This is a genomic window from Leptospiraceae bacterium (genome assembly GCA_015075105.1).
GTDB lineage: Bacteria > Spirochaetota > Leptospiria > Leptospirales > Leptospiraceae > JABWCC01.
In genome coordinates, this window is the sequence record JABTUZ010000002.1 from 220,001 (window position 1) to 335,343 (window position 115,343).

At 35.3% G+C, this 115,343-nt stretch carries 112 protein-coding genes and 3 pseudogenes (2 of these 115 running past the window's edge); 67 read left to right on the forward strand and 48 right to left on the reverse strand.

Annotated features, from left to right (window positions below):
- Window positions 1-114 carry the 3' portion of a DUF1564 family protein gene (locus HS129_10985; protein MBE7412563.1) on the forward strand. It extends 351 nt beyond the left edge of the window, so only the last 114 of its 465 coding nucleotides appear in the window; its start codon lies off the left edge, out of view; its stop codon occupies window positions 112-114.
- Between the two features lie 75 nt (window positions 115-189).
- On the opposite strand, the gene HS129_10990 is transcribed toward HS129_10985, so the two are convergent.
- The 5 genes from HS129_10990 to HS129_11010 form a co-directional block, all read right to left on the reverse strand.
- Complete coding sequence (locus HS129_10990; GenBank protein ID MBE7412564.1) at window positions 190-2,418, reverse strand: penicillin-binding protein; 2,229 nt, start codon at window positions 2,416-2,418, stop codon at window positions 190-192.
- Window positions 2,419-2,424: 6 nt separating this feature from the next.
- Window positions 2,425-3,639: an SH3 domain-containing protein gene (locus HS129_10995; protein ID MBE7412565.1), complete on the reverse strand. Its 1,215-nt coding sequence runs from the start codon at window positions 3,637-3,639 to the stop codon at window positions 2,425-2,427.
- A gap of 130 nt (window positions 3,640-3,769) precedes the next feature.
- The gene (locus HS129_11000; GenBank protein MBE7412566.1) at window positions 3,770-4,651 is read right to left on the reverse strand and encodes a sigma-54-dependent Fis family transcriptional regulator; all 882 of its coding nucleotides are present in this window, start codon (window positions 4,649-4,651) and stop codon (window positions 3,770-3,772) included.
- A 41-nt stretch (window positions 4,652-4,692) separates the two neighbouring features.
- The gene (locus HS129_11005) at window positions 4,693-6,210 is read right to left on the reverse strand and encodes a hypothetical protein (GenBank protein ID MBE7412567.1); all 1,518 of its coding nucleotides are present in this window, start codon (window positions 6,208-6,210) and stop codon (window positions 4,693-4,695) included.
- 74 nt (window positions 6,211-6,284) lie between these two features.
- Window positions 6,285-6,572 carry a TIGR04452 family lipoprotein gene (locus HS129_11010; GenBank protein MBE7412568.1) on the reverse strand — a complete coding sequence of 96 codons (288 nt, stop codon included), beginning with the start codon at window positions 6,570-6,572 and terminating at the stop codon, window positions 6,285-6,287.
- A 435-nt stretch (window positions 6,573-7,007) separates the two neighbouring features.
- Between HS129_11010 and HS129_11015 the strand changes: the two genes are divergently transcribed.
- Window positions 7,008-7,568 (forward strand): lipoprotein LipL21, encoded by a 561-nt coding sequence (locus HS129_11015; GenBank protein MBE7412569.1) that lies wholly within the window; start codon window positions 7,008-7,010, stop codon window positions 7,566-7,568.
- 258 nt (window positions 7,569-7,826) lie between these two features.
- Window positions 7,827-9,359 carry a hypothetical protein gene (locus HS129_11020; protein ID MBE7412570.1) on the forward strand — a complete coding sequence of 511 codons (1,533 nt, stop codon included), beginning with the start codon at window positions 7,827-7,829 and terminating at the stop codon, window positions 9,357-9,359.
- A 58-nt stretch (window positions 9,360-9,417) separates the two neighbouring features.
- Here HS129_11020 and HS129_11025 read toward each other — a convergent pair whose 3' ends face one another.
- The 6 genes and pseudogenes from HS129_11025 to HS129_11050 all read right to left on the reverse strand — a co-directional run bounded on the left by HS129_11025 (window position 9,418) and on the right by HS129_11050 (window position 16,048).
- A complete protein-coding gene (locus tag HS129_11025; protein MBE7412571.1) occupies window positions 9,418-10,359 on the reverse strand; it encodes a patatin-like phospholipase family protein in 942 nt (313 codons plus the stop codon).
- Window positions 10,360-10,399: 40 nt separating this feature from the next.
- A complete protein-coding gene (gene uvrB, locus HS129_11030; protein ID MBE7412572.1) occupies window positions 10,400-12,373 on the reverse strand; it encodes an excinuclease ABC subunit UvrB in 1,974 nt (657 codons plus the stop codon).
- 1 nt (window position 12,374) lies between these two features.
- Entirely contained in the window at window positions 12,375-13,043 is a 669-nt protein-coding gene (locus HS129_11035; GenBank protein ID MBE7412573.1) for an ATP-binding protein, read from the reverse strand.
- 40 nt (window positions 13,044-13,083) lie between these two features.
- Entirely contained in the window at window positions 13,084-13,545 is a 462-nt protein-coding gene (locus tag HS129_11040; protein ID MBE7412574.1) for a tRNA (cytidine(34)-2'-O)-methyltransferase, read from the reverse strand.
- 1 nt (window position 13,546) lies between these two features.
- Window positions 13,547-14,697, reverse strand: a pseudogene (locus HS129_11045) (S1 RNA-binding domain-containing protein).
- Window positions 14,678-16,048 carry an amidohydrolase family protein gene (locus HS129_11050; GenBank protein MBE7412575.1) on the reverse strand — a complete coding sequence of 457 codons (1,371 nt, stop codon included), beginning with the start codon at window positions 16,046-16,048 and terminating at the stop codon, window positions 14,678-14,680. Before HS129_11050 ends, HS129_11045 begins: the two are co-directional and overlap by 20 nt.
- Before the next feature lie 101 nt (window positions 16,049-16,149).
- Here HS129_11050 and HS129_11055 point away from each other — a divergent pair, with 101 nt between their 5' ends.
- Together HS129_11055 and HS129_11060 are read left to right on the forward strand one after the other, a co-directional pair.
- Complete coding sequence (locus HS129_11055) at window positions 16,150-16,830, forward strand: histidine kinase (protein MBE7412576.1); 681 nt, start codon at window positions 16,150-16,152, stop codon at window positions 16,828-16,830.
- Window positions 16,831-16,912: 82 nt separating this feature from the next.
- Window positions 16,913-17,677: a glycosyltransferase family 2 protein gene (locus HS129_11060; GenBank protein MBE7412577.1), complete on the forward strand. Its 765-nt coding sequence runs from the start codon at window positions 16,913-16,915 to the stop codon at window positions 17,675-17,677.
- Here HS129_11060 and HS129_11065 read toward each other — a convergent pair.
- The 4 genes from HS129_11065 to HS129_11080 are packed head-to-tail and all read right to left on the reverse strand — an operon-like array spanning window position 17,645 to window position 22,286.
- Window positions 17,645-18,142: a crossover junction endodeoxyribonuclease RuvC gene (locus tag HS129_11065; protein ID MBE7412578.1), complete on the reverse strand. Its 498-nt coding sequence runs from the start codon at window positions 18,140-18,142 to the stop codon at window positions 17,645-17,647. The genes HS129_11060 and HS129_11065 overlap by 33 nt on opposite strands.
- Entirely contained in the window at window positions 18,142-19,722 is a 1,581-nt protein-coding gene (locus HS129_11070; GenBank protein MBE7412579.1) for a spore coat biosynthesis protein F, read from the reverse strand. Before HS129_11070 ends, HS129_11065 begins: the two co-directional genes overlap by 1 nt.
- Entirely contained in the window at window positions 19,697-21,220 is a 1,524-nt protein-coding gene (locus HS129_11075) for a spiro-SPASM protein (GenBank protein MBE7412580.1), read from the reverse strand. Before HS129_11075 ends, HS129_11070 begins: the two co-directional genes overlap by 26 nt.
- Before the next feature lie 10 nt (window positions 21,221-21,230).
- Window positions 21,231-22,286: a putative peptidyl-prolyl cis-trans isomerase gene (locus tag HS129_11080; protein MBE7412581.1), complete on the reverse strand. Its 1,056-nt coding sequence runs from the start codon at window positions 22,284-22,286 to the stop codon at window positions 21,231-21,233.
- Between the two features lie 291 nt (window positions 22,287-22,577).
- On the opposite strand from HS129_11080, the gene HS129_11085 reads away from it, so the two are divergent.
- The 4 genes from HS129_11085 to HS129_11100 all read left to right on the forward strand — a co-directional run bounded on the left by HS129_11085 (window position 22,578) and on the right by HS129_11100 (window position 26,941).
- Window positions 22,578-24,176, forward strand: coding sequence for an NAD(P)-binding protein (locus HS129_11085; GenBank protein MBE7412582.1), 1,599 nt, complete (start codon window positions 22,578-22,580; stop codon window positions 24,174-24,176).
- 636 nt (window positions 24,177-24,812) lie between these two features.
- Window positions 24,813-25,046 carry a hypothetical protein gene (locus tag HS129_11090; GenBank protein ID MBE7412583.1) on the forward strand — a complete coding sequence of 78 codons (234 nt, stop codon included), beginning with the start codon at window positions 24,813-24,815 and terminating at the stop codon, window positions 25,044-25,046.
- 93 nt (window positions 25,047-25,139) lie between these two features.
- Window positions 25,140-26,483 carry an ATP-binding protein gene (locus HS129_11095; protein ID MBE7412584.1) on the forward strand — a complete coding sequence of 448 codons (1,344 nt, stop codon included), beginning with the start codon at window positions 25,140-25,142 and terminating at the stop codon, window positions 26,481-26,483.
- A gap of 89 nt (window positions 26,484-26,572) precedes the next feature.
- Window positions 26,573-26,941, forward strand: coding sequence for a VOC family protein (locus HS129_11100; protein MBE7412585.1), 369 nt, complete (start codon window positions 26,573-26,575; stop codon window positions 26,939-26,941).
- 4 nt (window positions 26,942-26,945) lie between these two features.
- On the opposite strand, the gene HS129_11105 is transcribed toward HS129_11100, so the two are convergent.
- Window positions 26,946-27,164, reverse strand: a complete 219-nt coding sequence (locus HS129_11105) for a hypothetical protein (GenBank protein MBE7412586.1) — start codon at window positions 27,162-27,164, stop codon at window positions 26,946-26,948.
- Window positions 27,165-27,277: 113 nt separating this feature from the next.
- Here HS129_11105 and HS129_11110 point away from each other — a divergent pair, with 113 nt between their 5' ends.
- Window positions 27,278-28,753 (forward strand): hypothetical protein, encoded by a 1,476-nt coding sequence (locus tag HS129_11110; GenBank protein MBE7412587.1) that lies wholly within the window; start codon window positions 27,278-27,280, stop codon window positions 28,751-28,753.
- A 3-nt stretch (window positions 28,754-28,756) separates the two neighbouring features.
- Here HS129_11110 and HS129_11115 read toward each other — a convergent pair whose 3' ends face one another.
- Genes HS129_11115 through tsaE form a run of 4 tightly spaced genes read right to left on the reverse strand, consistent with a single transcriptional unit; the run spans window position 28,757 to window position 32,731 of the window.
- A complete protein-coding gene (locus HS129_11115) occupies window positions 28,757-29,491 on the reverse strand; it encodes a hypothetical protein (GenBank protein ID MBE7412588.1) in 735 nt (244 codons plus the stop codon).
- A gap of 35 nt (window positions 29,492-29,526) precedes the next feature.
- Window positions 29,527-31,671, reverse strand: coding sequence for a VacB/RNase II family 3'-5' exoribonuclease (locus tag HS129_11120; GenBank protein MBE7412589.1), 2,145 nt, complete (start codon window positions 31,669-31,671; stop codon window positions 29,527-29,529).
- On the reverse strand, window positions 31,668-32,312 hold the full coding sequence (tsaB, locus tag HS129_11125) for a tRNA (adenosine(37)-N6)-threonylcarbamoyltransferase complex dimerization subunit type 1 TsaB (protein MBE7412590.1): 645 nt from the start codon (window positions 32,310-32,312) through the stop codon (window positions 31,668-31,670). Before tsaB ends, HS129_11120 begins: the two co-directional genes overlap by 4 nt.
- Window positions 32,312-32,731 carry a tRNA (adenosine(37)-N6)-threonylcarbamoyltransferase complex ATPase subunit type 1 TsaE gene (gene tsaE / locus HS129_11130; GenBank protein MBE7412591.1) on the reverse strand — a complete coding sequence of 140 codons (420 nt, stop codon included), beginning with the start codon at window positions 32,729-32,731 and terminating at the stop codon, window positions 32,312-32,314. The genes tsaB and tsaE overlap by 1 nt, the downstream gene beginning before the upstream one ends.
- Window positions 32,732-32,918: 187 nt before the next feature.
- On the opposite strand from tsaE, the gene HS129_11135 reads away from it, so the two are divergent.
- The 6 genes from HS129_11135 to HS129_11160 all read left to right on the forward strand — a co-directional run bounded on the left by HS129_11135 (window position 32,919) and on the right by HS129_11160 (window position 39,005).
- Window positions 32,919-33,275, forward strand: a complete 357-nt coding sequence (locus HS129_11135; GenBank protein MBE7412592.1) for a phage holin family protein — start codon at window positions 32,919-32,921, stop codon at window positions 33,273-33,275.
- A 170-nt stretch (window positions 33,276-33,445) separates the two neighbouring features.
- Window positions 33,446-34,957 (forward strand): c-di-GMP phosphodiesterase, encoded by a 1,512-nt coding sequence (locus HS129_11140; protein MBE7412593.1) that lies wholly within the window; start codon window positions 33,446-33,448, stop codon window positions 34,955-34,957.
- Window position 34,958: 1 nt separating this feature from the next.
- Entirely contained in the window at window positions 34,959-36,080 is a 1,122-nt protein-coding gene (aroC, locus tag HS129_11145) for a chorismate synthase (GenBank protein ID MBE7412594.1), read from the forward strand.
- Window positions 36,073-36,939, forward strand: coding sequence for a dTDP-4-dehydrorhamnose reductase (gene rfbD, locus HS129_11150; GenBank protein ID MBE7412595.1), 867 nt, complete (start codon window positions 36,073-36,075; stop codon window positions 36,937-36,939). Before aroC ends, rfbD begins: the two co-directional genes overlap by 8 nt.
- A gap of 115 nt (window positions 36,940-37,054) precedes the next feature.
- Window positions 37,055-38,491, forward strand: coding sequence for a (2Fe-2S)-binding protein (locus tag HS129_11155; GenBank protein ID MBE7412596.1), 1,437 nt, complete (start codon window positions 37,055-37,057; stop codon window positions 38,489-38,491).
- A complete protein-coding gene (locus HS129_11160) occupies window positions 38,478-39,005 on the forward strand; it encodes an NADH-quinone oxidoreductase subunit I (GenBank protein ID MBE7412597.1) in 528 nt (175 codons plus the stop codon). Before HS129_11155 ends, HS129_11160 begins: the two co-directional genes overlap by 14 nt.
- Before the next feature lie 37 nt (window positions 39,006-39,042).
- Here the strand turns inward: HS129_11160 and HS129_11165 are convergent, their stop codons facing one another.
- Window positions 39,043-40,146, reverse strand: a complete 1,104-nt coding sequence (locus tag HS129_11165) for a DegT/DnrJ/EryC1/StrS aminotransferase family protein (protein ID MBE7412598.1) — start codon at window positions 40,144-40,146, stop codon at window positions 39,043-39,045.
- Between the two features lie 198 nt (window positions 40,147-40,344).
- On the opposite strand from HS129_11165, the gene HS129_11170 reads away from it, so the two are divergent.
- From HS129_11170 to HS129_11180, 3 genes are read left to right on the forward strand one after another with little or no spacing between them, the layout of a single operon-like run.
- Complete coding sequence (locus HS129_11170) at window positions 40,345-42,924, forward strand: transglycosylase domain-containing protein (GenBank protein MBE7412599.1); 2,580 nt, start codon at window positions 40,345-40,347, stop codon at window positions 42,922-42,924.
- A 1-nt stretch (window position 42,925) separates the two neighbouring features.
- On the forward strand, window positions 42,926-43,879 hold the full coding sequence (locus tag HS129_11175) for a hypothetical protein (GenBank protein ID MBE7412600.1): 954 nt from the start codon (window positions 42,926-42,928) through the stop codon (window positions 43,877-43,879).
- Complete coding sequence (locus tag HS129_11180; protein ID MBE7412601.1) at window positions 43,866-44,360, forward strand: hypothetical protein; 495 nt, start codon at window positions 43,866-43,868, stop codon at window positions 44,358-44,360. The genes HS129_11175 and HS129_11180 overlap by 14 nt, the downstream gene beginning before the upstream one ends.
- Here the strand turns inward: HS129_11180 and HS129_11185 are convergent.
- Complete coding sequence (locus HS129_11185) at window positions 44,290-44,967, reverse strand: CoA pyrophosphatase (protein ID MBE7412602.1); 678 nt, start codon at window positions 44,965-44,967, stop codon at window positions 44,290-44,292. The genes HS129_11180 and HS129_11185 overlap by 71 nt on opposite strands.
- A 5-nt stretch (window positions 44,968-44,972) precedes the next feature.
- Window positions 44,973-46,139, reverse strand: coding sequence for an HRDC domain-containing protein (locus HS129_11190; protein MBE7412603.1), 1,167 nt, complete (start codon window positions 46,137-46,139; stop codon window positions 44,973-44,975).
- Between the two features lie 42 nt (window positions 46,140-46,181).
- Here HS129_11190 and HS129_11195 point away from each other — a divergent pair, with 42 nt between their 5' ends.
- The 4 genes from HS129_11195 (at window position 46,182) to HS129_11210 (ending at window position 51,384) form a co-directional block, all read left to right on the forward strand.
- The gene (locus tag HS129_11195; GenBank protein MBE7412604.1) at window positions 46,182-47,657 is read left to right on the forward strand and encodes an amidophosphoribosyltransferase; all 1,476 of its coding nucleotides are present in this window, start codon (window positions 46,182-46,184) and stop codon (window positions 47,655-47,657) included.
- A 53-nt stretch (window positions 47,658-47,710) separates the two neighbouring features.
- On the forward strand, window positions 47,711-48,733 hold the full coding sequence (gene mltG / locus HS129_11200; GenBank protein ID MBE7412605.1) for an endolytic transglycosylase MltG: 1,023 nt from the start codon (window positions 47,711-47,713) through the stop codon (window positions 48,731-48,733).
- Between the two features lie 56 nt (window positions 48,734-48,789).
- Window positions 48,790-49,017 (forward strand): DUF1232 domain-containing protein, encoded by a 228-nt coding sequence (locus HS129_11205; GenBank protein ID MBE7412606.1) that lies wholly within the window; start codon window positions 48,790-48,792, stop codon window positions 49,015-49,017.
- Between the two features lie 258 nt (window positions 49,018-49,275).
- Window positions 49,276-51,384: an elongation factor G gene (locus HS129_11210; GenBank protein ID MBE7412607.1), complete on the forward strand. Its 2,109-nt coding sequence runs from the start codon at window positions 49,276-49,278 to the stop codon at window positions 51,382-51,384.
- Between the two features lie 59 nt (window positions 51,385-51,443).
- On the opposite strand, the gene HS129_11215 is transcribed toward HS129_11210, so the two are convergent.
- Both HS129_11215 and HS129_11220 read right to left on the reverse strand, forming a co-directional pair.
- Entirely contained in the window at window positions 51,444-51,986 is a 543-nt protein-coding gene (locus HS129_11215) for an HAD family hydrolase (GenBank protein ID MBE7412608.1), read from the reverse strand.
- Window positions 51,987-52,035: 49 nt separating this feature from the next.
- Window positions 52,036-52,653 (reverse strand): TetR/AcrR family transcriptional regulator, encoded by a 618-nt coding sequence (locus HS129_11220; protein ID MBE7412609.1) that lies wholly within the window; start codon window positions 52,651-52,653, stop codon window positions 52,036-52,038.
- Window positions 52,654-52,783: 130 nt separating this feature from the next.
- Between HS129_11220 and HS129_11225 the strand changes: the two genes are divergently transcribed.
- The gene (locus HS129_11225) at window positions 52,784-53,599 is read left to right on the forward strand and encodes a hypothetical protein (protein MBE7412610.1); all 816 of its coding nucleotides are present in this window, start codon (window positions 52,784-52,786) and stop codon (window positions 53,597-53,599) included.
- Window position 53,600: 1 nt separating this feature from the next.
- A complete protein-coding gene (locus HS129_11230) occupies window positions 53,601-54,734 on the forward strand; it encodes a fused response regulator/phosphatase (GenBank protein MBE7412611.1) in 1,134 nt (377 codons plus the stop codon).
- Here the strand turns inward: HS129_11230 and HS129_11235 are convergent.
- From HS129_11235 to HS129_11255, 5 genes are read right to left on the reverse strand one after another with little or no spacing between them, the layout of a single operon-like run.
- Window positions 54,711-56,285 (reverse strand): hypothetical protein, encoded by a 1,575-nt coding sequence (locus HS129_11235; protein ID MBE7412612.1) that lies wholly within the window; start codon window positions 56,283-56,285, stop codon window positions 54,711-54,713. The genes HS129_11230 and HS129_11235 overlap by 24 nt on opposite strands.
- Window positions 56,286-58,166: a hypothetical protein gene (locus HS129_11240; protein ID MBE7412613.1), complete on the reverse strand. Its 1,881-nt coding sequence runs from the start codon at window positions 58,164-58,166 to the stop codon at window positions 56,286-56,288. It abuts the gene before it with no gap.
- Window positions 58,153-58,641 carry a putative lipoprotein gene (locus tag HS129_11245; GenBank protein ID MBE7412614.1) on the reverse strand — a complete coding sequence of 163 codons (489 nt, stop codon included), beginning with the start codon at window positions 58,639-58,641 and terminating at the stop codon, window positions 58,153-58,155. The genes HS129_11240 and HS129_11245 overlap by 14 nt, the downstream gene beginning before the upstream one ends.
- Window positions 58,642-58,681: 40 nt before the next feature.
- On the reverse strand, window positions 58,682-59,248 hold the full coding sequence (locus tag HS129_11250) for a putative lipoprotein (protein ID MBE7412615.1): 567 nt from the start codon (window positions 59,246-59,248) through the stop codon (window positions 58,682-58,684).
- A 41-nt stretch (window positions 59,249-59,289) separates the two neighbouring features.
- Window positions 59,290-61,191, reverse strand: coding sequence for an alpha-galactosidase (locus HS129_11255; protein MBE7412616.1), 1,902 nt, complete (start codon window positions 61,189-61,191; stop codon window positions 59,290-59,292).
- A gap of 54 nt (window positions 61,192-61,245) precedes the next feature.
- On the opposite strand from HS129_11255, the gene HS129_11260 reads away from it, so the two are divergent.
- Entirely contained in the window at window positions 61,246-61,884 is a 639-nt protein-coding gene (locus HS129_11260; protein MBE7412617.1) for a ribonuclease D, read from the forward strand.
- Window positions 61,881-63,239, forward strand: coding sequence for a DNA repair protein RadA (radA, locus tag HS129_11265; GenBank protein MBE7412618.1), 1,359 nt, complete (start codon window positions 61,881-61,883; stop codon window positions 63,237-63,239). Before HS129_11260 ends, radA begins: the two co-directional genes overlap by 4 nt.
- 45 nt (window positions 63,240-63,284) lie before the next feature.
- Here radA and pckA read toward each other — a convergent pair whose 3' ends face one another.
- The 8 genes from pckA to HS129_11305 all read right to left on the reverse strand — a co-directional run bounded on the left by pckA (window position 63,285) and on the right by HS129_11305 (window position 71,067).
- Window positions 63,285-64,874 (reverse strand): phosphoenolpyruvate carboxykinase (ATP), encoded by a 1,590-nt coding sequence (gene pckA, locus HS129_11270; GenBank protein MBE7412619.1) that lies wholly within the window; start codon window positions 64,872-64,874, stop codon window positions 63,285-63,287.
- A gap of 206 nt (window positions 64,875-65,080) precedes the next feature.
- Entirely contained in the window at window positions 65,081-66,637 is a 1,557-nt protein-coding gene (locus HS129_11275; protein ID MBE7412620.1) for a tetratricopeptide repeat protein, read from the reverse strand.
- Window positions 66,638-66,650: 13 nt separating this feature from the next.
- The gene (locus HS129_11280) at window positions 66,651-67,088 is read right to left on the reverse strand and encodes a DUF192 domain-containing protein (GenBank protein MBE7412621.1); all 438 of its coding nucleotides are present in this window, start codon (window positions 67,086-67,088) and stop codon (window positions 66,651-66,653) included.
- Window positions 67,089-67,853 (reverse strand): enoyl-CoA hydratase/isomerase family protein, encoded by a 765-nt coding sequence (locus tag HS129_11285; protein MBE7412622.1) that lies wholly within the window; start codon window positions 67,851-67,853, stop codon window positions 67,089-67,091.
- 81 nt (window positions 67,854-67,934) lie between these two features.
- The gene (locus HS129_11290; GenBank protein ID MBE7412623.1) at window positions 67,935-69,029 is read right to left on the reverse strand and encodes a M23 family metallopeptidase; all 1,095 of its coding nucleotides are present in this window, start codon (window positions 69,027-69,029) and stop codon (window positions 67,935-67,937) included.
- Window positions 69,022-70,050 (reverse strand): N-acetylneuraminate synthase family protein, encoded by a 1,029-nt coding sequence (locus HS129_11295; protein MBE7412624.1) that lies wholly within the window; start codon window positions 70,048-70,050, stop codon window positions 69,022-69,024. The genes HS129_11290 and HS129_11295 overlap by 8 nt, the downstream gene beginning before the upstream one ends.
- Before the next feature lie 147 nt (window positions 70,051-70,197).
- Window positions 70,198-70,614, reverse strand: coding sequence for a MaoC family dehydratase (locus tag HS129_11300; GenBank protein MBE7412625.1), 417 nt, complete (start codon window positions 70,612-70,614; stop codon window positions 70,198-70,200).
- Between the two features lie 6 nt (window positions 70,615-70,620).
- The gene (locus HS129_11305; protein ID MBE7412626.1) at window positions 70,621-71,067 is read right to left on the reverse strand and encodes a MaoC family dehydratase N-terminal domain-containing protein; all 447 of its coding nucleotides are present in this window, start codon (window positions 71,065-71,067) and stop codon (window positions 70,621-70,623) included.
- A 1,157-nt stretch (window positions 71,068-72,224) separates the two neighbouring features.
- Between HS129_11305 and HS129_11310 the strand changes: the two genes are divergently transcribed.
- A complete protein-coding gene (locus HS129_11310; protein ID MBE7412627.1) occupies window positions 72,225-73,271 on the forward strand; it encodes a peptidoglycan DD-metalloendopeptidase family protein in 1,047 nt (348 codons plus the stop codon).
- Window positions 73,261-73,722, forward strand: coding sequence for a hypothetical protein (locus HS129_11315; GenBank protein MBE7412628.1), 462 nt, complete (start codon window positions 73,261-73,263; stop codon window positions 73,720-73,722). The genes HS129_11310 and HS129_11315 overlap by 11 nt, the downstream gene beginning before the upstream one ends.
- Before the next feature lie 213 nt (window positions 73,723-73,935).
- Here HS129_11315 and HS129_11320 read toward each other — a convergent pair whose 3' ends face one another.
- Both HS129_11320 and HS129_11325 read right to left on the reverse strand, forming a co-directional pair.
- Window positions 73,936-74,232, reverse strand: a complete 297-nt coding sequence (locus HS129_11320; protein ID MBE7412629.1) for a type II toxin-antitoxin system RelE/ParE family toxin — start codon at window positions 74,230-74,232, stop codon at window positions 73,936-73,938.
- Window positions 74,220-74,405 carry a hypothetical protein gene (locus HS129_11325; GenBank protein ID MBE7412630.1) on the reverse strand — a complete coding sequence of 62 codons (186 nt, stop codon included), beginning with the start codon at window positions 74,403-74,405 and terminating at the stop codon, window positions 74,220-74,222. The genes HS129_11320 and HS129_11325 overlap by 13 nt, the downstream gene beginning before the upstream one ends.
- Before the next feature lie 412 nt (window positions 74,406-74,817).
- Between HS129_11325 and HS129_11330 the strand changes: the two genes are divergently transcribed.
- From HS129_11330 to HS129_11345, 4 genes are all read left to right on the forward strand, one after another.
- Window positions 74,818-76,302, forward strand: coding sequence for a hypothetical protein (locus tag HS129_11330; GenBank protein ID MBE7412631.1), 1,485 nt, complete (start codon window positions 74,818-74,820; stop codon window positions 76,300-76,302).
- A 196-nt stretch (window positions 76,303-76,498) separates the two neighbouring features.
- Window positions 76,499-76,900 (forward strand): M23 family metallopeptidase, encoded by a 402-nt coding sequence (locus tag HS129_11335; protein MBE7412632.1) that lies wholly within the window; start codon window positions 76,499-76,501, stop codon window positions 76,898-76,900.
- Window positions 76,882-77,166, forward strand: a complete 285-nt coding sequence (locus HS129_11340) for a hypothetical protein (GenBank protein MBE7412633.1) — start codon at window positions 76,882-76,884, stop codon at window positions 77,164-77,166. The genes HS129_11335 and HS129_11340 overlap by 19 nt, the downstream gene beginning before the upstream one ends.
- Before the next feature lie 1,238 nt (window positions 77,167-78,404).
- Window positions 78,405-78,650: a hypothetical protein gene (locus tag HS129_11345; protein MBE7412634.1), complete on the forward strand. Its 246-nt coding sequence runs from the start codon at window positions 78,405-78,407 to the stop codon at window positions 78,648-78,650.
- A 499-nt stretch (window positions 78,651-79,149) separates the two neighbouring features.
- On the opposite strand, the gene HS129_11350 is transcribed toward HS129_11345, so the two are convergent.
- Window positions 79,150-79,431, reverse strand: coding sequence for a hypothetical protein (locus HS129_11350; GenBank protein MBE7412635.1), 282 nt, complete (start codon window positions 79,429-79,431; stop codon window positions 79,150-79,152).
- Window positions 79,432-79,751: 320 nt separating this feature from the next.
- On the opposite strand from HS129_11350, the gene HS129_11355 reads away from it, so the two are divergent.
- The 4 genes from HS129_11355 to HS129_11370 all read left to right on the forward strand — a co-directional run bounded on the left by HS129_11355 (window position 79,752) and on the right by HS129_11370 (window position 83,157).
- Window positions 79,752-79,931: a DUF2283 domain-containing protein gene (locus HS129_11355; protein MBE7412636.1), complete on the forward strand. Its 180-nt coding sequence runs from the start codon at window positions 79,752-79,754 to the stop codon at window positions 79,929-79,931.
- Between the two features lie 419 nt (window positions 79,932-80,350).
- Window positions 80,351-81,538, forward strand: coding sequence for a hypothetical protein (locus HS129_11360; protein MBE7412637.1), 1,188 nt, complete (start codon window positions 80,351-80,353; stop codon window positions 81,536-81,538).
- Between the two features lie 5 nt (window positions 81,539-81,543).
- Window positions 81,544-82,170 carry a hypothetical protein gene (locus HS129_11365; GenBank protein ID MBE7412638.1) on the forward strand — a complete coding sequence of 209 codons (627 nt, stop codon included), beginning with the start codon at window positions 81,544-81,546 and terminating at the stop codon, window positions 82,168-82,170.
- A gap of 243 nt (window positions 82,171-82,413) precedes the next feature.
- Complete coding sequence (locus HS129_11370; protein MBE7412639.1) at window positions 82,414-83,157, forward strand: hypothetical protein; 744 nt, start codon at window positions 82,414-82,416, stop codon at window positions 83,155-83,157.
- A 58-nt stretch (window positions 83,158-83,215) separates the two neighbouring features.
- On the opposite strand, the gene HS129_11375 is transcribed toward HS129_11370, so the two are convergent.
- Complete coding sequence (locus HS129_11375; protein ID MBE7412640.1) at window positions 83,216-83,452, reverse strand: hypothetical protein; 237 nt, start codon at window positions 83,450-83,452, stop codon at window positions 83,216-83,218.
- 275 nt (window positions 83,453-83,727) lie between these two features.
- Between HS129_11375 and HS129_11380 the strand changes: the two genes are divergently transcribed.
- Both HS129_11380 and HS129_11385 read left to right on the forward strand, forming a co-directional pair.
- Window positions 83,728-85,155 (forward strand): hypothetical protein, encoded by a 1,428-nt coding sequence (locus HS129_11380; GenBank protein ID MBE7412641.1) that lies wholly within the window; start codon window positions 83,728-83,730, stop codon window positions 85,153-85,155.
- 27 nt (window positions 85,156-85,182) lie between these two features.
- Entirely contained in the window at window positions 85,183-85,794 is a 612-nt protein-coding gene (locus HS129_11385) for a hypothetical protein (protein MBE7412642.1), read from the forward strand.
- A gap of 43 nt (window positions 85,795-85,837) precedes the next feature.
- Here the strand turns inward: HS129_11385 and HS129_11390 are convergent.
- Window positions 85,838-85,957: pseudogene (locus tag HS129_11390) on the reverse strand (IS481 family transposase).
- A gap of 669 nt (window positions 85,958-86,626) precedes the next feature.
- Here HS129_11390 and HS129_11395 point away from each other — a divergent pair.
- Complete coding sequence (locus HS129_11395) at window positions 86,627-87,979, forward strand: peptidoglycan DD-metalloendopeptidase family protein (protein ID MBE7412643.1); 1,353 nt, start codon at window positions 86,627-86,629, stop codon at window positions 87,977-87,979.
- A 1-nt stretch (window position 87,980) separates the two neighbouring features.
- A complete protein-coding gene (locus HS129_11400; protein MBE7412644.1) occupies window positions 87,981-88,460 on the forward strand; it encodes a hypothetical protein in 480 nt (159 codons plus the stop codon).
- Window positions 88,461-88,518: 58 nt separating this feature from the next.
- Here HS129_11400 and HS129_11405 read toward each other — a convergent pair whose 3' ends face one another.
- Entirely contained in the window at window positions 88,519-88,842 is a 324-nt protein-coding gene (locus HS129_11405; protein ID MBE7412645.1) for a type II toxin-antitoxin system RelE/ParE family toxin, read from the reverse strand.
- Window positions 88,832-89,038, reverse strand: coding sequence for a hypothetical protein (locus HS129_11410; GenBank protein MBE7412646.1), 207 nt, complete (start codon window positions 89,036-89,038; stop codon window positions 88,832-88,834). The genes HS129_11405 and HS129_11410 overlap by 11 nt, the downstream gene beginning before the upstream one ends.
- 458 nt (window positions 89,039-89,496) lie before the next feature.
- Here HS129_11410 and HS129_11415 point away from each other — a divergent pair, with 458 nt between their 5' ends.
- The 26 genes and pseudogenes from HS129_11415 to HS129_11540 all read left to right on the forward strand — a co-directional run bounded on the left by HS129_11415 (window position 89,497) and on the right by HS129_11540 (window position 112,502).
- The gene (locus HS129_11415; GenBank protein ID MBE7412647.1) at window positions 89,497-90,993 is read left to right on the forward strand and encodes a hypothetical protein; all 1,497 of its coding nucleotides are present in this window, start codon (window positions 89,497-89,499) and stop codon (window positions 90,991-90,993) included.
- Entirely contained in the window at window positions 90,984-91,664 is a 681-nt protein-coding gene (locus HS129_11420; protein ID MBE7412648.1) for a hypothetical protein, read from the forward strand. The genes HS129_11415 and HS129_11420 overlap by 10 nt, the downstream gene beginning before the upstream one ends.
- Before the next feature lie 537 nt (window positions 91,665-92,201).
- On the forward strand, window positions 92,202-92,828 hold the full coding sequence (locus HS129_11425; GenBank protein MBE7412649.1) for an SH3 domain-containing protein: 627 nt from the start codon (window positions 92,202-92,204) through the stop codon (window positions 92,826-92,828).
- Between the two features lie 672 nt (window positions 92,829-93,500).
- Complete coding sequence (locus HS129_11430) at window positions 93,501-94,667, forward strand: hypothetical protein (GenBank protein MBE7412650.1); 1,167 nt, start codon at window positions 93,501-93,503, stop codon at window positions 94,665-94,667.
- Window positions 94,668-94,697: 30 nt separating this feature from the next.
- Window positions 94,698-95,048 carry a hypothetical protein gene (locus tag HS129_11435; GenBank protein MBE7412651.1) on the forward strand — a complete coding sequence of 117 codons (351 nt, stop codon included), beginning with the start codon at window positions 94,698-94,700 and terminating at the stop codon, window positions 95,046-95,048.
- A gap of 356 nt (window positions 95,049-95,404) precedes the next feature.
- Window positions 95,405-96,547, forward strand: coding sequence for a hypothetical protein (locus HS129_11440; GenBank protein MBE7412652.1), 1,143 nt, complete (start codon window positions 95,405-95,407; stop codon window positions 96,545-96,547).
- Between the two features lies 1 nt (window position 96,548).
- The gene (locus tag HS129_11445) at window positions 96,549-97,070 is read left to right on the forward strand and encodes a hypothetical protein (GenBank protein ID MBE7412653.1); all 522 of its coding nucleotides are present in this window, start codon (window positions 96,549-96,551) and stop codon (window positions 97,068-97,070) included.
- Window positions 97,071-98,572: 1,502 nt separating this feature from the next.
- Window positions 98,573-99,271 carry a peptidoglycan DD-metalloendopeptidase family protein gene (locus HS129_11450; GenBank protein ID MBE7412654.1) on the forward strand — a complete coding sequence of 233 codons (699 nt, stop codon included), beginning with the start codon at window positions 98,573-98,575 and terminating at the stop codon, window positions 99,269-99,271.
- A 149-nt stretch (window positions 99,272-99,420) separates the two neighbouring features.
- Window positions 99,421-99,987, forward strand: a complete 567-nt coding sequence (locus HS129_11455) for a hypothetical protein (protein MBE7412655.1) — start codon at window positions 99,421-99,423, stop codon at window positions 99,985-99,987.
- Between the two features lie 487 nt (window positions 99,988-100,474).
- On the forward strand, window positions 100,475-101,407 hold the full coding sequence (locus HS129_11460) for a peptidoglycan DD-metalloendopeptidase family protein (protein ID MBE7412656.1): 933 nt from the start codon (window positions 100,475-100,477) through the stop codon (window positions 101,405-101,407).
- A gap of 2 nt (window positions 101,408-101,409) precedes the next feature.
- Window positions 101,410-102,246, forward strand: a complete 837-nt coding sequence (locus tag HS129_11465) for a hypothetical protein (GenBank protein ID MBE7412657.1) — start codon at window positions 101,410-101,412, stop codon at window positions 102,244-102,246.
- A 94-nt stretch (window positions 102,247-102,340) separates the two neighbouring features.
- On the forward strand, window positions 102,341-102,529 hold the full coding sequence (locus HS129_11470) for a type II toxin-antitoxin system HicA family toxin (GenBank protein ID MBE7412658.1): 189 nt from the start codon (window positions 102,341-102,343) through the stop codon (window positions 102,527-102,529).
- A 7-nt stretch (window positions 102,530-102,536) separates the two neighbouring features.
- Window positions 102,537-102,740, forward strand: a complete 204-nt coding sequence (locus HS129_11475) for a type II toxin-antitoxin system HicB family antitoxin (GenBank protein MBE7412659.1) — start codon at window positions 102,537-102,539, stop codon at window positions 102,738-102,740.
- A 627-nt stretch (window positions 102,741-103,367) separates the two neighbouring features.
- A complete protein-coding gene (locus tag HS129_11480) occupies window positions 103,368-105,065 on the forward strand; it encodes a hypothetical protein (GenBank protein MBE7412660.1) in 1,698 nt (565 codons plus the stop codon).
- Window positions 105,066-105,082: 17 nt separating this feature from the next.
- Entirely contained in the window at window positions 105,083-105,586 is a 504-nt protein-coding gene (locus tag HS129_11485; protein ID MBE7412661.1) for a hypothetical protein, read from the forward strand.
- Between the two features lie 586 nt (window positions 105,587-106,172).
- Window positions 106,173-107,177 carry a hypothetical protein gene (locus tag HS129_11490; GenBank protein ID MBE7412662.1) on the forward strand — a complete coding sequence of 335 codons (1,005 nt, stop codon included), beginning with the start codon at window positions 106,173-106,175 and terminating at the stop codon, window positions 107,175-107,177.
- Between the two features lie 19 nt (window positions 107,178-107,196).
- Entirely contained in the window at window positions 107,197-107,778 is a 582-nt protein-coding gene (locus HS129_11495) for a hypothetical protein (protein MBE7412663.1), read from the forward strand.
- A gap of 188 nt (window positions 107,779-107,966) precedes the next feature.
- Window positions 107,967-108,188, forward strand: coding sequence for a type II toxin-antitoxin system HicB family antitoxin (locus HS129_11500; GenBank protein MBE7412664.1), 222 nt, complete (start codon window positions 107,967-107,969; stop codon window positions 108,186-108,188).
- Between the two features lie 5 nt (window positions 108,189-108,193).
- On the forward strand, window positions 108,194-108,436 hold the full coding sequence (locus HS129_11505) for a type II toxin-antitoxin system HicA family toxin (GenBank protein ID MBE7412665.1): 243 nt from the start codon (window positions 108,194-108,196) through the stop codon (window positions 108,434-108,436).
- Window positions 108,423-108,599 (forward strand): hypothetical protein, encoded by a 177-nt coding sequence (locus HS129_11510; GenBank protein ID MBE7412666.1) that lies wholly within the window; start codon window positions 108,423-108,425, stop codon window positions 108,597-108,599. Before HS129_11505 ends, HS129_11510 begins: the two co-directional genes overlap by 14 nt.
- A 511-nt stretch (window positions 108,600-109,110) precedes the next feature.
- Complete coding sequence (locus HS129_11515; GenBank protein MBE7412667.1) at window positions 109,111-109,791, forward strand: hypothetical protein; 681 nt, start codon at window positions 109,111-109,113, stop codon at window positions 109,789-109,791.
- Window positions 109,792-109,996: 205 nt separating this feature from the next.
- A complete protein-coding gene (locus tag HS129_11520; GenBank protein ID MBE7412668.1) occupies window positions 109,997-110,470 on the forward strand; it encodes a hypothetical protein in 474 nt (157 codons plus the stop codon).
- Between the two features lie 111 nt (window positions 110,471-110,581).
- Window positions 110,582-110,656 (forward strand): annotated as a pseudogene (locus HS129_11525) (hypothetical protein).
- 758 nt (window positions 110,657-111,414) lie between these two features.
- Window positions 111,415-111,945, forward strand: coding sequence for a hypothetical protein (locus HS129_11530; protein ID MBE7412669.1), 531 nt, complete (start codon window positions 111,415-111,417; stop codon window positions 111,943-111,945).
- Window positions 111,946-112,041: 96 nt separating this feature from the next.
- Window positions 112,042-112,251 carry a hypothetical protein gene (locus HS129_11535; protein MBE7412670.1) on the forward strand — a complete coding sequence of 70 codons (210 nt, stop codon included), beginning with the start codon at window positions 112,042-112,044 and terminating at the stop codon, window positions 112,249-112,251.
- Complete coding sequence (locus HS129_11540) at window positions 112,248-112,502, forward strand: type II toxin-antitoxin system RelE/ParE family toxin (protein ID MBE7412671.1); 255 nt, start codon at window positions 112,248-112,250, stop codon at window positions 112,500-112,502. The genes HS129_11535 and HS129_11540 overlap by 4 nt, the downstream gene beginning before the upstream one ends.
- Before the next feature lie 559 nt (window positions 112,503-113,061).
- Here HS129_11540 and HS129_11545 read toward each other — a convergent pair.
- The 3 genes in view from HS129_11545 to HS129_11555 are tightly spaced (at most 22 nt apart) and all read right to left on the reverse strand, a layout consistent with a single transcriptional unit that may run on beyond the window.
- The gene (locus HS129_11545; protein ID MBE7412672.1) at window positions 113,062-113,496 is read right to left on the reverse strand and encodes a hypothetical protein; all 435 of its coding nucleotides are present in this window, start codon (window positions 113,494-113,496) and stop codon (window positions 113,062-113,064) included.
- Window positions 113,496-114,761 carry a thiolase domain-containing protein gene (locus HS129_11550; protein MBE7412673.1) on the reverse strand — a complete coding sequence of 422 codons (1,266 nt, stop codon included), beginning with the start codon at window positions 114,759-114,761 and terminating at the stop codon, window positions 113,496-113,498. Before HS129_11550 ends, HS129_11545 begins: the two co-directional genes overlap by 1 nt.
- Before the next feature lie 22 nt (window positions 114,762-114,783).
- Window positions 114,784-115,343, reverse strand: partial view of a 3-hydroxyacyl-CoA dehydrogenase family protein gene (locus HS129_11555; protein MBE7412674.1) — the 3' portion only. 751 nt of this gene lie beyond the right edge of the window; only the last 560 of its 1,311 coding nucleotides appear in the window; the start codon falls outside the window, past its right edge — the gene reads right to left on this strand; its stop codon occupies window positions 114,784-114,786.

A 115,343-nucleotide genomic window follows, 5' to 3' on the forward strand; every position in this document is an offset into this window, starting at 1 on the left:
TTCTTCGAGAATGGAGTTCCCACCCCGGTAACCATGATTGCGGGGGGTTCTTACCTCTCCAAGAGAAAAACTACTCGCTATAATAGGCTAATAAGACACAAGCCCGACGAATAGAAAAAAATACCTGACCAAAACCACTCAAAACTGCCAAATAAAAAACCAATATAAAATGGTTAAAAGTGCTTGTACCTAACCTTTTGGTTTTTCTTCCGGCGATGTAATTATTTCATCTTTTTGAATACTTTCATTTTTTTCATCATTGGTTTTTTCAAAAGTTTCTTCACGGTTTGGAATTGAATCGGATTCATTTGAAAAAAAATCTTTATCTTTCATACCGGGAAACGTACTTTGTGCAAAATTTGCCCACACAGATCCGGCATTACTTGCTCCACTGCCATCAAATGGAAATCCAGCATCATGCCCAATCCAAACTACAGTAACATTTTTCGGAACAAGCCCTACAAACCAAATATCATGAACTCCCTTTGCTCCTGAATATTTTTTTTTGACAATTTCGTCAGTTTGAACTGTTCCAGATTTTCCGGCTGCGGGAAATGCTAAAAAATCTCCTGATTTATTTCGTCTCTTTCCTATCCATTCAGCAGTTCCTTCTTCTTCAAATACAGATTCCATTAAATGTAAAATAGATTCACATGTAGCTTTTGAAAAAATTTGTTCAGGTTGAATGAAAGAAGTATCTTCCCATAGAACTTCTCCTGATTTACTTTCAATTTTTAGAATTAATTTTGGTGAAATAGAAACACCGCCATTAGAAATTGAAGAGTACAGGATTGCAAGTTCCAAAGGTGTTAGCTCTGCTGAGCCAAGTGCAATTGTTAAATTACTTGGGAATCTTCTCGTGTAGCTAAAAAAATCCAGTCCCAAAGCTCTGCCCATATAAGACTTAAATTTTTCGATCCCAATTTCATTTAAAACTTTTACTGCAGTTGTGTTTACGGATTGTGCGATAACTTGTTTTAGAGGGATGCTCCCCTTATATCCCTTATACCAATTCTTTGGAGAATACCCACCAATTGAAATAGGTTCATCAATCAGAGTAGAATTTTCGTTTATGATTTGTTCTTCTATTGCAGCCGCATATAAAAAACCTTTTAGGGCGGATCCCGGCTGGCGTTTCATGGAAGTGATTCTATTGATCTGGCCACCTGAATCATTTATAGTATATCCTCCAACAGCTGCTTTAATAAAACCAGTGTTTGAATCCAAGGAAATCAAAGCTCCATTCAATCCAGATTCGGTATGTTTTAAATTTTTATCTGAAGAAGTTTTTTTTAATTTTGTTCTAATTTTTTCAACTCCTCTTCTTAAAGCAGAAATCGCATTTGCCTGCACTTTAGAATCTATAGACGTAAAAACTTGCATTCCACCTTCATTGATTATTTCTTCAGGGAAATTTTTTCTTAAATACTCAATTGCGTATTCATTCACATCGGGTGCAGAATTAAATCGAAAATATCTACTCGCACCATAAAGCCCGATAGTCCCGGAAGAACTTTCTTTTTCTGAAGATTCTACATTGTATAATTTTTTGAAGTCTCCTATAATTTTTTTCTTTTCACTATTTTTTAAATGGGAGTCTCGAATCAAAGTCTCAATAACGATATCTTGTTTTTTTAGAGATATTTGAATATTATTTAGTGGGCTGTATCTTGCAGGAGAAGGAAATATTCCAACAATCATAGATGCTTCAGCGGCAGTGAGTGACCAAGGAGGTTTTCTAAAATAAAACCAGCTTGCTTCTTCAGCTCCGATTCTTCCTTCACCCATATAAATTTTATTCAAGTAAAGACAAAGAATTTCATTTTTGTTGTAAATTTCTTCAATTACAAAGGCAGTGTAAGTTTCGTATATTTTTCTTAGAATTGCAGGAGTCGATCTGGAAGTAAAAAGATTTCTTCCAAGTTGTTGTGTGATAGTTCCCGCACCTTCTTTAATATCCAAAGAAAGTATATTTCTTAGCGCAGCGCGAAACATTCCCCTGAAAGAAACTCCCTTATGATTAAAAAATTCTCTATCTTCAGATGACACTGTAGCCTTATTGAGCCAATTCATCTTTGAACAATTTTTTGAAGATATTCTGGAAATTCTTTCTGGAATATATTCACCGAGAAGTACTTTGTTTATTCCGTAAATTTTAATTGTAGGTTTTGCTTGAAAACTACCTGTCCCTTCCATCCATAACTTATAGTTTTTTAAAGAAGATACTATGGAAGTCTTATCTAACCTAAATTGAATATAGACTCCACCAAATAAGATGGCACTTGCTATTACTGAGAATAAAACAGAATACGATAAAATTTTTTTCCAATGGAGTTCTAAAAAAATCTTTATACTGTCCAAAGCAGAACCCATCTTTTGCAAGATGGGTTTTAGATTTTTTATGAGACGTTCGAGCATTATTTTTTATTCGTGAAAACTAACACCGTCCAAACCAATAGCCCATATATTTTTTTCGGTTGGATGAATGGACACTTGATTAATTCTATTTCCGGCAAGACCATTTTCTTTTTTGTAAGTTACCCAAGAAATTCCGTTGTCTAATGAAATATTCAATCCGTTATCAGTGCCTATGATGATTTTTCCGGATTGACCAATCAGAATAGAATTCACATTTGTTTTTCCTCCAATTCCTGACCAAGTATCTAAATTGGTAATATTTGATTTGCTCAAACCATTTTCTGAACCAATATAAATATCACCGTTAGGCGATATTGCAATACTGTAAATTTGCTCTCCCATATTCGGAGCGTTCTCGCCGAGTCTTTTCCATAATTTTTTTGTACCCCCAAAAAGTCCTTTTGACTCTGAAAATACATACAATCCCTTATTCGTTCCAATAAATACTTTACCGTCTTGGGAAGTTGCAGTCGAAAAGACTCTTTCTTTAAACTCTCCTTCCATAATTGCCCATGTCAAGCCCTGATCTTTGGAAATTGCAATACCTCCTCTTGTAGCAGCATAAATTACGTTAGGCGATATTGCTATATCATATATTTCGTTTGAGGGAAGTCCCTGGGAGGTAGTAAACTGTGTCCATGAGTTTCCATTATTTGAAGTTTTCCATACCCCACCTTTAGTATCCCCACTGCCGGCAATCCAGATTGCTTTCTCATCAGAAGTAATTTTATTAATAGTTGCAAGATTAATTCCAAGCACTTGCGGCACAATCTTTCTCCATGATTTTCCTTTATCATTGCTTAAAAAGAGCACACCACTTTCTGTTCCTAAAAAGATATTCCCATTTGGGGCAATATTAATTCCGGTAAATTTATTGCCTTGCCCTGGGTTTTGATTTTTCCAGCGAAGACCACTTTCCAAATTCACATCAAAAGTAATATAAGCTCCAAAAACCCATCCGGTTTTATTTTTTGGAAGATTGATTTTATACCAATAGTCCGTGAATTCTTCTATAGTAGATTCATTGATTGATCTTTCGACTGCATTTAGTATATCACCTCGTTTTACTTGGGTTACCTCTGTTCCACCCTGGGATGCGATATTTCGTACGATTAAAGACCTTGCAGTAACCTTAATTTTCCCGGGTTGAAAAGAAGATTCAGCGAATACAGAAAAAACAGAAAGTGCTGCAACAAAGAAGATAATTTTTTTCACAATAATTGTCCTTGAAAGAAAATTTTAAGTTAATAGGAAAATATTTTTTGTTATGAATATAGTCCAGTAAATTTTTTTATGATTTTAAAATGTTTTGAATGCAATAAAAATTTTTTAGATCCCTGAATTCAACTTATTAAACAAATTTCGGGTTCGTTATTTGAAACTCTTTAATTTTACGATAGAGAGTTCTTTCTGAAATCCCAAGAATAGCGGCGGCTTTATTTCTGTTCCAGTTTACGAACTCTAAATTTTTTATAAGAATTTCTTTTTCGTAATCAACTAAAGGAATACCGGCAACAATATTCAAATTTCTAGTAATTCTGTTTGGTGAAAAAATTTCAGAAGGAATTTCTTTTTCATCCAAAGAATTTTTCTTTGAAAAAATAATTACTCTTTCTATAAAGTTTTCTAATTCTCTGATATTTCCAGACCAGTGATAATTATACAAAAAAGATTCAAAACCTTTATCGACCGATTGGATATTCTTATTGTGCTTGGAAGAAAAATTTACGATGAAATAATTTACCAACTCGGCAATTTCCTCTCTTCTATTTCGTAGAGGAGAAATAAGAATTTTAATTTTGTTGATTCGAAAATATAAATCTTCCCTGAAAATTTTTTCTGAAACAAGTTTACTTAAAGATGAGCTTGAAAAAAAAACAAACCGAATATGTTTGTAATTATTTTCACAATTGTTTATCCATTGAAGTAGTAAACCTTGCGATTCGAGATTCAATATTTCTAATCTGTCGATCCAAAGATACACCAACTCATTTTGTGGAAATTTGGAGAGGATTTCTTCTAAGACAAAGTTGGAGAGAATTGAGCTGTCTATTTTTAAATGATACTTGCTTTCCTCTATGTTGGCAAAAATATACTCTGCGTAAGTATCTTTTCCGGTACCTGATTCTCCCTCGATCAAAACAGACAATTTATTTTGAGCAATTTGATCTAACAGATCTTTGGTTTTTTGAGTTTCTTTGGATTTACCGAATACGATTTGTTTTTCTGTCATAGGCTCGAACTCTTAAAAAGAAAATAATCTATGCAGATTGGCTATTTAATTTCATAAACTCTTCCTTTGATAAAACATTTAAGAAAATTTTCTTGGCTTTGTTTTATATAGTTACCGATTTCTCTCGGAGAAAAAGTAAGCATAGAAGGAGTGAGCCTTGGATTGAGGGTGGTATGATTCGGGATATTGGAAAACCCGAATGAATTGTTGCTATCTCTTACAAAAGTAGTCTTGACAGTTATCTCTTTTTCTAGATAGGATTCATCTATTTTGGGAATTTTTAACCATATAGATAAGTCGTTAGATTTTATTAATACTTTTTTATAGTCAGGAAGAGTATTGGATTTTTTATTTTGTAAAATACTATTTACGATTGACTTTATATTGTTATGAACCTTCCCTTTTTCTAAAACTTTCTTTTGATATACAGACTCATAAATTTCTACCATATTTCCAAAATATGGATAAGCAACTTTAGAATAGACTTGCGAAGACGGGATCAAAACTTTATTTAAAGAATCGAAATCTCTTTCAGTTTTTTCAAACCCGTCTGTTAAAAAAACCTTTCCGTCATTTATAAAAATTGTTTTCAATCCATCAGAGCTGCCTAACTTTTGGTAGTGAGTAATATACTGTAAGCCATTTTTGTTTTTCCTTCCTGCTTTCTTGTAAATTTCCATTATCGTACTGTCAAAATACGAGCCTGTAATTATGTACACCTCATAGTCCAAACGAGTTAGAGAAGACACAACCTCTGAAAAATCAAATGGATCGCTTTTGGGTTTTGAGCCTGTAGCAATAATAAACTTTTTATTTTTCGTTTTTGATTCTTGGAGATTTCTAAAAGAGTAAAAAATAGAATCTCTTACATCTTCTAAAAATATTTTTTCTTTGTGAAAATTTGCTAAATTGTTTAGGACTTCTGAATTTCCAATCGAAGGAGAAATAAATTTTGGTTTTTTTCTAGAAGGAAATATTAAACCGATAGATACATTAGATATGTCTTTAATTTCTCGAATCAAACTTTCTAAGTTTTGCCTTTCTTCCATAAATCCGGGAGACGGGTCTATAAGAAAAAATATTTCTTCTTTTTCAAGTCCATGTATTGGTTCAGATTTCTTTTTCTCTGGTAAAAAATTTAAAGTCTTTCGGATATGTTTTTCAAACGAGTTAAAAAAATCAGCTCGAATTACAGTATCGTTTTGGCTGACAAACCTACCCCTGCAATTGTAAACCCTTGAAGAAATCGAAGTCGAGTCCGTGATTTCTACTTCGCTTAAAAAAAGATAATCCGCTTCTAACTCTGTGCATTTATTAGAAAGGAATTGTTTAGAAAAAGTTTTTGGAAGTAGATTTGAGTAATTTTTTATTTTAGAAACATCTATCAAAAAATTTTCTTCTGCATAGAAACCGGACAATTCAGCAAGAGAGATTTCGCTAATGTTGTGAATTCTATTGTTTTCGGAAAAATCTTTTCTTAAAATTACCGGTAGAAATGCAATTTCTGAAGCAAAGATTTCGATAATAAAGAAAAAAAACAAAACTACAGCTATTTTCATAAGAAATATTTTTTATGAATTTTGCTTAGTTTGTAGTTTTGTTTTAATAATATCAATTTTTTATAAATTTTTTGTTACATAACGCCTTGTACAATTTTTGGATGTGGCTTTAATGAACAGTTTATTCCACCGACATCAATCGTCAAAAAATTTATCAGCAAAACATCTTCTGCACATTTGTGCACATCGGATCTCTTGTAATATAAATCATCTTGAACATTCGCAAGACGGTTGGCTAACAAAGCAGTCACAGAAGGATTGCCACCTGCGGTAGCTCCAAGAATTGCTCTTTCTAAGATCAATAATTTCGCTTCCTTCCCACTCATTGTATCGGGTGTAACATCAGCTTTATCTAACATCATGCAGTTTCCTAAAGCAAACACAAAAGTTAGAATGAAAAAATTTTTAATCATATTATTCTCCAAGAGAAATCTACTAACATAGAGACAACCATGCACTACCAGTCAATTAAATTTTTATAATGCTACATAGAGACATTAGAGCATAATTGTTTTAATTTTTGCAAAAATAGAAAATTCAACCGATTGCTTAGTTTCTTGGAATACTGTCACATTTATAATGTATCAATTAAAGTCTTAACCGCTATGAATACTAAATTTTCTTATATTTTTGCGTATTAATTATAAAATAATCCTTTTGGATCTGCTATTTATTAAAAAATGACACAAAAAAGACATATTTTGGAAAAAAATTTTTTCCTTTCTAAAATATTGCTTTCAAAAAAAAATCAATCGTGCAATTATGGTACTTAACTCTAAATTAGTAAGGAGAAATTAATGAAAAAGAGTCTTTTGATTTTAATGGTCGGTATTATCGGCTACATCGGATGTGGCAGCACAGACACTGGTCAAAGAGATGCTACTACTACAGGCGATGGTGGTTGGATTTTTGAAGGTTGGGGAGGCCCACCTGAAGTAAGAGCCGACAAAAAAACACCAAAGGACACAGCTCCAAAAGATTGGTACTACATGAAATATCCGGCTAGGGCATCTGCAAAAGCGGTTGCTAAGAAAAGCCAGGCTATGATGCAGTCAACCTGTCGTGAAGCTGCAAGACTACAAGGTGCAAACGATGTAGTTAAGAAGATGATCGGAGAGTCAATCGAAGGTGCATCTGGAGTATCTGATGGAGAATCTACAGGTTCTGTAATCGTGTCTCAAAGCGCTGGTGTTGTAAAAGGCGTTGGAGCTTATGATTGTAAAGCAACCGGTCCAGGTTCTGATCCAAAAGATGTTTCTAAAGACAACTGGGAAGAATGCCAGTGTGTTATCTATGCTAAATTTGAAGGCGGAAAAGATGCTCTAGTTGCAAAAGCTAAAGCTATCGAAAACAAGTAATTCCCTTCGTTTTATGCAAAACAACCCAAAAGTAATTCCTTTGGGTTGTTTTTTTTTACTTATCATTTAAAATTTTACATAAAATAGAAGCAAAAACTATTTTACCAATACAAGCCAGCTATTGCTATTTCTTCTGTGAAGCTGTATTTTTTTGAATATTTTTGTATATTTTGCTTGTATATTTTTTATTTGATTTTATAATGTTATCCAATATACAGAATTTATTTACTAATTAGTAAAATTAAAGGAGATTTTGATATGAAAAAAATGAAACTTGCTCAAAAATTTGCAAGTATCGGCACAATTCTTTCTATTGTACTGGTATCTGTAATTTTAACTCTTTCTTGCAAGAAAGATAAAGACGATAAAACAGGACTATTCGTATTGGCGGCTTTATTGGCGAGTGGGCAAAGAGACATGTACGGTGGTTTTGCAGATATTCCTGCAAGTATTTATAAATCTTCTGCAAGTTCAGCAAGCTCATCTATCCGACAAACCTTAGCGACCAGCGATTATAAATTCAAATCAGGGACAAGCTCTGTCGCAGGAGTTTTTGATCTTGTAAAAGTAACCGCAAAAAATACCAGAGATATTGCGAAATCCATTGGTGATCTTGTAAAAGCGCTAGAAGATTTGAATGTCACTGTAAGCTCAACGGCACTCACAGGAACAAGCACTTGGGGTGAAAAGCCTGCTAAATACAGCTACAAATCAAGTACAAAACTTTCAGGCGGAAAGCTATTAGAAATTTGGTGGAACAACGCAGGTGGTGCTTACGCAAATAACAAAGCAATTGAAATGAATTACACAGGTAGCGTTGCAAGTGGAAGTATAAATGGGTATCTCTGGGTAAGATTTTTATCATCTGCTACAGCTACTACTCTCTCAAAAGCGTACATCAATTTTGAATATAAAGCCAGCACAAACACAAGAACTATGGTTGTGATTATGCAAGATATAGGACCGAACTACCAAGACAAAGCTCACTTTTTTGTTCAGGAAGTAAGCGGTACTACAAAGATGGATGGTGGTTATACTGCCTACGGCTTCAACCCAAACGCAACAGGTGTTACTGCAGCTGACAGAACATACGTATTTAATGCGATTGGAAATTCTGGGAAGGCTGTAATCAATGCTGCATTTCCGTTGTCTTCCGATAATACTTCTACGGTATTTTCCAATACTTCTCTTGGAAATATTGGACAAGTTTGGACTTCATTTATATTGGCAAATTCATCAACTGTATCCACGGTAAATAGTTTAGCCGGTTATGGAATAACTTCTTGTGGTGCGTCATATATTGCTCAAACCCCGAACAATGGAAATCCAACTTCACTTTTATCTACATTTTCTGTAGCCAATTTGAAAAATTGTTTAGATTCACTACTTGCGGTTGCGCCAACAAATTCAGGAGCACAAGGAGTGTATTTTCTTACTAATATCAAAAATCCGGCTTACTTTACCTATACCGGATCAAATGCTAGTTTGTACGGAGTAGAAAGCCTTGCTGCAAATGATGCACTCTATACTGATTTTAAAGCTCTACAGGATAACTTGGCAACTGCACCAAGGACGACTGCAAACACAACATATCCAGCTTCTATGGATGCTGCAAGTATTGCCTCGATTAATTTATTTACGGGGGTAGGAATTCCTACAGGGTCATCCGCAACCGCTTTGACTTCATTAAATGCTCAGTGGGGAAATGGAACTCCTTTTAACGGTACTTCCAGTTCATCTGCTGGTACAAATTCTGTAAATGGAAGCTCCGATAATACAGCTCCATTCTAAGTAGTTTATGAAAAGCGTGACCTGGAAATGATTTCAGACACGCTTTTTTATTTGTAATTTAATTCCGAAAATGAAAATGTTGAACAGATTCTAAGAAATTTTTTATCTTTGAACTATTCTTCTGAAAAAATTTTTTAGCCGCTTCCATTCCAAGATCAACCGATAGGTTTAATTTTTTCGTATCAGTTACAAGTAACCCTGTAGGGAGTTTTTCATCAGGTGCAATCACTTTAATCGTTACGTCTTTGGGTGGATTATTTAAAATCTCCATTGCACGGTTGTAACGAACATGATGATAATTTTGCATAGCCCAGATTGCTTGTTTGTTTCCGGGGAAGGATAGATTACTCAACCATTTACTGTACTTTTTCGCCTTGTGATAAATTGGATTGTTCAAAACAACTGTAATATCTTTATACCCTGCGTCTAATACTGGCTCTATAGGGATCGGATCAAGCAAAGCTCCATCGGAATATACCTTGTCGCCTAACGTATGCTTTCCCTTTGTAGCGATAGGGACTGCGGTTGCTGCTTTTAGAACAGATAAAATATTTTTTGATGTGATTCTGATATATTCAGGAAGCATTGTTTTCATATTGGATACTACGATATAGAATGGAACTGCTTTTTTTTGGTCAAGATTCTCTAAAGGCAGTGGGTATTTTTCTCCAAATAAAAAATCGACCAAATATTCTTGGTTGAGAAAAGTTTTTCCCTTTAAGGGATTTAAAAAATTGATGAGTTTTTTTCCTGATAGTTCGTGTCTCCAAACATTTAAATTATTAAAAATTTTAGAAGTGTCTTTGACACCGTGTGTGACATAATAAGCGGCAGAGCAAGAACCGGAAGAAACTCCAACCACTATATCAAAATGGTGAGAAGGATGGATATTAGACATAATCGCAAGTGCCCCACCCGCAAAAGTGCCCTTCATTCCACCTCCTTCAACTATAAGAGCTTTCTTTTTGTTTTTCATAAAACCGGATGCTTTTTCAATCATACTAAGTAGGATGGATATTTTTTAGAAATGTTGCAAAAATTTATTTGATTTTCATCATTTTATCCCGTAAAATTGCCGCTTTTTCAAAGTTTAGCTCTTCGGCGGCTTTTAGCATTTCTTCTTTTAGTTTTACTTTGAGGACAGCAGGAGTTTTAAATTTCTGGAGGTTGAATTCCTTTTCGATTTCATTTAAAAGGATTTCTTCTTCTTGAAGAATTTTTTCCTCTCTATGAAGTATATCGGCTATTTCTTTCTTTATAGATTTAGGAGAGATTCCAAATTTCTTGTTGTGCTCTTCTTGGATTTTTCGTCTTCGGAGAGTTTCTTCTTGTGCCAATTTCATCGAATCGGTAACTTTATCTGCATACAAAATTGCAAGCCCATTTACGTTACGTGCAGCCCTCCCGATTGTTTGAATCAAAGATTTGTAATTTCTTAGAAAACCTTCTTTGTCAGCATCCAAAATAGCAACTAAGGAAACTTCAGGAATATCTAATCCCTCTCTTAATAAATTAATTCCTACAATACAGTCATAAATCCCTTTTCTTAGGTCTCGAATGATTTCCACTCTTTCGATTGTCTCAATTTCAGAATGCAAGTAGGCAACCTTAACTCCCATTTCTTTGAAATAATCTGTCAAGTCTTCAGACATTTTTTTTGTGAGAGTTGTAACTAAAACTCTTTCGTCCTTGTCTTTTCTTTTATTAATCTCCATTAATAGATCTTCAATTTGATTTTTTACGGGACGCACTTCAATCAAAGGATCGAGTAAACCTGTCGGTCGAATAATTTGCTCTACTACTGCTTCACTTTTTTTTAATTCGTACTCGGCGGGTGTTGCAGACACATACAAAGTAAATGGAGTAAGCGCCTCAAACTCCCGGAAATTGAGGGGGCGATTGTCTAAAGCACTCGGAAGGCGAAAACCAAATTCTACTAAGGTTTCTTTTCTGGATCGATCTCCTGCATACATTCCTCCAATTTGAGGTACTGTTACATGAGATTCATCAATGATTAAAAGAAAATCTTTTGGAAAATAGTCGATTAAGCACGCTGGTCTTTCTCCCGCCTTCCTACCTGTTAAATGTCTGGAGTAGTTTTCAATTCCATTGCAATAGCCCATTTCCTGAAGCATTTCCATATCGTAATTTGTACGAGACTCGATTCTTTCGGCTTCTAAAGGTTTATTCTTTTCTTTATAATATACAAGCCTTTCTTCCAGTTCTTGTTTGATATTTTTTATGGCTTCTTCTACCATCGGACTGGAAGTAATAAAGTGCTTCGCAGGGTACACTGCAATTCGATCTAATTTTGAAATTAATTTCCCGCTAACCGGATGAAATCTGGAGAGTGATTCTATTTCGTCTCCGAAAAATTCAATACGAATTCCTTCATCGTGGTAGGCAGGCATTATCTCAATAGTATCTCCCCTTACTCGAAAATTTCCTCTCGAAAAATCGGTATCGTTTCTATTGTATTGAATATGAAGTAATTTTTTTATAACAGAATTTCTATCAATAGATTCATTTTTATTCAAGATCAGATGTGCGTTCATGTATTCTTCAGGTGAGCCTAAACCATAAATACAAGACACACTGCTGACTATCACTACATCTTTTCTTTCCAACAATGAAGAAGTCGCTCTAAGTCGTAACTTATCAATTTCTTCATTCATAGACATATCTTTTTCTATATAGGTATCGGAAGAAGGAACGTAAGCCTCGGGCTGGTAGTAATCATAATAGGACACAAAATATTCAACTGCATTAGTAGGAAAAAAGTCTTTGAATTCACGAAATAGTTGGGCTGCCAAAGTTTTATTGTGAGACAATACTAAGGTAGGTTTATTTATCTTAGAAATAATTTCTGCCATAGTAAATGTTTTTCCTGAGCCGGTAACTCCAACAAGAGTAATAGAGTGTTTGTTTTTTTCAAAGGCATTTGCGATTTCTTCAATTGCCTTGACTTGATCTCCTGCTGGTTTATAGGGAGACTCTATTTGAAAAGCGCTCATCTCAGTTGACTTTTTTTTCCGCCGTGAATAGAGCTTGTTTGTTGTTTTCTAAAATATCAAGATCCATTTTATCAAATAATTTTTGCATCACCATCATTCCCCGCATAAGGGTTGCAGTTGAAGAAAATTTTCCTCTATCAATATCATTTTGAAGATTAAACTCTTTGATGTTGTTTAATATACTTATTTTAAATAATTTTGACTTGTCTAATGAATATTTAATTTCTATAATTTCTCCGTCGCCATACTTCACTGCGTTTTCCATCGCTTCAATCACAGCTATCGAAACATCCAAAGTCATTTCTTCGGAAACTTGATTTCTTCTTAAAAAGTATTCTAAACGGCTTCTAACATATTGCAATGGAGAAAATACATGGGCACCCAATAAAGTGTAACTTTCTGAATTAATGACTTTTAAAGTGGAGGATAATTGTTCAGAAATTGTATATTCTCTTGAATCAAATTTGCTGGAAACTACATCCCCTGAAATTTTTAGCTTTTCCAGTAACTCTGTTACAGCTTCTACAGATATAGAAGGAAGTTCTCGAAATTTTCTTTTTGTTTCCATTTGCACCCAAGCAGCGAAATCTTTTGAATTACCAAGAAGACCATTCATTAATAGAGTCTTGATTTCTTTTTCAATTTCTACAGGAGATAACTCGAAAGCCATATTTTTCTATTTCTCTCTTGGCTTATTCAATGTAAACCAATTATTCTTTCCAATTTCTTGTTTGCCTGAGTGCTTCATACAATACGATTGCTACCGCATTGCTTAAATTTATACTTCTCGAATTTTCCCCCATTGGAATTTTGACAATTTTATCAATTTCAGCTTTAGAAAGAATTTCAGGCGGCAGCCCTTTAGTTTCGTTACCAAAAACTAAATAGGGGTTGTTTGGATATTTTATATTTGAATATATCTTTGAACCAAATTTTGAAACATAGTAAATTGCCGAACCGGAATCAATAAATTTCAAAAACTCTTCCCAATTTGTATGAAAATGGATTTTTAGATATTCCCAATAGTCTAAACCCGCCCTTCTTACAGATTTTTCTGAAAAATCAAAACTTGCTCCGCCCACAATATGTAAAATAGAGTCAGTGTTTACGCAAAGCCTTCCTATGTTTCCTGTATTTGGAGGGATTTCTGGTTTATAAAGTACTACATTCAACTTATTTCTTGGAATTCAGTGAATTTTTTAGTAAGATTCCAAAACTGGAAACAGACGAGTCCGTATCTTGTTTCATATATCCTTCGTATTCCAATTTTTCACGAAACTCTTTTGCCTTAGAAATTGAAAGTGCGATTTGTTTTTTTTCAGGATTTACTTCTAAAATATAGACCTCTATTTTATCTCCACTTTTATAATGAGTTGAAACAGGAGTTCTGATTGGAAGACCTGTTTCTTTATTAGGGACAAGCCCGGAAAAGTTTTCATTTAACTTTACAAACATTCCAAAAGGTTTTATTGTCTCGACTACTCCTTCCAAAAGATCTCCTTCCTTAAAAGGAAAAGACTTCGCCCAAGGGTCGTCTATAAAGTCTTTTACGGACAAAGAGAATTTTTTTTCTTTCCAATCTATGTTTAAAATTTTAGCGCGTAGAGTCTGGCCAACAGAGAATTCTTTTTCTAAATCTGGATTCTTTTTATAGGAGGATTCACTAATTGGAATTAACGCATCAACTCCTCCAATGTCAACGATTAGCCCAAACTTATGAATGGATTTGATTCTACCCGTGACAAAACTTCCAACCTTCAATTCATTTTTGAGGCTTTCGATTTTTAAGTTTTTTTCTTTGTCTGTAATTTTTTTTTGGGATAATACAATTTTGCTGTTTTTCCCATCTTGGATTTCCATTACTGCAAATTTTAACTTTTTACCGCTTGGGCTTTTTCCTTTAACTTCAATGTCGATTTGAGAAAAAGGACAAAATCCGACTAACTCTCCAAGTTTTACTTCATAACCTCCGGTTATTTCTGAAGAGACTTGCCCTAAAACAGGAATTTCATTTTTATAGGCGAGTTTTTAAATTAGAAAATTCAGATTTTCCTTGTAAGCATAGTCGTAAAATAATGGTCTCCATGATTTTCAGAAAGGTAGTGCACGGATAGAAGCTCACCATTTTTAGGAATTGTATTTGACTCTGTAAATTCTTCTATAGGAATAATTCCTTTGATTTTTTCTGTAAGTGTTTCAATAAAAACATAATCCGTTCGTATTGAAGTAATTTTTGCTTGAAATAAAAGACCTTCTTCAATAGATTTTCTTTTTTGAAAACTTTCCTCTAACAAGCTTGCAAAATCATTTTTTTTTCTTTCCATCTTTTTTCCTTTTCTTAATATTTTTTATTTCTGTTGTAGTTTCTTTTTGATTTTCCGGTAAAAATTTTTTACCGTTTTTGTATATTTCTTGAATACTGAATAAATTATCGAATCCGGAAAATGGGCTTTTTTTTAGAACCAGCAAATTGGCTTTATTTCCTTCTTGAATCGTGCCTTCTTTTTCAGAAGATAAAAATGAACAAGAATTTTCTGTTGCAATTTTTAAAATAGATTTCATATCCAAAGTGACATCAAAAATCACTTTCAATTCCATAAGTCCACTAATACCCGGAAAAGAAAAAAAATTTCCGCTTCCGCTTCCTAAAATCATTTTATTAGAAAGAGCTTGATTTTTTTCAAAAAATGAAATATACGATGTATATTCCTTGTTTGCTAAAATCTGATCTTCTGGGGTGAGGTTTGTTTGTTTTAGAGACTTTTCCATCAACTCGGAATAATTTGCTTTAAAAAAAGGGCTTTTTTCTTTCATGTACTGAAAATCTTGCAGCAATTCTTTTTTTCCTTGATTCTTTTGAAATTTATATACATTAAACAAAGGAATCCATTTTAATTCATTGGAATACAATGGAGTAAAATCTTCTTGAACATCCGTCCCAATCGGGTGTGCAATTGCCCGAACCCCTGAGGATAAAGATTCGATTATAGATTGTCTGTCTGCAAAAGCGCTCACTAAAATTTCTTTATTTTCTGTATTTGCGAGTTTTACAATTTGGTTTAGAATTTTTGCATCGTAATTGTATGTTGTATTTTTATCAAATCTGTGAAAAATATTAATTAATCGACTTTTTTTTTTGATTTGATTTTTGACTTCTTCTTCTAAGGATTCCTTATCCTTTGCTACATAATAAAGTTGATTTGGTAAATTTTCGGTTTCCGGTGATTTTATGATTATAGGTCTTTCAGATATTATGATTTCAGGACCTAAAATTTTACCTTTGTCGATTTCATCTTTTATTGCCTTCACCCAATAACCATCTCCGATTGATTGAATTTTGGTAAATCCGTGAAGTAAAAACGATTGGAGAGCTTTTTTAATTCCTGAATAGTTATTTTGAAACCCTAAAGAATCTGCACCCAAAGTTACATAAGAGTCGCAAAACGATGGAATCAAATATTTTTCTTTTAAATCATTATGTCTCTTTTTTTGAATAGGCAAGATAGATTTGATTTTTCCGCTTCCAATAGCAATATCTACTACTTCGCTCCATTCATACATGCCCGGTTTTAAATATTTTACGTTTTTTATAATAATTTCTTCAGATTTTAAAGAGCCTATTTGCAGAAATGAACTCAAGAAAGCCGAAAATATGAATAGAGTGAAAAATTTCAAATGCAGAATATATCCTGATTTTTTAATTTAGGTCTTTTTTTCTATATTTTAAAACGTGAGTATCTTGACAAACAATTAGGGATTTCAATAAATAATAATCTATGGCTCAACAAACAATGGAAATATCCGACAATATTCGAGTTTCGATAGAAAATGGAAAAATATTGTCACTAAAAACTCATCGGATCACTAAATCAGTGGAAGAGTACATTCAAAAAGCCATTGACTTGATTCTTGACAAATGCGACCACCCTACCTTGGTTCCGACTCTCTACACGATTATTAAAGAGCTTGCCATTAATGCCTGCAAAGCAAATCAAAAGAGAGTATTTTTTGAAGAAAGGAATTTGGATATAAAAAATCCTGAAGATTATGCGAAAGGTATTGTTGAATACAAATCTATATTTAGCGAAGAAATGTCCAATGAGTTTGGATTAAAAGCAAAAAAGAAGGGCTTTTATTGTCTTGTGACTTTTGCCTATAGCCAAGACGGAATGACTGTGGAAGTTGTAAACAATACTCCAATTGCAAAAGAAGAAGAAAAGTCTCTTCGAGAAAAATTAGAAAAAGGTATGGGGTATGAAGACATTGCCCAATTTTATATGGACAACGCCGACAATACGGAAGGCGCAGGTCTTGGGTTGGCTCTGATTTTGATTATGTTGAAAGGGGAAGGAATCGATCCGAATTATTTTAGAATTTTTATCGCAGATGATTCTACAACTGCCAGATTAGAAATTCCGTTTACAGAAAATTTTAAAAGCAAGAGAAAACATCATTAGTTTGTGCGTAAGTCTCTTTTGGAATTTTTCATTATTATTTTAGATCAAAATTTATATAGGTTGAATCGCTAATTATTCTTTTATGCCTATTTCTGCTTGCATAATTACACTTAACGAAGAAGATATTCTTGAATCGTGTTTGAAGTCTTTAGATTTTGTAGATGAGATTATAATTGTAGATTCTCATTCAACAGACAGAACTCTTGAGATTGCTAAAAAATATAAGGCAAAAACTTTTTTACGAAAGTTTGATAACTACGTAAATCAAAAAAACTACTGTTTAAAAAAAGCATCCCATGATTGGGTGCTGGCATTGGATGCCGATGAAGTTGTCTCACAAAAACTCAAACAAGAAATTTTGTTATTAAAAGAAAATATTTTTTCAAAATACGATGCTTTTTATTTACCCAGACTTTCTTTTTATTTAGGGCAATGGATATATCATGGCGGGTGGTATCCCAATTACCAGATAAGGCTTTTTAAAAAATCTATCTCCAAATTTGAAGGACAACTCGTACACGAAAAAGTTATAACCACGGGTAAACTTTCTTATCTGAAAAATTCTTTACTCCATTATTCTTACAAAAATATTTCAGACCATTTAAAATTTATAGATAAGTATTCTGATCTTACTGCAAAGGAAAGATTCCGTGAAGGTAAATCTTGTAGCGTAGTCCTTGCGGTTGGTAAAGCATTTTGGAAGTTTGTTTGGATGTACTTTTTTCGGTTGGGATTTTTAGACGGAAAAGCGGGTCTGATTATTTCTATACTTGGCTCATACTATAATTTTTTGAAATACATAAAGGTTTATGAATTAAAAATCAATTCGTCCAGAACCAATCATTGAAAATCCTACAAATGCTGCAGCAATAGCATCCCATGAATCATCGTGTCCTGTTAAATTTTTAATTCCAAAGAGTAGTTGTATCGCTTTTTTGACCTGCTTTTTGTCTGCGTTTCCATTGCCTGTGATTCCTTTTTTAATTTGTGAAACTGTAGGCTGAATGATTTTTATCTTGGCTTCAATCAAGGTTAATAGGATGACCCCGCGTGATTCAAAAACATTTTTTGCTGTTTTTTGATTTTTTGAAAAAAATAATTCTTCTACACTTGCAAATTCAGGAATATGCTCTTCGAGGATCATTTTCAATTCATTGCGAATGATTAATAAATTTTCCGGTGAAATTGTATTTGGTGGAACTTCGATTGTTCCATAGGAAACAATGGACAATTTGTTTTTCTTTATTTCGTCTCTTTCTACAACACTGTAACCAATTCTATGAGAGCCGGGATCAATGCCGATGATTTTCACTAATTTAAAATATCCTGAATTTTTTTGATTAGATTTTTGTACCCCGAATTTTGAATGATCAGATTTGATTTGTGAATTTGATCCACAGAAATTTTTCTAAGTTTGTTCAGTGGCCCAAGAAAGATTGAATTAGAATTTAAAGAAAAAAATTCTCCAAGCTCCGTATGATAATCTGAGATAGAATAGATGAGTGTTTTTTTTTCGAGATAGACCGACTCCATAAGGCTTTGACCAAAATACGTGCAAAAACATGAGCATGCACTTAAAAGATTTACGTATTCATTTCGAGACAATCTGAATATTACTTCTACAGGGAAGGGGGAGTTTAACTCTCCTCCCACTCGAATATATCGAAACTCAGAACCAAAAGTCTCAAACAAAAATTTATCGAGACGTATCGATTCATCTCTGTTTCTACCGCCCGCATAAGTTAAGATAGTTTTTGTCTCGGTGTTTTGAACTTTGTAATAATCTATTATGGAAGGATAAAGAATATTTTGTAAAGAGTTCTGAAAATTGATTTTTGGATGAGGCAATACGTCAAAGTGATAAAATTGATCTCTATCTGGTCCAAAGTTATCTATTAAAAGTATTTTTTTTGAGTAAAAATTTTCAGGAAGAATCACGTCTCTATAATCAATTATAGCTAAATCAAAATTTTCATTTATCTGAAATTTTGAACTTAAAGATACGTTATACCCAAGGGCAGATAATTTTACGTGGAGGATTTTACTTCTTTCAAAATGCCCTGTACCGTGTGTATTTAGGGGAGCGTATATAATTTGAATTTTTTGTTTTGAGTTTTTTGAGGATATATTCACAGAAAAAGATATTTGTTCTACAGAATCATTGATCGTAAAAATTTCAGGCTTTTCTTTATACAAACTAATTACTTCTTTAACTCCAAAAAAGAAATTATCTTTACACAATTCTAAATATACTTTTTCTGCTAATTCAAAATCTTTATCCTCATCTATCGTAAGTCGTATCTTTTTTGAAATCAGAATTTCTTCTGCTGACAAGTATGATTGTAATTTTATAAATTGAAATTTTTGTGAGTCTTCCTTAATGTGAAGGCTGACATGCTCTCTATGTCTATCTTGCAGATTGACAGAAGGTGATTCGCATAACGCATGATTTGTAAAAATTTCTCCACCCATTCCAATTGGAATATTTGAAAATGAGGCAATATCTGCTAATGAATCGTTTAATGCTTCACACAATAATTCTAAATACGAAACATCAAGAAAAGGATTATCCCCTGTTAAACGAATAATTTCTTTTGCTCCGAATTTTTCAGATGCTAAAATATATCTTTCTCTTACATCGTTTTCACTACCTTCAAAAAACAAAAATTGTCTTTGAGTAAGAAATTTTTTTAATTCTGTATCATTGTCAGGAATAAGGAAAACAATTCTATCCTCAGGCAGTACTTGTTTTAATCTAAGATAAATGTGATCTAATATAGTTAGATTTGATTTTTCAGGAAGTGTTTTTAACACTTTCCTTGGTAGTCTCGTCGAGCCGCTACGAGCCTGAACAAAAGCAAAAACACTATGCGTTGAATGTGTACCACTCATCGCATTGCAAACAAGGTGCTTTTGTTAAGGAATGATTTCCGTGAAGAGAATTAGAAAAAGAATCAAGTCCTCTATTCCAAATCTCGATTATTGAATTCGTATTCAGATTGCCTATAGAATTCTGAAAATCTTGTCTGCAAATTGCCACACTGCCGTCGTGGCAAATATACATATCTCTCGTGAGATGCCAACAAAATTCTCTTTTGATTGGAGTTAGGTCGCTTACTCTTTTTTCAGGCATTAGTTCTGCATAACGATTGTATTTTTGTAAAATCACATTGATTTGTTTTTCTTCAAAGAAGTTGAAATAATTTTCTATTTGATTTTCGACTTCTTTCATTTTGATAATCTGAACATGGAGGTTGCCTTTTTGAAGAAATTTTTCCAATTGATTTATTTTCTTTAATAGATCGGGTAAAATATTTTTTCCATAAATAGAATGATATTGCTTTTCGTCTAACGTACTCAAATTTACAATGAAGGTAAGTTTCTTCTTTTCTCCAAGTGAAAGACCCTCGATAAACTGAATCAGGTTATCAATGTCGGTGGACAAAGATGTTTCTACAATAAGCTCCTTTAAGGAGTCAGTGAAAAGAGCAGCTTTGACTATATCGTTAAATTCTGGATGGAGCAAAGGCTCTCCCATTCCACCAAAACAAACTGAAAAAGGAGAATGAAAATATTCATTCATATCCTTGAAAAGACTTTGCAGAAATTCTGTATTCAAATATTGACCATCTGAATCATTAGAAATATATTGTCTCGGACAGAAAGTGCATTTTAAGTCACAACCTCTAAACAATTCAATCTCAATGTAAGACGGTGATGAGCGAAATATTTTAGGGAATTTCATGAGTAAAGGGAGTATTTCTTTGTAAGTGGTCTTAGAATTTTCCTTTAATAAGGAATCTACTAAAACTGATGAGCGTGAATCCTTTAAAGAAAAATTCAAACGGTATTGTCGAAGGTCAGGCGGAGAATAAAAAATCTCTACGTCGTAATTGTTTATATTTTTCAATAAATATTCATGAGTAGCCGTTTCTAATTTTTTAGGGAGAGATAACACAAATTCTCTCGATATAAAAAAGGGAACTATTCCAGCTGGAAGATTTTCAGAGTAAGAATATTGAGAAAGATATTTTTTATGACGAGAAAGTAATTCTTGGGTTAGGTTTGTATCAAGTAAAGGAAAGATTCCAGGTATATAAACAAAAAAAACCTCATCTATATCACTATCCCCTGAAATAGAAGGTGGTAATTTCTCAGTTACTTTTTGTAAAAAATCCAACTCATCAGTTGAGTGAATCGCTTGAATATCAAGAAAATACTTTTTTAAAATTTCAATATCTTGATTAACAAAAATTTTTAAATTAGGGAAAACTTCTTTTAATTTTTCTGAAAATTTAAAAACTAAATTTGAGTAATTCTCTATCTGCTCTACATTTTCCTGAGTTAAGAAAATTGAAACAAGAGAAGGATGAAATTCGAGTAGATTCATAAAAATTTCATCATTGCCTTTTTTCGTTATTTTTATCTGTCGGCAAGTCTTCTGGTCTTTGAAAACTTTCTTCAGGAGTGTCTAATTTATTTTCTTTAATATATTCTTTATCATAAATCGTAATTGAAATCTCTCTTCTTCTTGAAAGAACCCAGTTATCGAAGGAATCTTCTTCTTTGTCTCTGTAAAGCATATTTTGAATTCCTTTTTTAACAAGCTCAAGAGGAGTAGGTCGCTTTCCTTCCATTTTAATAATACAATATCGTTTACGCTCGTCCCTGAATACATCCGAAATTTTTCCTTCGGGTAATCCCATTGCCACTGTTGCTGCAATTTTATTTTGCTTATATAATTCAAAAGCAGGAATCCAATCTATGAGTCCCCCATTTTTATAATTAGATTGATTTCTAGGGCCGCTTGCAATTAATTTAAATGATTCGGGATCCTTTAGGGCTTCATTTCTAATTGCAGTGATTTCTTTTGATATTCGAGTCTCTTCTTCTAAGGAGTGCTTTGAAGGAATCAGAGCAATTTCTCTTAGCCGAATTTCGAAACCTACTTTGTTTTTATTTGCGTTGTACCAACTTAGAATTTCTTTATCACTTGGAAGTTTTGTATTTACCCGTACTTGCAGAAGTTGTCCTTTTTTAATTTGATAAGGAAGCTCACTAACCCACATATCAAAACTCATTCCTGTTTGAGCTTGAATGTTTTTTTCGAAAACGGCACGATCCTTTATTCCCATGACTTCCATTCTTTTTTCAATTTCAGTATCTATGCGTTTTTCTGTAACTTGAATGGATTCTTCTTCGGCAGTAATATCTACAATGGCTCTCGCAATTAAAAAATCCAAGACTTGAGTCTTCATCGAAGCTTTATGATTAATCTTTGGTAGAAATTTTGATAATTTTTTGTATTTATCTTCTCCATACTCATAGTCAATTTGAGTAATCGAAGTGTTTTTGATCGTTGCAAGAATCTTGTTTAATGATTCTGCACTAAAAATTACAGAAAAAGGAAAGAGAAAAACAAGCAATAAGGTGAAATTTTTTAAGAAAGAAAACATAGAATAGATTTTAGTTTTTATTCTCCACTATGCCTATATTGGTAGTTTGATGCAAGTAGAAATGGGAAAATCAATCCAAATATTATTAATGGTACACCGGCTAAAAGTCCTTCTTGGAAATATATATCGCTCAATATTCAGGTAAAATCACTATTTACTTGCGATACAAAACCCATTTTAGAGCTTTTGCAATAGCATCATAAATCCATATATTGAAATGATTTACTTAAAATCAAGAAATAAAAAAAGTGTAACCATACTCTTTAATACATTCTGACTCCAAAAAAAACTATGACCAGAAAAACTTTTTTAACCTTTCTTGCTTCTTGTGCGGCTTCTATAGGAGGAGCTCTTATTTTTAGAAAATTTTTTCAACATAGAATTTCTGGAAAAATAGTTGGTCCAGATAAAATGTCAGGCCATTCCTTTAGAGATAAAATTTTCCAAACTTCTCCTTCTAATGCTATTCAATCTAATGTATTAATTTTAGGTGGGGGAATTTCTGGATTGAGCGCAGGCTACTATTTATCTAAAGCTGGCTTTTCTGATTACACGATATTAGAAATGGAAGATACGATAGGAGGGAACTCAAAATTTGGTGAAAATTCAATCAGTAAATACCCTTGGGGATCGCATTACCTCCCTCAACCTACATCATCAATGCCTTTTCTTACAGGATTTTTAAAAGATGCAGGAATTGTAATTGGCTCAAAGCCTAATGGAGAGCCTATATTCGATGAAAAATATCTTTGCTTTGATCCGGACGAAAGAATTTTTATTCACGGGAAATGGCAAGAAGGACTTTTTCCAAAACTTGCCTCTTCAAGCGAAGTATTTCGAGAAAAAGAAAAATTTGAAAAGCTTATGAACAATTGGAGAAAAAAAATTGGTAGAGACGGAAAAAAAGCATTTACGATTCCTGTTGATTTTTCTTCAAAAGATCCTGAATTTTTAAAATTGGATCAGATTACTTTTTTCGAATATCTAAAAATTGAAGGGTTTCAAACAAAAGAATTATTGTGGTATGCAGAATACGCAACTCGTGATGACTATGGATCCTCACTTACAAATACATCGGCTTGGGCAGGAATCCATTATTATGCCTCAAGGGCAGTTGATCCAAAAGGAGAAGAACTTCCTCCTCTAACTTGGCCTGAAGGAAATGGATTTCTTGTATCTAAACTACAGTCTATGACGACAGGAAAAATAGAAACAGGAGAAGTAGTCTATAAAGTTTCTTCTGAAAACTCAAAATGGAAAGTTTTAACTTTTAATAAAAAATCAAATCAAACTAAATTATACATTTGCAATTCGTTGATATATTCACTTCCACAATTTACAAGAAAATATATTCTTGGAAATAATCCTTACCATAATGACTTTGTTTATTCTCCATGGATGGTTGCAAATCTTACAGTCAGTCAAGTCCCTGAAGGAAGAGGAGCTCCCACCTCTTGGGATAATGTAATTTATAACAGCTCTTCTTTAGGTTATATTGTTTCGACTCATCAGAGTTTCAGATTTCAAGAGAAGAAATCAGTTCTTACTTATTATTTTCCTTTTATTGATGATGATACTTTGGCAACGAAGCACAAACTGGAAAAGAAAAACTGGACTGATTGGAAAAATTTCATATTAAAAGATTTAAAAAAATGTCACAGAGACATTGAATCTTATGTGGAAAATATAGACGTTATGCTCCATGCACATGCAATGATTCGCCCTACTGTAAATTTTATCTGGGGAAAGTCGAGAGAAAAGTCTATGAAATCAATTGGATCTATTCATTTTGCACACAGCGATCTAAGCGGGATTTCAATTTTTGAAGAAGCTCATTTTAGAGGTTTTGCCGCAGCCCGAAAAGCTCTTCACTCAATCAATAAATCTTGATCTTGCTATGCTTTCAATGTAGGAATTATTCTGAAGACAGATGACTGAAATAGTGGAGTTGGAATTTTTTTTATTAATTTTATCTTTTAGGATGAGGTTTTAAACTTTTGCTTTTAGTACAGATTTTGCACTTTTCGTGCTAAAATGTGGGATCTCCACTCTTTTCTGTAAAGTGCATGTTTTATACCAATTGCTCACCTTTCACGCAAAAATGTGGGAACTCCATCTTTTTGAGGAATTTCACATTTAATGCGGGTTCAGAACTTTTTCTGTAAAAACTAAAAAAATTTTTCTAAATTTAAATAAATTTTATTTCTATCACGATATTATTTTACCTTATATCAAGGGGTAGGGATAGTAGAGTGGGGATCAGGGATAGAGGAATGAAGATTTTATATTAGGAGAATACTATGAACCCAAAAAATTTGAGCAGAACAATCAGTCTGCTTATTCAGAAAAATTTATGGATGAGTTTAATTCGAGGACTGAAACTATTTCGAGAGAAGATTACTTTCAATCAATTGCTGGAGATATAGGAATGTTACTACTTTGGCAGACTTTGAAAAGTTGGATTGTGTGAAGACGGTGTATCAGGAAGAAGGCAAAATTGCATAAAAGAAGAACTTTCGTCCGGAGATTGCAGATTGGATTGAGCTTGGCGAATTTGCTCAATGGCTTGGTATTTCCCGAACGGCTCTTTTTACTCTTCTTTTGTTGCTTGACATTGCCGGATGGGACATAATCATCCCTGCCAAGTTCTATGACTTTGGAGTTCCACCCAAGGTCAGTTCTATTGCGGTAGGAGTTTACCTCTCCAAGAGAAAAACTATACGATACAATAGGCTGATACGACATAAGAAAAGAGAATAGCGAAAACAACCATATAAAGAAGCTTAAAAAAACAATAAAGATAAAAAATACACGAGCCAATCTATGTCCTTTTTGTTTACGGAAAAACATATATTGAAAACTATGCAAATACCACATATAAAAACGATGAATCCTTCAAAAGAAAAGATCTCTTTTAGCGTCTATGCTAAAACTCCTAAAATCATCAACGAAATCCAGAAAGGAGCACAAAACGCTGAGGAGGAAGATAAATTTTATCAACCTCATATAACATCTGAGCTATACAAAGCTGTTGATTATTTAAATTATGGACAATCTAAATCAAGACTGTTTATTGTAGAATTTGACGCAAACGATGAAGAATTGATCAACACTCTTGCCAAAATTCATGACGACCCTTGGCTACATGGAACAGTGATTGTTGTTATTTCTTCAAAATTATCTAAATTAGAAATGGATCAATTGCTCAAGTTTGGAGTGATTGATTTCATCAGTATCAATGAAATAAAATATAAATTTCCAACTGTAATAAAAATCATCACAAGCAATACAGAAATATTTGAATCTCAACAATTTATTGCAGAGCATTCTACACAAAAGAAAGGAACGATTACGATTAAAAATAGCTTATTGCTTGTTCCCAAAGCGACAAATATTTTATTAAATTTTTGTTATGCGGTTGGATTTCGAAATTTAGACACCTACTCAAAAATTTCAATTTGTCTGCACGAGATGATTACAAACGCTATTGAGCACGGAAATTGTGAAATTGGTTATAGCATGAAGACCAATATCATAAACCAGAATTTGAATATAGTGGACATTGTCAAAGAAAGAGCATCGCTCCCTGAAAATCTAAATAAAAGAGTTAGAGTTCGCTACAATATCAATAGCAAAAGGGCAGTAATTGTAGTAATAGACGAGGGAAAAGGGTTCAACTCTACCGATATACCCAATCCGTTAAATGAAGACAATGTGTTCATGGTTCATGGAAGAGGAATCATGATGACCAGAACTTTTGTGGATGAAATGTCTTATAATACTAAGGGAAACAAGGTTCGCTTAGTATTTTATAATGAGTTGGAAGTGTTAAGGCGAGAAGGAGATTTACATCAACTTACCTCAGAGCCTGTCCTACATTTAAAGGCTGGTGAAGTTTTATTTGAAGATGATTCAGAGAGTGATTACTTTTATTATATATTGAGTGGTAAATTAGGAGTCTATGTAAATAATAAGCAGGTTGCGATTTCTACACCGGAAGATATGTTTGTAGGGGAAATGGCTTTTTTACACCACAATAGAAGAACAGGAACAGTAAAAGCTTTATCGAGTGCAAAATTACTCCCCATTTCCAGAAATGGTTTCATTAATATGATAAAAAAATATCCTTACGCCGGTGTATTTTTAGCAAGGCTTTTGACTAAGAGGCTTGCAGAGAAAAATCGAGAAACTACATAAAAACTAAAAGAAATAAAAAAACTCATAGAAATTTTCGTGGACAATCTGACTTTTTATGATATTATGACATTAAAGGTGTAAAAATCAAGATGATTATAGTAGAAAACATAGATCATATCAATATTGCAGTCACAGACTTGGAGTCTTCGGCAAAGTTTTATTCTGAATTATTTGATTTTGAAGTATTAAACAACCGTGACAATGAATCTATACTTATGACTCTTGATCCGATCAAGATTAAATTAATCAAAATCGACAAAGTAAAAAACCAGCTAACTGAGCTTGGACTTCCTACTTTAAGTTTCACAATGGATGTTGACGATTTCACGGAGGCAATCAACGAGATTGAGGCTAAAAAAATAAAGATAGAGAAAGGCCCTGAAGAAATCGATGGTGGTGAGTCTTTACTTTTTTCAGATCCGAGTGGAAACCTAATCGAAATCTACTATCAAGAATAAACTCCTACGCTAATTTATCTACGATTGCCCCACGTACTTTATAAAAATCTGTAGCTTGAGTAGGGCTAATCGCTTTAGAGTTTCTTTCACTTTTGTTTTGTTGAGAATTTATATTCAAATCCCCTCCAACAACCCCGATTTCTCGAGGCACTTTTTTTGATTCCATCAGATTTAACGGATCTTGTGTTTTTCCTCCTAAACTTGGAGCGGAAATTATTTTCATAAGCTCTCCTGTGCAACAATATTAAATTTTATCGCACGATTTACAGATTGTCAAGTAAATTCTATTTAATTTTACTTGACTAAAAAAAATTTAAGTGCACTCAATATAGCAATATGAACATAATATCTAAAAATGAAGAGCTGGAACTCCAAAAGATTGATATTTTTAGAAAAGGGTATCCTGCATTTTTAGAGAATATGAATATGCTTGCAAATGGGATATCCACTTTTCTTATGTCCGGTCAAATTTCAGAGCAAAGCAAAAAAGAACTTATCCCTATAAGAAAATCTATTGATACTGAACTTCAAAATATTCAGCAATTTACACGAAAAATTACTTTTGAAATTGATAATAAAAATCTTGAACCAGTCGCAAGAAAAGACTTTTATTCATTTTTTCCAAATGGAAAGCAAGACTCCCAGATGTTGGAATTTCTAATATTCTTTAAAACTTTTGAACACCTTAGAGATTATTTTTTAATCGTTGGAAAAAGCTGGAATATAATCAGAAATGCAATATTTGAAACAAATTTCAGCGATAAAAATTTTAAATCAGAGCAATTAATTTCTTATAGAATTCTTCCAGCAATGGATCGTATGGAAGCTCTGAAAACTGCGTTGGTTAGAATGGCAAGACTTCTTTCGATTAGTGATGCAGACAGAATTTTTGAACAAAAAGCAATTTTCAAACCTAACTATAACAAAGAAACGACATACAAACTTTCAAGTTTATTTCTAACAAACTTTGAAACTCAAGGTAGTTATAACGTTATGGATGATTTAGATTTAAGTGAGGTAAAAACTCCCTCACCAAAAATTCCAACACCTACCGAGAAATCTTTCATTGAAAAACAAGAGAAGTCAAAATCCAGTCCAAGTTTTCTTAACGCTGGCGGAAAAATGACGTGGAACAACAACTCACACTATTTCATCCAATACGATGCACATAAAGCAGAAGAGGAAAGACAGCTTTTTGCAAACACGTTAAAAGCAGACACTCATATTGGAGCAGAAGAGGAAAGGCTAAAATCTGATTTGATTAGAAAAATCAGCTCTAAAGAATTTAAAACCAGATCCAAGGAATTGGTAGAGCAAGAGTATATGAATTTTTTAGAACAGTATTTTAATTTTTGTATTGATATCACTGCATTAAATATAGGAATTCAACCCCAACTAAAAAATATTTTTATATTCCATTTAGGTCCTTCTCATTTTTATATGCTTGTAAAAAAATTTTTAATCGAAGCCAATACAGGTTTTCTACATGTACGATCTTCCGACGGAAAAAAAGTAACTAAAATTATTCCAGGGGAACTAATAAAAAAAAGAGTACTTCAATTTTGGGAGAGTGCAATACTTCCAAAGATAGGAGAAGAGAAAAACAATCTTACAGCCTTAAAAAAAATTATTGAAAAAGTAGAGATTAAATACAAGGAAATTTCACTTCATACAATCGAGATGTATGATCAACTTCCTTTAGATGTTAAAGCATCTAAACCGAGAGCTGCAATTTTTAGAGAAAAAATGAGCGAATGGATGGGAGCAACGAATATAATTGTGTTCAAAAGATTTTTAAAAGTAGAGCTTTAATATTTAGTTGTGAGTAACAGTACAATTTCCGCTCAACGCAGTTACAAAATATTGTGCAGTGTAGGGTCCATTCAAAGTTATCGTAAAAGGATTTGTAGTATAGGTTTCTTGAGATGGAACGCAACTGGAAGAAAAATGTCTGACAACAACCCCCGAAGCATAACTCTCACAAGAAATAGTAATCGTATTGGCTCCACTATTTAAGTATGATTTGAATGCTTTCGTTGAAGATTGTTTATAATTTACAGTAGTAGTTTTTCCTTGTTCAACAAGATTTTCGGCCCCGTGAGAGTTTGAATAAGGAGTATAGCAATCAATATAGAAGTCAGATGTAGCACATGAAATACCGCTACGTCCATCATAACTGGAACAACTTCCTCCATTGTTCACAATTGAAAGAAGACCAGAAGTGGCTCCTGTAGGAACCGATGTACGAATTTCAGTAGTAGAAGCATAACTTACAGCAGCCGGCACTCCATTAAACATAACAGTGTTCCCTGTTAAAGAAGAAGTAAACCCGCGTCCGGTTATAATTACATCAGTAGCGACATAAGTTTCCCCGGAGATTGATTGGAAAGGAGAGCCTTTTTGAGTAGAAAGAGAAGTGATCAATGGAGTAAAAGAAGAAGAAGCTAACAATGAAGAAATACTGTCATTCTTAGAATCAGACTTGCTACAAGAAAAAAATAAAAATATTCCTGACAAAATAATCAATTTGCTATTTCTAAAAAGATTCATAATTTTTTTTATACTCTATACAAAAATAATTGCAACTATTTAATTATCGGAGATAGATAAATTTTAATTTCTTCGATATCAATTTTTTCTAAATTTAATTCTAAAATCTGTCCTAAAAAAAATTGTTTTGCATATTTCTTAGACACAAACGAAAAATCATTTGGAATCACTAACTCACCTTCATTTGTAAAATGCTTAATATGTACTACCCCTTCTACAGGTGGAGAGATTAATTCAACAAAAACACTTTGAGGACGAATTCCTGTTATAGCGCCTTTGAACTCTTTGATTCCTGTAGCTTCTAAATAACGACAGGTTTTTAATTTTACAATATCTCTTTCTGCGTCTGCTGCAATTCTTTCTTTTTCAGAGCATTGATTACCCATAATCCCGATCTCTTCTTCTGAATACGGAGGCTCCTCTGATTTCAAAATAGAATGCAAAACTCGATGAACAACTAAATCAGGATATCGCCTGATAGGAGAAGTGAAGTGACAATAGTCTTTAAACCCAAGCCCCCAATGTCCGACAGCATCTCCTCCATAGTACGCTTGCATAAAACTTCTTAGTAAAAAATAATTGAAAATTTTTTCACAAGCCTGCCCGGAGACTACTTGCAAAGCATTTTCTATTTCTTTGTAACTTGAATTTTTTATTGTATGTTGAAATCCGTACAATTTTAAAAATAGATTAAGAGTTTCTAATTTTTCTTCATCCATTGACTCGTGAATTCTGTATAGAGCTGGCACTTTTTTCTTTCGTAAAAATTCTGCTACTTTGATATTTGCCGACAACATCAACTCTTCGATCAATACATGACTTTTTAATCTGGATTTTTCTTGGATTGCAACGATGGAGTTGTTATCGCCCATCACTATAGAATTTTCTTTTAAATTGAGATCGACCCTACCAGATTTTTTTCTGTCATTTCTCATTGCGTCTGTAAACTTTAAAAGTTTTACAAACCAATCAGACTCACTTCCATTTAAAATTCTTTCTTCTGCTTCTTCGTAAGTAAATCTCTTATCTACTTTTATAATACTTTTATAAAACTTGGCAGAAATAATTTTTCCTTCCCAGTTCCCTTCCATCTCAACAGTAAACGCAAGGCGATTTTTTTCTGCTACAAGACTGCATAGATTTTCAGATAACTCCGGTGGGAGCATTGGCACTACCCTATTCGCAAGATATACGGAAGTAGAACGATTGTAAGCTTCTTTATCTAAGTCAGAAAATATCTCTACATAATTTGAAACATCAGCAATATGAACGTAAAACTTTATTTTACCCTCTGTCTCTGTATAACTAACAGCGTCGTCAAAATCTTTTGCGGTCTCTCCATCTATAGTCACTGCATACAGTTCTCGCAAATCAACTCTGTCACTCCAGTCGCTTACAGTTTTATCATTTACTTCATCGGGGAAATTTATGGATACAGTCTCAGGAAAAAACAAATTCAAATCATACTTCATCAAAATTCTAAAAAAATCTTTATCTTCTTTTGTGTCTGATTCAAACCTTACAAAAATTGCTTCGTGTTGATTTTCTTCATAATGAGAGACAGTTTTTAAAGTTACGATTAAAATGTCGTCGATAGAAATTCTTTTTAAATTTTCAGAGAGTATGGACTTGGATTGAATGATCCCGATACATTCTTCTCCCGGCATATCTAAAAATTTTCCTACGATATATTTTGGATCTAAAGATGTTATTTTTAATCTATAAAATGTTCGCCCACGTTTTAAAATTTTTAAAACAGAGCCTTCTAATTTTCCTTTTTTCCCAAAACCAAGAGGTGAAATTTTTACTATATCTCCATGGATAGAATTTTCAGTAAATTGGGAAGGGATAAAAACTTCGGAACCGGATTGCATTTTCACAAATCCGTCTCCTTTTTTCGAGATAGATATTTTCCCAGATAAATAAAATGGTGACGCTATTTTGTAAAATTTTTTATCTTTTGTGATTAAATTTTCTTCTTCAAGAAATGATAAGAATTCTTTTAGTATGGACTCTTTCTCGTGACTTTTATCTTTATTGTGATTGTTAAATAATTTTTTTCCTTTCTTATCAACTTTTTGATTTGCAAAATTTTTCAGTAATTCGGTGTAGTTGACTTCTTTTCCTGATTTGCCTTGCAAGTATTCATAAATTTTTGTTATAATCCTATCTCTCTTCACTTTTTCTTTTCCTTGGCATAAGTACCTCTCATATAATTTGGTTTTAAACTATTGTAGTTATATTCATTTAAAGATATATTTCTTTTTAACAATTCTTTTAAGAAAAATTGAATTCCCGGAATATCCGAATTTATATCTTTAGAGTTTTCAATTTTTCCTTGAGTTGAATAAATGTTGCAATTCGACTTTTCTACAGAAAATGTATTAAAGACCTCTTCTTTTGAAATATCGTAACAACCGTCAAAACGATCTTCTTTCATCATTGCAGAGAAAAATTTATTTTGCCCGCCTTCAATTAAAACAATAGAAGATTTTTTTTCTTTTTCAAAATAGTATCCGCAATAAAATTCAATGCTATTTATCCCAACAACAGGAATATTCCAAATCTGTGCTAGGTTTCTTGCAGTAGATACACAAATTCTAATCCCAGTAAAAGATCCTGGCCCGTTGCATGCGATGATAAGATCAGGTTTTTCTATTTCAGATTTTTCTAAAGCGATTGAAATTTCCTTCACTAAACGAAAAGATGATTCTCTTGGAAAAAATCCTTTCAAACTATGTTTTAAATTGATAGTATCCGTAAAATTATATATCTCAACTACCAGCCAATCATTTGTCGCATCAAAAAATAAAATATTCATTATAAAATCTTTATATCAAAATTACGCATTGTTTCCGATTCAATTTTAATTTCAACCTCAACTGCATTTTTAGGAATAGAACCCTTTGCAATTTTCCACCATTCTATGATCGTGATATTTTGCAGAGCTAAAACTTCTTCAAATCCTATACCTTCTAACTCATCCTCTGATTGAATCCGAAACAAATCAAAATGAAAAATTGAATCTTCTCCCAGTTTGTACTCGTTTAAAAAACTATATGTCGGAGAATTTATGGTTGAGTTTGACCCTAAAATCTTACACAGGTGCCTAGTGAAAGTAGTTTTGCCTGCACCCATTTCCCCGGTTAATAAAACAACATAAATATTTTTCTCTATCAGAAGAGTCCTTAGATATTTTGCAGGTGCTTCTAATTCATTTTCTTTACAATGAAATTTCATATACAACACCCCTCTGCTTTTCAAAAATAATATACAAACTTCCCTGAATAGTTTTTCTTGTACCGAATGATTAAATTCCATATAGGTTTTTTTGTATCTCAAATAAAAACTCGAACTAAAGAATAAATTTCTATGGCTCTTAAAATTATTTTCTTGTTTTCAAAATTAAAAAAAATAATGTATATCTATGAAGCAATTTTTTATCTCTATTACCCTTCAAATCCTTACCGTAATATTTCTTTTTCCATTAATTGACAGCCATTTTCAAGTTCGGGGCGGGATTCAGTCTGCTATAATTGTAGTTTTGATTTTTATTTCCTTGAATTTTGCCATAAGAAAACTCACACTAATATTCACACTTGGACTGAGTGCCCTTCTTTATTACCTAAGTCTCGGCATTGCCGGTCTTATTCTAAACGCCCTAATATTGATTTTAATAGCAAAATTATTTCCAAATTATTTAGAAGTTCCAAGTTTCTTTTCAGCCTTTGTAGGAGGAGCAGCTCTTACTTTTGCGAATTACCTCGGGAAAAGAAAGGACTAAGAATCTGGTTGACTTTTTCAGACAAAACTGCAAAATACTGCAAATCGGCGAAGATTTTCCGGCTGAAATCAGGTCAAAATTTGTTTTTTTGCCGACAATAAACAAGGAAAAAATAATATCATCTCTTTAGTAATAAAATACCAAAATTTTAATGTTATATAAAATATAATATGGCTGCCCCGCAAAATACACCTGTTAAAGAAGGATACAAACAATTTGATTTTACCGAAGAGGTACTGCAAACTTTTCGGGAACAAAGCGTAATTCCTATTGATTTTTACAATAGAGATGGTCAGATCCTAATCCATAAAAAAGAAGGAGCTTCAACCGATGATATAAACCGTTTGTTAAGGTTTGAAGCACAAGGGATTTTTTTTAGAAATGAGGATTATGAAAAACTTTTCTCTAAACAAAGTTCCAGACCAACCCATGTAAACGGTAGAGAAGTTTCTTTCACTAAACTTGTAAATGTGGATTTAACTAAAGACCTTGCAAAAGATACAAAAAATCTTTTGGGAGAATTGAAAACAAGTCCATTTCAAGGAAGACAGTTCGCCAATGTTTCTAAGTCTATTGATAATATCTTAACCGACTTTTCCAACTCAAATGATGTGGAAACAGGACTTGTGAATATTATTGAAGTAATGGGTGGAACCAACGCCGGAGTAGATTCGGAAATCATCACCAAAAGAACTGTAATCGGAATGGCACTCAAACTAAGAGGAATGAAAGCAATATCACGGGCAGAAAAAGAAATTCAAAAAGCAGAGCAGATGACTATGATGATGTCCAGTTATTTGTGTGATATAGGTTACTCGCAGATGAAGATTCCTGAACACGGAAATATCTCGGTAGAAGAATACAATTATATAAAAAACCATCCTATGGTAAGTTATCTAATGCTTGCTCCTTTAGAAGAGATTGATACAAAAATAAAGTCAAATGTTTTGAATCATCATCGCCCATACAAAGGAGAAAGCTTAAATAACAATTACCCTTCCGCAAAAGTTATAGTAGAAAAACTTTCTGTATTACAAAAAAAATACTCGGAAGATTCAGGCAAAGCGCACATAGCAAGAGATATCACCCAACAAATCAAACATATTTTAACTTACACTGGTTATGAAGAAGACACCGGGATTATTTCTATCGCAGGAGAATTTGCAGCCATGACAACCGCAAAACCTTGGCGAGATGCAATGGATTCTATGACTGCAATGAAAATTATTCTGAATAATAGTTTCTTTACGTACAATGAAAAAATTGTAAAAGATTTCTTTGATTATGTTGGGCATAGTTTGTGCGACAATAGAAGTATCTTGAACAGGGGGGATTACGTTATTACAGCCCATTCTGATTCTGGAAAAAAAGTACATTTTGAAATTTGCATAATTGTATCGATCAACCGCTCTCAAACCAGACCCATGCTCGAAAGAATCGGTACAATCCAACCGATTTTTTCCAACGTAAAAAAATTAGAGATTAAAGACTTTAATTTAACGACTATGAAATTGGATCGCAGAAAAGCCCGATACAACTTAGAATCCGGAGACCCAAGAAGAATTGTGTTTATTGTAGATCCTGGACTCAATCCAATTCTATTTGATGAGATTGATCAACAATACAGAAGAACGAATCCTAAGAATGCAGAAACAACATCGAAGGTAGAATCAAAGCAGTAAAGTGTCTTCTACTTGGGGAAAAATATTTAAAATCACTACTTTTGGGGAATCTCATGGAGCCTCAGTAGGGGTAGTAATTGAAGGAGTTCCCGCAGGAATTCCTATTCACCTTGAAGAAATCCAAAAAGACCTGACTCGAAGAAGGCCTGGACAAAGCCTACTCACTACTCCAAGAAAAGAAGATGATGAAGTCAAAGTATTGTCCGGTGTGTTTGAAGGAAAGACTATCGGCTCTCCAATAGCCTTGGTGGTGGATAATAAAAATACAATTTCCAGAGATTACGAAAAATTCAGGCATATTTACAGACCTTCTCATGCAGATTATACTTATGATGCAAAGTACGGTTACAGGTCTCACGTGGGAGGTGGTAGAGCTTCTGTAAGAGAAACCATTGGCAGGGTCGCAGCAGGTGCTATTGCGAGGGTGATCTTAAAAGAAGAGCTTGGAATAGAGACAGTAGCTTGGGTAGATTCTATCGGTGAAATTTTTGCAAATGTTTCTAATACCCCAAAATCTACTTATGAAGTAGATGCCAATGATGTGCGTTGTCCTGACTCGGAAAAAGCAAAGCTCATGGAAGAAAAAATTCGAGAAGTCAGAAAAATTGGGGACTCTGTGGGAGGAACAATTCGATCTATCAGCAGAAATGTGCCTCCTGGGCTTGGAGACCCTGTGTACGATAAATTAGAAGCTGATTTAGGAAAAGCCCTACTCTCTATCCCTGCATGCAAAGGTGTTGAATTCGGCTCTGGGTTTGATGGGTCCAAGATGACAGGGAGTACCCACAACGACGAATTTTATGTAGAAAAAGAAACAGGAAGGATTCGCACAAAAACAAATCTATCCGGTGGAATCCAAGGTGGGATCTCCAATGGAGAAGATATTCTTATTCGAGCTGCATTTAAGCCTACAGCTACAATTTCCATGTTGCAAAACACTGTAAATGATACCCCGGAAGACACAGAATTAAAAGCAGGTGGTAGGCACGACCCATGCGTACTTCCAAGAGCCGTTCCCATTGTAGAGGCTGCAATTAATTTAGTTCTCGTGGATGCGTACTTTTATCAAAGAGCTATCCAACCTAAATGGTTTTTGAAATGGTCAAAATTTAGCAATGAGTAACACTATAGGAATAGATTCAAAAAAAATACTGATCTCCGGCGGAAACGGAATGCTTGGGACAGACTTAACAAATTTATTAAAAAATCTTGAGGTAAAAATACATTCGTGCACAATTGATGATCTAAATATATGCGATTTACAATCTATTGAAAGTGTAACTCAAGAGTTTCAACCCGATATTTTTATCAACTGTGCCGCATACACCGCAGTAGATAAAAGCGAAACCGATCCATTAGCGATGCAAATCAATGGAAACGCAATAAAAAATTTAGCAGAGGTTTGCTCTAAAAAAAAAATCAAACTTGTACACTTTTCTACTGACTATATTTATTCCGGAAATTTTTCTTCTCCAATAAAAGAAACCGAAACCCCAAACCCATTAAATAAGTATGGCGAAACAAAACTAAAAGGTGATAATTTTATATTGAATCAAGATAATTTAGATTTTATCTTATTTAGAGTTCAGTGGCTCTACGGAAAACATGGAAAAAACTTTATCGACACAATTCTAAAGCTATCCAAAGAAAACCCTACAATAAAAGTAGTGAACGACCAAATCGGAAGACCCACTTCTGCACTTTTTTTGTCTAAATTAGTAGTTGAAGCCTTAGAGAATAACCTCACCGGTGTTTATAACGCAGGGCCCTCTGACTTTTGCTCATGGTTTCAATTGGCAAAATATATAGTAAAAGATAAAAATTGTGAAGTAGTGCCAATTCCTTCTTCCGAATTTCCTACCCCTGCTAAAAGACCTTTGTATTCAGTGCTATCAGTAGATAAAATTCAAAAAGCAATTCCGAAGTCTAAAGTCTTAAATTCTTCTTGGAAAGAATTAGTTGACGAATATTTAGAGACATAATCTTAAATAAAAAATATATAATGCAAAGAATAAAAAAAGTCTTTCAGTATATTTCGCTTTTTAAAATAGTATTTCAATAGTATATGTTTAATAGGTTTTTTGGAGGCATTTTAAGTTGGTAACGATCAAAATTGACGGAGTGGAGCACAAGGTAGATGAAACTAAAAATCTCATCGATGCAGTAAAAGAAGTCGGAGTTGATATACCATATTTCTGTTATCATCCCGTATTGAGTATAGTAGGAATGTGCAGAATGTGCCTGATTGAAATTGAAGGAGTACCGAAACTCCAAGTTGCCTGCAACACTCCTATTAAAGAAGGACTATCCATAATTACCAAAAGCCCAAGAGTAAAAGAAGCCAGACAAGGAACTATGGAATTTTTACTCATCAACCACCCTCTTGATTGCCCTGTTTGCGATAAATCCGGCGAGTGTGACTTACAAGACAATTCTTTTGGTTCGGGAGAAGGTGCATCTAAATTTACATTTCCTAAAAGAGAAATCCCTCAAGAAGAAATCGGCGACAATTTAATTATCAATCACAACCGTTGCATCCTTTGTTATAGGTGTGTAAGATTAGAAAGAGAGCACGTAGGCGAAGCAAATCTCGGACTATTTGAGAGAGGCTACCATTCCATCATTGGTCTTGCAAGCAGTGAGACCATTTCTCATAATTACCAAGGAGCACTTTCAGATATTTGCCCGACGGGTGCACTTTTGAACAAGAACATGCTATTCAAATCAAGAGTATGGTGGTATAAGACAGCTAAGTCTATTTGCCATGGTTGCAGTACAGGTTGCAACGTTGAGACTAACGTCCGTGATAATAAAATGTTCAGATATAAGACAAGAGAAAATCCTGAACTCGGAATGTATTTTCTATGCGATACAGGTAGATTTGATTTAGAATGGATAAACTCTAACAGGTTGCATTCTTATTTAGACAAAGGTATAGAAAAAACAAGCTCAGAAGTGATTTCTAAGATTACAGAAAAAATAAAATCTTCCAAGAAAATTGGTGTAATCGGCGGAGCACGCGAGTCCAATGAAAACTTGTCTTCGATTCAATCTATTTTGAAAAAAACAGGCAAAGAATTTGTGTTTGAAGTAAGGGTAAATGAAGCCCAGTACAAGCCTACCGAACAAGTTGACTTTTTGCTTACTAAAGATCGCCACCCGAACACGAAAGGCGCAGTTGACTTAGGCTGCACTTCTAAAAGTGAAATAACAGGAATAGTAAAAGAATTTAACGATGGTGGTATAGACTTACTTTTTATTATCAAAGAGGAGATTCCAAAAGGTCTAACAGGAAAAGGGACAATTGTTTTATTGCAGACAAATTTAACAGAAGATACTTCCAAAGCTGAATATTCTATTCCTATAAAAGTATTTGCAGAGCAAACTGGAACATTTACGAACAAAAATGGAGTTAAGCAGAATTTTGAACTATCATTGATTCCTGTACAGGGACTACCTTCATCTGGAGAATTTTTCTTTAGGCTGTCCAATGAACTATTAAACAAAAAGGAGCTTGCAGTTGGCAACCGTTAATGTAGTGAATGTGGCTGAACGCCATAAGTTTTCCTGGTACGAAAAATTTTATTTTTATTCTATATTTGTAGGGATGTGGATCACCTTAAAGCACTTTGTAAAAACTGCCTTCTTCGGTGGAGCTGTCACACTCGAATACCCTGAAAAAACCAGAAAGTATTCTTCAAGATTTCGCGGCAAGCACTCACTAAAAAGAGACGAAGAGGGAAGAGAAAGATGTACTTCCTGTTTTTGTTGTATGTGGATTTGCCCTGCCGACGCAATCAAAATCGAGGCCGGTGCAGTCACTCCTGAAATACAGCATCTTCACCCTGAGGACAAGTACGCTAAAAAATTTGAAGTTGACCTACTTAGGTGTATTTTTTGCGGATTGTGTGAGGAAGCCTGCCCGAAAGGAGCTATCTATGTAGATGGTACAGGTGAAATGGCTGCTGATAACAGACAAGACTTGATTCTTACCAAAGAAATGATGACTGAAAAAATTGGTGGTCCAATTAAAGGTAGAAGACTGTAATAGAATTCTATCTTGTATTCAAGATTTATTTAGAAATTTAAAAGATGCCTCTAAGTGAGCTAGAGATTCTATTTACATTATCTTTAGTTAAATTCGGATAAATAGGAATACAATGACCTCTTTGAAATAGTCTTTCTGCATTTGGAAAATCGCTATTTGACAAATTCATTGTTCTGTGAATTGGCTCTTTAATTGTTCTGTCTGTCGCAATATGGATCGAGTCAAAATATCTTTGTACCTCATCGTAAGGTTTCCCTACCACAATAGGAAATCTATTGAATTGATCTTCTCCTACTTTCTTAAAATACGTTTCGTGTGACGAGCCTAAAAGAGATTGAAGATAGGCTTGAGCAATTTTTCTTTTTCGATCTACAATAATACCGAGCTTGGACAATTGCTCAATACCGATCGCTGCCTGATAGTCGATTAGGCTATAATCTAATTGCAGACTTATTTGTTTTCTGTCTTTGCACTTCTCAGGAATATATGATCGAATGCTTGGTGCGTATTTGTCGTTTGAGGTTGTTAAAATTGCACCATTCCCTATCGTAATCACAGAATCCATGGAGAGCCCACAAATAGAAATTGTTCCTTGTTTACCTACTTTCACCTCGTCTGAGTCTGCACCAACTGCTTCAGAAAAGTCTTCGATTACAGGGACTTCTCCTGTTTCGTAATCAGAAATTTTCAGTAATCCTCCAAAAGAATGACTGAATATAGCTGCTTTAATATTTTCTGAATGAATTTTTGACTTTACGGATTCTAGATCCGGATGAAAAGAATTCTTTCCTAAATCCACAACAACAGGAATCGCCTTCATGAGTAAGATTGCATTTAAGGCAGAAGGATGAGAAAAAGAAGATAGAAGAATTTTGTCTCCCTCTTGAATTTCTAAACTAAGTAGAGCCAAATGGTATGCAGAAAAAATTGAATTTACTGCAATTGGATTTTTCAGACCGAGTGTTGACTTAAAATCTTTTTCAAACCGTTCAACTACACTGCCTGCCTCTAATTGATCTTCGATTAAACAATCCAGCACTCTTTCCAATTCTTCCTTAGACAGAGTGGGCTTTCTATATTCGATCCTTCTCGAAATAGATTTTGTTTTTTCAATGAGTTCTAAACCAATTGGAATTGCCATATTATGTCACATATACTTAATGAGACATAATATGTAAAGAAATAATTATAAATATTTTTTGGAATTTTTGTATAAATAACAGAAAGCACAACTCGAAAAAAAACCCTTCTAAAGTTTTTGCAGTAGATTTGTGGTTTTTAAAATTTTCATAAGCTTGTAAGTTTTCAATTTCTCCGATACTTTCTATAGAGGAGATTTATGAATTCTGTTATTTCTAAAGAAACCGAAACAATATTCCTTTGCAAAGCCTGTGAAACGAGATCAAGAATTAGTTTAGCTTTTCCTGAAGACGGGATTTATAGAATTACATGCTACAACTGCAATACTCCTTCTAAAGCAAAAATACAAAACGGAAAATTTATTTTTCTAGAAGAAGTTACAGAAGAAAAAAATAATTTTTCTCTCGATACACTTTTTCAGGACAAAGAAAAATTACAGAAAGAAGAACTATCTGAATTTATTTCTAATTCAAAAGAAAGGGAGCAACAAAATAGTAAAAAGCCAGATCCGTCTCCGGTATCAAAGTTTTTAAGAAAAGCAATTAGTGATATTAAAGAAAAAAAATGGATTCCGTTATTTAAAAAAGAGACTTCTAATTTTACTCAACCGTTTATACGCTCTATAAAATTTCAGAAAAAAATTAATGTAAATAATTTCAGCAGTAATAAAAAAATCCTTTTTCTCACAGTTCCAGTTATATTTTTTTTGATTCTTACGGGGTGGAATATTTTTGAGATTTCTAATTATAAATCAGAGATAAATACTCTTTTAGCAGAGTTGAATAAAAACAAACCATCAAAGATACTCGACTCAAATGGAAAAATAGTTTCAGAGATTTTTCAAAAAAGAACAAGCTCTATGAAAATAGGTGATTATCCAAATGATTTAAAAAAAATAATCCTGAGAATAGAAGACAATAATTTTTACTCTCACTTTGGCATAAATGTGTTTTCAATATTTCGAGCAATGGCGGTTAACGTACTTTCATTTGAGTACAAGCAAGGAGCTTCTACAATTACGCAACAACTCGCAAGAATACTAATCAACAATAGAAAAAAAAGTATATTTAGAAAGATCAAAGAAGCACAAATCGCTTTTGCTCTGGAATTATCTTTAACAAAGGATCAAATTTTAGAAGCGTATCTAAACCAAGTGTATCTCGGGCATGGTGCTTTTGGGTTCGGGGATGCTGCAAGATTTTACTTTGATAAGCAAATTACCGATTTATCTCAAAACGAAATTATCTTACTCGCTTCTTTAGCTTCTGCCCCAGGAAAATATTCTCCTATAAAAAATCCGGAAACTTCAAAGATTAGACTAAAATCTCTTTACACTTTGCTAACAGATAAAGGATTTATCAAAGAATACCAAGAATCTGAAATAAACCTATTATACAATTCTTTAAAAAGAAAGCCATCGGATACTGTTTTTAATACAAGACTCGATAAAGCACCTTATGTAACAGAGCATATCAGAGAATTACTAAAGTCCATCGACCCAACAATTAGTATTTATGAGCAGGGAGGATATACAGTTGAAACTACTCTGAATGTAGAAATTCAAGATACGTTAGACGATATAGTAAAAACTCATTTGAATAATCTTCTTTTGAGTAAGCAAGTAGTGAAAACAAAAATTATCGGTGGACAAAAAGTTAAAGACGATAGAAAAATCGACAACAACGATCTCCAAGCAGCAGTGATTGGCGTAAATCCAACTTCCGGGGAAATTTTATTTTTTCATGGAGGTAGAGAATTTTCCTCACTAAATCAATTCAATCGCGCTATTCAAATGAGAAGACAAACAGGCTCTACTATCAAACCCATTCTTTATGCGGCAGCCATTGACTCAGGCGCAGTTCATTCTGGAACAAGAGTGCTAGATGCACCGATTTTATTTAGAGGGATGAAAGGCCAAAAAAACTGGGCACCAGACAATATAGGAATGACTTACGACGGAGAAATCAGTGTTAGAGAAGCCTTGATCCGATCCAAAAATACTGCCGCAGTTCAAGTAGCAGAAAAATTAGGCTCTGAAGGAATAGATAAATACTATTCTTTGTTCTTTTTTCCTGATACAAAAGAAAAACAAAAACGATTCAGAAATGATTTGTCGGTTTCTTTGGGTACTTTAGAGATTTCTCCTTTAGAAATGGCGATTGCTTTTGGAGCGTTCTCAAATGACGGGAAAATTGTAAGACCAACTCTAATTAAAAAAATAACCGATAACACAGGTAAGATAATATATACAAAAGAAAATAAAGACGAGTTCAATTTAAAAATCCCTAAAGAGAGAAATGTGATTTCGCCTGACGCATCTGAAGTCATTGTGAGTATAATAAAATCGAGCGCCAATGCAAGTGGTTTTCGTTCAACAGGCATTAAATCAGAGATTGCCGGAAAAACTGGAACTACAAATGATTACAAAGACGCTTGGTTTATCGGTACAAGAAAAAATTTTGCGATGGCTGTCTGGGTTGGTTACGATGACCAGTCTTACGGGATGGGAAACAGAGGTATGGGTGCAGTGTTTGCTGCACCTCTTTGGGGGAAGATTGGGAAAAAAATTGAAGACTTAAATCTTATGCCAAAAGAAAATTTTACTTTTTCAAAAAGAGCGACCTTCCATAAGATTTGTAAAGATTCTGGAGACTTAGCATCGGATACTTGTGTAAACACTTTATCGGAGATTTTTTCTTCCAATGGAATTCCAAGTAAAATTTGTAACTTAAAGCATACTAAGTCAACAAAAAGAGAGATATTAAAAAAAATCTTCTGACATGTCGTATTTAAAATGGATTAGTATAGCATTCTTTCTTTTTGGACCTACTTGGTCTATCTCATCGAGAGATGCCATGTCCTTTTACGAAGAGGCTTACAAAATTGAAAAAATTTCTCCACTACTTTCTATCCCTCTCTACGAGAAAGCAATATCAGTAAATACGAATAAGCAAGTTTTAAAAACGTGCGTTAGTCGTCTTAGGTATTTCTATCTAAAATTTGGTAAAAATGAAGAAGCTATTCTTTTAAGACAAAAGTTCGGGTCAGAGTTTGTTGGAAATAAAAACATAGAATCACTTATAGAATCTATTAGCAATGAAATTGGAGTTAGCCCCTCCTATTTATCGAGTATTGCATACTTATCTTCTAAAAGTGATGAAAAACCTGTTCACCGATTAACAGAAATTCTAAACTCAAATCCAAATAACAAACTATTTCGATTTATTTTTTCTTTAAAAATGACTCTAAGAGATTATTCATCTCTAAAAAAATTATTTGAATTAAATCCAAGCTCTGAGCCATTTTTAAAATTAGCCTTTCTTGTTAAATCAGAAGCCGAGGAAGCCGATAGTTTGCTTGATGAATTGGGAGCCGATGAGCCTCTATCTCTAAAAAGAAAATCTGATTTATTGTATTTAAAAGGAATGAGACTTCGCAGTAAAAAACAAATGAAACTAAGCGCAAGATTTTTTTTAATGAGCTCTTCTTACTCAAGAAAAGATAGAGGAATTCTTGAAGCCGCAAGAACATTGATCGCAGCAGGTAAAAAAAGTGAAGGGTGTGGCTTAATAAAACCTTCGCTTAAAATAGAAAATGAATCTGATGAAATCCTTTTATATTATTGCTCAGAAAAATCCCGTAATAAATTAAAGCAAGTTCGTTCCAGTATCCAAGTTTTATCTGAAAAAGAAAATAATCTCTTTTTTAAACGTGTCTTAAATGAAATACGCTAATTCTAAAACCAAAAAGATTTTATGGAATAAGCATTGTGTTTATACGATTTTTATTTTGTTTTGCATACACCCAAACTTATACTCTCAATCCAAAAGTCCATTTTGGGATAAACAGAGCACAGACATTGCCCTGATTTTACCAAATACTCAAATCGAGATTTGTTTAGCTAAGTCAAACTTCAATTATACCAATCACCCAAACACGGTAGATTGTAAAATTTTTGATAAAGAAAATTTTTTGTCAACGGTTGGTGAGCTTATGCCGCTTGGTAATGAATTCAAAGAAATAAAATTTGTATTAAAAAAAACCAATTCTCAAAATATTTATATCAAGGTCAAACTTGAAGAAGTATCTTATGAATTTCTTTCTATAATTTATAATAAAAATCTAAATAGTTATTTTTTAGAACTTAAAAATCACGAAAATAAATATTATCTCTATTCTTTAAATCCGAATAAAATTTTTTTCCCGTCGGAATAAAAAAAGGTGGAGTAGATATATTTGGTTTTACTTGTTGTGGTGTTCTCTGAAATCCAAGAAAGTCTTTCAAAAACTGCAATATGATTTCACAGGTAGCTCCCCATATTAGCCCGACATCGTGCTGAAAATAATAAATAAAACCGGGAGGATGTGGTTTGTATTCTATTGTATAAAAAGGTAGATTAAAAAATTCAGAAAACTTCACTGTAAATAAATACTCGACCTCTTCGCTTAAATCAAATTGAAAGTTACCAGAATAAACTCCAACATAAGATACGATTTGATACCCTGTTCGAGTTTTGATTTCAGAATACTTCCCAAGGATTTTTATAAACTCTTTTGGCTCGCCTGTTTCTTCTTCCCATTCTCTAAGCCCAGTTTCTTCCAAACTTCGGTCTGACTCGGAATACATTCCTCCTGGAAAAGAAATTTGTCCGGCGTGATTTTTTAAGGTCTCACTTCTCTTTGTCAAGATCAAAGATAAATCACCATTTGTATCTTTAAAGATAGGAATTACAACAGAAGACAATTTATAATCTTCATCTATTAAATCAGAACTCATTACGTCTCTTAGTCCTTTTTGAATATTTAAAAAATCCGAATCCAATAGTATTACTTTTCTCTTGCAGGAAGAATTGGTAAATCTTTTATGAAATTGTCGTAGTTTTCATTATTGAGTGCAGCAAGAATAGATGGCGCATAACGTATTTTTTTCCATTCAGAAAATAGTCCTGTTGACTCGATTTCTTGGATTGTTTTTGGACTTGTTTTGGCTAAGAGTACTAAATTTTTATTGGACGGGGCAATAGAATGATCCATATTTCGAATATTCATTAGCTTCATTCTCCACATTTTCAACAATTGAAAATTTTTTTCTTCCTCCTCTGATAATTCAGGAATATCTTTGGAGGCATGTATTTTTTCTAAAGGCTCTCCTTTAGGTTCATGCAAAATTTTTAGTATTTCTGTTCCATACTTATTACCTGCAATTCCAATTACAAAATTCTTATCATTTTTATTCTTTACAATTTTTGCAATAGACTCATTATTCAATATCCTAAATGGCGCTCTATTCAATCTCTTGGCTTTCTCTTCTCTAAATTCTAAAATATCTAAAATATTTCTTCTTTCTATTGGTAGATAGTGAACAATTTCTGGAAATTTTTGCCATTGAATCGGGTTAGGTTCTTTTAGTTTTGGTTCTTCTTTTGCAATCTTTTCAAATTCAGAATTTGCTTCTTCTATTAAATTATTTCTTGTCAATGTAGAACATATTTGATTCCAAATAGATTCTAAATACGCTGTATCTAAAACTGCATAAGTCAATTGATTTTCTTGCAAGGGCCTTTTTTCCCAGTTAGACTTTTGCTCGGTTTTAGAAAGTTTAACGTGGTGGTATTTCTCTACTAAATAATTTAATGAATTGTGTTCCATGTTCAGTAGCTTCGAGCTATACAAGGTATCTGCGATATTTTGAAACGAAAAACCAAAATCTTTTTTCAATGCCTTAATATCATCTGAGGCAGAATGAAATATTTTTAAAAAAGACTTGCTTTCAAAAACTTCACCGAGACCGCTCAAATCAAACCCTTGAAGCGGGTCTAAAATATAGTTCTTTCCGTTTGAAGTTATTTGAATCAGGCAAACCTTTGAGAAGTATGCATAGTACCCTGAAGATTCTGTGTCAATCGAAAGAGTCCCCGAGCTACCAAGACCGGCAAGAAAGATTTCTAGGTTCTTTTTAGTGTTTATGAAATTGTAGTTAGAATTGATTTGCATGAAAAGTAGCAGTTGAAAGAATATCCATTATCGGTCGATTACATGAGAAATCAAGACATTTCGTATTTTCCTGTCAATAGTATAAAATCCCTAAAAGAAGACAAACCAAAAGAAGAGTGTGCAGTTTTTGGAATCTTCAACAGTCCAGAAGCTGCAAATTTTACCTACCTTGGACTATACTCCTTGCAACATAGAGGGCAAGAGTCCTCAGGAATTGTAACATCAGACGGCTCCCATCTCTACAGATACGCCGGGATGGGGCTTGTAGCTTCAGTTTTTACAGAGTCAAAAATAAAAGAATTGGAAGGCTATGCTGCAATAGGGCACAATAGATATTCCACTACAGGTGCGAGTTTTTTGCGAAACGCCCAACCTTTAAGAGTAGAATCACATTTAGGAGGGGTTGCATTAGCCCACAACGGAAATCTCATAAATTCATGGGACATTCGTAAAAATTTAGAAAAAGAAGGAAGTATATTTCAGACTACTATTGATTCTGAGGTGATTGTTCACCTGATGGCAAAATCAGGATCGAAAGATCCGTTAGTTGCACTATCCGATGCCCTAAATATTGTGCAAGGAGCTTACTCCCTTCTTGTGCTTACAAATAAATACCTGATTGCTGTGCGAGATCCAAATGGTTTTCGTCCTCTTGTTATGGGAAAAAGAAGTGATGGAGCTATAGTTTTTGCTTCTGAAACTTGTGCTTTTGATATTACGGATACAGAATATATTCGAGACGTTGAACCAGGAGAAATGATTGTAGTTGATCATCTGGGTATAAAATCCTATTTTCCATTTTCAGAAAAAAGTCATAGTTTGTGTATTTTTGAATACATATATTTCGCGAGACCCGATTCTTATATATTCGGAGAATCAGTTTATAAAATCCGTAAATCCCTCGGTGTATTATTGGCAAAAGAAAGCCCGGTCGATGCAGATGTAGTTATCCCTGTTCCAGATAGTGCAGTTGTAGCTGCCCAGGGGTATTCAGAAGAATCAGGAATACCCTATAGATCAGGATTAATTCGCTCTCATTATGTAGGCAGAACCTTTATCGAGCCTGATCAAAAAATTCGAGACTTTGGAGCCAAGGTCAAATACAATGTTGTAAAAGAAGTTGTGAATGGAAAGCGAGTCATTGTAGTAGATGACTCAATCATGCGAGGAACAACCAGCCGAAAAATTATTAAAATGATTCGTCAAGCAGGCGCTAAAGAAATCCACTTCAGAGTTTCTGCTCCACCTACGATTTCACCTTGCTACTATGGAATTGATATACCTACCCATAGCGAGTTAATAGCCGCTACTCACACAATCGAAGAAATTCAAAAATACCTGCGGGTTGACAGTATAGCCTATTTGTCCAATGAAATGTTGGATAAATCGGTTGCAACTCACCCAAGCAAAGGATTCTGTAAGGCTTGCTTTACCGGAAAATATCCTATCGAGTTTCAAGCAATCGAAGAAGGCAACCAAAAAAGCCTTTTTCAGGAATATGCTGTAGAGGAAAATTGATTTTTCGTTTGAAAAATTTTTTCTAAATAGAAAAATAGAAAAAAGACTATCCTATGACAAAAAAATCAAAAACTAATTTTATCAAAATCTTTCTTATTTTAGTTGTGATTCTCCTGTTATCGGGAGGAGTTGGTATTTTTGTTTTTGACGAAATCAAAGGTGGTGCACCGGGACACGGTGAGAATAAACTGGATCTATTTATTGGTCAGGGAGATTCTTCTACAAAAATTATAAAAGAGCTAAGCACCCACGGACTGATTAAATCAACAGTGTATTTCCAACTGCTTTTAAAATTCACAGGAAATACAAATAAAATCAAGCAAGGGCTGTACGAAATCAATGACGGAATGAGTTCTAGAAAAATTTTAGAAGTAATTGTAAAAGGGAAGGTTAAGCTGATTCATTTCACTATCCCTGAAGGATACAATAATAGACAAATTGGTGACCTCTTAACCGAAAAAAAAATTGTTCCTTCGCGTAACGCATTTTTGATCGCCGCTGCAAAAAGAGAAATTTTAGAAAAGTATAAGATTCCTGCTAGTACGACAGAAGGTTACTTATTTCCTGAAACCTACTCTGTGCCTTATAATTTTCCTCCAGAAAAAATTGTAGAAATGCTTTTAAAAAGATTTTTCTTGAATCTTGAGAAAATTGAAAAAGCAAAAAATTTATCTCCTGAAGACCTACACCAAAAAGTCATACTCGCCTCAATTGTAGAAAGAGAGGCAAGACGAAAAGAAGAAAGACCTATGATGGCAGGTGTATTCTTAAAAAGAATTCGAGAAGATATAAATTTAGAAAGCTGTGCTACTGTTCAATATCTTTTTGATAAACCCAAGAAACGCCTATTTGAAAAAGATTTAGAAAGAGAGTCCCCTTACAATACTTATAGAAATAAAGGATACCCTCCCGGCCCGATTTCCAATCCGGGAGTCCCTGCACTTGAGGCAGCGTTCAACCCTAAGGATGAGGGCTATTTATTTTTTCTTCTAAAACCGGACGGCTCGCATTATTTTTCTAAAACTCTGAAAGAGCATCTCGAAGCAAAGAAAAAATATATAGATATTTTATACTAAATAGTAAATTCAATAGCTAATACAATTTTTATATAGCCAATAAAAGGAGAGAAGGAATGGAGAAAGAAATTAATTCAAAACCTCAAATTGAAGGAAACAAAGAAAATAAAAAATCTTCTCGATGGAAAAAAATTGTAGCGATTGTAATTCTCGTAATTGCTATCCTGTATGACGTTTCCCCGATTGACTTTATACCAGATATTGTTCCCGGATTCGGCTGGGCTGATGATATAATCGTAACAATTTTAGCATTTACAAATTTGTTTCGTCAGATGAGAAAATAAGATTCGATACATTAATCCTGTAACAAAACTTCGTGGAATTTAAGATTCTTTGTTAAAGCAAGTTCAAAAGATTTCATCAAAACAGATTTTTGCAAAATTTCCCTCTCCAAAATACTGCGAATAAAGAAGAAAAAACGCTAAATTTGACGAATTTTTTCAAAAAACTCAGTCAATTATAACTTAATCATATATTGACCTCACAGCTAAATCTGAAAAATTGGTCATTTTAGACATTAGATTTACTTTTAGAGGCTATAAATGAGCACAAAAACTATCAGCGAAAAAATGGCAAAAACTCGTAATATCGGGATTTCTGCACATATTGATTCAGGAAAAACCACTTTAACGGAAAGAATTTTATTTTATACTCAGAGAATTCACGCAATTCACGACGTTCGAGGTAAGGATGGAGTGGGAGCAAAAATGGACAACATGGAATTAGAAAGAGAGCGTGGAATCACAATTCAATCTGCCGCTACCTATTGCCAATGGAAAGATTTTACAATCAACATTATTGATACTCCGGGTCACGTTGACTTTACTATCGAGGTAGAAAGATCTCTACGGGTATTAGATGGCGCAATTTTAGTATTGTGTGGTGTTGCAGGAGTTCAGTCTCAATCCATTACTGTAGATCGTCAAATGAGACGATACAGCGTTCCAAGAGTTGCCTTTATAAACAAATTAGATAGAACTGGTGCAAATCCTTATAGAGTAATTGAACAGCTAAGAGAAAAATTGAAACACAATGCAGTCGCAGTACAAATTCCTATCGGTCTGGAATCTGCCTTTGAGGGAATAGTTGACCTTGTAACAATGAAGGCTTATTATTTTGAAGGACCTACCGGAAAAGAAATTGTTGAGAAAGAAATTCCAGAAAATCTAAAAGCAGAAGCACAGAAGAAAAGAGAAGAATTGCTCGATGCAGTTTCTCTTTTCTCGGATGAATTGACAGAGGCACTTTTAGAAGGAGAGCCTACAGAAGATCAAATCAAAGCTGCAATCAGAGAAGGAGTTATTTCACTAAAACTCACTCCAGTGTTTATGGGATCAGCCTATAAAAATAAAGGAATTCAAAAACTATTAGATGGGGTTACTGATTATTTAGCTAATCCTACAGAGGTGACCAATAAAGCACTTGATTTAAATGATAACGAAAAAGAAATTATTTTAGAGTCAAATCCTGATCTACCTCTTGTATGTCTTGGATTTAAATTAGAAGACGGAAGATACGGCCAATTGACTTACGTTCGTGTCTATCAGGGAAAATTAGCCAAGGGTATGACAATCTACAACTCATCCAACAATAAAAAACACAGTGTTGGAAGACTTGTTCGTATGCACTCAGACGAGATGGAAGAGATTACATCTGCCGAAGCCGGAGATATTGTTGCACTATTTGGTATCGACTGTGCATCAGGAGACACTTTTACAGATGGAAAGCTTAAATATTCCATGACCTCTATGTTTGTGCCTGCTCCTGTAATTTCCCTTACAATAGAATGTAAAGATTCTAAGCAACTTCCAAACCTTGCAAAGGCATTGAATAGGTTTACAAAAGAAGACCCTACGTTCCATACTGAAATAGACAAAGAATCCGGACAGACTATCATTAAAGGAATGGGGGAACTACACCTTGAAGTGTATGTCGAAAGGATGAAAAGAGAGTACAATGTAGATCTCGTTACAGGTGCTCCACAAGTTGCTTACAGAGAAACAATTACTCAAAAAGCAACATTCGACTATACTCATAAAAAGCAAACCGGTGGACAAGGACAATTCTCTCGTGTTGCCGGATATTTAGAACCAATCGCTCTTGAAGAAGGAAAGAACTACGAGTTCGTCGATAAAATCGTTGGCGGAACAATTCCAAAAGAATATATCGGCTCTTGCGATAAAGGTTTCAAAAGTTGTCTTGATCGAGGATCACTAATTGGGTTTCCAATTATCGGAGTGCGTGCAGTTATCAATGATGGCTCTTATCACGATGTGGACTCTTCGGACATGGCGTTCCAAATCGGTGCAAGGTATGGATTTCGACAAGGATTCTCAAAGGCTGCTCCTATCATTTTAGAGCCTATCATGAAAGTAGAAGTGGATGGTCCGACTGAATTTCAAGGTGCAATTCTTGGTAGCTTAAATCAAAGAAGAGGAATGATTCTCTCTACAAGTGAAATGGATAATTACTGTAAAATTGAAGCTGAAGTTCCTCTTGGAGATATGTTCGGCTATTCAACCGTTCTTAGATCCTCTACACAAGGAAAGGCAGAGTTCTCAATGGAGTTTGCAAAATACGCGCCTGTTCCGCGTAACGTTGCAGAAGAGTTGATGAAAAAATATAAAGTAGGAAATTTATCGGAAGAGTAATTTTCTATTTCCGCCTGTTCAAAAAAAGCCTGATTGTATCGGGCTTTTTTTATTTCTTTTTAGATTACCTTTTCCGATAGAATAAATTCTACAGCTTCGTATAAATTTTTAAAGATTTGATCAGCATTAGATTGACTCGATTTTTGCAAGTTATATTTATCTTCAAGATAGATTGTTTTTGTACCGGCTGATTTTCCTGCTTGAATATCAGAAATAGAGTCACCTATGAAGTAGGTTTTATTAAGGTCTATGTCATATTTTTTTGAAGCCTCAAAGAGCATCCCCGGTTTAGGTTTTCTGCAAGAGCAATTATCAGAACTCAAATGAGGACAATAAAATATATCTAAGACTTCTCCACCAAAATTTTTTATCTCTTCTACCATTTTTTTGTGAATTTTCAATAGATCATCTTTACCAATAATTTTTTTTCCGATACACTGTTGATTTGTAATTACAATAACTTGAATCTGGTTTTGATGCAAAATCTGCAATGCTTCCCTTACTTTATGCAAAAAAATAAATTCTTCGTATTGGGTAACGTAACCGTCTTGTATTTTCTTATTAATTACTCCATCTCTATCTAAAAATATAAATTTATTCACGATGATTTGAATGATTTTAGTAAAATTCTATTGGTCAACAAAACACTTTTTATTTTTTCTCAATTTTCAATGCCTGACTAAATACAGAAATCCCTTCTTCGATTGGGTTTTCACTATTGTCTTTGCTATTTAAAAGCCCTGTCAATTCCAATATAATAAGTCCATATATCCAACTCCACATAGTGCGAACGATTCCATGAAATTCTTTTCGAGGGAGTGGAATGGATCCATTTTTAAATCCCGATCTCAACGTATCTAAAAATATTCTATAGCTCTTTGGAACTGTAGTGATAATTTTTTTTGAAGTGTTTCCTTTTCTTTTATTTAAAGTAGTAAACATTAACTTGTGTAATTCAATGTTTGCGGTAGCAAAATTTCTATATGTATGTGCAATCTCCCTTAATTGAGTATATACTGTTTGATTATTTAGTTTTGCTAACATTAAATCCTGTGCAAGTTTTTCTTCACCTTCTTGAATGAGTGCCTGAATAATTTCTTCTTGGCTCCGAAAATGATTGTAAGGGCTTGCTACACTGCATTTCAAATTTTTAGCAATACTTCTCATGTTTAATGATTGAATCCCTTCCTTTTGAATTATATCTAAAGAAACATCCAGGATTTCTTTTCGGCTTAAACTATTTCTTGTTCTACGTTTAGCTTTCAGCAATCTGTTTTTCATGGTATAGTACCTAATACAAAAATGATTTGCACTATTTCAAGTATTTTTACAAAAATGATGATTTTATTTATTTCCCAAAATATTGAATCTGTGATAATTGTAGAAATAGAAAAATACAATGGGACTATTTGATACAAGCGACAAATACAAAACCTCAGATAGCGGGTTTGATTTAAGTAATCTCGAATTAATTGATATTTCAAAAGATCTAAATACTTCTTTGGGTCTTGAAAAAGAAATTTTTGGAAAGTTTACAATAGATGAAGTTCGAGATATGCTTGTATATTCCAATATGTTTACAGTGCTCAAAGAAAGAGGGTATCCGGATCCGATATTAGAAATTGAAGTCTTCTCTGAATTAGATAATCGTATTTTTCTAAAAACAAAATCAAACGAAATTTTAGTTCACATTCGATTGAAAGTATCTGATTTTTCTTTAAAAAAGAAAAATGAAAGTTTTCGCATGGTTTACATCGACTGGTTGCTAACTCAAAATATCAGATTTAAAAATATCAGAGATGCAAAAAAACTATTTCGTGGGCAAAAATATCCAGGATTAAATGTTATGACTGAATTAACGGCATTTTTGTTATTGCTCACTAGGAAGTTAGGCGCTAAAGGTGTTTTTAATATCCCGGAGTATTTTCATGATGCAGTGCTATTTCACAAAAATTTCAAATTTCTCGATCCTATTAAAGAAGGCAAATTCAGATCGCTATTATCTATATTTAAAAAAAACAATTTGCGATTTTTAAGTAACTCAATCCACAACAAAAAAATTTTCAATGTTACAGAAAATCAAGTCTATGAATGGCAATTTGGGGAAATGTTGTACACAGACGACGATTATCTCAATAATATCGTATTCGATGAAAATTACTATGACTTGGTAGAAAAAACTAAAAAGAGTATTCAATTTAAGAGACTATTGTAGTTTGAGAAATATGGAAAGTAATTTAGAAATACTAATTATTGATGACGATGAATTTGTGGCTGAATCAGTAAGCGCCATACTGAACGAGTTGGGCTATTATAGTATTTGCTTTAATTCGGCAGAGCGTGGGTTAGCTTATTTTCATGTTGAGAAAAACCCAATTATAATTCTAGATATAAACCTTCCCAAGATGAGTGGATTGGATATTCTCCAAGAAATCAAAAAAATTAATCCTTCCACACAAGTTATAATGATGACCGGCGAAAGAGATATTCAAAATGTAATCACATCTCTTAAGCTCAAGGCTACAGATTTTCTTTTTAAACCTTTTTCTGTTCAGACTGTAAATCTTTCTATTCAAAGAGCATTAGAATACTACAATCTAATCAAAGAAAAAGAATCGTATCAACAATCAATTGAAACCGATCTACAACTTGCTGCCAAAGTTCAAAAAAAAATTCTACAACCCTCTTTATCAGATAAAAAAATCTATACTGATCTTCAAGCTGCAAACTTTGTATCAGGAGACTTTTATCAAATTCTCAAACTAGATAATTCAAAATATTTTCTATTTTTAGGTGATTTAGAGGGACATGGGATTGCCTCCGGACTGGTTTCATTTTTTATTATCAGCATCATAAAAGAAATAATTCGCATCCACTCCAATCCATCCTTTATTCTCTCTAGAGTAAATGACGAACTTTTCAAAGAAGTTATCACTCATTCAATGACTGCAATTTCTTTGTTAATCGAAGAAGATAAAAAGAAAATCAAATACGCAAAAGGTGGGCATCCTTCACCTATATTATTTAGTGGAAAAGACTATAGTCCAAGATTCTTCTACGAGCAACCGGGAGATAGCTTAGGAATCTTGTCGGATGTAAGTTTTAATACTTATGAAGAGCATTACGAATCTGGAGATGTTTTAATGTTGTATAGCGATGGACTCTTTAGCTGCAAAAATTCCGACTTAAAATCTAAGCAAAAAGAACTATTAAAAATAGTATCCGAAACAGAAAAAAATACAGAAACTCTATTTTCTACTTTAAAGAATTGTATTCAAAAATATCAACAATCTTGCCTTGATGAAAATTGTTGTCAGGATGACATTTCACTTATTCTTTATCAACTCTAAATACTCAGAGTGAAAAATTGTTAAACGATTGATATAATCTTTTTGCCACAAAGGACTCATCGTTTTAATATTTGCCTCTAACTCATCCTGAAAACCTTTCAGATCAGAGAACAATTTTTTGTTATTATTTTTTTCTAAATTCTCCTCTATCTTATAAAGAAAATAAAGAGTCTTAAAATAAAATTTTTTGTATTCAGGGTTCATGCTCTTTATTTTTGCCTGATTCTTTAGTAGAAATCGATTGATAGTACTTAAAGAACGATACAGCTCTATTTCTTTTTCTAAAATTGGCTTATTCAGTTCGATTGCATTTATAAAAAGAATAGCAAAACTTAATCCAACCAATGTTACTAAAAAAAACAATTTCTTATAATCAGCGAGTTGAAGAATATACACAGCCCCAAAACTAAATGGTAACCAATAAAAACTCATAATATCCCAATCTGAAGGATAGCCGAGCAATGGATGAAAAATAAAAGCATGAATAAAAAAACCAATTAACGTAACAATTAAAAAAGTAAATTCTTGATAAGCTTTGAAAAACTTCAGATCAGATCGTCTTAAAAAAATAAGTTCCAAAAATATAAAAAATGGAACCAAGGAAGTAAACATTATATTGGATAAAATTTCAGATATATGTTTTGTAGAAAACATTTTTTTTACCGGGTAAAATGGGGGGTGAGCAATATGAGTTTGTGACATATCCACCCTCGTATCAGAAAAAAATATAAAATAAATAAACAACGGCAAAATGATTACAATACCAATTATAGCTGAAATGACCGCATTTTTTATGAAGGTACTTTTTTTAGAGGCTATATACCAAAGATAGATTAGAGGAAAAATGAGATACCCTGCAACTAAATGAAACAATATAGCGATGGAAGCGATAATAGTAGGAAGTATGAGTAACTTAAGACCCTTTTTCTCTTCAGAAATTTTCTGAAGAGAAGTGTTTATGAAAAATAAAATTACTAATGTTGTGAGTGTATAATTTTCAGGATACCCAAAAAATAAAAGCATTCCTCCCGAAGAAAAAATTATTAGACTAAACATAGAATTGAATTTTTTCTTTTTGAAAAATCTCATAACTAGAAAAATAAAAATAATTCCTGCTACAGTGCTTGTGACCCTATACACAATTCTTGGATCAGAGGCTATGTGCGAAAACTGCAAATACAAATAAGAATGAAGCAAAGCCTCAAAAAGTTCATCCAAGGTAAGCTGATAGCCAAAAAGATTACTCTCTAAAATTATATTTTCAACAATAAGTATCCCATCACCCAGATTTAGATTCCTAACAGGATAGGCGATCATCATCAAAATTAATGCTACAACAAATACTAAGATAAGATTTCTATTTTCAAAACTCTCAACATGAAAAATATTTTTACTTTGGGTAAAATAAATATACAAGAAAATTAAATAGAAGCAAATAGATACAATCCAGATAACAATTGAATTAGAAAAAACAAACCACGCAGAAAAATAAGAAGCAACCGGAAATATAAAATATGCAATAGATAAAAATATAAACCTTGGTAAATTCATTCAATCATTTTCCTTCAAAAAATCTTCCGGTAGGTCTGACTTATCTATATACGTGAATGTACCTTTCCGTATATTAATAAAAAAAATCTCCGGAACGCTAAAAAACATTCCTTTGATTCCTTTTACGAAAGTCTCTCCTCTATCAAAGGGAAGCAACACAACTCCGTATAATGTTTCGGCGATACCCGCAAAAAAATTCACTACACCAAAAATAGGTCTTGGCAAAATTTCTTCATCAGTGAAAAATATAAAAAAAGAATCTTCGGGATTTCTTTTATAAAATGATGATGTAAAAATATTAGACTCCCTAAAAAAAACTTTGATAGAGTTCTCTGTTTCTTTCATTTGCTTTACCTTCAATCTTCTATAAGAAAATAGATCTTCCAACTTATGAATTTTATATGTTTTACTTACTTTAAATGAGGAAATAAACGGAACAAACACTAAAGTATCTTTTCCTTGAATGTAGCCGCCTAACCTAAATTTAGATTCTTTTTCTCCATGAATAAAATAAGAATTCAAAGTATCAAAAATTTCTGTTACACAATTTCTTAAAAATAAATCGTAGTTATAAATTTGTTGAATTTTTTTTAAATATTCTTCTTCTTTAAATTTTGCAATTTTATGAAATTCGCTTACCTCTTCATCAGAATAAATAGTAGGAGAAAATATTTGTATTTCTTTTTCTTTATAGGGCAAGAGCTTTTCATAAGTTGTTCGAATTGGCTCAAAACCCACTACACCTTTTATCATTTCATTGTGTCGATTTGCAGAATCCTCCAGCATACTGTAATCAAATTCGTCAAATTCTTCTTTTACAAATATTTTTTCTTTTAAAACTTTATAATAGGAAAAAGTCTCTTTTTGCAACGGATGAATTTCTAACGATGCACGAATTGCCTTTCTTGAAATAAGAGAATGACGGCTGTCAAAGCAATCTAAAAAATACAACCGATTCTCTTGAATAGATTTTTTTATCACTAAATATCTTGCTAACGCAACAAGAAGAGAATAGCCGGAGCCTTTTCTGTCAAAATTTACCAATTCTACTATTTGATTTTCTAAATTCTTAGAATACAAATTCATCTTTTCTATATCTTTATCAGTCAGTTTAAGATCATCCGCATAAAAAAAACTTTGCGGTTTCAATTCTCTTCTTTCATCAATTGCAAGAAATGCCTCCAATAAATGTGAGTTATTAATAAATACCTCAGAAAAAGTTTCTTCAGAAAATGGATACTCATTTTTTTTCGGAGATGCAATTTCATTTTTCAAAGGATGAATAAAGATTTTAATATTTCTGATATTATTTTTTACAAATTTAATTTTTTTTGTAATAAATTGACTACCGTATTTTTTCTCTATTAAGTTAGAAATAAAATTGAGGTCTGAACTTTGTTTTTTAAATTCTGAAAAATATCCTGCACCTCTTAGACGGATCCTGTGGTCTTTTTCTTGAAATGCTTCTATAAGAATTCTATCATTAAAAAAATTTGAATAATTTGTAAGATGTTTATTTTGAATAAGATAGGTTTTATTCAAATTGTCTCGAATTAAGTTATACGTTTCTTGGCTAACTTCAATTTGGTTGGATCGAATTGTTCTGTTATCAATAACATTATAAATAAATCGAAATTCACTCCACTTCTCGCGAACAATTCTGAAAATTTTATCGGGGTAGTGTTGGAAATGATAAACTAAATTTCCAACCTTAATCGCCGTATGCCCACCACTGGACTGACCAGTATTGGAATCAATGTAGAGATATTCAATTTTAAAAGGTTCTTTTGCAGAAATACTAACCTGCAAAATAAAAAAGGCTATTAAAAAATAGCCTTTCATTTTTAAAATTGTTTTAATAATATAATCAGATAGAATCAAATCCTTCCTGAATCAATTTAGAGGCTTGTGGAATTTTTGAAGAAATATCCTTTTTAATAGATTCTAAATTTGCGGTAGATAGATTGGCTTTCTTTAAACCTTTTCCGATTCCGATAAAAGTAGCTGTAGAATTTTCCCAATTTGTAATGTTGTGTTTCAAAGCAACCTCAGATATGTCTTCAATGAATGATCTCTGGTTTACTTTTGCTAGAAAATGTATTTGAGTGAGATCGCTAATGTCTTTTATGTAGAGTTCACTTTTTTTCTCATCACCGCCAGAAGAAGAGCCAGAGCTGGAGCCAAAACTAGATTTGATGGATCCGGAAACACTTACTACAGAATCCGAAGATTTACTTGCAGAATCAGATGAACGACTCACTGAATTCGAAGCAGAGTTTACAGAATCTGAAAGCGATGTGCAATTAGAAACGAGCGATACTGTAAAACAAAGTGCTATTAGAAATAAATTTTTCATAAATTATCCTTTTGAAAGTAATATAGTTGATTTAACCAGTTCAAGAATCTAAGTCAACATTTTTTGTATTTTGAGAATGAATTCCATAACCCTTTTCTAAAAGAAAGTTTATTTCCTTATTTTCATTAGAAATAGTATTTTTAATAGATTGAAACTCACTGTGCAAAATATTTGCTTTCCTTAACCCTTCTCCTATAGCTGTATATGTTGATTTCTCTGTTCTCCAATTTGTAATTCCATTTTTTTCTGCGATATAGGAAATATCTCGAATAAAACCATCATCCAGTGTGATTCTGTTAGAATAGATTTGAGTGATTTCACTTACATCCATTTTATAAGTCGATTTTTTATTGCTGCCATCATCTTTTGAAGACATCAATGAATAGACAATAGACATCGAAAATCCTCTGGATGAATTAGACAACACATCTGAAGACTTTCCCATCTGCTCGGAAGAGGACCTGGAAGAATTGCTTGTAGAGTCAGAAGATCGTCCCATGGAGTCAGAAGATCTCCCCATGGAATCTGAAGAGCGACCAAATGCTCTTGAAATAGAACAATTATCTAAAAAAAATAAAATAAAACTTATAAAAATAATATATTTCATTTCAAACCCCCATTTTAAAATAAAATTTCTAATAAAAAAAGTCAAGTTTTTTCTATTACTACCGACCCGTAAGGATACAACTTTACTTTGATAGTTTTTTTAACGCTATCATAAGAAAAATCTTCTATAGGTTTATTTGACCAATAGTTTTTTATTTTTCCTTTTTTTAAAGAAAATGGTAATTTAACTTCAACCCATTCTGCCTCGTCTGTTGGATTCCATACTCCAAAAAAACCGGCTGGATTGTACAGACCTCGTGGAAAAGAATGCTCAAACAAACCTAGTGGGACTGGAACTTTAGATTGGCACTTCTTGTTCAAACTCAATGCTTTTCTTAAAATATCCAAACGGTCTTCAGAAATCGTCATCAAATTATCGCTTATGAGTAGCATTCCACCGGAAAGGGACATTACAGTTGCCATGAGTATCGTCTGGTCTATAGTCATTTTATTTTTATCAGATCGAACTAATAGACAGTCCGGGTCATTTAACCAAAAATTTCTGTGCATGGAAGACCTTGTAATTACATTGACTAACGCTTTTTCTGTAGAAAGTGCATCTCTGTCTCTCAATAGTCTTCGAGTTAATTCTGGCTTCCAAAATGGAGCAACATCACACCCGATCCTCATTCCATCAAAAATTCCAATTGAAGGAACAATCGGTGCACCACATCCAAGCAGGAACACATCTTTCCCTACAATTTTTCTGATGAGCTTGATTGCTTTTCTATATCTCTCCAAAGGAGTTAAATTTTTGGTATAGCATACTCCTGGAAGAGAGCCTGAATATAGAAAATCTAATTTTAGATAAGGAAAACCGTATTCTTTTACAAAAGTTTTAAATACAGTTTCTAAAAAATTTTCTGATGCTGGGTGAGTCGTATCTATGCAATATGTGTAATCAAAACCCCAAGCAGGCTGCCAAAGAGCCGGAACCGGTTTACCGTTTTTGTCTTTTAGAATTGCCTCCGGGTATTTTTGAAAAAACTCACTTTTTTTTCTGACCAAAAATGGTGCAAGCCAAATCCCCGGAATTAAATTCTCTCTCCGAATTTTCTGCGAAAGGTACGTTAGGCCATTTGGAAACTTTTCGTTTTGCACAAGCCAGTCTCCTATTTCCCTCTGATACCCGTCATCAATCTGAAAAAATTCTATGTCTAAATTCTTTCTTCTGATTTGTTTTAAATTTTCTAAAATAATTTCTTCTGTGATTGCAGTATAATAATAATACCACGAACACCAACCTGTAGGCACTTCTTTAGGAAATTTTCGAGCTACCTCCAATTTACCGATTTTTTCAAAATACTTTTGAATTGAATTTTCAGGAAATCCACCTGAAATATTTTCATATTCTATGGGTGTGAGACTAATTTTTATATTCCTTGCAAGCTCAGGAAAAAAGTAAAAATCCCAGATAGCGGAAAGATGGATCGCTTTCCCATCTTGATCTAATTTAACCTGAAATTTTACGTTTTGTGTCCCAATTTCACCAACCCCTACAAAAAATCCCTTCCCTTCTTTTTCTGAATGAGCAACTAAAAAACCTTCACTTTGAAAATCACCTGTTTTATTTGAATGATGGGTGTAAACATTCTCTTGAGGATATTTTAAGAAACTCACCAATGGAGGAGAATCTTTTTCAATAGAAGCGTGCGAAGAGGAAAAACTCCAAGATTGATAACCGTGTTGGAAAATTTTAAGAGAAGAAAATTTCTCAAAATCTAAGTCCATTCTAAAATCTATAAATTTTAAACCAACCGGGGGACGTTTAGAATCAATCCAACTTAATTTTCCAAAAACTTTATAGCTTTCGGACTTTCCGGAATAAGAAAGAATAAATTCAAATAATTTGCAGTCACTAATGTAAATATTTTTTGATTTTAGATTAAAATTAGAATGAATTATTTTCCCGTAAACTTCATAAGAAAGAATCGCTTTTTTCATAATAATACAATATTTAGTTTCCCGTTTTTTTCGTCAGGAAATAAATGGAAACTTATGGGTCAAAAATATTCAACCATAAAACCAAAAGTGTTTCAGGGAGATCTGGACAACGATAGCTTCGAATTTTACTCGAAGGAAGAAAAGTTAGCTATTGATTGCGAAATGATGGGATTAAATCCAAATAGAGACAGGCTGTGCCTTGTTCAGATTACTGACTCTAAAAATAGATCGAGTCTAATTCAAATTTTTCCCGATCAAAAAGAGGCGCCTCATTTAAAAAATTTATTTGAAAACTCCGAGATTATAAAAATTTTTCATTACGCCAGAATGGATACACTATTTCTGAAAGCTCGACTTGGAATATTTGTGAAGGGGATATTCTGCACAAAAATTGCGAGTAAAATGGCGAGAACTTATACCGATAAACACGGGCTTAGAGAGCTTATCCGTGAATTTTTTGATGTGAATATTGACAAAAAAAATCAATCCAGCGATTGGGGGAAAAAAGTACTTTCTCAAGATCAGTTGAATTATGCCACAGAAGATGTAAAATATCTAATTTCATTAGAAGCGAAGCTAACAGAAATTTTAATTCGAGAGAATAGGTATGAGCTTGCACAAGAATGCTTTTCTTTTTTACCTGCCTTGACTGAATTGGATCGATTGGAAATGAAGGATGTTTTTGAGCATTGAAAAAACCTTCCAAGGTGTTTATTTGTCAATCTTGTGGAGAAGTTTTTCCAAGATGGGCAGGAAAATGTGAATCCTGCGGAAAATGGAACACAATAGAAGAAGAAGTCCCTTATTCAAAATTTGACAAATCAAAATCTTCTGCTCAAGATGGACGTTATGCGAAACCTATTTCTTTATCTGAAGTAAGTGAGTCGAAAACTCATAGAACCCCTACTGGAATGAATGAATTGGATATAGTTCTTGGGGGTGGAATCGTTTCCGGCAGTTTAGTTTTGATCGGAGGAGAACCCGGAGTTGGCAAGTCCACACTTATCTTAGAAATTTGTAGAAAACTATCGCAATATAAAACAGTGATCTATGTTTCGGGAGAAGAATCGTCCTCTCAAATCTTCATTCGTGCAAAAAGAATGAAAATTGAGTCTAAGTCGATTCTATTATCATCGGAATGTATTGCAGAAAGAATTGTAGCCATGATAGAAAAAGAACTTCCTGATGCAGTTTTCATCGACTCGATCCAGACTGTTTCTAAAGAATCAATCCCCGGTCAACCCGGAACAATCTCTCAATTAAGAGAATGTACTCAGCTAATGTTAGAGACTGCAAAAAGAACAGGTGTTCCGATTTTTCTTATTGGTCACATCACAAAAGACGGCAATATTGCCGGACCGAAAATTTTAGAGCATCTCGTAGATACAGTTTTGTATTTTGAAGCAGACAAACTAAATTACTACAGAATGCTTCGAGGTATAAAAAATAGATTTGGTGCGGTAGGCGACATTGCTGTTTTTGAAATGGTAACAGATGGACTTATAGAAGTAAAAGAAAAAAGAGATTTGTTTTTATCTGCTGACGAAGAGCGTATCGGCTCTGTAGTCTCCGCCGTCATGGAAGGAAGTCGTGCTTTATCGGTTGAAGTTCAAGCACTTGTGTCAAGATCCACTTTTTCTCAAGCAAGAAGAATGGCAGAAGGTTTAGACAACAGAAGACTCGTACTCATAGCTGCAGTTCTTGAAAAGTTTATGGGTGTAAAAACAAACGAATGCGATATATTTGCAAACCTTGCGGGGGGACTAACTATTGATGAGCCTGCACTCGATCTTGCTCTTTCTATTGCCATCGTATCGAGTTACTTAGAAAAACCTCTTCCAAGAAAAACTGGGGTTATCGGGGAAGTAGGTCTATCCGGTGAAGTTAGAAGTGTTGGACAGTTGAATCTTCGATTGAAAGAACTGGCAGGAATAGGAATGGAAAGAGTTATCCTGCCCGAAAGAAATCTAAAAGAAATTTCTGAAAAAGAATTCTCTATGAATATTCAAGGAATTTCTCGAATTCAAGAAATAGAAAAATTTTTTTAAAAGGATACCTTCAACAGTACCCTTTTAATAGAGAGTTTTCTAAATTCAAATCTTAGGTCCGTAAGCCGTAAAATCAAAATCTTTAGAACCAGAAACATATTTCTTGAAATTCTCAATAAACATTCCGGCGAGTTTCTTTGCAGTTTCATCGTAAGCATTTTTATCTGCCCACGCCTCTCTTGGATTTAAGAGTGCCGAATCAACACCTTCTATTGACTTTGGAAATTCTACCTGAAAAATCGGATGCTTCTCAAAATCACCGGTTAATTTTCCATTTAAAATTGCAGTGATGATTGCCCTCGTAGCAGGAAGATTCATTCTTTTTCCTACTCCATAGGATCCTCCAACCAAACCGGTATTTAATAAGTAGGCTTTAACGTTATGCTTTTTCATTTTCTCACCAAGCAATTTTGCATAGTGAGTAGGATGAAGAGTCATAAACGCCTGTCCAAAACAAGCAGAAAAAGTAGCCTGTGGCTCCTTCACTCCTCTTTCAGTTCCAGCAACTTTTGCTGTGTAACCGGATAGGAAGTGGTACATTGCCTGTTCGATGGATAGCTTGGAAACAGGAGGTAAGACTCCAAAAGCGTCATAAGTCAAGAATATTATATTAGACGGATGACCAGCCTTAGACGGGGTTTGAATATTATCAATGTGGAATATCGGATAAGACACTCTAGTATTTTCAGTTTTGGCAGCAGAAGAGTAATCTACCTTTTTCGTCTTTTCATCATACACGACATTTTCCAAAAGAGCGTCTCTTTTAATCGCAGCATAAATATCAGGCTCTGTTTTTGGGTCTAGATTAATTGTTTTTGCGTAACAACCCCCCTCTAAATTAAAAATACAATTATCGTCCCAACCATGCTCATCGTCACCGATTAGTTTTCTATTTGGATCAGTGGATAAGGTAGTTTTTCCTGTTCCTGACAATCCAAAAAATAGTGCTGTGTCACCTTTTTCTCCTACATTTGCAGAGCAGTGCATGGTAAGAATTCCTTTCAAAGGAAGGAAATAATTCATTACAGAGAAAATTCCTTTTTTCATTTCTCCACCATAGTGAGTTCCACCTATGATAGCGATTTCTTTTTTTAAGTGAAAGATTACGAATACTTCTGAATTCAACCCGTGCTTTTTGAAGTCTTCATTTTTTACTTCACACGCATTGATAATTGTAAATTCAGGTTTGAAATTTTTTAATTCATCTTGTGTCGGGCGTATAAACATATTTGTGCAAAAGTGGTGTTGCCATGCTTTTTCTGTTACAACACGAATAGGCATAGTAGAACTTGGTTCGGCTCCACAAAATCCATCAAATACATAAATATCTTTTCCTTTAAAATGCTTTGTGGCTTTTGCATAAAGCTCATCAAAAACAGCTTCTGAAACTTTTGTATTTACCGGACCCCACCATACATTGTTGTTGGATGAAGATTCATCTACAAAATACTTATCTTTGGGTGATCGACCGGTAAAAATTCCAGTATCTACCATCATAGTACCGTTGTCCGAAACGACCCCTTCTTTATTCTTTACTTCGTGATCAAATATTTCGTTATAGGAAAGATTGTGAAATATATCTTTTGGCTCAAGTCCTAACTCTTTTAACCCATTCAATTGTTGTGTTTTACTCATAATTTCCTCTTTAGTTTAATCCTCGATAAACGATGAATTAAAAAGGATTCTTACAAAAAAAATTGAATCCTTGAATTTATTTCATTGATTTTCAAGATTTTCCCTGATATAACCAATTCTTGAATTGAAGGCTGTACTGTCAATACGAAAACAGATTCAGACACTCGCATCAAATATGATTTTTTTAATATAGAATAGCAATTTTTTTATTTATTTATATTAATTTTGGGTAAAGGTTGAGGGTTGCTCTTTGAATTCTGGGGATTTTCTTCTTTTTTTGAAGGGGGAATTTGTGGCGACGAAACGACTCCTTTATTATCTATGAATTTTACAAATTCCGGATCTTTTTTAAATTCTTGGAAATAGGTTTCATTTTTTGCTTTTTTCCAATAGATTTCTTTTTTTGCACCTGCTCTTTTTAATGACTCTTTTGTTAAATTTAGATTATGATGCAAGGCGAATGATTTAGCCATAAGATAATATGCACTTGAGAAATCCAATTTCTGCAATAAACGAACTGCATTCTCAGGCTCTTTTGAATATAAATAATTTTTCCCAAGATAGAAAAGATATTCCTTAGTGTTTTCTTTTGTGTTCTCCACAGACTTGAAATATTTTCTTGCTAATTTGTATTTTTTTCTATTGGTATAAAATCGGGCTAATTTAATAATTCCATCGTGGTACTTTTCAGGAATATCGTCTAACGTACCTTCTTTTTTAAGAAGAAATTTTCTAAATTTTAATAAATTAGCCATGCCTTGTTTTTTTTGTTTTAGTTTTAACTGACTCAATCCCTTAAACATCATAGACTCAGGCTCTTCAGTAGATTTCTCCAAAACTGTATCCGCAGTTTTGATACAATTCTCCCAATCTCCTGCATCGTATTTTATTCTTGTGAGTGCAATCACCGGAACAATACTGTTTTCAAGGGCCAATGCTTTTCTATAGAATTTTGCTGCTGTTGCAAGATTTTTTAGCTTATGATAAGCTACGCCTTCATTTAAGTTATTGTAGAATAATAATTTTGTGTCTTTTTCTGTAGAATTGGCAATGGACTCCTCAAATAAATCAATCGCTTCCTGATAACTTCCCAATCTTATTTTTGCAATCCCTGCTTTGTATAAATAGTTTTTATTTTTTGGTTTTTTACTTATCAGCCATTGCAATGTAGCGTCTGCTTTGCTGTAATTTTCAGTCTTCATATACAAAAGAGCCAACTCCCAACGAACATCTTCTCCTGCTCTATTTTCATTAATTGCTTTTTCAAGAAAGTATATTGCTTTTTCGGGGTCATTGCTATGTTTCTTTAAATTTGAAACGTCAGGCGAAACTGTATTAGAATTTGTCGAAGAGTTCCCGCGGTTCAACTCAGCTCTATCTCTGATTTTTTGTCCGTCTTTACTCTTTGGATTTACCTTCAAAAGTCTATTCGCATAAATCCCTGCAAGTTCCCAATCCTGATGGTAATTATAATACAACGCTATTTTCAAATAAATTATTTGTTTGTACTTTGTGCTTATATTCAAGTCGGCTGCTTTACGAAACATAAGAATTGATTTCGGAAAATTTTTCAAGGATTCATAAATATAACCAAGATACATATATGCTTCACCGTTATTTGGGTGCTCTTCAATATGCTCTTGGAATAGCTTAATTGCTTTTTGGAATTGTTTTTGTGAGTAAGCTTTTTTTGCATCTTTCATAGATGCGAATAATGGCAGAGTAATTACTAAGAATAGTATTGTAAAAAAATATTTTCTCATTGCAAAAAATAAATTACCTTGCCCTCACTTCTTTAGGCAGCTCAAGAACACTAAACTTTTGAATTCCTTTTTTTTGAAACCAACCTTGATTTACCTCTAAAGCATAGATTACTTTTTCTGTAGCATTATAAAACTCTTTTATCTGGTTGGGCTTCATATCATACATATCCACTAATCTTCTGTCCTCATTAAAATAAGCGATGGATAGTGGAATGTAAGTATTTTTCATCCAAAAAGAAAGATAATCAGCTCTCGGAAATACAAATAACATTCCTTCGTTTTCTTTTAGATTCTTTCTATACATTAAACCAATTCTTCTCTTTGCTTCTGTATCAGCAATCTCTACCTGCAATAAATTGCCATCAACACGAATAGAAAGAATCTCATTTTTAGTATTGAGTTCCCCAAAGACAGGAACTACAAAAAAGAAAATTAAAAAAATTTTATACATTTAAAAATTAGGTTTTCTTTTTTCTAAAAAAGCAGAAAGCCCTTCCTTAGTTTCTTTTGTTTCAAAAAGCTCTCCAAATTTTATTCTCTCTAATTCAAGTCCATTGGGTAGAGTTTTATCGAGCCCTTCTCTTGTGACACGTTTTGCAATTTTTACTGCATTAGTTCCTTTTTTCAAAATAGATGCCGCCATAGAATTTGCAGAATTCAAAAGCTCTTCCGGACTCACCAATTTATTTACAAGTCCAAAATGAAGAGCTTCTTCGGCAGTTATCATATCCCCTGTAAGAATAAGCTCATTTGCCTTGCCCAGACCAACAAGCCTCGAAAGTCTTTGAGTGCCGCCAAAACCAGGTATCAATCCAAGGGATACCTCAGGGAGACCCAACTTTGCGTTCGTACTAGCAATACGAATATCACAAGATAGGGCAAGCTCCAAACCACCACCCAAAGCAAACCCATTAATCGCTGCAATAGAAACTAAATCTGAATTCTGAATTGAATTAAAAACTCTTTGTCCGAAATCAGAAAATTTGTGACCTCCATTGGAATCAAAATCTTTCATTTTTGCAATATCGGCTCCTGCAACAAATGCTTTTCCGGCCCCGGTTAGAATCATCACTCTAATATTCGAGTCTTTTTCTAAATCTTTTGTATTCTCTTCGATTTCAGAAAGTAATTCTTCATTTAAAGCGTTAAGCGCTTCCGGTCTATTAATTTCGACTTTAGCTACTGCATCTTTTTTTTCGATTTTTAAAAATTTCATTTTCCCTCTACTTATATATATGCAAAAAAAATTGTTTCTTTTCCATGAAATTTCAATTTATTCAATTAGAAAACCGATTTTTTATTCTGTGAAAAAATACTGAAAGAATTTTCTTGTTTCATTGTGGCTCAATTCTTTTCCGACATATTCTCCATCAACCCAGATTTCTAAATGTAGATGAGTTCTGTCTGAATTTTTCAGTGCATCACCGAGAAGGCCGGAATTTCCTGCCTTGCCAATCTCTTCTCCCTTTTTCACTCTTAATCCTTGCTTCATAGAAGGGTGAATTGAAGAAAGATGGTTGTAGCTCGACATCACTCCATTTTCATGATCAATCCAAATTTGCCTTCCACCAAAATCTCTGTCAACATAAGTTACAGGATGAGTCTGATTATAAGAAGTTATTTCATCGTATTCAGATTTTGTCATAGGCTGATAATTTTTATCTACACGAACAATTACTCCAGATTGAATCGCATAAATCGAATCTTCCTTTGTTACTTCTACAATACCGTCAGATGAGTTTTTGTAAAAAAAATCTAAACCCTTGTGAGTTCCATTTCTATATTTTCTGGGAGCTCCGGGTAATCTATTTTCATCATCTGGAATTACAGCAAACTGAATCGGCAATCTGTACCCTGTCAATCTCTCATCTACTCCTGTTAGATTTTTTCGATTCAGTGTAAATCTTAAATTTCCAGCAATGTAGGTTCGACTTTCTTTTTTTGGAAATAAAACTCTAAATATGGAAGCGTCAAGATTCCCAATAAAATTTACGTTTCTAAATTCCGGTTTCTTATTCTCAAAAATCGTTCGCCAATTATTGCGATGCAAAACTTGAATCTTGTAAGAAGGAATAGCACGCCTATTCTTATAAGTGGGGATTTCTATTTCAAATCCGTTTACAAGTCTCTTAGAGCCAAAATCAACAATTACCCATTCATCAAGAGATGTATTTTCAGAATACCAGTAAGAATTAATATTGGAATCAAATAAATTTTCAGCACCTCGATTTTTCTCACCAACAGATGAAGTTTCGTATTTGAATGAAGTTACCGCTAACGGCACAAAATGGATAGAATCTGTTTTCGGATGAAAAAAGCTATTTTGATTTGTTTTTGCTGCAACAGAAAAAGTCATCATCACAAAAATAGTAATAAAAATTTTCTTAACCATGCAAATCTTTAAAATATATCGGGCTATCTGCTTTTAATTCCAAAAAAGAAGGCTTGGTTTCTTGAAGCTTTATATAATCTTTTGAATCAAGAATTGCTCTATCCTTTACACTCAGGTTTGGGCGTAAAGCAATCGGATTTTTATTTTTATCAATATATAAAGATCTTCTACCAAAAAATTTACTTTCTTTTTCTTTCTCGTGTAACACTTTTGCTTTTTTACCTCTTGCTAAAAATGCTTCTTTACAATTTTTAGAAAATACACGAAACTCTTCAGGGGACACTGAGATACAATGGTCAGGTCCGGGAAGACTCTTATCTAATGTGAAATGTTTTTCTATTACAGATGCGTTATACGCTATTGCTATCGTAGCTCCAATACTCCCTTCCGAATGGTCCGAAAATCCTACAGGACAATTTGCTATCTCTTGAAGAAGAAGAATTGTTTTTAAATTCAAAGACTCTATCGGAGCAGGATAAACAGAAACACAGTGCATTAGGCAAAGCTCACTAACTTCATTTTCTTGTAAATACTCAAGAGATTTCACTATTTCCGAAAGCTCGGCAGCACCGGTCGATAAAAAAATAGGAATTTTCGTAGATGCACATTTTTCCAATAGCTGAAAATTTACAATATCCCCAGACGCTATTTTTAAAATAGGAACATTTAGAGATACCAAAAAATCTACAGAAGTCTCACATAATGGTGTAGAAAAAAATTCTAATCCTTCGTCGAGTGCAGTCTTTTGAAATTCTCTGTGCATTTTTTCAGATAGTTCGTATTGTTTAAAAATATCGAATAGAAATTTTGCATCTGGATTGGATTTGTTTATAAATTCTTCTGTAATATAGGATTGAAACTTCACCGCAGTAGCACCACATTTCCCCGCTTCTGCAATTGTCCTTTTTCCTATGTCTAAGTCCCCATTATGATTCAATCCAATTTCAGCTATTAGAAAAGGACTGAGGTCTCCACCAATAGTATGAGATTGCTTCCCTATTTTAAAATAATCTTTTAACATACAATGAATTTACAAATATTGAAATACTTTAAAAAAACTTAAACAAACAAGAATGCTTCTTTCGATAGTATTTATCAAATCAACCTTTGATTCTATTAAAAAAGTTTTCAGTAGAACTAAATTTCATTCTGAAAACTTTTCAAAATTTCAACAAGAAATTATTAGCTCCCCTCCTGCTTTTACTTCTCCAATTTGATCAACTGCTTCTACATCCACAGTGACTAACTTTTCGCCATTGTCTTCTTTCTTGCGTTTGATTTTTCCTTTGCAAGTGAGAGTCTGACCGGGCTTAGTCATCGCTTTAAACTTTACTCCAAAGTATTTAAATTGCTTTTGATCTGCCCAATTTGTACAAAGCCGTCCAATATACGCCATTACAAGCATACCGTGAGCAATCGTTCCATCTAACCCTTGTGAAATTGCAAACTCTTTGTCGTTGTGAATAGGGTTAAAATCCCCACTCGCTCCCGCATAACGCACCAAGTCCGCATGGGTAATCGGACCCATAGTGATTTGTGGAATTTCTTGACCTACTTCTACTTTATCAAATTCTATTTTCATGATCTCTCCTCACTTTGGTCTGATTACGATTGCCATTTCTGCAGCAATCAAAGGCTCGTTCTTATCGTTATGATAGGTAGTTCTAAATGTCACCATATCCATCTTTCCGGTCTTTACATCTACAACCTCAGACTGTGCCCAAACTTTTCCGGGATACATTTGTTTTAAATATGTATATTCTTCTTTCAAGTGCAAAATTCTGCCAATGTCAATTCCAAAGGACTTCATATCTTCCCATATTTTAGGATAGCCCCAAAACTGAATAGAAGTTTGAAAAGTTGGTGGAACAGGAGTGTCCGAAAATCCTTTGCTTTTTGCGATATCCAATTCCCAATAAACTGAATCCTTTTCACCGATTGCTATGCAGAATTCTTTTACCTTTCCTCTCTCTACTACAAATTCAAACTTATCCATTTTTTTCCCAACAATGTCTTTGGATATTGTACTTTCACTCATAAGATTCTCCTTTTTTATTTTTGCAAAGTATCTTTATAAAAAATCATTTCCATTACTATTAAAAGTGCCTATTCAAATTTTCTTTTATTTTCTGCCTTACATCTCGATAAAACACGACTCTTTTAATCTTACATTACTTAGCTCATTTAGTATTTTTTAGATTTGTGTTAATTGTCAAGGCTTTTATATTGCTCTTCCCCTGTTCAGAGAAACCCCTTTGAATTTCAAACGAAGTGGTAAGATAAAAAAGTGTATTCCCTCATTTAATACATACCAATCATAAAACTTTTTGAGGATAGAGTAGAATTAATGTATGAAAGGGACTACGCTAAAGGAAATATTCAAATCCATCGCAGACGAATTAGAAAAACTCGGAGGGGGGAATTTCCCGAAGTAAAGCTGAATTCTGGGCAAGAGACCAGACCAGCAAGTTTTTCGGAACGTTAACCATGATGGATCAGACTGCCTCCGGAATTCCCGGATACATCTGGAGAATCACGGGCTTTCACACACGCGACCAGCACTCCAAACTCGCCGACACTTTTCACTCATGGGACAAACGTCCGAAAATTCTCTACGGCACAAAAACGATTCAGGCACATCCGGGAGAAGATTACAACTGCAGATGCTGGGCAGAGCCCATCTCACGGCGACGAAGAAGACCTGCAAAACGCAAAACTCTGGAAGGACGAGTGGGTTGCTACTGCGAGCGAACAAAGTCTTAGAGGAACTAATGTTTTAGTGGATGGAATAGTGGAGCGGTCGCAAAAAATTCAAATTTTAAAAGCTACAAAATCAATCAATGATAAGCTGGATATTATCTCAACGACAGATTAGCAGAAATTTGAATTTCATACCATGGATAAATCTCATCCTGGATTTTTGACATAAGCCAAATTTTATGATCCGTTAACCGGAAAAATTTACATCCGTCCAGACATTGACGATGCTGGTTTAATAGCTATTCATGAAAGTTTTCACAAGTTAGACAATAAATATCTTTCCGATTCCAAAACAAGAGGAATCCAATCGAGTCACTGCAACTTGGCGAGAAAGCGCTGTCCAGAAACGAAATCACGGGTGAGCTTGAATACAAGCCGATTACGAAACTTTTCGAGAATGAAGTAGAATTATTGTTTGACGTGGAAGTCGGAGGTATGGTAATTTCAACAACGTGGAATCATCCGTTTTGGGTAGAAACAAATTCCACAGGGCTGAAAATTCAAAAATGGACTGAGGTGAAAGACCTCCGGGTTGGGGACGTCGTGACGCTGAAAAACAAATCTGAACACCCGATAAAAAACATCCGGCAATACAAAGTTCCACCGACGAAGGTTTACAACATCGAAGTCGAAAACGACCATACATATTTTGTGACTAAGAGCGACGTGTTGGTGCATAATTATGATCCGGATAAAAAAGGAGAAAATGGTATAGTGAAATATGCTTCTTTTGCGAAAGATAGCTTGGTTAGCTTAGCGGATAGTGTTATCGGATATTTCAAAGGAGATGAGGAAAAAAATCAATTGAGCATGAAGAAAGGAGAGACCATTAGAATTCAAGGAGATGATGGTATTGAGCATGAAATGACTCTTTCTAAAGATGGGAAAACAAAAAGCGTTAAAGTTTTTAAGGATGGAGAAAAGATTAGCGAATTCTCAGCGTGGAATCGAGAAGGTCAAGGTAGAGATAAGCAATTTGCAATAATGGATGGTCCGGAACATCCGGAATTGCAACCAAAAAAAAATGAAAGTGGCCATTATTCACCATTAAGCGGAAAAATTCAAGTTAATGACAGTGTTCATGGCGGAAAAGGATCGGATGATTTTCCGGATACACCTGCGCACAGAAAAGATAAAAAACCTATTCATTCTTCAGGGCATAAAGGATCTGATTATCAAGTTCGAGAAAAAGGATTCAACCGTGACTTATACGCTAATGAATCTGGAAAAGTTGATTTTGCAGGAGGGTATAATACTATCATTTTAAAATACGATTCTGGAAAAGAAGCAAAATATATGCACACTTCCGGAATTGCTACAAATGTTTATCCTGGCTCGAAAATAAAGGCAGGGCAATATATCGGAAGAGCTGGAGGGACTGGCGGGGATAAAGGATATGACTCACATTTACACCAAGAAATTCGAGATAAAAAAGGGAAAGTATATAGTACTGATCAAGTAAGGAGGATATATGGTTACTAAGAAACAAATAATACTTTTGGCAGTATTCACTATTTTGAGTTGGAATGTGGCTACATGTAAGGGACAAAAATTACCTTATCTTGATCCCGAGATCGAAATAGGAAAAAAAGAGTGCAATAAATTTCCAGAGCTTTCAGGTGTATGGAGAAATGAAAAAGTAGCAGTATGTATTTGCTTAAAGGATTATCCTTCTTTGACATTTAATTGTGACTATGATTATGTAGTAGGTAGTTTGCAAACTATTATTAGTATTAAAAAAGATGAAAAGCAATTCTTCATAGAAGGTGGGGAAGGAACTGAAACAGAAGAGCCGACTATATACAAAATGGAATTTTTAGACGAAAATTTAATCAAAATATGGTTTTTACCAAATAAAATATTACTCTTAAATAAAACTACCGAAACAGAAATGCCTAAACAAAAAAAAGGAGAGAATCCATATTGGAAATAATTTTCCCCATGCCCACCTGCAAAATCCAATCGCACTCACTGCTAAAAGCCCTGATTGCAGATTCGCTCATTTGTTTGGAGGAGAAAATCGGTGTTTCACAGCACCACAAGACTCACCTAACGGCTCGTTTGTAGTGGTGGTGCTGGACAAGTCTAACAGTGGACTAAAGCCCAAGGCAAATAGTGCGTAGAAGGACGTCAGGCGAAATATTATTCAGATTTTGATGTGCCTTACAATATCAAGAGATCCATGAAACACACCTAAAATAGAGCAGTCGCGCGACTCTGATACGAGATATGCAATTCTATAGTGGCCATACAGCAATATACGAACATTACGGGAAGATTCTTCAAAGCGATAACCAATTTCCGGAAATTGGGAAAGAATTTGAACACGATCGTAAATACCGCGAACAACTTTTTTCGCTGCTACCGGATTATCCAATGCAATATAATCGTAGATTTCAGTTATCCAGCGTTCAGCTTCAGAAGTCCAAATTATTTTAGCCATTTAGCTAAACGGTCTGACATTTCTTCATTCGAAATAGTTCGACCAGAATCATAATCAGCTAAACCACGATCTATCATTCGAGCAAATGCCAACTCTCTCAAAATTTCTTCGTAAGAAGAGTCATCCGGTTGTTTATTTAAAATTTGTGCAATTTGGTCTTTTGCAGTGATCATATTCAAAAAATAACATCCATTCGCGAAATGTCAAGCAAATAGCCTTGCGAAAGCGACCGGACATCCGCCACAGCTTCCGCAAACAGGAGGATATAACGCCTTATAGCGAGAGGGATCGAACGGAAACCCCACAGCCCCGTAATATCTGGATGTGAAGCATTACAGGTCAGAATTCAAGGGGCGAGGAGTTGGAGAGAGAGCCCGACCCCAGCCCTTGCCTTTCCAAAATTACGCAAGGGCTGGGGACTCGCCCTACTAACTTCTATCCACTAACAACTATCTTCTAAATGCGTTAGTTACTCTTACGAAGGAGGATTCGGCGCAAGCGTATCAGTTGGAATCGGAATCGGCCCTGCAAGGGCAGAGGTTGGGCTCAACTATTCGGAGCAAAACGGATTTAGCGGAAGCGTCGGTGCGTCGTTTGGCATTGGTAAGACAAAAGTCGGAGTCAAAGCCAGCTACAGCCGGGACGGCGGACTTGGACTTGAGGCAAGCGCAATACGGAAATTACAAAGCTGGAATGAGCTATTCGCAAAGCGACGGATTCGGAGTCGTTGCAGGACTTACGAATTCAGATGGAACGAAAACAGTAGGAATTGGCTACAGTGAGAAATCCGGAGTGGAGGCTTACGCGAAGGTAAGCTCGGACAGCGCGAGCGGGAAATTGTCCTACTCAAAATCGGAAGGGTTCGGAGTAGCGGTCACTGCAAAGACAAGCTATGCAAACGCAAGTGCGAGCTTCACTCAGAAAAGCGGACTAACGGTAAGCGTCAGCAAGCAGATGTCCACTGCGCTGACCGAGGGATTCAGAGGCAATGCGAATGCTGAAGTAAGTTACAATACGAAGACAGGATTTTCGGCAAGCCTTGGAATGACACTAACGTCCACAAGTCCGGTTTATGAAAAAGGAAAGTTTGGCGAAGTCGATAACGGAAGCGTTAGTGGAAATGTCCGGCTTGACCGAACAGGTTTCCAGGGTTCGACGACTGTAAACACAGGACAGAATCTGGATATTGCATCCAACCTCAGTAGCATGGAGTCGAGCCTCGATGCGATGGCGGAAAGAAATCGTGAAGTAGTGAAGGAAAAAGCGCAGGCAGAGGCTGATAAGGATTTCAAAAAGAAATACAAAGATGTGATACCCGGAGTCGAAAATATGACTTCGGAGGAAATTGCTGCCACCAGAAAATCATTGGCTAAAGACAGCGGCGTTGTCACTGATCCTTTAGCAGATGGAACTTCGAGAGAAAGTATAGGATCAGAGATATTCGGAGCTCTTAGCGATCTTGGAAATATTGTCACAGGTAACTATCGTGGAGGGGGAAATGATTTCTTCATCGACGCACAGGGCAACTACCACCAGAGGACTTGTTTTGTGAAGGGAACTCCTGTTTCCACTCTGTCCGGAAAAAAACCTGTTGAGGAAATCAAAGACGGCGATATTGTATTTGCCAAAGATGAGAAGACCGGAAAAATCGTCTTAAGCAAAGTGCAACAGACATACATTAGAAAGACTGACAGGATTTACAAACTCGAATACGAAGACGGAATGGTAATCGAAACAACCCCGACACACCCTTTCAGGATACAAAGAGTCGAAAGCGACGGGCATATTACGGAAGACTGGATCGAAGCGCGATTCTTAAGAGAAGGAGACCGCTCTGTCCGAATCAACTCGAGGACGCTTGCGATTTCGCATATCGCATTCGAAGACCGCGAAGAGACTGTTTACAACTTCACAGTCGAGGAGAATCATAACTACTTCGTGGGTGATGCGGAAGTGCTTGTGCATAATGAAGAGTATGCAGTAGAAGTAAAAGTTGTAAAAAAAATTGCTAGACTCAAAAGAATGAGGTGCCCATTTGAAATACAAGCCATGGATCAATTTCAACCCTGAATATGAGGCGCAAATGAAAGCAATAAAATCTGGAAAATATGTTGAGAGAAGTGTTGGTGATACGATTTTTTATCCTGGTAGCAACGCTACTAAAACCATGCCAGAAAGCGTCGCAAAATTACAAAGGTCACGCAAAAAGTAACAATTGATGCTAATAAACTAGCCTCAACAAGAAAACTGGGAGGGAATTGATAAGTTGAACGGTAATCATGTTCGTGTTAAAGATAAAATAGTAGCAGGGATTAAAGTCGGAGAGGATAGAGTTGAGCAAACTTGGAGAGGAGACATTAGTTCACAAAAAACCTGGTATGGACCTGCTTCTGATTTTAAAGTAGTCAATGCCGGAGTAATGTCCCCCTATGGGGGGGTTGTCGATATTCAGTTATCAAACGGGCAAAAAGTTAGAATGGGTCATTTTGATAAAATTAATGTTGATGTAATGAATGCATACAGAAAAGGGGAATCGCTTCCAGCAGGAACTTATATTGGAGAAACAGGTAGCAAGATTGGATTTACTACCGGAGCTCATTTACATATAAAATCTTTAGATCAAAAATTTACAAGACAACAGGTGTTAAAATGGATGCAAAAGAAATAAGAGCAAATTTTAAATTTATGTTATTAGTTGCGATTCTTACATTTTCTTCAGATTGTAAAGAAAAAGTAATCACGGAAAAGAAAATGGAGCTAACTGATTCTTCTAAAACAATTCTCGAACTTTTAAAAAAAAATAATGTTGAAGGAATTGTGAAAATGCTAAATGAGGGAGGGCTAACATATATATTCGGCGATGCAGTAATCGATTTAAATTATGATAAAGCAAAAGACGATTTCTCAAAAACAACTTCCATAACGCATTTGTAAAATTCAACAGAAAAGTGAAAAAAAAAGCAAAATAACAGTCCAGATTTAAAAACTTTCTTCAGGAAGCATTTTCCCATTCAGAGAAAATTAAAGAATGCTCTAAGAAGCCGTGCCATAATCAAAATAACTTTTATATTCATGCTGAATATGGGTTTTTTAATTACTATATCTATTATGATTGTTTTGAAAAATATGGTTGTATCATATTATCATTTTATACTAATCCTAAATAGTTTTTCTGAAATTCAATACTGTTGCTCTTCGCAAAAATAAGATTTAACCCTGAAAAAGACAGGGTTTTGCGAGAAGATGGAAAAATTGTCCCGAAAAAAAAACCCATTCAAATAGAAAGAGTTTGCATTTTTATCAAAAGGCCAGTAAAAACGAGCAGTAACAGCAACAACAAAACGTTAAATGCCATCAAAAAAATTTTCTTTCTGCCGTGAAGAAAACCACCATTACTAAATCGCCTAACGCTCTCTCGACACAGTGAGGCTGTAGCAATTTTCCAAAAAAACAGCCTCGCCAAAACCATATCATCAGGCACTAACGCATCATGGGAAGAAGGCCAAGCCAAATTTTACCACCTGACAAAAAAAAGCACAAAAGCAATTTACCTGAGGATCCAATGGGTTACCCAACAAAAGCAATTTTCTTTTGCATTTTAAAGCAAAAAAAAATAACACTTCGAAAAGCTTTATGCAAAACTACTCGGCAGTCTGTCCGACATCGGAAATCTTGCGACAAAAACCTACCGTAAGCAACCAAACAAAATATATCGACGAAAACGGGCAACTACCACCAACGTCATGTTTTGCCAAGGGACGTTAGCCAAATACTGCGAAACGGTCAAAAACCCTATCGAAACATATCAACTTGCCAAAAACTCTATCCAGAAACGAAATCACGGCAATGCAAAACACCGGTACATTACGAAACTTTGCCGAATTATTGTTTGACGCAAAACGCCCGGAAATAATTTCAACTACGTGCAATCACCATTCTGGGTTGAAAAGATTTTCCATTGAAAATCCAAAAAAAAACAGCAAGACCAAAACATGGCATCAACCGAAAAAATTATCTGAAACACCATTTAAAACATCCACCAATACAACGTCTCTCCGACAAAAAAAATACATCATCAACGAAACAACCACAACCACTTCGCCGGCGAGGCCGAGTCTGGCGTACATTATCTACTTACTGCCACGAAAACAGCAAAACTCTTGAAAAGCTTGATGCCATTTAGGGAAGAAAGCTTTAATTCACAAAAAATGGATACCGCATCTTTCAAAAAAAAAGTTGATTCAAAAAAAAAAAATAGAAGAGCAAAAAACAATCTTCAAAACCAACTCACAAACTTGCGCACCCTATCGAAAAATCAATTTGAAAATAACTGCAAATATCGATCAATCAAGATCAAAAATAAATTATATGCAAACAAGGAAGAACAAAAAAGGCGGGCCATGCAACAAAAAAAGTGATAGTTTCACCAATTAAAACTTTCGCAATAGACAACAGCATTGATAAAAAGCCCAAAAACAATCACGGGAAAATAAAAAATCGAATCGGCGAAAAAGCAAAACAAATTTTGAATGGGCAACAATTGGAAGAATTTTGAAAACCAACCGCCGCATTTCAACATCATCACAATGCAAAAAAAATTCGCACAAAAAACAAAAAGGGCAGTAAAAAAAAAACAGTTAAATATCGTATTATTGCCATGCCGCCAAGCAAAATGAAAAACTGGCTGGCTTCGCCCAGAAATTGATAATAATTTATTAACCTCTGCCAATCAAATCTTGCGCTTAAAAATTCAAAAATCAAAAATACCGCAAAAAAACAAAAAAAACGCTTGAAAAGCAGCCAAACTGCAGGAATATAAACAAAAAACTTCTTTATCAAAATTAGCATTTTAGAGAACGAAATCAACTGAAAAATGTTTGCATCAACAACAATCTGGGCCATGCAAAGAAAACAGTTTCATACTATACCGAATGGCATTATAAACAGCAACAACAAATCTCGGTTCATGCCAAGATTGCAATTTTTCTTTCCAAAAACAGCAACTGCGGCCGCCGTCGCATCGGCAACAACCGCCTTATATTGCCATCTCTGAAAAAACCACGAAAAACAAAATATTTCACCCATTCTTATATAGCCAAACAAAAAAAACAAATCAAAATCTACAAAACCATACGCCACCATCACGCAAAGCATCATCCAGCACGTCTGATGAAGCCAAATGGATAAATCGCCACACATGAAGCCAAAGTCAAAATCTAAACATGTAAAAAAACATGAACTGATTCAAGGGTTTCAAAAAAAGGAACCTATTCAACAATCATTTAAAACGCACCGGCAAATGCAAAAGAAGCTATCACGTCTTGAAAGCAAATTTTCTTTTGCCTAGAGACTAAATGGAACAGTAAACCATACAAAACAAAAGAAGTTAACTGCATTTGTTGAAAAAACAAAAATTGTCATTAGAACACCACATAGGCATTTTTCGCAAAAGACAGAAACGATGCAACTCAAATATGATAAAAACTTGATAATACAATACATATCTCAAAAAACAAAAAGTGACCACAAAACAGCTAAGTGAGGATTTGGCGGTTGATTATGATGCGGCAGGAAAAATCGTCGGAATAGAAATTTTAGATGCGTCTGAAAACTTTGATTCAAGGAATCTTCAATCAATTGTAAAAAATAAGATACTATCTAAATCTACTATACCTGTGTCTCGCAAAAAGAGGATTTGAGGCTACAAGACGTGGTTTTGCGAGAAGATGGGAAAGTTGTCCCGAAAAAATCGGATTTTGGAACGGAAAGAGTTTGGATTTTTGCGAAAATAGAATTCGAAGATGGCAAAAAAAGCGAAAACAAAGGGGTTAGTAATCAAAATTTTTTTCTAATTTGAAAACCACAGCCCCACTAAATCGCCTAACGGCTCTCTTGACGCTGTGAGGCTGGGCAGACAGTTTTCCAAATTCAGGAGCCTTCTCGTGAATCACGATATCGCCTAACGTATCATGGGAAGTTAGGCGAAGCCGAATTTTACTGCTACTGAAAAGCCTAAGGGAGCGGTTCTGCTCGATTTACCTGAGGATGCAGTAAGCGGGTTTTTCTTTTTTTGCAAGCATTTTTTTCTTTTTAAAAGAAAAAAGCGAAAAAGCAGAATATGGGCACTTCGAGAGAAAGCTTTGGAGCAGAACTACTCGGCAGTCTGTCCGACATCGGAAATCTTGCGACGGGAGCCTACCGTGGTGGCAACCAAACAGGATATATCGACGAGGCGGGCAACTACCACCAGAGGACGTGTTTTATAAAGGGGACTATGATTACAACGCTTGAAGGAGAAAAGACAATCGAGACTCTAAAACTCGGAGAGAAAGCTCTCAGTTGGAATCCTGAAACCGGAAAGCTCGAATACAGAACGATTACAAATCTGTTTGTTCGCAAAACCGACCTGATTTACAAGCTTACATTCTCCAGCGGTCGAACGGTTGAGACTACGTGGAATCACCCGTTCTACATCAAAGATCGTGGATTCATAGAGACAAAGGATTTGAAAGTTGGCGACGAACTGAAAACAGCGAACTCAAATCCCCTGTTCATCTCTGCGATTTCAACTAACGCACGCGAGGAGACTGCTTACAACTTCGAGGTTGAGGGTAATCACACCTACTTTGTTGGAGAAGACGGGGTCTTGGTGCATAACGAAGCGCAGTTTTATGGGAGTTTGGCGGGGAAGAATAGTATCGCAAGCGATGTTGGTAATTTAGCAAAGAAAGCGATGGACGGGGTGAAGTCTTTCTTGTTTGGATCAGAAAATCTTAAAGATAAAGCTATTGACAATTTAAAAGAAGTTGGAAAGAATAAATACACCACTGAGCTAAATGGTGCAATAATTGAAATAGATGAAGATTCATGGGCTACTGCAAGAGCGAAAGGATATTCAATTAACGATGTTTTAAAAAAGCAATCTCCTGAATCGTTTAATTATTTAAGTGAACTTGCTGGCGAATTTGATACAAAAAGAATTAATCTTTCCGGTTTATGGCGCCCATCAGGGGGATCGAAAGTTCATCCATCTGGGAATGGTATTGATATTCGAACAATTGAAACAGATACAGGAAAGATAGTTAATTTTAATAATCAAAACGGAAGTATTAAACGGGAACCTGATTTAGCAAGACGAGTTAGGGAGTGGTCATGGAAGCAAGACAACGTAAGTCAGGTTATCGGACCTTGGCAAATGATAGGAGTCAGAGGCCAGCCTAAAGATACTTGGACGAAAAACTATGGCAAAACAAAAAATGAAAAACTCCATAACAATCATCTGCATATTACAAATAAAGGAGAATAACTAATATGAAGAAAAATATAATATTGCTTATCACTTATTTGACTATTATTTTATCTTGTAAACCTGAAACAGGAAAAAATGAAACAGTTACTGTCAGTGAAAGCAAATGTTTCATTGTAAAAAAGGATATGTCCCCAGAATACATTGCTCCAAATATAAACAGAGAAGTAAGAAAATTATTGCCTATATATGCAAGTGTTTGCACTGAAAAAATCGCTTCATCAGATAAATGGATTCAAGACGGAAGAACGCAATATTGGGTAGAAACTTCTAACTTAGAAGAACACCCAAGTGGAAAATTAAAAAAACTACTTACAGATATTACTGGCGAATATATTTTAAAGAGTAAAGAAAAGGAAGAACTTTTAATATCAACATCTGAGATTTTGCATAGGGTGTCTGAATCCGAACTATACTATTCGTTTGGAAGGATAATAGACGTCAAGATTTTAAAAGAAAATGTTTATGAGTTAAAACTTTTTGGCACAACCAATACCAATTTACAAGATGAACTTGAATACACTGAAAGTGATATCGATGAAAAGAACAGCAAAATTTGGTATGCCCGCATAGAATTTGGTGAAGCCTGGATTAAGTATAAAGGAAAGAACTTTATAAAAAATAAACCCTAAATTGTCCTAGTTTGGCCCTCGCGAAATAAGATTTGAGCATTCAAAGACGGGGGTTTCGTGGAAAAGCGGAAAAAGTTATCTGGGAATATGGCACCTGCCCTGCCCGCCCAAGTGCTGGACAGACCGTTTCGGTAGTAAGTCATTCGTGAACAAAAAAACACTCGCTAAAAAAATCATATCCTCGAACCTAACCCAATGCAATACGACATCGCGCTCAAGACCCTCTTGGAAAATTCCAAGTTTGTGTTCTTTAAAGAAATTCTTGGAGTGACGATTACCGAAGCCGAAATTTTGGAAGAGCTTCCGCAGGAAACTGTCTCCGTAAAACGGACAGATTATCCTGTGCTTGTGAAAGACGGTAAAGGGAAGGAAGAAATTTATCTTGTGGAATTTCAGACCGAATGGTCGGAAGAGAAAATCCTCGACATGTTGGAATACAAAGCGAGATACATGAGAAAGTTTCACAAGCCGGTTCACTCGGTGTATGTTCTACTCAATTCAAACAAGAACAGCACGAACGAATATTCAGATGAAGAAGTGAAATTTCAATTTCAGCTGGTTAAAATATGGGAATTGGAAGCTGAGAAATATCTGAATTTGGACGAATCGCTTTTGCCATTGATTCCACTGTTCCGAAATGGATTAAATTATGTCAAAGAGATAGAGCGCAAATTGTATGAGAGCCGGAACAAAAATCATCTTGACATGCTGACGATTTTTGGGTTACTATTGGGACTACGGAATAAAGAAGCTGTCGGGGAATTTTTTAGAAGGAGAAAAGATATTATGATTCAATCACCAATGTATGACATGATTCTGGAAGAAGGAATAGAAAAAGGTAAACTTGAAGGTAAGCTTGAAGGTAAACTTGAAGGTAAACTCGACGACGCTAGAAAGATGATTGCGAAAGGTTCTGACCTCGAGTTTGTCTTTGAAATCACGGGTCTCACAATGGAGGACTTGCGAAGAGAAGGGATTGTTGATTAATAATTCAAATTCGGTCGCCCATAGCCCCTTTTTCAAGAAAAGTAGAAAATGCGATGGGTTAGGAATGGAAAAATTCTCCATGATTTGGCAATTGGATTGCCAAATTAGGCAACTCTACACAAATCACAGTGTCGCCTAACGCATCATAAAAGACTTCTCGCTTGCAAGCGAAAAGGATCGAAGCGGGGTCACAAAAATCGTGAATGCGATTTTTTGACCGTAGCTGAGAGCCTGACCGTTCGTAAGACAGAAGTGCTCCTCTTAGGAAGAAATAAAATCGTGCGTTAAGCGACATGTTGAACGGATTCGCCCCACCGACAACTGAACCCTCAGTCTTCTGTCATCGGGCAGTGTTTTTTTAGCGAAGCGTAAAAAACGCGTTCTGTCCTCCGAACCGTTAGTGGCTACGTCGCTGGTGGCAAACAGAAACTCACCTACAGCAAGAACGATGGTTTTGGTGTGAACATCACTGCCGGAGCATTGAACATCGTGGCGTCGCAGCACGGGGACACTGTGATCGGGGCGACAATCGGCAACGGAAAGTTTTCCTACAACACATCGAAGGGGACAATGTCTTCGAGCCTGACAGGCAATAGCGGTAACCAAATCACAGCCGGGGAAAATCTAATCACGAGTATGGACGATCTCATGTCCAAGACAGATGCAATCGCAGAGGCGAATCGCCAGAGGGCAATGGACGAGAAGAAGAATGCGTTTTTGAAACAAAAAGGTGGTTACACTGACGAAGAGATTTCGAACATGTCGCCCGAAGAAAAAGCAACAAAACTTCACGATGTCGGACTCAACGAGCAAGCGAGAGGCGTTATCGACGAAGGTCAAAACACTTCCCGAGATGAAGACGAGGGATTTTTGTCGAGAACTCTGAACGACATGAAGGACGACCTTGTTGGTGCGATAGGCGTAACGTCTGATAAAGATGGTTTCATCGACGCACAGGGCAACTACCACCAGAGGACTTGTTTTGTGGCCGGAACCAAAGTTCATACAATAAGCGGTGTAAAGAACATCGAAGACATCAAATTTAACGATATCGTACTCTCATGGAATGAGAAAACGCATACGATCGAATACAACAGAGTTCTCAATACTCATATCCGCCAGACCGATGCTATCTACAAAATCAGATATTCAAACGCAAGACTCATCGAAACAACGGCGACGCATCCATTCTATATCCCGGGACGTGGATGGATTGAAGCGAAGGATTTGAAAGTGGGAAACAGATCAACACTCGCAAACGATTTGACTTTGGAAATTGTTTCGATTGAAATCGAGAAGAGATCGGAAACCGTTTACAATTTCGAAGTAGAAAATGCGCACACGTATTTTGTGACAGAGGATGCGGTGCTGGTGCATAATGCGGGGTATGACCCCGACAGGAACAAGGGTTTCGGGGAGTACGTGAACTTCGCTAAAAAAGCATTTTCTAATGGACTGGATAAAGTGAAATCTTGGTTTGGTTTTGATGAGAAAGAACAAAGTAAAGATGTTGATATTAAATATTCAAAGGACGTTGATAAGTCTGCTATTGATGAAAAAACATTGGATAAAGTAAAAGATATAGCAAAGAATTCAGGAGTTGATAAGTTAAAAATAACTAGTGCGGGCAGAAATTCCAATGAACAAACTGACGCCATGTTTAATAATCTACAAAATCAAGGAGTTCAGAAACAAAGGGATTTATACGGTCAAAAAGGTGAGATGGTAATTGATGTATATGAAGAAGGAAAGAGAAAAAACAAATCTAATTCTGAAATCAAATCAGATATGAACAAAAAAATTAATGAACTGGGGTGTTCAAGTGTGAGTCGGCATTGTAGTAACGACGGAAAAGTTATTGATATCGCACCATCATCAATTGATAATGATAAGAGGAAGGAATTTGTTAAGCAAATCAAAGAGGGAAAGAAGAATGGTTTAATTAAAAATTATTATCTTCCCCCCAAGGATCCTGCTTATCATATTGAATTTAAATAGTTAATGACTTTATAGGAGATTGGTTTCATGAAAGAGATATTCTTAAAGGAAAAAATAAAATATTATGGATTGCTTATATTGATTTTTTTTGTAACACAATATTGTAGAGATGAATCCATGAATAAAGAGTTAAAAAATAATCATCAAAACATGGTGGGTGTATATGAATTTCAAAGAAAGGGAGGCCATTGCAACGAAAACCAATATATTATTTTAAGAATTGTTAATGAGAGTATTGAAGGAAGTTATATTGGAACATCTGATGAGTTTGATCAAGCAAGGGAAGGCTATAAACCAAAATTTTTTAGAATCAAAATTGATAATATGAAGTTTTCAAATTCAGGAATAAGCAGTATATCATTTCGCATCAAAGTTACAGATAGCGATTTTCATGATACTCCTATGGATGTAAATGATAAGCAAAAAAGTAAAGATGAATTTAGTTTTATGTGGGAAATAAATCAGTATTTTGGCAAAATTGAAAATGGAAATATTTTGATTAACGAAATAAAGGGAGATACTCAAGGAGAGTCAGTTGATGTTTTAGATGTAAATGGAGATAAAGAAAGGCTATATAAAAAAATTTCAAATAATCCAGAAAGTAAAATAAAGTGTTATTCCACCGATTGTAAATGCTGAATTGTAATAGCCAAGACAAAATCTGACACTCATGCTTAAAAATTTAAGCCACTTGTATGGTGTCCAAATACTTTTCTGTCGCCAAGCGCTTCGAATCAATGAAAGTCTGCAATGGAGTTTTTCCATAACAGTATTTTCCCTGATGCGTTCTTTCTGAATTGTATTCCTCCAGTGCAGAATCCACGCCGAAACGAGAAAAAGATGTACGGATATCCGTACACAGTTAAAAGAGGTAAATGGATGAAAACTAAGTTGTCGCCTAACTTATGAAAAATGAAATTCAAATTCGGTACACCACAGCCCCACAAGCTCGGAAGATGTGAGGCTGGACAGGCAGTCGCCCGAATTCAGGAGATGCGGAAAACAATTTGGTTTATTTAGTGATGCGAGAATTGAAAAAGAACCAATAAATTATTGGCTGGAAGTGAGGTTTGAGGGTATCATGGGATACTAAAAGATTCCGCAGACTGCGTGCGGAATCTTTGGGAAAGAGATTGATTTGCTGCGCCACCTAACGCACGACAAAGAGGAAGTTAGGCGAAGCCGAATTTTACTGCTACTGAAAAGCCTAAGGGAGCGGTTCTGCTCGATTTACCTGAGGATGCAGTAAGCGGGTTTTTCTTTTTTTGCGAGCATTTTTTTCTTTTTACAGAAAAAGAAAAAAAGCGAAAAAACACTAACGTCCACGAGTCCGGTCTATGAAAAAGGAAAGTTTGGTGAAGTCGATAACGGAAGCGTTAGTGGAAATGTCCGGATTGACAGGACTGGAGCCACTGGTTCTACTAGCGTAAACACGGGACAGAATCTGGATATTGCATCCAACCTCAGTAGCATGGAGTCGAGCCTCGATGCGATGGCACAGGAAAACAGGGACTTCAATTCGAGAATGGCGATGAACGCTTACTTGCAGAAACAAAAGGATTTGCACTCTGAATTTGCAGGCTTGTCTGACGAAGAAATCAAAGCTCAAATCAAAAAACGTGAAGAAGCTGGTGAAGACTTAGACTCCGGCGCAAGAGGTGAATCAAGAGACAGTTTTGCGTCTGAATTATTGGGAAGCTTAAGCGACATCGGAAATCTTGCGACGGGAGCCTACCGTGGTGGCAACCAAACAGGATATATCGACGAGAAAGGCGAATATCATCAGAGGACTTGTTTTGTGGCGGGGACGTTAGTTTGGACGAAAACTGGTTTTGTTGAAATAGAGAAGATTAAAGTCGGCGATGAGGTGATGTCTCTGAATGAAAAGACTGGCGAAATTTCTTCGCACAGAGTCACAGAGACTTTTATTCATGATGTGAAGCTACTCTACCGCCTAACGTATGAAAATGGGACAGTTGTGGAGACTACATGGAATCACCCGTTTTACATTCGGGGACGTGGTTGGATTGAAGTAAAAGACTTGTATGAAAAGGACAGGTCGGTTACAATGTCCAGTGTGAAAAATTCACAAAGGAAGCCAAACCTTGTATTCGCATCGATTAATTCATCCAATGAAAATATATCGTGGGCAGAAGAAATCAAAGGCACGCTTGGAATCGCAAAGATTGAACAAATTCACAGAGCCGACAAGGTGTACAATATCGAAGTCGAAAACGACCATACTTATTTCGTGACAAAGGGAGAGATGTTGGTGCATAATTATCCACTTACTGGCACGAACAGCATGGGTCTTGGGGAAACCTTGGTGAATTTAGGAAAGAATATAGTAAAAAATATTATGGGCGACAATTCAGAAATCGATTTAAAGAATGGAGCTAAAGTGCCGTATAAGAATTCAAAAATAACATCTAAATCTGGACAAAGAGTTGATCCGGTTACTAAAAAAGTTGCTCAACACGGAGGGCTTGACTATGCAATTCCAAAAGGAACTGAAGTACGCGTAGTTGAAGATGGTGAGGTTGTGAGGGCCGAAGGTAGTACGAAAAATGATAAGCAAGCGGTAGGAACGAAAGCATATGGAGCTTTTATTGAAGTGAAGCATTCCAATGGTATTTCAACATTGTATGCGCATAATTCGAAATTACTAGTAAGCCCTGGTCAAAAAATAAAAGCCGGTGATGTTATTGCATTGAGTGGTAATTCAGGGAAATCAATAGGAAAAAATGGAGGTTACCATTTGCATTACGAAGTTAGGCAGGATGGTAAGAAGCAAAATCCATTAACATATGGATGGTACAGGTGAAATGCAAAATTACATACTAATGAAAGCCTTATTTATCGTGTCTTTTCTAATCTTAAAAAGTAGCATATATGGCAACCCAGAAGTAGAGCAATGGAAAGTTCTGTTTGCGGGTGAATGGTATTTGCAAATAAATTCCAGTGACCATGTGGATAAAGAATGCGGATTCAAATTTCAAGGAAATCAAAAAAAAGCACGAATACTTTTCATCAATGCTACAGATAATACATTGTTTGAAGATAGAAAAATAATTTGTAAAAAAAATATTTGCAAGATATTTTTACAGAGAGACAAAAAACCTGATATTATTCTTAAAATACAAACAAAAAATAAGATTATAATAATTGACTCGAATTCTAATAAAATTATAGACAATGAATCAGGGAATGACTATCTTCAAGGGGAGTTAATCAAAAAGGGTTCAATTTTTGTAAAACACAAAGAGAATTCTGGTGGAGATTTTAGTCAGCTCAATCAAAAGTGAGGTTATCCCTCGCAAAAAAAAGATTTGAGTCAATAAAGTCAGTTGTTATTGTTAACGTTTAAATATCTTGAAGAAGTTGAGATATTTCCAAATCAGAAATATTTGGAATTTCAGATTTGTCATAGATGGAAAGAAGATAAACTGAATTTTCACTGACATGAACATGGGTGATGATTCTTGCGCCGCCCGATTTACCTTTTCCTTTTGAAGAAATGGAAAATCGAATTTTGTAGCATTCATTTCCTAATTTTGTTCCTTGAGTCGGATTTTTTTCCAGAGAAGAAATTAGATTTCCGTATTCTTTTTTTAATGAGTGGTATTTTTTAGCTAAACGTTTGAATTCTTTATCAAAATTAGGTATAGTGAAAACTTTAAAGTTCATTTAGCAATTTTTTTGCAGGTCTGGCTTTTATTTTACCTGATTTAGCTAGATTTACTTGGGTTACAGCTTCTTTGAGAGTACATAAGAATTCGGCTTTTGATTCAGTAATAGTTTCGGTTTTCACAAAAGATAATTCTCTCAAGAAATTTATGAGCGGGAGAGCTTTTTCGTCCTTTACTTCAAGTAAAATTTTCATATTCTTATTTTCATTATTACAATAAAAATGTCAAGAGGATTTACACTTTCGCACCCTGCAAAAATAAGATTTAACCCTGAAAAAGACAGGGTTTTGCGAGAAGATGGAAAAATTGTCCCGAAAAAATCGGATTTTGGAATGGAAAGAGTTTGGATTTTTGCGAAAATAGAATTCGAAGATGGCAAGAAACAGCGAAAACAAAGGGGTTAGTAATCAAAATTTTTTTCTAATTTGGAAAACCACAGCCCCACTAAATCGCCTAACGGCTCTCTTGACGCTGTGAGGCTGGGCAGACAGTTTTCCAAATTCAGGGAGCCTTCTCGTGAATCACGATATCGCCTAACGTATCATGGGAAGTTAGGCGAAGCCGAATTTTACTGCTACTGAAAAGCCTAAGGGAGCGGTTCTGCTCGATTTACCTGAGGATGCAGTAAGCGGGTTTTTCTTTTTTTGCAAGCATTTTTTTCTTTTTACAGAAAAAGAAAAAAAGCGAAAAAGCAGATGGCACTTCGAGAGAAAGCTTTGGCGCAGAACTACTCGGCAGTCTGTCCGACATCGGAAATCTTGCGACGGGAGCCTACCGTGGTGGCAACCAAACAGGATATATCGACGAGGCGGGCAACTATCACCAGAGGACGTGTTTTACAAAGGGGACGTTAGTTTCTGTTCATCCAGAAACGTTAGGCGCGGTTGAGAAAAGCGGAAAGTGGTTTAAGAAGATTGAGGAAATTAAAGAAGGAGATTATGTATTAAGCTGGAACGAAAAATCCGGTGTAATAAGCTACAATAAAGTGCAACAGACTTTTATCAGAAAAGCGGATCAAATTTATACGATTCAATACAAAAATGGAACGACAGTTGAGACAACATGGAGTCACAGATTCTATGTAAAAGATAAAGGCTGGGTTGAGGCGAAAGATTTACAGCCCGGGTTTTTATCGCATACAGCCTTCGGGGAAATGGGCGAAATTAAAAATGTAACAAAAGAAGACCGAAACGAAAGAGTTTACAATTTTATGGTTGAAAAAGACAATACTTATTTTGTGACAGAAAATCAAATTCTGGTTCATAATGATGCGTATAATTTTACTTATAACAGCGGGGTATTGCAAAATGTCTCAACAACGTTTATGGGAAGAACCTACAACTCAAACAATGGAGATTTAACCGTAGCGCAGGATGCGAGTGGAAGCTACAGCGTAACTCTTGTTGACGAAAACGGAAATGAAATTGTAGCTAATAATATGGAGGTTGATAAGCCGATGGAAGGAACATCTCAAGTGCGACCGATTAACTTGACAATCAATAACACAACGTTGCAGGATGGAGGGTTGGTGCAAATGAATAATAGCGGGAGAATGGCAGTTGTTGGACAAAATAATGTTGCCAACGGCTCACAGGTAATGGTTTTGGGACAGGATAACGATGGATTGGATTCTTTGCAAAGTCTGAGCGCAACTACTCAGGGAACAAACAGGACGACATATATGGTTTACAATCCAACCAGAGGATTTATAACAGACACAAGTGATTCAAGAGCAATGCAATCCAATCCGAATAATATAACTCAAAGACCAGCGATTGGAACTTTGACAAGTTTGATGAATAATGGAAATTCTAACACGTATATTTGCCATAGTCAGGGAGGCGCAATTTGCGCTAATGCCGCTCAAAATGCATTAGATAATCGTCGATCCATGGCTAACACAAATATGATTTATATTGGAGGAGCTCAGAGCCATGTTCCGAACACTGGGGAGCGCGCGAGGGTTAGGGTAATTTATAACAGTTGGGATCCTGTTAGACATGCTCCAAATGTTAATACAACCCAAAATTCAGATAGAAATATTTACAGACAAGGGCAGGGAAACGGACATGGATATACAAATTACCTTCAGGATATTAGATGTCAGTCTTCAAGACGAGAGACTACTGCGGGTGGCGTATGTCGCTAAAGTTTACAGTAATCATTTCTTTTATTCTGATAGCTTGTTTTAACTGCAAGGAAGAACCAAAAGACCCAATTTGCGGAATGGAAGAATTTTTCAAGAATGATATCATTGATTACAAATACGATGATTTTATTTTTAATCCCAAATTACTTCCAATAAAAAGAAAAACCAAAAGGGATGAATTATACAAGCTAGACAGCAGAGGTCCTAGTCGTAAATGGACAAATAAAAAACCATTTGTGAAAACTATCTATAAAGAAAAATTTGAAGTGGATGAAATCTGGGAGTTAACTTCCATAAAAAGAAAATACATTGAATACAAGCATGACAATACAATCGTTACGGGTTCCGATCCTCTGGAATCTTTCAGTTTATTTATATTTCTAAATAAAGGAATTGTTCAGAATTATTTTATTAACCATGAGTTAACTGATGATAAAGGCGCCACATGGAGACCCGGTAAGTTCAACTCCGGCCCACTTAAAAACTCAGACGGTATTTATCCTGGCGCCGTAGATGATGCAAAAAGATACTGGGCTCAAAGGAGTATCGGTGTTCGCATTACAAGATCAGCTATGCAAGTTACAGATGAGGAAATACAAATTTACAAAGAAAAATGTTGGTCAAAAAATGAGAAAGTTTTCAATTTTATTTTAAATTTGTTCAGAAAATGAAGGGTCGTGCATCGCAAAAATCAAAAAATAAACTGGACAGATAAAGAATCCGAAATCATGAATTGCGATAAAGGACAATATCTCTGTAACTCTCGTGAACGAAGATTTTATTTTAGCTGAACGAAAACGAAAACTACTTGCAGGAAAACAGAAGCGAAGGGAGTATTCATTAAATATGAATATGGTTTTTTAGACAGTAAGCAGGAAAATGGCTTAGCTTATTTTGATACATCAGAAATTCCGTTTTTTGCTGAACTAAGACAATGCAAGGAAGCAATTTCGGAAATACCAGCCAAGCGAATCCCGCTTTGAACCCGGTAACTTCAGCATTTCAGCTTGGATTGAATAAAAATAAGAAAACGCTTTTGGAATTAGGCCAACAGCATCAAAATCATGGACACTTTAGTTCAGGAAGGTTGCCTTAATATGAAAAATTTCATTACAATTATTTTATTCCTAATAATTCTTTTTTACTCATTTCAACAAAATTTATTTGCAAGACCTGCCGCCGTTCCTAAAGAGGCGGTATGGTTTCCTTTGGAAGGAGAAGAGGAAGGATTCTGGAGATTAGAAGTTATTAAAAATGGAAAAAAGCAGGAAACACTTTGGTTTAGCTCTGGCAAAATTAGAGCGACTGGTTTGCAGATTGATAAGTGGCAACTTACAAAAATTTTTTATGAAAATGGAAATTTAGAAGAATTTAGTCAAAGATTTTTTGGCAAAATTTGGACACAAGCTACAAACCAAACTCATGAAGGTTTATTAACTGTTGGAAAAACCTTTAGTTATTATCCAAACGGAAAGCTAAAAAACATATCCTGTAGTGATTTAGATATTTATGAGCATGAAGTTGACGAAAATAACAATTGCGGAATTGAATACAAATTTGATGAATCCGGAAAATTGATTGAAACAATTGATCACAAACGAAAATGCAAAATGGGATGTGGTCGATTTCGTCCATTTTTAGGTCCTGGAAAATATATTTCTGCCACAAATAGTTTACGTATCCGGGAAAAGCCAAATAAATCAGCAAAGATAATCGGAACTTTGAAAAAAGGTGAAGAAGTCGAAATTACAAAAGACATGGGCAATGTCGAGACCATTGATGATGAACGAGCACCATGGGTTGAAATTCGTTTCCAGAACGGATTGAAAGGATAAGTATTTGGCGGATTTCTTTATGAGCCAAATGAGTATTTTCCGTAATTTTTGGATTTGATGCTTCGCGCCCCTCGCAAAAAGAAGATTTTAGCCTGAAAAAGACAGGGCTTTGCGAGAAGATAGAAAAGTTGTCCCGAAAAAATCGGATTTTGGAACGGAAAGAGTTTGGATTTTTGCGAAAATAGAATTCGAAGATAGCAAAAAACAGCGAAAACAAGGAATTAGGAAACAAAATTTTTTCCTAATTTGGAAAATCACAGCATCGCCTAACGCACCGTATGTAAATCTTTCGTTTACAAGCGAAAAGGATCCCTCACCTGCCCTTTCCGCCCAAGTGAGGGACAGGTCGAAGGGCGAGGAGTTGAATACCTCACCAGTTTTTGTATTTTGAAAAAGTAAAACTAATCTGCTTAAATAAAATCGCGAAACGCGATTTTAACTTTTCTGAAAAGAGAGACATTTACGTAGGATAAAAACTGGTGAGGGATTCGCCCCTCTGTCCTCCGTCATCGGGCAGTGTTTTTTTAGCGAAGCGTAAAAAACGCGTTCTGTCCTCTGAACCGTGCGTCGTTTGGCATTGGTGAGACAAAAGTCGGAGTCAAAGCCAGCTACAGCCGGAACGGTGGACTTGGACTTGAGGCAAGCGCGCAATACGGAAATTACAAAGCTGGAATGAGCTATTCGCAAAGCGACGGATTCGGAGTCGTTGCAGGACTTACGAATTCAGATGGAACGAAAACAGTTGGTATCGGGTACAGTGAGAAATCCGGAGTCGAGGCTTATGCAAAAGTAAGCTCGGATAGCGCTAGCGGGAAATTGTCCTACTCCAAATCGGAAGGGTTCGGAGTAGCGGTCACTGCAAAGACAAGCTATGCAAACGCAAGCGCAACCTTCACACAGAAAAGCGGGCTAACGGTAAGCGTCAGCAAGCAGATGTCCACTGCACTGACCGAGGGATTCAGAGGCAATGCGAATGCTGAAGTAAGTTACAATACGAAGACAGGATTTTCAGCCAGCCTTGGAATGACACTAACGTCCACGAGTCCGGTTTATGAAAAAGGAAAGTTTAGTGAAGTCGATAATGGAAGCGTTAGTGGAAATGTCAGGATTGACAGGACTGGAGCCACTGGTTCTACTAGCGTAAACACGGGACAGAATCTGGATATTGCATCCAACCTCAGTAGCATGGAGTCGAGCCTCGATGCGATGGCGGAAAGAAATCGTGAAGTAGTGAAGGAAAAAGCGCAGGCAGAGCAGGAGCGCAAACAAAAAGAAGCCAATGATGAACACGGCGAAAATGTGATTGAAGGTGCAAGCATTGTAGTGAGTAATGAAGAAGAAAAAATCAGGCAGCAAACAAGTGAAAAATCCAATGAAACGGGTCTCCCGGATTTACCATTGAAGGAAGGACTTGAAATGGCAGAAAATCAGCCAATGCGGAAAGACTTGCCCGAATTGGAGACAATTGCGAAACATTTAGAAAAAGATATTGAAAAAGCTTGGGAAGATTCGAACCCTGATGGAAAACAAGACCATTCCCTAAAAGGAGAAAAATCTGAGCATGGATTTTGGATACTTGAAGATAATAAAGCGGGATTTCTTTCTAAAATTGATTTTCCACGGGAAGGAGCTAAAAAAGATGAAATGACGCCAGGGACCAAGCCGCAAGTGAATGGGAAAAGTGTAATTGCTTGGTTTCATACGCATCCCAATAAAATGTCTGAGGGTAAAGGATATGAACCTTGGGAAAGTTATAATGATAAAAAATTTTCAGAAAAAAATAAAATCCGAGGAATAATTAAATCCCACAATGGGATGTATTATTTTGGAGCAGAATAAAGTGATTATTGACATAAGGATATCATATCAATGAAAAATGTAATAAAATTCATTACAATAATATTGAAAAGTATAAAATTATTTTACACGTTAATTGTTATAATTTTATCATTAACTATATTTTGCAATAGTTCAGAAAAAAAGGAGGAAAATGATATGGGCATTGATTTAGAAAAAAAACTGTTTTTCATCGCTCAAGAATTTGTTAAAATTAAATCTCCAGAGGAGGCTAATGATCCTAAATATCGCTTAATATTAGAAGATAAAGGGAATCATTGGCGAGTAATATATATGCTACCAGATGATATGATAGGTGGCGGACCTATTGTTTTGATAGATAAAAAAACTTTAAAGGTAATAAGAATGCTTCATGGTCAATGAAAATACGTCATGCGCCACCGAATTTCCGCTAAACTGAAAAGCTAAAAGGAGCGATTCTGCCCGATTTTACTGAAGATGCAGTAAGCGGGTTTTTCTTTCTTTGCTTCATTTCTTTCTTTTTACAGAAAAAGAAAGAAAGAAGAAATAGCTGAATCAAAAAAGACCTTGCGAAAAATCACGGAGTCTATACAGATGAAGCAGATGGCACTTCGAGAGAAAGCTTTGGCGCTGAACTACTCGGCAGTCTGTCCGACATCGGAAATCTTGCGACGGGAGCCTACCGTGGTGGCAACCAAACAGGATATATCGACGAGGCGGGCAACTACCACCAGAGGACTTGTTTTACAAAGGGGACTATGATTACAACGCTTGAAGGAGAAAAGACAATCGAGACTCTAAAACTCGGAGAGAAAGCTCTCAGTTGGAATCCTGAAACCGGAAAGCTCGAATACAGAACGATTACAAATCTGTTTATTCGCAAAACCGACCTGATTTACAAACTCAGTTTCTCAAGCGGAAAGACTGTTGAGACTACTTGGAATCACCCGTTCTACATCAAAGATCGTGGATTCATAGAGACAAAGGATTTGAAAGTTGGCGACGAACTGAAAACAGCGAACTCAAATCCCCTGTTCATCTCTGCGATTGCAACTAACGCACGCGAGGAGACTGTTTACAACTTTGAGGTTGAGGGTAATCACACCTACTTTGTTGGAGAAGATGGGGTCTTGGTGCATAATGATAGCTATGGGAACAATTTAAATAAAGTTCTTGGAGCCTACTACTCAAAAGACCCGAAGGCCAGCGCAAGAGCAGAGCTAGAAAAATCTTTAAAAGACCCCAATTTAAGCGAAGCCGAGAGAACAAAATTAAAAGCTGATTTAGCACGAGAAAAAAAACTAGCATTGAAAGAAGGATATTCAAAGCGTCAAGGAGAGTATCAAAATAGTCTTTCTGGGTCGGAGAATCTTTGGGACAAAGCAGTCAGCATTGGAAAATCTGTTTTTAATTCTGCAATGGATTTAATTCCTTCATGGGGAGCGAAAAGTGTAATTGATGCTGGAGCTTCTTTGACAGGGAAAGAAATTAAATACGGATGGGGAAAAAATGACCCTCGTCCAGGAGGTGAAGGTATGGATTGCAGTCATTTTACAAACTATGTTACCAATGAAAGCAGAAAGACAGAAGGGAAGTCTCCAATTCCATATAATACGACTGAAAGTCTATTGAGTTCCAAAGATTATAAACAAATTGATTTAAATTCAATGAAAAAAGGAGACCAATTTGTTTGGCGATATGATTATACTGATAAAAAAGGGAACACTGCCCCAGGTGGTCATACCGCATTTTTTAATGAAAAAAATGGAGATAAAGCAATATTGCATTCTGATTTTGGGCATGGACCTAGATATTCGAATAATTATTTGGATGACCCAAATTGGAGAAAAGCAAATCCTCAATATTCAAATATAAGAACATATGCAATAAGGGTAAAATAATATGGGAAAAAAAATAACTTTAATTTCATTAGTAATTTTAACTTTGATCAATTGTGAAAACAAAGACTGGTTAAATGGGAAACTTACAAAGGAAGATGAAAATTCAATTCATCTTCTAGTAAATAATTATATTCTTGAAAGCACAAATGATGACTTCCAAGAAAATCGAAAAAAACTTGATAAATTCTTTTCTCCAGATTTTGATTTTTTCTTTCCTGGAGAAATATTTGAAGCTTATGTTTATGATAGTTACTCTATTAAAAGAATTGAATTTGATACCGAAAGAAAAGAATACAAAGTAAGTGTCGTATTTCATTTAAGTTGGGGTATTGATAAAAGAACTATTGAAAAAATTCAGATTAGTTCTCCTCAAAATTTATGGATAACCAAAAGCAAAGGTAAATGGAAAATAAAATCTATCTATAAACCTGATATTTTTTCAAAAGAGGGAATAAAAAAATTTGCCATAAGATATCAAAAAGATTTCCCGGAAATGAGTAAGGATATTTTGGAGAAGTTTTGAGTCCATGAAAATCACCATGACTAACGTCCACATATGGCCACTTACAAAATCCAATCGCACTCACTGCTAAAAGCCCTGATTGCAGATTCGCTCATTTGTTTGGAGGAGAAAATCGGTGTTTTACCCAAAGATGTATTTGCAAGATTAGAAAAAACTATCTATGAGGAATTTGCCCAGCACTATCCCTTCCCGCCCAAGTGCTGGACAGGTAGATTGCCAAATTAGATTACTCTACACGAATCACAGCATCGCCTAACGCACCGTAAGTAAATCTTCCGCATACACGCGAAAAGGATTCCCTCACCTGCCCTTTCCGCCCAAGTGAGGGACAGACCGAAGGGCGAGGAGTTGAATCCCTCACCAGTTTTTGTATTCGCTTGAGCATAACAAAATAGATTAAGTGAAATCGTGATACGATTTCAAATCACTGAATTGTTCTGCAATCCTTTCGAGAAAAAGTGGTGAGGGATGGTGCTGGAATTCGCCCCACCGACAACTAAACCTTCAGTCTTCTGTCATCGGGCAGTGTTTTTTTAGCGAAGCGTAAAAAACGCGTTCTGTCCTCTGAACGCGTTAGTGGCTACGTTGCTGGTGGCAAACAGAAACTAACCTACAGCAAGAACGATGGTTTCGGGGTAAACATCACTGCCGGAGCATTGAACATCGTGGCGTCACAACATGGAGACACTGTAATCGGAGCGACAATTGGAACCGGAAAGTTTTCCTACAACACTTCGAAGGGGACAATGTCTTCGAGTCTGACAGGCAATAGCGGCAACCAGATCACAGCTGGTGAAAATCTAATCACGAGTATGGACGATCTCATGTCCAAGACAGACTCAATCGCTGAGGCAAACCGTCAGAGGGCAATGGACGAGAAGAAGAATGCGTTTTTAAAACAAAAAGGTGGTTACACCGACGAAGAGATTTCGAACATGTCGCCCGAAGAAAAAGCAACCAAACTTCACGATGTCGGACTCAACGAGCAATCGAGAGGCGTTATTGACGAAGGACAAAACACTTCCCGAGATGAAGACGAAGGCTTCTTGTCAAAAACCCTGAACGACATGAAGGACGATCTTGTGGGTGCGATAGGCGTGACGTCTGATAAGGATGGGTTCATCGACGCACAGGGCAACTACCACCAGAGGACTTGCTTTACAAAAAACACAAAAATTGTTGTTGAAGAAAAAACCGCAGGCGTGATAGAATTGAACGGGAAGTATTTCAAGAAAATCATGGATATACAATTGCAAGATCGGGTTCTGTCCTGGGATGAAAAAACCGGAACGATGAGTTTCAAGCCTGTTATGAACTTGTTTGTAAGAAAGGCAGATTTGATCTACAAGCTTACATTTTCCAGCGGTCGAACGGTTGAGACAACGTGGAATCATCCGTTCAGGGTTGAAGCTGGTTTTGTTGGGAAGTGGATTCAGGCGAAAGATCTGAAAGTCGGAGATATGCTGAAGACAGCGAGTCCAAAACCTGTGAGCGTTGTTGCGATTTCGACTAACGCACGCGAGGAGACCGTTTACAATTTCGAGGTGGAAGGAAATCACACCTATTTTGTCGAGGAAGATGGGGTGCTGGTGCATAACCAGAGTGCATCGTATGGTGCAGGGGAAATTAAACTTGGGAATGAAGGCTATTCTGTAACTGTTGGGCAGTTAGCCAAAGATCTCGGAAAAAGTATCTGGAATTCGGTGACAGGCTTGTTTAAAGGTGAAAAGGAAGTGATTAAAAAACAAGGTGAAAATGCGATACACCCAAATGGGGGCTTACTACCTTTAGAAAATTGTAATAGTGATTGCATCAGTTCTAGTTTTAGACCATCTAATCGACCTAACCACGACGGATTAGATATTAAAACTGGAGGGAGATCGTTACCGGTTTTGGCTACCAAAGATGGAAAAGTTATCCATTCTGGTAAAAGCGATACTTACGGTAATTGGATAGTGTTGGAACATCCGAATAATATGTACACTGTTTATGCACATAATACAAAAAATATAGTAAAACCCGGAGCAAACGTAAAGACAGGGCAGCAGATCGCAATTTCAGGGTCAACAGGTCGATCCGACGGACCGCATATACACTATGAAGTTATTGCGGGAACTTCAGGAAAACCGTGGACCGAACACTTTGACAAAACAAGAACAAGACCCAGTCCGGACAGAAGAGACCCGAGTCGACCATGGTAAAGGTAAAATCTATGAAAGCTATTTTTATTTTATTAATTTTTACTTTGTGCTCGGTGCCGAATCAAAAACAAGGACAGGTCATAATACTTAATAAAAGTTCAAAACTTTTTCACGATCGACAATGCCAAAAAGAAAATCAAAATACCAGATTGAAATTTCTTGAGGAGGTTACGATTAGCGAAAGGAGTGAAAAAGTTGTAGGTATCAAGAAAGGTGTCACTTTGATCGGCTGGACGAATTCAGAAAACACATCACTTATTCCAGAAAGTTGGGGCTATTATAATATGCATGTCTTAAAATTACGTGTTCCACCTGAAAGTAAATTTAATTTCATTGAGGCAGATAGCATTAATGAAAAAGATGAAAAAACAAAGGAATATAAATTGTTTAATGATGACTATTTCATCCAAGTAGAACGGTTGAATTCTAACATTGAATCCTACATTCAGAAAAACCCACCTGAAGAAATTCTATTTACAAGTCCAAAAGTAAATTTAAAGTATAATAGTTTATTATTTAATGGGAAAAAATATTTTTATTTTACTAGCATAGATGTAATGGATGGGAGAAAATTCCATAAAATCGTTTTTGAAGGGAATGACAATGAAGTAATTAGTATAATAATTACTCTTAACAAAAAAAGTTACTCTGAGTTTTTTGAAATGGATGCTTTAAAGATATTATTTTCTGCTGAGCCAAGAAAAAATAAATTCTGATTATGGGAACATAAGGACTTTTTCAAAAACTGTACCTCTCAAAAACAAGATTTTAGCCAATAAAGACTGATTGTTTTACGAAAGTGAGAGAAGTTTCGTGAAACAGTAGGCTTACGGAAACAAGAAAATTGAATTTTTAGGAAAGATCGTTTAAAAAAAATGAAAATGCAATGGTCTAAGAATGGAAAATTTCTCCATGATTTGGCAAACCACAGCACCTTCTCAACCGCCCAAGTGCTGGACAGGTAGATTGCCAAATTAGGGAACTCTGCACGAATCACAGCATCGCCTAACGCATTAGAGGAAATTTTTCGATCACAAGTGAAAACTTGTCCCTCACCTGCCCACCCGCCCAAGTGAGGGACAAGTTTTCTTTGCGAGCATTTTTTTCTTTTTACAGAAAAAGAAAAAAAGCGAAAAAACTTTTTGAGAATGAAGTAGAATTATTGTTTGACGTGGAAGTCGGAGGAATGATAATTTCAACAACATGGAATCATCCGTTTTGGGCGTTAGTCCCTCACCATTTAGCGAGCACTCAAGCGTGAAAAATGGTGAGTGGATTGAAAGAGATTCCACCGGACTGAAAATTCAAAAATGGACAGAGGTGAAAGACCTTCGGGTTGGGGACATCGTGGCACTAAAAAATAAATCCGAACACCCGATTAAAAATATCCGGCAATACAAGGTTTCACCGACGAAGGTTTACAACATCGAAGTCGAGGACAACCACAACTATTTTGTGGGCGAGGTCGGTGTCTGGGTGCATAATTATCCGGGGGAGAAAATTATGGATACGGCAATTGATAAAAGTCCTCGCACTGTGTCTAAAGTATTACAAAAGATTGATATTTTCTTTAACGAAATGATAGACGGTGTTCGACCAAATCCTGGTACAACGAATAATCGAACAGTAAAAAACTCAAATCCGGAGACAATTAACGGGGAAGAAATAATGCTTCCGACAGAGACAGTTAGAGGAAATGATGGCGATTTTGGGTGTGGAAAATTTGAATGTTCTCGTGGAAAAAAACGACCAGATGGTCATCAGTCAATAGATACAATCGCGAAGCCTAAAGAAATTGCTGTAGCACCATTTTCAGGGAAAGTAACTGAAATAGCGAAATCTGACTCAAATGCCATTTACATACGTAGCTCGGACGGTAAAGCTACGGCGAAAATACTATATTTGCAACCATTCTCTAATATTCAGGGAGGCAAGAACGGAACTGAAGTGACGCGAGGTCAGGCTATTGGAGTAGCAAAAGACATCCGAGAATTCAAGAATCCAGATGGAACATCGAAATATGGAAAAGATATCACAAATCATGTACATACTGAGATTAAAGTCAACGGTAGAAAAGTCGATCCATTGCAATATACAGTCGAATATAAAATAGCGGATCGAAAAGGCAAAAGGTGAAATTGAAAAAACTGTTAATTCCTGTGTTAATATGTCAATTGTTGTCTTTATGTAAAAAGCAAGAAGAGACTGAAAACTCATTTATGGGTATGGTAATTTCGGAAAGAACAATGAAAATGAGCACACCATCTCGAAGCGGTACCCCGATTGGCTTTCTAACAAGAGGTCAAATCATGACTTTTGAACAATGTGAAAAAATCGACAAGATAGAAGATAACATTTGGTGTCGCTATATGGACAAAAGCGAAGATGATGTTCTCAAAAAGGTATGGGTAAATAAAGAATGGTTGGGCGAAGTAAAAAAATTAAAAGAAAAAACAATCATTGAATGCAATTTGCGTGTAATGGGCAAGCATTCTAACAGTATGATCATCGATTTAATCAGTAGAGAAAAAAAAATATACGAAAAATATACTTTTTATAAAGGAACGACTAAAATTGTATCCTTCGAGTATGAGTTTGGCGGAGATGGTGCTCGATTTTGGGAACATAGACTTCAACAAATTGCGGATATCAATAACGATGGAAACGACGATTTCATATTTTACTTATCAGATGATACAACTTCCGAATACCTGGTATTTATTAGTTCGGTAGCAGGTTATTCTAAATATGAATTATATTCTTTATTTAAAAAGTTAATCAAAGTTGACTATGATTTGGACGGCATAGATAATTCCGAAATAGTCTTTGATAACAATAATAAAACCTTCACAATTCATTATTCAAATATTTATGGACAAGAACATGATCAATATCTTACTTTGGGATATTCAAAAAAAAAGTTTGTTGTGAAGAAAAAAAGTGCTAATCCTGATTCAGTAAATGGGGGCGAATAAAGACAGGATCAGACATGTGAAATGTTACAGTTAAAAAAATCCAAAAAATATTAAACACTCAGAGTTTTAAAATGAGAATTTTTTAGTTGAAAATATGAAAGTTAAAGAGATAATTAAAATGATTGAGGAGGATGGTTGGTATTTGGTTCGAACACGAGGGAGTCATCGCCACTACAACCACCCCACAAAAACGGGAACAGTAACTGTGGCAGGGCAACCTAGTCTCGATTTGCATCCCAAAACCCAGAATTCTATTTTAAAGCAAGCTGGTCTAAAGGAGTGAGAGCAATATGGAATATTTAGTAATTTTAGAATTTGGATCCAATAATTGGAGTGCCTATGTTCCGGATCTTCCTGGATGCGTAGCTGTTGCTGAAACCCGAGAAGAAACTTTAGAACTCATGAAAGATGCTATTCAGGGACATTTAGAAGTTATGCGCATGAATGGCGAAGAAATTCCGCAACCATCACAAAGTGCACTTGTGAAAGTCTGAGGTAATTTTCAATTTTTGTCCTTTGCAAAAACAAGATTTGAGTCTGAAAAAGACGTGGTTTTGGAAAAAGAGAAGAAAAGTTTTTCAAAAATTGTGTTTTTGGGCTGCAAGAGTTTAGAATTTTTTGAAAACGAGATCAGAAAAACGAAAAAAATGAGCGGTTAGGAGCCAAAAAATTTTTCTGAATTTTGCACCCTCACCAGCCCTTTCCGCCCAAGTGCTGGACAGGTGGATTGCCAAATTAGGGAACTCCAGACGAATCACAGCATCGCCTAACGCACCGTATGTAAATCTTTCGTTTACTAGCGAAAAGGATCGAAGCGGGGTCAGAAAAATCATGAATGCGATTTTTTGACCGTAGCTGAGAGCCTGGCCGTTCGTGGGACAGAAGTGTTTCTCTCAGGAAAAAATAAAATCGTGCGTCATGCGACATGCTGAACGGATTCGCCCCACCGACAACTGAACCCTCAGTCTTCTGTCATCGGGCAGTGTTTTTTTAGCGAAGTGTAAAAAACGCGTTCTGCCCTCTGAACCGTTAGTGGCTACGTAGCGGCAGGCAAACAAAAACTCACCTACAGCAAGAACGATGGTTTTGGTGTGAATATCACAGCCGGAGGTTTGAACATCGTGGCGTCGCAACATGGAGACACAGTGATCGGGGCGACAATCGGTAACGGAAAGTTTTCCTACAACACATCGAAGGGGACAATGTCTTCGAGCCTGAATCCCGGAAACAGCAACCAGATCACAGCTGGGGAAAATCTAATCACGAGCATGGACGACCTCATGTCCAAGACAGATTCCATCGCAGAGGCAAACCGTCAGAGGGCAATGGACGAGAAGAAGAATGCGCTTTTGAAACAAAAAGGTGGTTACACCGACGAAGAGATTTCGAACATGTCGCCCGAAGAAAAAGCAACCAAACTTCACGATGTCGGACTCAACGAGCAAGCGAGAGGCGTTATCGACGAAGGACAAAACACTTCCCGAGATGAAGACGAAGGCTTCCTGTCGAGAACTCTGAACGAAATGAAGGACGATCTTGTGGGTGCGATAGGTGTAACGTCTGACAAGGACGGATTCACGGATTCCGAGGGCAACTACCACCAGAGGACGTGCTTTGTTGCCGGGACGTTAGTTCGGACGAAAACTGGTTTTGTTGAAATAGAGAAGATTAAAGTCGGCGATGAGGTGATGTCTCTGAATGAAAAGACCGGCGAAATTTCTTCGCGCAGAGTCACAGAGACTTTTATTCATGATGTGAAGCTACTCTACCGCCTAACGTATGAAAATGGGACAGTTGTGGAGACTACATGGAATCACCCGTTTTACATTCGGGGACGTGGTTGGATTGAAGTAAAAGACTTGTATGAAAAGGACAGGTCGGTTACAATGTCCAGTGTGAAAAATTCACAAAGGAAGCCCGCCCTTGTGTTAGCATCGATTAACTCTGCCAATAATGAAAATATATCGTGGGCAGAAGAAATCAAAGGCACGCTCGGAATCGCAAAGATCGAACAAATTCACAGAGCCGACAAGGTTTACAATATCGAAGTCGAAGACGACCACACATATTTTGTGACTAAGGGAGAGATGTTGGTGCATAATTATCCTGGTGAGAAAATTGTGAATAAAGCGGTTGAGTGGGGAAAAGAAACTGCAAAGGATTTGGCAAGAGGCGGACGTAATGCAATTGGCTATATAATGGATGAAGGTTATATTGAAAGAAGTTCTGATGAGATGGAGTCTGATCTACAAAAAGCAAAAAAAACAAAAGATTCAAAAGGTCGATCAGCGGCGTCTTTGAAATCAGAAATTTCTGACGAAGATTCTAAATATCAATTAAGAGAGAATTCTAACATTAAAAATTATGGGAATACAGGCCCGTTTCATCAATATGGGGATCGAGCGCTTTTAGAAATGGTTGACGAGATGGCAGATGATCTTCCAAAGGGACAAAAGCTCTATATAAATGATATTTCTTTGCCTGGAGGAGTGCAAACGAAATGGCATTTAGGTGAAGCGCATAGGAAAACCGGATTAGGGATCGATGTAAAAATGCCTACTAAAAACAATACGCCACCAAATAGCGGGTCAACATATCGAAGCAAAGATTATGATTTTAATAAAACAGTAAACCTAATTGATAGTGCAGCTAAAAATACACCCAGAGGACATGACCTGATAGTCAATTTCAATGATCCAAAAATTAAAAAACAATATAAAGGAACCAATATTGAAATTCGGCCAGATAAACCAAACAAACCTATTGTACATGACAATCATCTCCATTTCGAATTAGTAAAACAGAAACCAAAAAAATAAGGAAACGGAAAATTAACATGAAAAAATATAAGAGTGTATTTAATTACTTAATTGTAATTCTATTTCCAATTTTATTTTTTTGGTTTTGCGAAAAACCAGAGAAAGTAAAGGAGAGAAAAGTATATTCCCAAGAAGAATTAAAAGAGATACGGAAAAAATTCGGTATTTTTAAAACTAATTTGATAAGAGAACTGGATCACCAAAAAAGCGTTTCAGCCTTGCTACCCTTCATTAAGGAAGGATTGCAGCTCCGCTGGGACTACAATGAAACTGGCGGTAGTGAGTTTCTTGATGATATCCCTGAAGTAGAAAAACATATAACATCTAAAGAAATAATTCATTTATTAAAAAAAGGAGATTTGATGGATTATGAAGATAGTATTGATTATATTGTTAGTTCAGAAATAGATCAAGAGATTGATTTAAGAATATCTTTTCTATATAACGATCAATTAAAAAAGTGGGAAATTACTTATTTATCTAAAACCGTCAACCCTGATTCAGTCAAAGGAGGCGAGTAAATAGAAGTGATTAGCTATTCCTTGCAAAAAGAAGATTTGAAGCTGAAAAAGACAGGATTTTGTGAATTTGTGAAAAAGCAATAGGTAGGAACCGAATTTTTTTTCAGATTTGGAAAACCACAGTCCCACTAAATCGCCTAACGGCTCTCTTGAGGCTGGGCAGGCAGCTTTCCAAACTCAGCAAGTCTTTTTGTGAATCACGATATCGCCTAACGTATTATGGGAAGTTAGGCGATACCGAATCTCTGCTAAACTGAAAAGCCAAAAGGAGCGGTTCTGCCCGATTTTCCTGAGGATGCAGTAAGCGGGTTTTTCTTTTTTTGCGAGCATTTTTTTCTTTTTACAGAAAAAGAAAAAAAGCGAAAAAGCAGATGGCACTTCGAGAGAAAGCTTTGGCGCAGAACTACTCGGCAGTCTGTCCGACATCGGAAATCTTGCGACGGGAGCCTACCGTGGTGGCAACCAAACAGGATATATCGACGAGGCGGGCAACTACCACCAGAGGACGTGCTTTGTTGCCGGGACGTTAGTTCGGACGAAAACTGGCTTTGTTGAAATTGAAAAAATAAAAATTGGCGATGAGGTGATGTCTCTGAATGAAAAGACTGGCGAAATCTCTTCGCACAAAGTAACGGAGACTTTTATTCATGATGTGAAGCTACTCTACCGCCTAACGTATGAAAATGGGACAGTTTTGGAGACTACATGGAATCACCCGTTTTACATTCGGGGACGTGGTTGGATTGAAGTAAAAGACTTGTATGAAAAGGACAGGTCGGTTACAATGTCCAGTGTGAAAAATTCACAAAGGAAGCCCGCCCTTGTGTTAGCATCGATTAACTCTGCCAATAATGAAAATATTTTGTGGGCAGAGGAAATCAAAGGCACACTTGGAATCGTGAAGATAGAAAAAGTTCACAGAGCCGACAAGGTTTACAATATCGAAGTCGAAAACGACCACACATATTTTGTGACTAAGGGTGAGATGCTGGTGCATAATTATCCCGGTCAAAATTTGGTTAGAGGAGTTGCATCGTTATTTCCAAAAGGAAATATTATTGAAAAATTGGACAAGAATTTAACTGTTTCCGAATTTAAAGAATCAGTTGTATTTGGCGAGGGAGCCAATCCTGAGCATATTCCGGATGATGCAATGTATGAACTGTCGCGGGTAGCCGAGAAATCTGGAGTAAAAAACCTTATTATTTCGAGCACAAGGAGAGATGCTAAAGATCAAGCAAGGGTAATGTATAATAATTTGGAATCGGAAGGTGTAGATGCTCAAAGAGAATTATACAAAAAGGCTGATGACCAGGTAATTGATGTATATGTAGCAGGAAAAAAATCTGGAGAATCAAAGTCAGAAATTAAATCTGCAATGGAGAAAAAAATATCAGCATTAGGTCCATCAAAAGTATCCAATCATGCAGCCGACCCAAATAAAGTGACTACATTTGACGTAGCTCCATCATCAATTCCTGCGGACAAGCGAAAATCATTTATTAAGGCTGCTAAAGCCAACCCGAATATTCAAAAAGTAATCCCGCCACCAAAGGATCCAGGGATTCATTTTGAGATACCAAGACATTAAAAGATGGAGACTGTGAATTATGAATAATGACACTCAATATTATGCACCAATAAAATGTATAATATCATTGATATTTTTTCTTCTTCTTAGCGTAACGTGTAAACAAAAAGAACCTGAAAAGAAAGTCGAAGATGTGAAAGTAGAAAGGATTAGTTTGAGCGAACTGGAAAAATTTCTTGGGGTCTATCAATACTTCTATGAATATCCCGCTAAAAATCTAAGCGAAGATCATTTTATACTATTAGAAAAGGAGAAAAATGAAATTAAAGGCTATTACTATGGGACAAGTGATGATTTTGATCGGACAAGAGAAGGATATCTTCCTGGATTCTTTGTGGCTGAAATGAAAAATATGCGCCTTCATGATGGGAATTTTAGCTTTTCTTTGTTTGTCAAAGATGAAGAGGTCTTTGACAAAGCGATTTCTCTTGAATATAGAAGTTCTATACAATTGCCGAAGGGCAAGTTCAAAATATGGAAGTATGGTATTGAAACTCATCAAAGAGAATATAAAGGCAAGATTGAAGCTGGTAAGATAACATTATATTTTGACCCTGAGGATCCAATAGAAACCGAAAGATTATTCAAAAAGATTAAATAGCCCATTATTTATTGTCCCTCGCAAAATAGGATTTTAGTCAATAAAGACAGGGTTTGCGAGAAGCTGAGAAAATTGTTCTAAAAAAATCGGATTTTTAGGATTGAAAGAGTTAGAATTTTTGCGAAAATAGAATCCGAAAAGTCTAAAAAATATTGGACGTTGAAAAACTTTGAAAAAATTATAACAGTATGAAGCAACTAAAAATCATTATTGAAAAGCATTCAGACGGTTATATCGGATATCCTCTTGGATTAAAGGGCACAGTCGTTGGTCAAGGTAATAGCTATGACGAGGCTCTTAGCGATGTGAAATCTGCAATTCGGTTTCATATTGAAACTTTTGGCAAAGAAGTTTTTGAAGAAGAGTCGCCGGTTATTGAAGCATTTGTCGCAGAAACAGTAACTGCTTAATATCTTTGTCCAGAAAATTTCCTGTTGATGCTCCTAAGGCTAAGGTTATCCGAGCGCTTGAAAGCCTCGGTTTTGAAATTGTTAGAGAGAGGGAGCACATTGCAATGCTACGAACCAACTCGGATGGCACAAAAACGCCATTAACTTTACCAAATCATTCCAAAATTAAAGGCTCTACTCTTCGCTCAATTTGTTCACAATCGGGAATTGCGCGAGATGATTTTATTGAAGCGTATGATAACGGATAAAATTGCGTTATCTAAAATGTCCCTCGCAAAAATAAGATTTAACCCTGAAAAAGACGTGGTTTTGCGAGAAGAAGGGAAAATTGTCCCGAAAAAATCGGATTTTGGAATTGAAAGAGTTTGGATTTTTGCGAAAATAGAATTCGAAGATAGCAAGAAACAGTGAGAACAAAGGGGTTAGAAGCGGAATTTTTTTTCTAATTTGGCAATTCACAGCACCAGCCCTTCCCGCCCAAGTGCTGGACAGGTGGATTGCCAAATTCAGAGAGCCTTTTGATGAGTCACAATATCGCCTAACGTATCATGGGAAGTTAGGCGAAGCCGAATTCTTCTATTCCTGAAAAGCCAAAGGGAGCCACAGCACCACCAACTCGGAAACAGTGGTGCTGGACAGGCTGTTCTGCCCGATTTTCCTGAGGATGCAGTAAGCGGGTCTTTTTCCCAGCACCTGCCCTTTCCGCCCAAGTGCTGGACAGGCTTTCTTTGCGAGCCTTTCTTTTTTTTCTACAGAGAAAAAGAAAGAAAGCGAAAAAAATTTTTGAGAACGAAGTAGAATTATTGTTTGACGTGGAAGTCGGAGGAATGATAATTTCAACAACGTGGAATCACCCGTTTTGGGCATTAGTCCCTCACCATTTATCGAGCTTGTTCAGTGTCTATAAAAGGTACTGCGGTATGTGAGCGAGAAAAATGGTGAGTGGATTGAAAGAGACTCCACCGGGCTGAAGATTCAAAGATGGACAGAGGTGAAAGACCTCCGGGTTGGGGATATCGTGACGCGGAAAAATAAATCCGGGCAGACGATTAAAAATATCCGGCAATACAAAGTTCCACCGACGAAAGTTTACAACATCGAAGTCGAGGACAACCACAACTATTTCGTGGGTGAGGCTGGTGTCTGGGTGCATAATTACCCGCTTACGGGTACGAACAGTATGGGTCTTGGAGAAACTTTGGTAAATTTAGGGAAGAAAGCAATTGATGGGGTGGTGAATTTATTTGACTCAAAAAGTAATAATAAAGAAAAATTAAAAACCTACGGAATTCCTGATGAATTACCAGAGTATGACACCATTGAATACACACCAAAAGAAAAATCGAAAACTGATATAAGAGGAACATTTCCAAATATTGCGAATACAGTAGAATTTGAAGATATCAGAGATATAAAAACAGACTATTATAAAAATAAAATTGGTAAAAATGGTCATACAACTCCAGCGTTGGATTTTGGAAAGAACGCAAATAAAACGACTGAATGGTTGGACCGAATCAAGAATTTATACCAACTTTTGTCGGCACAGTGGAGGGCTTTGGTGGAACAGTCTATTTTAAAACTAACGATGGCACTATATTGAGAGCTGGACATTTTACAAAAATAAATTCTGTGGTTAAATACGCAGCTGAAAATAACAAAAAACTGCCACCCGGTACTTATTTAGGATCGACTAAGGGATTAATAGGCTATACAAGTAACTCTCATCTACATGTTGACGGACGACGAGGCAATAAATCTGTTCCGAGTCAAGAAAAAATAAAAACTATTTTAAATGGAGAAAATAAATGAAATCAAGAAAAATCATCATGGCTTTCTTATTATTCTTTTTTATATTCTCAACTTTTGACCTATATTCACAGAAATCAAATGTAAAAGAAAGTATAATTGGTGCAATTTTAGCTGAAGACCTAATTTTATTAAAGGAGATGTTTGATAAAGAAGTTTATATTTCGAATGGGTTTGAAACTCAATTTTCGAATGAAAACGGATATGATGGGTTTATTCAAAAAAAAGGAGATTTATACAAAGTTCTTTTTAATTCAATATTTGCCAAGGATTACTTTGGGATTGAAAAAGTTCAATCCTTCCGAGAAGTTATGAAGATGATACCTAAGAAAGGGAAATTTTTTGAAAATCAAAAAGAAGGCTCAGCTGAATTGGTTTTTCAAAATAAAAACCTCATATATAGTATTACTTTGCTATGTTCAAAAAAGGGTAATTGTAAAATTACGGTGTTCAGTATCAGTGAGTGGCATTAATTATAGTAAACAAAAACAATGTCATACCGTAAAGTTGGCGACGAACTGAAAACTGCAAACTCAAGTCCCCTGTTTATCTCAGCAATTTCGACTAACGCACGCGAAGAAACCGTTTACAACTTCGAGGTTGAGGGTAATCACACCTACTTTGTTGGGGAAGACGGGGTCTTGGTGCATAACGAAGCGCAGTTCTACGGAAGTTTTGATGTTTCTGCAGGGTTAAAAAGATTATTCGGAAGTAAACAAAATAACCCTCAGAAAGGCGCACAGGATAGCGCGAGTCAAAATGCAAAAGACGCAATGCTTGGTGCATCGACTTTGACCGGCCGCAGACGAGAAGGCGAGGAAGGGGATTCTGAGAATTATTTTCCAGAAGGTTTAAGCGATGAAACAAGACAAAATATTTTATCTCAAGCGGAAAAAATGAATAAACTGCCTTATGTTTGGGGAGGTGATGGAAAAAATGCAGTCACACTAACAAAAGACTATACTTTTGAAGAAAAAGATGGTGTGGTGAATAAAGTCAAAACAGCAGATGGCAAGAAAGTCTCGCAGAGCGTTATCGGTGCTGACTGCACTCATTACGGAACAAAATTGTATAATGATGCCGGAGTCCCTGCCAAGTATCACACAACGGCAGATTACTATGAAGGCAATGCAAAAGATTATGTACAGATTTCAGAAAAGGATTTAAAGCCTGCTGACAAGATTATCCATCGAGTGGAAAAAATAAATGGTGGATATTCCGGACACGAGACAATTTTTATCAAAAAAGATGCAAAAGGAAACAATATCGTGACCCAATCTACAGATACAGATAAAAATAATGGGGTTAGGGTAAGCGGAGTAGATAATTCTAAAACTGCATACACTATTAACGCAGATTCCTATAAAGCCAATACTTACGAAGTGAAATATTTTAGATATGTAGGAAATAGAAAAAAATGAAAAAAAAAGAAATATTAAATTTCAAGCTTTCAGTATTTTTAGTATTCTTATTTATCTTTGCCATCGCAGACTGCAATAAAAAGGAGATAGGTGTGCAACCAAAGATAAAGTTAGAAGCAAAAAATGTTACTCAGGAAGATGTTTTGGCGATTGAAAAATTGACGAAAATGTATGTTGATCAGATTATAAAAGAATATCCGCCCGATATGAAGCCGATCGATCATCTATATATGAAAGATGCTGATCCCGGACCAAAATCAGATGATTTGACTTTGTATGTAATTGATAGTTACGAAATTTCAGCTATTAAGGAATTTGAATATGTTGATGATAAAAATATAAAATGTGTTGAAATAAAATTCAAAGTAATAGCAGAAGATAAAGGCGATGATTTTAAAAATGTTTCCCCATATATTAGAGAGCAAACTATGGGCGTAATAAAAGAAGGAGGCGAATGGAAAGTTGCAACTGAATATGCCGACCGTCTCGTTTATAAAAATTCTAAGGTGAAAAGAGTTTCGTATTGAGATGGGATTGTAGAAAAATATTTGCTCGTAGAAGCGGAAGACGAAAAAGTTTAAAAAATATTGGACATTTGGAAACTTTGATAAAAAAATAGAAATATGAGCGCGACATCAATCAAAAGACAATATATAACAAGCCCTTCAGGGAAAAAAGTAGCCGTAGTTATTAATCTGCGCACATTTAAAAAGTTGCTGGAAGAATCTGAGGAGCTGGCATCGATTAAATCCTTTGACGAAGGTATGAAGGAAAAGATGAAGGCAATTCCGTTTCAAAAGGCAATATCCAGAATCGAAAAAATAAAATATTGAACTATTCAATATCCATTGTACCGAGAGCAGAAAAAACTCTTTCAAAAATCAATAGCCCTACTTATGAAAAAATAAAAAAAGAAATCGGAAAGCTGGAAAAAACACCTAAGCCGGTGGGCGTAAAGAAGTTAAAAGGACGAGAGGGATATCGCATCAGGATTGGGAACTACCGAATTATATACTCAATTGATGATATAAAAAAGATGATTTTGATATTGGGTGTTGATCATCGTAAAGACATATATCGATAAGAGTCTGCAAAAATAAGTTTTGAGCCAATGAAGACGGGGTCGGTTTTGCGAAAAATGGGAAAACTTTTAAAAAATGCGCACAGTGCGCAGTTTTTAAATTTTGAAAATAAAACCACAATATCGCCAAACGTATCATGGAAAGTTAGGCGAAGCCGAATCTTACTGTTACTGAAAAGCCAAAGGGAGCCGCACCACCAACTCGGAAACAGTGGTGCTGGACAAGCTTTCTTCGCGTAGAATTGAGAAAAAGCGAAGTCCCTCACAAATTCTGAAAGAATTGGTGAGGGAAACTACCACCAGAGGACTTGCTTTACAAAGGGGACGTTAGTGGATACGCAAACCGGACCTAAGGAAATTAAAAAATTGCAATTGGGTGAGAAAGCACTTACAAGGAATGAAAAAACCGGAAAGATGGAATACAAACCGACCACAAAACTTTTTGAAAACTATTAGTATGGGAATTTTGCAAAGTAGATCAAATTGATTTAAAATTTTTAATAAAAAAATTACTTATACAATTATAATCACTTTTTTCAAAATGTGGATAATTTTATGCGATTTATTCACTATCAGTAGATTCTATAAAAAAAATAGAAGTGGCTATTATTGTTTGGATACTTAAAACAATTGCGGTCATTAGTAGTGGAAACCGCGGGATTGTTGTAAAGGTCATTAATAGTAACGATGTAGAAAAATAAGCACCTAAACTAAAAAATATTCCAAAAAAAATCCCAGACGCAATCCCTCCCGAAGGCTCTCTTCTTGTAAAAACTGATACAAGTCCAATGAAGAAAACCTGAATCAAATCAACTAAAAAAGGAAAGGGCCAATAAATTTCTCCTACCGTTAAAAAATAAGATTTAAAAGACGTATCTTCATAAAGTTTTGCAAAAAATAAAATTCTAAGTGGAATTCCGAGTGCTTCCCAAAAAGTGAACGCAATTAAAAACCTGTTAAAAAATTTATTCCAAAACTCTGAAGATACGTAAATCATTATCGACCTACCACAAAAACCATATTTGTAGTTGCCGAGCCGCCAATATTCAACATAAGTCCGTTTTTCGCTCCTTCCACTTGGCAATCGCCCGCGTTTCCGGTAACTTGCTTATACAGGTCAAGCATCATTCTAACACCACTTGCACCTACAGGGTGACCGACTCCAATTAACCCCCCTGTTGCATTGATTGGCTTTTTCCCTTTAAAGTCAATAGTACCTGCTTCAATTGCAAGGTGCTCTTTGCCGGGTTCTGAAATTCCAAATGCAGAAATAGCAGCGTACTCGCTCGAAGTAAAACAATCGTGTGTTTCAAAAACGTCTATGTCTTTTACAGTCAGTTTTGCTCTTACGTAAGCGTCCTTTACAGTTTCACGGGTCCAAGGAAGAATGAATTTGTTACCTTCTGATTCTTTTACCTTTTCAGCAAAAGTCATGGGTGCAACTCTATGCCCCCAGCCTTTGATTTGTGGAATGGTAGAAGTTTTTATTTTTCTTTTCTTTGCATACTCTTCTGCATAACCTTTAGAAGCAAGAACTACCACAGCAGCGCCATCGGTTACTTGAGAGCAATCTGTAATACAAAGTCTTCCACCCACAGCCATATTATTATCTCCACCTCGAAGGACTGCATGCTCTTTATTCATAAACCAGCTTCTGGTCTGGGCTTTAGGATTTCTTTTTGCGTTTGCATAATTGATCCTTGAGATTTCGGCTAACGCATCCATGAACGTACTTTCCTTGATCTTGTAACGATCTATGATTACATCTGCAAGTTTACCAAATAGTTTTGGAAAAGGAAACTGCACACCCTTAGCTTCTTTTTCGTAATAAGCTGCAGTTCCAAGAAAGTCACCACCAACGGCAGAGTTTACTGTTTTCATTACTTCAATTCCGAGAACGATTGCAACATCGTAATCTTTTGCTTTGATCTTAGTTTGCGCAGCGTCTAACGCAATTGATCCTGATGCACAAGCGGCTTCATATCTTGCGCCCGGTACTCCATAAAAAGCTGGATTTACTTCGGTTAAAAATGCACCGAGATGTCCTTGATTTGCATACTGCTCTGCATCAAAATTTCCTACAAATACACCAATACGATTGTCTTTATTTAACTTTTTTATTTCTGCGTAATCTATTCCCACTTTTTGAAGAGAGTCGTCTATTACTTCTCTCATCATAGAAAGGAAATTTTTACCTTCCTTAGTCCAGTTTCTCTGAAAATCTGTTTGCTCTCCACCAAGTATAAAAACTTTTTCGCTCATAGCCTTTCTCCTATTTATATTCTTATGCTCTAAATAAACTTCTTGCGTCTAACTTGTTGCCTAACTGATAAAATTTCTCCTTTGGGTTTGCTTTTGCAAGAACAGAGGGAATCTCTATTTTAGACTTTTCTAAAAATTTCTTTGCTTCGTTTACGCCACCAAGGAAGTCAACAAAAGCGCTTGCAGGAACCCAATTAAAACCAAATCCCATAGCGGCATCTGCATTTTCCTTAGTATCAACTACTTCCCCTACAATAGAAAGAGAATAGCTAATGTATCTTGCCATAAAATATCTGCAAAGATCTGCCTCAAATCCTTTCGCTTCTTTGATTACGTTCATAGCACCTGCATAGTCCGATGATGCAATTTTTTGCTTGGCTTCTTTTGCAAAAGGTATGTCAAACTTTGGATAAGGGTCGTAATTTCCTGTTTGGATATTGTACACAAATTTTTCTCTTTTGCCGTCCGGTGATTTGGTTCTTTTCAAAAGTCCCTGCCCGCTTTTTGCTCCAAGATTACCTGCATCGATTAATTTTTGAATATAATCAGGTAGTTTAAAAGTTTCATGTGCAGAATCTTTAG

What these genes read in the sequence shown, in the direction of transcription:
- HS129_11310 (MBE7412627.1), top strand. Translation starts at nt 72,225, where the DNA reads ATGGTAATTTCAACAACGTGGAATCATCCGTTTTGGGTAGAAACAAAT.
- HS129_11530 (MBE7412669.1), top strand. Translation starts at nt 111,415, where the DNA reads ATGAAAAAAAAAGAAATATTAAATTTCAAGCTTTCAGTATTTTTAGTA.
- HS129_11255 (MBE7412616.1), bottom strand. Translation starts at nt 61,191, where the DNA reads ATGAAAAAAGCGATTCTTTCTTATGAAGTTTACGGGAAAATAATTCAT.
- HS129_11430 (MBE7412650.1), top strand. Translation starts at nt 93,501, where the DNA reads ATGAGCTATTCGCAAAGCGACGGATTCGGAGTCGTTGCAGGACTTACG.
- HS129_11485 (MBE7412661.1), top strand. Translation starts at nt 105,083, where the DNA reads ATGAAAAAATATAAGAGTGTATTTAATTACTTAATTGTAATTCTATTT.
- HS129_11005 (MBE7412567.1), bottom strand. Translation starts at nt 6,210, where the DNA reads ATGAAAATAGCTGTAGTTTTGTTTTTTTTCTTTATTATCGAAATCTTT.
- HS129_11195 (MBE7412604.1), top strand. Translation starts at nt 46,182, where the DNA reads ATGAGAAATCAAGACATTTCGTATTTTCCTGTCAATAGTATAAAATCC.
- HS129_11440 (MBE7412652.1), top strand. Translation starts at nt 95,405, where the DNA reads ATGATTACAACGCTTGAAGGAGAAAAGACAATCGAGACTCTAAAACTC.
- HS129_11225 (MBE7412610.1), top strand. Translation starts at nt 52,784, where the DNA reads ATGGGACTATTTGATACAAGCGACAAATACAAAACCTCAGATAGCGGG.
- HS129_11010 (MBE7412568.1), bottom strand. Translation starts at nt 6,572, where the DNA reads ATGATGTTAGATAAAGCTGATGTTACACCCGATACAATGAGTGGGAAG.
- HS129_11100 (MBE7412585.1), top strand. Translation starts at nt 26,573, where the DNA reads ATGATTATAGTAGAAAACATAGATCATATCAATATTGCAGTCACAGAC.
- HS129_11210 (MBE7412607.1), top strand. Translation starts at nt 49,276, where the DNA reads ATGAGCACAAAAACTATCAGCGAAAAAATGGCAAAAACTCGTAATATC.
- HS129_11140 (MBE7412593.1), top strand. Translation starts at nt 33,446, where the DNA reads ATGGCTGCCCCGCAAAATACACCTGTTAAAGAAGGATACAAACAATTT.
- HS129_11060 (MBE7412577.1), top strand. Translation starts at nt 16,913, where the DNA reads ATGCCTATTTCTGCTTGCATAATTACACTTAACGAAGAAGATATTCTT.
- HS129_11285 (MBE7412622.1), bottom strand. Translation starts at nt 67,853, where the DNA reads ATGAAATTTTTAAAAATCGAAAAAAAAGATGCAGTAGCTAAAGTCGAA.
- mltG (MBE7412605.1), top strand. Translation starts at nt 47,711, where the DNA reads ATGACAAAAAAATCAAAAACTAATTTTATCAAAATCTTTCTTATTTTA.
- HS129_11345 (MBE7412634.1), top strand. Translation starts at nt 78,405, where the DNA reads ATGCCATTTAGGGAAGAAAGCTTTAATTCACAAAAAATGGATACCGCA.
- HS129_11510 (MBE7412666.1), top strand. Translation starts at nt 108,423, where the DNA reads ATGATAACGGATAAAATTGCGTTATCTAAAATGTCCCTCGCAAAAATA.
- HS129_11545 (MBE7412672.1), bottom strand. Translation starts at nt 113,496, where the DNA reads ATGATTTACGTATCTTCAGAGTTTTGGAATAAATTTTTTAACAGGTTT.
- HS129_11495 (MBE7412663.1), top strand. Translation starts at nt 107,197, where the DNA reads ATGAATAATGACACTCAATATTATGCACCAATAAAATGTATAATATCA.
- HS129_11400 (MBE7412644.1), top strand. Translation starts at nt 87,981, where the DNA reads ATGCAAAATTACATACTAATGAAAGCCTTATTTATCGTGTCTTTTCTA.
- HS129_11085 (MBE7412582.1), top strand. Translation starts at nt 22,578, where the DNA reads ATGACCAGAAAAACTTTTTTAACCTTTCTTGCTTCTTGTGCGGCTTCT.
- HS129_11490 (MBE7412662.1), top strand. Translation starts at nt 106,173, where the DNA reads ATGTCTCTGAATGAAAAGACTGGCGAAATCTCTTCGCACAAAGTAACG.
- HS129_11325 (MBE7412630.1), bottom strand. Translation starts at nt 74,405, where the DNA reads ATGATCACTGCAAAAGACCAAATTGCACAAATTTTAAATAAACAACCG.
- HS129_11180 (MBE7412601.1), top strand. Translation starts at nt 43,866, where the DNA reads ATGAAATACGCTAATTCTAAAACCAAAAAGATTTTATGGAATAAGCAT.
- HS129_11175 (MBE7412600.1), top strand. Translation starts at nt 42,926, where the DNA reads ATGTCGTATTTAAAATGGATTAGTATAGCATTCTTTCTTTTTGGACCT.
- tsaE (MBE7412591.1), bottom strand. Translation starts at nt 32,731, where the DNA reads ATGAAATTTCATTGTAAAGAAAATGAATTAGAAGCACCTGCAAAATAT.
- HS129_11535 (MBE7412670.1), top strand. Translation starts at nt 112,042, where the DNA reads ATGAGCGCGACATCAATCAAAAGACAATATATAACAAGCCCTTCAGGG.
- HS129_11115 (MBE7412588.1), bottom strand. Translation starts at nt 29,491, where the DNA reads ATGAATCTTTTTAGAAATAGCAAATTGATTATTTTGTCAGGAATATTT.
- HS129_11360 (MBE7412637.1), top strand. Translation starts at nt 80,351, where the DNA reads ATGGGCACTTCGAGAGAAAGCTTTGGAGCAGAACTACTCGGCAGTCTG.
- HS129_11375 (MBE7412640.1), bottom strand. Translation starts at nt 83,452, where the DNA reads ATGTCGCTTAACGCACGATTTTATTTCTTCCTAAGAGGAGCACTTCTG.
- HS129_11420 (MBE7412648.1), top strand. Translation starts at nt 90,984, where the DNA reads ATGTCGCTAAAGTTTACAGTAATCATTTCTTTTATTCTGATAGCTTGT.
- HS129_11035 (MBE7412573.1), bottom strand. Translation starts at nt 13,043, where the DNA reads ATGGCTTTCGAGTTATCTCCTGTAGAAATTGAAAAAGAAATCAAGACT.
- HS129_11190 (MBE7412603.1), bottom strand. Translation starts at nt 46,139, where the DNA reads ATGCAAATCAATTCTAACTACAATTTCATAAACACTAAAAAGAACCTA.
- pckA (MBE7412619.1), bottom strand. Translation starts at nt 64,874, where the DNA reads ATGAGTAAAACACAACAATTGAATGGGTTAAAAGAGTTAGGACTTGAG.
- HS129_11075 (MBE7412580.1), bottom strand. Translation starts at nt 21,220, where the DNA reads ATGAATCTACTCGAATTTCATCCTTCTCTTGTTTCAATTTTCTTAACT.
- HS129_11020 (MBE7412570.1), top strand. Translation starts at nt 7,827, where the DNA reads ATGAAAAAAATGAAACTTGCTCAAAAATTTGCAAGTATCGGCACAATT.
- HS129_10990 (MBE7412564.1), bottom strand. Translation starts at nt 2,418, where the DNA reads ATGCTCGAACGTCTCATAAAAAATCTAAAACCCATCTTGCAAAAGATG.
- HS129_11235 (MBE7412612.1), bottom strand. Translation starts at nt 56,285, where the DNA reads ATGAATTTACCAAGGTTTATATTTTTATCTATTGCATATTTTATATTT.
- HS129_11275 (MBE7412620.1), bottom strand. Translation starts at nt 66,637, where the DNA reads ATGAGAAAATATTTTTTTACAATACTATTCTTAGTAATTACTCTGCCA.
- HS129_11080 (MBE7412581.1), bottom strand. Translation starts at nt 22,286, where the DNA reads ATGTTTTCTTTCTTAAAAAATTTCACCTTATTGCTTGTTTTTCTCTTT.
- HS129_11500 (MBE7412664.1), top strand. Translation starts at nt 107,967, where the DNA reads ATGAAGCAACTAAAAATCATTATTGAAAAGCATTCAGACGGTTATATC.
- HS129_11460 (MBE7412656.1), top strand. Translation starts at nt 100,475, where the DNA reads ATGGAATCATCCGTTTTGGGCGTTAGTCCCTCACCATTTAGCGAGCAC.
- HS129_11165 (MBE7412598.1), bottom strand. Translation starts at nt 40,146, where the DNA reads ATGGCAATTCCAATTGGTTTAGAACTCATTGAAAAAACAAAATCTATT.
- tsaB (MBE7412590.1), bottom strand. Translation starts at nt 32,312, where the DNA reads ATGAATATTTTATTTTTTGATGCGACAAATGATTGGCTGGTAGTTGAG.
- HS129_11520 (MBE7412668.1), top strand. Translation starts at nt 109,997, where the DNA reads ATGAAATCAAGAAAAATCATCATGGCTTTCTTATTATTCTTTTTTATA.
- HS129_11260 (MBE7412617.1), top strand. Translation starts at nt 61,246, where the DNA reads ATGGGTCAAAAATATTCAACCATAAAACCAAAAGTGTTTCAGGGAGAT.
- HS129_11055 (MBE7412576.1), top strand. Translation starts at nt 16,150, where the DNA reads ATGGCTCAACAAACAATGGAAATATCCGACAATATTCGAGTTTCGATA.
- HS129_11280 (MBE7412621.1), bottom strand. Translation starts at nt 67,088, where the DNA reads ATGTATAAAATTTTTTTAATTTTCTTTTTTGTAGTTCCTGTCTTTGGG.
- HS129_11385 (MBE7412642.1), top strand. Translation starts at nt 85,183, where the DNA reads ATGAAAGAGATATTCTTAAAGGAAAAAATAAAATATTATGGATTGCTT.
- HS129_11000 (MBE7412566.1), bottom strand. Translation starts at nt 4,651, where the DNA reads ATGACAGAAAAACAAATCGTATTCGGTAAATCCAAAGAAACTCAAAAA.
- HS129_11205 (MBE7412606.1), top strand. Translation starts at nt 48,790, where the DNA reads ATGGAGAAAGAAATTAATTCAAAACCTCAAATTGAAGGAAACAAAGAA.
- HS129_11340 (MBE7412633.1), top strand. Translation starts at nt 76,882, where the DNA reads ATGGATGCAAAAGAAATAAGAGCAAATTTTAAATTTATGTTATTAGTT.
- HS129_11015 (MBE7412569.1), top strand. Translation starts at nt 7,008, where the DNA reads ATGAAAAAGAGTCTTTTGATTTTAATGGTCGGTATTATCGGCTACATC.
- rfbD (MBE7412595.1), top strand. Translation starts at nt 36,073, where the DNA reads ATGAGTAACACTATAGGAATAGATTCAAAAAAAATACTGATCTCCGGC.
- HS129_11380 (MBE7412641.1), top strand. Translation starts at nt 83,728, where the DNA reads ATGTCTTCGAGCCTGACAGGCAATAGCGGTAACCAAATCACAGCCGGG.
- HS129_11025 (MBE7412571.1), bottom strand. Translation starts at nt 10,359, where the DNA reads ATGATTGAAAAAGCATCCGGTTTTATGAAAAACAAAAAGAAAGCTCTT.
- HS129_11410 (MBE7412646.1), bottom strand. Translation starts at nt 89,038, where the DNA reads ATGAAAATTTTACTTGAAGTAAAGGACGAAAAAGCTCTCCCGCTCATA.
- HS129_11250 (MBE7412615.1), bottom strand. Translation starts at nt 59,248, where the DNA reads ATGAAATATATTATTTTTATAAGTTTTATTTTATTTTTTTTAGATAAT.
- uvrB (MBE7412572.1), bottom strand. Translation starts at nt 12,373, where the DNA reads ATGAGCGCTTTTCAAATAGAGTCTCCCTATAAACCAGCAGGAGATCAA.
- HS129_11305 (MBE7412626.1), bottom strand. Translation starts at nt 71,067, where the DNA reads ATGAGTGAAAGTACAATATCCAAAGACATTGTTGGGAAAAAAATGGAT.
- HS129_11350 (MBE7412635.1), bottom strand. Translation starts at nt 79,431, where the DNA reads ATGTGTGGCGATTTATCCATTTGGCTTCATCAGACGTGCTGGATGATG.
- HS129_11245 (MBE7412614.1), bottom strand. Translation starts at nt 58,641, where the DNA reads ATGAAAAATTTATTTCTAATAGCACTTTGTTTTACAGTATCGCTCGTT.
- HS129_11110 (MBE7412587.1), top strand. Translation starts at nt 27,278, where the DNA reads ATGAACATAATATCTAAAAATGAAGAGCTGGAACTCCAAAAGATTGAT.
- HS129_11320 (MBE7412629.1), bottom strand. Translation starts at nt 74,232, where the DNA reads ATGGCTAAAATAATTTGGACTTCTGAAGCTGAACGCTGGATAACTGAA.
- HS129_11105 (MBE7412586.1), bottom strand. Translation starts at nt 27,164, where the DNA reads ATGAAAATAATTTCCGCTCCAAGTTTAGGAGGAAAAACACAAGATCCG.
- HS129_11470 (MBE7412658.1), top strand. Translation starts at nt 102,341, where the DNA reads ATGAAAGTTAAAGAGATAATTAAAATGATTGAGGAGGATGGTTGGTAT.
- HS129_11290 (MBE7412623.1), bottom strand. Translation starts at nt 69,029, where the DNA reads ATGGTTAAGAAAATTTTTATTACTATTTTTGTGATGATGACTTTTTCT.
- HS129_11365 (MBE7412638.1), top strand. Translation starts at nt 81,544, where the DNA reads ATGAAGAAAAATATAATATTGCTTATCACTTATTTGACTATTATTTTA.
- HS129_11315 (MBE7412628.1), top strand. Translation starts at nt 73,261, where the DNA reads ATGGTTACTAAGAAACAAATAATACTTTTGGCAGTATTCACTATTTTG.
- HS129_11405 (MBE7412645.1), bottom strand. Translation starts at nt 88,842, where the DNA reads ATGAACTTTAAAGTTTTCACTATACCTAATTTTGATAAAGAATTCAAA.
- HS129_11475 (MBE7412659.1), top strand. Translation starts at nt 102,537, where the DNA reads ATGGAATATTTAGTAATTTTAGAATTTGGATCCAATAATTGGAGTGCC.
- HS129_11550 (MBE7412673.1), bottom strand. Translation starts at nt 114,761, where the DNA reads ATGAGCGAAAAAGTTTTTATACTTGGTGGAGAGCAAACAGATTTTCAG.
- HS129_11070 (MBE7412579.1), bottom strand. Translation starts at nt 19,722, where the DNA reads ATGAGTGGTACACATTCAACGCATAGTGTTTTTGCTTTTGTTCAGGCT.
- HS129_11135 (MBE7412592.1), top strand. Translation starts at nt 32,919, where the DNA reads ATGAAGCAATTTTTTATCTCTATTACCCTTCAAATCCTTACCGTAATA.
- HS129_11170 (MBE7412599.1), top strand. Translation starts at nt 40,345, where the DNA reads ATGAATTCTGTTATTTCTAAAGAAACCGAAACAATATTCCTTTGCAAA.
- HS129_11445 (MBE7412653.1), top strand. Translation starts at nt 96,549, where the DNA reads ATGGGAAAAAAAATAACTTTAATTTCATTAGTAATTTTAACTTTGATC.
- HS129_11435 (MBE7412651.1), top strand. Translation starts at nt 94,698, where the DNA reads ATGAAAAATGTAATAAAATTCATTACAATAATATTGAAAAGTATAAAA.
- HS129_11295 (MBE7412624.1), bottom strand. Translation starts at nt 70,050, where the DNA reads ATGTTAAAAGATTATTTTAAAATAGGGAAGCAATCTCATACTATTGGT.
- HS129_11395 (MBE7412643.1), top strand. Translation starts at nt 86,627, where the DNA reads ATGGAGTCGAGCCTCGATGCGATGGCACAGGAAAACAGGGACTTCAAT.